The organism is Microbacterium oryzae (genome assembly GCF_030406385.1).
GTDB lineage: Bacteria > Actinomycetota > Actinomycetes > Actinomycetales > Microbacteriaceae > Microbacterium > Microbacterium oryzae_A.
Genome location: NZ_JAUEPM010000001.1, coordinates 556,022 through 670,760 on the forward strand (window position 1 = coordinate 556,022; position 114,739 = coordinate 670,760).

A 114,739-nucleotide genomic window follows, 5' to 3' on the forward strand; every position below is an offset into this window, starting at 1 on the left:
GACCAGGAGGCGCTGCGTGCCGCCCAGGTGTCGGGCGACGTGCTCGGCGCGAACGCGGTCTTCATGGACGCGTTCTACACCGATGTCCGTCCGGGCCTCGCCGAGTGGCGCGAATCACGCGGTCTCCCGGCCGACCCGATGGCCGCCTACCTCGCCTCGGGCTACCAGGAGAAGATCGAGGCCGAGCGCGTGGGCGGCGTCCAGGCAGGCTGGGGCGCGTGAGCGAACCCCGTGAGCGGACGCTCGACGGACCCCACGGGCCGCTGAGCGTCCGCATCTATCCCGCGAGCGCGCCCTCCGGGGCGGCGCTCGTGTGGGCGCACGGCGGGGCGTTCGCCTTCGGCGACCTCGACATGCCCGAGGCGGACGAGGTGTCGCGCGCGTTCGCCGCGCGCGGCATCCCCGTCGTCTCCGTCGACTACGCACTCGCTCCCGTGACGGCCGCACTCGGCCGTCCGGACGAGGTGCGCGACGGCGCGATCTACCCCGTGGCCTCGGAGGAGCTCGCGTTCGCGTTCGCGTGGACGCGCGAGCACGCCGAGGAGCTCGGCGCGGACCCCGCCAGGGTCGCGCTCGGCGGCACGAGCGCGGGCGGCAACCTCGCAGCAGGCGCGATCCTGCGCCTGCTCGACCAGGGCGCCGCGCTCCCCGCACTGTCGGTGCTCGCCTACCCGACGCTGCACGCGGTGCAGCCGACGACCCGCGACGAGCTGAAGGCCCGGCTCGCCGAGGCAGGCCTCGCCGACCAGTTCTCCGCCGAGCCGGTCCGCCGCATGTACGAGAACTACCTCGGCGGTTCGGTCGCGGACCCGGAACCCGCCGCGGTGCCCGGCGTCGCGACCGCGGAGCAGCTGCGCGACTACCCGCCCGCGATCATCGTCACGGGCGACCTCGATGAGCTCCGCGTCTCCGGCGAGGCGTTCGCCGACACGCTGCGCGAGGCCGGCGTCGACGTGGAGCTCTCCTTCGAGCCCGGCACCACGCACGGGCATCTCAACCGCCCCGACCTCGAGCCCGCGTTCACCCACACGATCGACGTCTTCACGGCGCGCGTCGCGCGGCTCTGACCATCCCCACCCCATCCCCTGTGCAGTCCACGAGAGAGACACCATGACGAACCCCACCGTCGCCGACCTCATCGCCCGGTCGAACCGACTCGGCGCCGACCCCAAGAACACCAACTACGCCGGCGGCAACACGTCGGCGAAGGGCACCGAGACCGACCCGGTCACCGGCGAGCCCGTCGAGCTGCTGTGGGTGAAGGGCTCCGGCGGAGACCTCGGCACCCTCACCGAGAAGGGCCTCGCCGCCCTCCGCCTCGACCGCATGCGCGCCCTCGTGAACGTCTACCCCGGCCTCGAGCGCGAGGACGAGATGGTCGCTGCCTTCGACTACTGTCTGCACGGCAAGGGCGGCGCCGCCCCGTCGATCGACACCGCCATGCACGGCCTCGTCGACGCCGCGCACGTCGACCACCTCCACCCCGACAGCGGCATCGCCATCGCCACGGCCGCGGATGGCGAGGAGCTGACGAAGAAGATCTTCGGCGACAAGGTGGTCTGGGTCCCGTGGCGCCGTCCCGGCTTCCAGCTCGGCCTCGACATCGCCGAGATCAAGAAGGCGAACCCGCAGGCGATCGGCACGATCCTCGGCGGCCACGGCATCACGGCCTGGGGCGACACCAGCGAGGAGTCCGAGCGCAACTCGCTCTGGATCATCGAGACCGCGCAGCAGTACATCGACGACAACGGCAAGGCGGAGCCCTTCGGCGGCGTGCGCGCCGGCTTCGAGGCGCTGCCCGAGGACGAGCGTCGCGCCAAGGCGGCCGCCCTCGCCGCGACCATCCGCGGCTTGGCCTCGACCGACAAGCCCATGGTCGGCCACTTCACGGACGCCCCGGTCGTCACCGACTTCCTCGCCTCCGAGAAGGCCCCGACGCTCGCGGAGCTCGGCACGAGCTGCCCCGACCACTTCCTCCGCACCAAGGTCAAGCCGCTCATCCTCGATCTGCCGGCATCGGCATCCGTCGAGGAGTCGATCTCTCGCCTCACGGAGCTGCACGAGCAGTACCGCGCGGACTACACCGCCTACTACGAGGCGCACGCGACCGAGGCGAGCCCGGCCATCCGCGGCGCCGACCCGCTCATCGTCCTCGTTCCCGGCGTCGGCATGTTCAGCTACGGCGCGAACAAGCAGACCGCGCGCGTGGCGGGCGAGTTCTACGTCAACGCCATCAACGTGATGCGCGGCGCCGAGGCGCTCTCGACCTACCACCCCATCTCCGACGCGGAGAAGTTCCGCATCGAGTACTGGGCGCTCGAGGAGGCCAAGCTCCAGCGCATGCCGAAGCCGAAGACCCACCAGGGGCGCATCGCGTTCGTGACGGGCGCGGCCTCCGGCATCGGCAAGGCCATCGCCACCCGCCTCGCGGCCGAGGGCGCCTGCGTCGTCGTTGCGGACCTCGACCTCGAGAAGGCGCAGGCGGCGGCGGCCGAGCTCGGCGGCTCCGATGTCGCCATCGGCGTCGCCGCGAACGTCGCCGACGCCGACGGCGTGCAGGCCGCGATCGACGCGACTCTCCTCGCCTTCGGCGGGATCGATCTCGTGGTGAACAACGCGGGTCTGTCGCTGTCGAAGCCGTTGCTCGAGACCACCGAGAAGGACTGGGACCTCCAGCACGACGTCATGGCGAAGGGCTCGTTCCTCGTCGCGAAGGCGGCGGCCAAGGCCCTCATCGAGCAGGGCATGGGCGGCGACGTCATCTACATCTCCTCGAAGAACTCCGTCTTCGCGGGCCCGAACAACATCGCCTACTCCGCCACGAAGGCCGACCAGGCCCACCAGGTGCGTCTGCTGGCCGTCGAGCTCGGCGAGCACGGCGTGCGCGTGAACGGCATCAACCCCGACGGCGTCGTGCGCGGCTCCGGCATCTTCGCCGCGGGCTGGGGCGCCAACCGCGCCGCCACCTACGGCGTGAAGGAAGAGGACCTCGGCCAGTTCTACGCCAACCGCACGATCCTCAAGCGCGAGGTCGTGCCCGAGAACGTCGCCGACGCGGTGTACGTCCTCACCGGCCCCGAGCTGAGCCGCACCACGGGCCTGCACATCCCCGTCGACTCGGGCGTCGCAGCCGCCTTCCTGCGCTGACCCGCGCCCGGATCCCCGATTCGCGCCCCGGCCGCACCCGCGGCGCGAATCGGGGATCCTCCCCTGCCCCCTCTCTTCCCCACCAAGGAGCACGCCATGAGCGTCACCGTCGCCGCCGTCGACCTCGGAGCCACCAGCGGACGGGTCATGCTCGGCCATGTCGGCCCCGACGAGCTGCGCCTCGAGGCGATCGCCCGCTTTCCCAACACACCCGTCGAGACGATCGACGGCCTGCACTGGAACATCCTCGAGCTGTACCGCTCGATCGTCGACGGCCTCCGCGCGGCAGCCCAGGCGGGCGAGGTCGCATCGATCGGCATCGACTCGTGGGCGGTCGACTACGCGCTCATCCGCGACGGTCGGATGCTCGGCACCCCCTACCACTACCGTGACGCCCGCACCGCGGCCGGCGTCGACGCCGTGCACGCCGTGGCTCCGTTCGCCGAGCTGTACGGCGAGAACGGACTGCAGTTCCTCGCGTTCAACACGCTCTACCAGTTCGCCGCCGACCGGATCGCGGGCACCCTGGACCTCGCCGACGAGGCCCTCCTCATCCCCGACCTCATCGCCTACTGGCTGACCGGCGAGCGCGTCGCCGAGAGCACCAACGCCTCCACGACGGGCCTGCTGCGCGTCGACGGCTCGGAGTGGAACCGGCCGCTGGCCGAGAGCGTCGGCATCCCGTCGCGCCTCCTCCCCGCACTCGTCCAGCCCGGACAGCGCATCGGCGTGCTCCGCGACGCCGTGCAGACCGCGACCGGCCTCACCGACGCCACCCCGGTCGTCGCGGTCGGCTCGCACGACACCGCATCTGCCGTCGTCGCCGTGCCGATGACCGACCCCGACGCCGCCTACATCAGCTGCGGCACGTGGGGCCTCGTGGGCGTCGAGCTCGACGCCCCCGTGCTCACCGAGGCCAGCCGCGCGGCGAACTTCACGAACGAGGGCGGCGTGGACGGCCGCGTCCGGTTCCTCCACAACGTCATGGGCCTGTGGCTGCTGTCGGAGTCGGTGCGCGCGTGGGAGCGCGAGTCGGGCGAGACCGTCGACCTGCCCCAGCTCCTCGCGCAGGCGGCGGCCGTCACGGCGCCGCAGCCCGTGTTCGACGCCAACGACCCCGTCTTCACCGCGCCCGGCGGCATGCCCGAGCGCATCGCCGCGTGGCTGTCCGAGCGCGGGATGGCCGCGCCGCAGTCGCGCGCGGAGTTCACCCGCTGCATCGTCGAGAGCCTCGCCTCCGCCTTCGCCGAAGCCGTCCACACCGCATCGGACCTCTCCGGCAAGCGCGTGGGCGCCATCCACCTCGTCGGCGGCGGCTCGCTCAACGAGCTCCTCTGCCAGCTCACCGCCGACCGCGCAGGTCTCCCCGTGCTCGCGGGCCCCGTGGAGGCCACGGCGCTCGGCAACGTGCTCGTGCAGGCGCGGGCGCTCGGCGAGATCTCGGGGTCGCTCGAGGAGCTGCGCGACCTCGTCGCGCGCACCACGTCGCCCCGCCGCTTCGCCCCCCGCGCATGACCTCCGCCTACGCGGCCGCGTTCGACTGGGCCCGCCGTCACGTCGACGACGGGCGCCTGCCCACCGCCGTGCTGGGCGTCGCCACCGCGCATGGCATCGTCGCGCTCGATGCCTTCGGCGCGACGGATGGCCGTGCCGCGCGCATCGAGGACCGCTATCGCCTGTTCTCGATCACCAAGACGCTCGCCGGGCTCGCCGCCGCGCGCGCCGTCGAACGCGGGCAGCTCGGAATCCTCACGCCGCTGTCGGTCGCCGTGCCCGAGATCTCCGACGTGCGCGACGACGTCGTGCGGCTCGACCATCTCGTGAGTCACACCGCGGGCATCGCCGAGCCGCCGCTCGACGCTCCGCAGGGATTGCCCGCCGCGCTGCGCGAGGGCGGGCGCGACTTCGCCGCCGGCTCGGCCTCGCGCTACTCCTCCGTGGCCTTCCAGGGCGTCGCCGAGCTCGTCGCGCACGCGACCGGTCGTTCCTGGGAGCACGACGTCGCCGTCTTCGCGCCCGGCATCACCCTCGGCGACGAGTCCGTGCCGCACGATGTCGTCGACGCCGCGGCCGGCGGGCTCGACCTGTCGCGCTTCGCCGCACTGCGGCACCCCGGCGCCGGTGCGATCGGAAGCGCGGCCGACCTCCTCGAGCTCGGCGCCGCGCTGCTGCGCGACGGCGTCGCGGGCACGGGCGGAATCGTCCGTCCGGAGACGCTGGCGATGATGCGGCGCCCGCTCACCGGCGCCATCCCGCGACTCGATCCCTACCCCGCCGAGCGCGGCCAGGACTGGGGCTTCTCGTGGAATCTCCGCACCCGCGCGCCGGGTCTCATCGACCGCGACGTCTACGGCCACGCCGGATGGTCGGGGACCGAGTTCTGGATCCATCCGACCGTGGGCATCGCGTGGGTGCTGCTGACCAACCGCGCCTCGCGCCAGGGCGTGGACCCCGACGAGCTCGACAACGCGCTCGTCGCCGGGTTCTGAGCGTCAGCCCGGGAACGCCTCGAGGCGCCGCGGGCTCGTGAACGACCGCTCGATGCCGTCGACCGGATCGACGAACGTGAGCGTGCGCGCGAGCAGCTGCAGCGGGGTGGAGAAGTCGTCGATGTCGACATCCTGCACACGGGGATAGATCGGGTCGCCGACGATGGGTCGCCCGATGCGATTCATGTGCAGCCGGATCTGGTGCGTCTTCCCCGTGAACGGCATGGCGCGGTAGCGCGCGAGGTCGCCCCGCGACTGGATGAGCTCGATCATCGTGTGCGCATTGGGGTCGCGGTCATCGTGCTCGAACGCCTGCATCACCCCGTGCTGCTTCGTGATGTGGCTGCGCACGTGCACGGGGAGCTCGAGCGCGCCGGGAGCCGCCGCGACCGCCTCGTATTCCTTCTGCGGCACGCGATCCTCGAACATGCTCTGATAGGCGCGTCGCCAGCGCCGCTCGGTGGTGAGCAGCAGCACGCCGGCCGTGACGCGGTCGAGCCGATGCGCGGGCGAGAGCTCGGGCAGCCCGAGCATGCGGCGAGCGCGCACCACCACGCTCTGCTGCACGTGTCGTCCGCGCGGGATCGTGGCGAGGAAGTGCGGTTTGTCGACGACGACGATGCGCTCGTCCTGGTGCAGCACGTCGAGCGAGAACGGCACCTCCGCCTCCTCCCGCAGATCGCGGTGGAACCAGACGAACGCGTGCGGCCGGAAGGGCGCGTCCGGGGCGAGCGGATGGCCCTGCTCGTCCACGAAGGCGCCTTCCGCGAGCATCTCGTCGATCCGCCCCGGCGCGAGCCGCGGCATCCGCTCGACGAGGTGGTCGCGGAGCCGGGTGTGGGCGCTCGCCCCCGGCGTCCGCAGCCAGGCGGCGTCGAGGCCGTAGCGCTGAGGGAGCGGCGAGCGGGGCATGCTCCGACGGTACCTCGTGCTAGCCTGTGGTCAGACCACAGTGGTCAGACCACACGGGAGACGTCATGGCCGACGAGCAGCGCGCGTGGGAGAGCGTCCTCTCCCACCTCGAGGGGGCGCTCCTCGACGGCACCCTCCGGCCGGGCGACCGGCTTCCCGGCGAGCGCGCGCTGGCCGCGGACCTCGGCGTCGGCCGCTCCAGCGTTCGCGAGGCCATCCGCGTGCTCGAGGTCCTCGGGCTCGTCCGGACGGCGTCCGGCTCGGGCCCCACCGCGGGCGCGATCATCGTCGCCGTGCCCGGCGGCGGCATGTCGGCCCTCATGCGGCTGCAGCTCGCGGCCAGTGGCTTCCCCGTCGCCGACATCGTCGACACGCGCCTCGTGCTGGAGACCCACGTCGCCCAGCACCTCGCCCGCTCGCAGCCCGACCTCGCATCGTCGACCGCGCTGGTCGAGGCGATGGACGACTCCTCCCTCACCGAGGCGGAGTTCCTCGCGCTCGACCAGCAGTTCCACCTCTCCCTGGCCGAGGCGTCGGGGAACCAGGTGGTGACGGCCACGATGGCCGGGCTCCGCTCGGCCATCGAGTCGTACGTCACCGCGGGAGCGCACGCGGTGGACGACTGGCCCGCCACCGCGCGCCGCCTGCGCGACGAGCACCGCGGGATCCTCGCCGCGATCGCCGCCGCCGACGAGGCCGAGGCGACCCGCGCCATCCGCGACCACATCACCGGCTACTACGACCAGATCACGATCGGAAAGGACCAGCATGGTCAAGCGACAGCTGCCGAATCCCGCTGAGCTCTTGGAGCTCATGCAGTTCAAGAAGCCCGAGCTCGATGCGCGCAAGCGCCGCCTCGACGCCGCCCTCACCACGTACGACCTGCGCGACATCGCCAAGCGCCGCACGCCCGCTGCAGCCTTCGACTACACCGACGGCGGCGCCGAGGGCGAGCTGTCGATGCACCGCGCGCGCCAGGCGTTCGAGGACATCGAGCTGCACCCCGACATCCTGCGGCCCGCCGCGCACGTGGACACGACCACGGAGATCCTCGGCGGCACGAGCGCCATGCCGTTCGGCATCGCGCCCACCGGCTTCACACGCCTGATGCAGACCGAGGGCGAGACCGCCGGAGCGGGCGCCGCCGCCGCCGCCGGCATCCCGTTCACGCTGTCAACGCTCGGCACCACCTCCATCGAGGACGTGAAGGCCGCCAACCCGAACGGCCGCAACTGGTTCCAGCTCTACGTGATGCGCCAGCGCGAGATCTCCTACGGTCTCGTCGAGCGCGCGGCCAAGGCCGGCTTCGACACCCTCATGTTCACCGTCGACACCCCGGTCGCCGGCGCGCGCCTGCGCGACAAGCGCAACGGCTTCTCGATCCCGCCGCAGCTCACGCTCGGCACGATCGTCAACGCCATCCCCCGCCCCTGGTGGTGGATCGACTTCCTCACGACCCCGAAGCTCGAGTTCGCCTCGCTCTCCACCACCGGCGGCACCGTGGGCGACCTGCTGAACGCGGCGATGGACCCGACCATCTCGTACGACGACCTCGAGGTCATCCGCGAGATGTGGCCGGGCAAGCTCGTCGTCAAGGGCGTGCAGAACGTGTCCGACGCCGTGCGGCTCATCGACCGCGGCGTGGACGGCATCATCCTGTCGAATCACGGCGGCCGTCAGCTCGATCGTGCACCGATCCCGTTCCATCTGCTGCCGCAGGTCGTGCGCGAGGTCGGCGAGGACGCCACGGTCATGATCGACACCGGCATCATGAACGGCGCCGACATCGTCGCCTCGGTCGCCCTCGGCGCCAAGTTCACGCTCGTCGGCCGCGCGTACCTGTACGGCCTCATGGCCGGCGGGCGCCAGGGCGTCGACCGCATGATCGACATCCTCCGCACCGAGCTCGAGCGCACCATGGCGCTCCTCGGGGTCTCGAGCCTCGACGAGCTGGAGCCGCGTCACGTCACGCAGCTCACGCGCCTCATGCCGGTGTCGGCCACGACCGCCGCCGCCGCCGAGGGCGTCGCCGCTCGCGCCTGATCCCGCTCCCGCGCGGCCCGCGGCTTCCGGTCCTCCGACCGGGAAGCCGCGGGGCGCGCTAGCGTGAGGGCATGGCGCAGGCGATCCAGCACACCGAATTGGGCGGACCCGAGGTCCTGACCCTGGCAGACGTCCCCGATCCCGTCCCCGGAGCCGGCGAAGTGGCCATCCGAGTCGAGGCTGCGGGCGTGAACCCGGTCGACATCAAGCTCCGCAGCGGGCTGCGGCCATCCGACCCGATCACCGAGCCCCGGCGCGTGGGCAGCGACGGCGCCGGGCACATCGCCGCTGTCGGCTCCGACGTCGAGGGATTCCGCGTCGGCGACCCCGTCGTCTTCACGGGTGCGATCGGGGCGTGCGCGACGGATGTCGTCGTCCCCGCCGTGCACGTCTTCGCCCGGCCCGCGGGCGTCACCGCCGCGCAGGGCGCCGCGCTCGGGATCCCCGTCGGGACGGCCTACCAGACGCTGCGCTCGCTCGCGGTGCGCGCCGACGACACGCTGCTCGTGCACGCCGGCTCCGGCGCGGTCGGTCAGGCCCTCATCCAGCTCGCCGCCCTCCAGGGCGCGCGCGTCATCGCGACCACGAGCGATCGCCGCGCGGACCGCGTGCGCGGCCTCGGCGCCGAGCCCGTCGCGTACGGGTCGGGTCTCGTCGACCGGGTGCGCGCTCTCGCGCCGGATGGCCCCACCGTCGTCATCGACGCAGCCGGCACCGAGGAGGCGCTCGAGAGCTCGCTCACGCTCCTCGCCGACCGATCCCGCATCGCCACGCTCGTGCAGGGCGCGAAGGGACTCGCCCTCGGCATCCGCGCATTCAAGGGCGGCTCCCCCCTCCCCCTGACGCCGCAGCAGGAGTCCTGGCGGCTCGAGGCCATCCCGGTCGCCCTCGCGCTCATGGCCGCCGGGCGCTTCAGCGTCGAGCTCGGACCTTCGCTCCCCCTCGCCGAAGCCGCTCGCGCGCACCGGCTCGTCGACGAGGGCGCCGACGGGAAGGTCGTGCTCCTCCCCTGAGCCGCGTCCCGCGCAATACGGCGTCACACGGTTCCGGAGGCGCCGGTGGCGCTCGGCAGAATGGCCCCATGACACAGGCGCAGGGATTCGCGACGACCCAGCTGCACGAGGGCTACACCCCGGGGATGCCGCAGTTCACCGTCGCGACGCCGGTGTACCAGTCCTCCGCCTACGTCTTCTCCTCCCTCACCGAGGCGCGCGAGAAGTTCGCGCTGCGGGAGAAGGGCTACATCTACAGCCGCAACAACAACCCGACGCAGGCCGTGCTCGAGCAGCGCCTGGCCGCCCTCGAGGGCGGCGTCGCGGCGGCCGCCGTCTCGTCCGGGCAGGCGGCGGTCGCGCTCGCGACCCTCGCGCTCCTCGGCCGAGGCGGCCACGTCGTCGCGGCGAGCCAGCTCTACGGCGGCACCGTCGATCTGTTCGACGACACCCTCCGTGACTTCGGCCTCGACGTCACCTTCGTCGACCAGGACGACTTCGACGGATGGCGCGAGGCCGTCCGCCCGGACACGCGCGCGTTCTTCGCCGAGTCCGTCGCCAACCCCATCGCCCAGGTGCTCGACATCGCGTCGGTCGCGGAGATCGCCCACGAGGCGGGCGTCCCTCTCGTCATCGACAACACCGTCGCCACCCCCTACCTGCTGCGGCCTCGCGAGCACGGCGCGGACATCGTCGTGCACTCCGCGACGAAGTTCATCGGCGGGCACGGCTCGTCACTCGGCGGGGTCGTCGTCGACCTCGGCACGTTCGACTTCGCCGCGGATCCGGAGAAGTGGCCGGCGCTGTTCGTGCCGCACCGGCGCTACGGCGACGTATCGCTGTGGGACGCCTTCGGCCCGGAGCGCGCGTTCATCACGCTCGTGAAGTCGAAGTTCGTCGGCGATCTCGGGCCCGCCCTCTCCCCCTTCAACGCGTTCCAGCTCATCCAGGGTCTGGAGACCCTCGACCTGCGGGTGAGCCGCCACGTCGAGAACGCGAAGGCGGTCGCGGCGTACCTCCACGGCCATCCGGCTGTCGGCGTGGTCTTCCACCCCTCGATCCCCACGAACCCGTGGAAGGGCATCGCCCGCACCTACCTGCCCAAGGGCTCCCCGAGCGTGTTCGCGTTCGAGCTCGCGTCCAGCTCGGAGGACGCCTTCGCGCGGGCCGAGCGCGTGATCGACGCGCTCGGCACCATCCGGCTCGTGGCGAACATCGGCGACGCGCGCACGATCGTCGCGCACCCGGCCTCCATGACCCACAACCACATGTCGCCCGAGCAGCTCGCCGCTGCCGGCATCTCGCAGGGGACCATCCGCATCTCGGTGGGTCTGGAGGACCCTGCCGACATCATCGCCGACCTCGAGCAGGCGCTCGCCCTGGCCTGAGCTGGCAGCCCCGAGAAATCGCCTTCCGCATAGAGTAGGGCGCCAGAGCAGCAGGGAGCACGCCATGTCGACACCCTCGAAGCCCGCGGTCTCGTCCGACCGTCCCGAGAAGCTCGCGCGCATCACGGAGGTCCTCGACCGACGCGGCGCGAGCGGCGTGCGCCTCACCTCGGGCGCGAGCCTCGCATGGCTGCTCGACGGGGCGCGCACGTCCGTCCCGCTCGGCGGTCCCGCCGTCTTCTCCGCGGTCGTGCGCATCGACGGCACCATCACCGTCACCGCCCTGCGCAACGAGGCGGAGCGCCTCGCCGAGGAGGAGCTCGCGGGCGTCGACATCGAGGTCGTGGACTGGTTCGCCCCGCTCGCCCCGTCGCGAGCGGGCGTTCTCGACGAGAGCGAGGTCGACGTCGAGCTGCGCGCCGCACGCGCGAGCCTGCTCCCCGCCGAGCTCGACCGCTACCGGAACCTCGGCGCCGACGCCGCTCGCGCCATGACCGAGGTGCTGACCACCGCGACGCCGGAGCTCACCGAGTTCGAGCTCGCCGGCCGCCTCACGCACGCGCTGCTCGCGCGCGGGGCGGAGCCCGCCGTCGCCCTCGTCGCCGGCGCCGCCCGCGGCGGCGTGCAGCACCCGCTCCCCACGCGAGCGCCCCTCGGCGACCGCGCCATGGCCGTCGCGACCGCCCGTCGCGACGGCCTGCACGTCAGCCTCACCCGCTGGGTGCGCTTCCGCGGCGTCGAGCCGGACGGCGCCGCGCGCATCCTCGAGGTCGAGGCCGACGCGTGGGCGGCGTGCCGCCCCGGCCGCCCGCTCGGCGACGTGCTCTCCGACATCGCACGGAGCTACCCGCGACACGGCTTCGCCGAGGACGCGTGGCTGCGCCACCATCAGGGCGGCCCCACCGGCTATGCGGGGCGCGACCCCAAGGCGTCCCCCGACGCGCAGGACCGGATCGCTCCGGGTCAGGCGTTCGCCTGGAACCCGTGGGCCCCCGGCGTGAAGACAGAGGATACGGTGGTGCGGGGCCAGGGTGATGCCGTCGAGGTGCTGAGCGTCGACCAGGAGTGGCCTACGGTGGACGTGCGCGGCGTGGCGCGACCGGTCGCGCTCGACCTCACCTGAGCGTGCCGATGACCTCCGCTCGAAAGGACCCCGTGAAGCTGCGCATCTCCGACGTCGCTCGGCACGCGGGAGTGTCGGCCGCGACGGTCTCGCGGGTCATGAACGGCAACCCGTCGGTCGATCCCGCACTCGCCGAGCGCGTGCAGGCGGCCGCGGCCGAGCTCGGCTACTCCGCGAGCCCGCTCGCACGCAGCCTCGCTCTCGGCAAGACGCAGACGGTGGCCGTGCTCGTGCCCGACCTGGGCAACCCCACCTTCCAAGCCACCCTGCGGATGTTCAGCCGCACGGCCGCCGGCGACGGCTACCACGTGCTGGTGGCAGACTCCGCGGAGGTCGCAGGCGACGAGGCGGCTCTCGCACTGCAGGCGCGACGCCGCACAGACGGCATCGTGCTGGTCGCGCCGCGCATGCCCGACGAGGAGCTCGCCGCCCTCCTGCCGCAGCTCTCGCCCGTCGTGCTCGTCAACCGCCCCGCCGGGCTGGGCGCCCCTGTCGTCGCCGCGGACTACGCGGAGGGGATCCGGCAGCTGATCGTGCATCTGCACGAGCTCGGGCATCGGCGCATCCTGTACCTCGCCGGGGTGCAGGGCAGCGCCTCCCACGCCCGCCGCCTCGCCGCGATCGCCGCCGCGCGCGATGCGCATCCGGAGCTCGAGATCCTCGAGGTCGCCTGCGGAACCGGCTTCGCCGACGGAGCGGCGGCTGCGGACGAGGTGTCGCGGAGCGACGCGACCGCGGTCCTCGCCTACAACGACCTCGTCGCGATGGGCCTCCTCAGCGCTCTCCACGAGCGGGGCGTGTCGGTGCCGGCAGAGGTGTCGGTGGTGGGCTTCGACGACATCCCATTCGCCCCCTACACGACGCCGCCCCTCACCACGGCCGCGGTGCCGGCCGAGGAGATGGGCGCGCTCGCGTGGACGGCGCTGCGACGGCTCCTCGAGACCCAGGAGGAGGCCGCTCCGGTCGTCCTCACACCCACGCTCGCCCTGCGCGGCAGCACAGCGGCGCCGCAGCGCGGCTGAACCGCGCACTCTCCGCTGCCCGCAGCCATCCTCGAGTCCGCACTGCGTGCTAGAGTGAGAAACCGCTTTCTCTGGAAGGGACTCACGGATGAGCCAGCTCCGCTACGCCGTCGTCGGCACCGGACACCGCGCGCAGATGTACGTCGACGCCATCACCCGCACCTATGCCGACCGCGCCGTCCTCGTCGCGCTGTGCGAGCCGAATCCGACCCGCGCCGGCGCGTACGTGCAGCGGGCCGTGGAGGCCGGGGCGCCGGCGCCCGGCGTGTGGGGGCCGGACGGCCTGGAGGAGATGATCCGCACGGAGCGGATCGAGCGGGTCGTGGTGTGCTCCCGCGACGACACGCACGCGGAGATGATCGTCCGCTCCCTCGAGGCCGGCGTCGACGTCGTCGTGGAGAAGCCGCTCACCATCGACGCCGACAGCGCCCGCCGCATCGAGGACGCCGTCGCCCGCACCGGCCGCCAGGTGGTCCTCACCTTCAACTACCGCTACTCCCCCCGCAACAGCGCGCTGCGGGAGGTCATCCAGTCCGGCCGCATCGGACAGGTCACCTCCATCGACTTCTCCTGGATGCTCGACACCAAGCACGGCGCGGACTACTTCCGGCGCTGGCATCGCGAGAAGGCTCACTCCGGCGGGCTCCTCGTCCACAAGTCGAGCCACCACTTCGACCTCGTCAACTGGTGGATCGCCAGCGAGCCCCGCCGCGTGTTCGCCTCCGGAGGGCTCCGGTTCTACGGCGCCGACAACGCCCGTGCGCGCGGCCTGGCCGACCGCCCCGAGCGCGGCACCCACGACGGCGCCCATGACCCGTTCGAGCTCGACCTGCGCGACGACCCCCGCCTCGCGCAGCTCTACCTCGACGCCGAGCAGCACGACGGCTACCGGCGCGACCTCGACGTGTTCACCGAGGGCATCACCATCGAGGACAACCTCGCCCTCGTCGTCGACTACGTCTCCGGCGCGACCCTCAGCTACTCCCTCAACGCCCACGCTCCGTGGGAGGGCTATCGCGTCGCCGTCAACGGCACCGAGGGCCGCGCCGAGCTCGACGTCGTCGAACGCGGCTCCCTCGTCCCCGACGAAGGGCTCCACCCGGCTCTCGACCCCAGCCTCTCCGGCGGGAACGGCAGCAGCCTGCGCCCGGTCGGCGAGCGCCTCCTCGTCCAGCGCCACTGGGAGGAGCCCGTCGAGGTCCCCATCCACAACGCCGACGGCGGACACGGCGGCGGCGACGCCCTCCTCCTCTCCGACGTCTTCGTCGGCCCCCACGACGACCCCCTCGGCCGTCCCGCCGACTGGTCCGACGGCATCCGCTCGATCGCCGTGGGCATCGCCGGCAACCGCTCCCTCGCGACCGGCCTTCCCGTGAACACCGCCGACCTCGGCATCGCCCTCCTCGGCGGACTGCCGACGAGCGCGGAGGGGACGACCACGCACCCGACGACCACCGAGGCGCCGTCATGACGCGCATCCTCGTCACCGGCGGGGCCGGCCGGCTCGGCCGCACCCTCGTCGCGGGCCTCGGCGCGTCGGGCCACGAGCTCGTCTCCGTCGACCGCGAGATCTCCGACGCACCGGAGCTCGCGGGCGTGGAGCAGCTCGCGGTCGATCTCGCCCACGCCGGGCAGGCCGCGGAGGTGATCGAGCGCACCCGCCCGGAGGCCCTCATCCATCTCGCGGCCATCGCCGTGCCGTTCAGCGCGCCCGAGGACGTCATCATGCGCACCAACGCCGGGCTCGCCGTCTCCGTCATGGGCGCGGCAGCGGCGGCCGGCGTCGGCCGCATCGTCGCGGCCTCCAGCCCCACCGTGATCGGGTACGGCGCGCCGACCGGCTGGGCGCCCGATCGCCTCCCGATCGACGAGGACACGCCGGCGCGGCCGTGGAACGCATACGGCCTGTCCAAGCTCCTCATCGAGCAGACCATCGGCATGCTGCGCCGCCAGACGGGCGACTCCACGCGGTACGCGGCGTTCCGCCCCTGCTACGTCATCGCGCCCGAGGAATGGGCGGGCGCCCCCACCCAGCAGGGCCACACCGTGCGCGAGCGCCTCGACGACCCGGCGCTGTCGGCTCCCGCGGTCTTCAACTACGTCGATGCGCGCGACGTCTCCGCCTTCGCGGACACGCTCCTCGCGGCGATGGACGACATCCCGAACGGCGAGGTCTTCTTCGTCGGCGCCGACGACGCCCTCGCGCGCGAGCCGCTGTCCGACCTGATCCCCCGATTCCATCCCGGTGCGGCTCGCGCCGCCGCCGAGCTCACGGGCACCGCCCCCGCGTTCTCCAATGCCAAGGCGCGACGGCTCCTCGGCTGGCGGCCGCAGCGCACCTGGCGCGAGGAGCTCGCCACGCAGGTGAGCCGGCATGCCTGAGGCACCCGCGATCCGGTCGCTGCGCGCACGGCTCGCGCGCATTCCCCTCACCCGCCCCTGGGCGGCCGACGTCACGAGCGTGGGCGTCATCGCCACGCACGTGATGCGGACCGACGGCGCCGAGGGTTGGGGCTTCTCCTGGACCCCGCAGATCGGCGCCGAGGCGGTGCTCGCGCTCCTCGAGCACGACATCGCATCTGCCGCGGTGGGACGAGAGGCCGACCCCCGGCAGACCTGGGATGGCCTCTGGACGCACCTGCATGAGGCCGGGAGCGGCGGCATCACCACGATCGCGCTCGCAGGTCTCGATCTGGCACTGTGGGACGCCGAGGCGCGCGCAGCCGGTCGAAGCGTCGCCGATCACATCGGCCGCCGTCGAGACGCGGTGCCGGCGTACGGCAGCGGCGTCAACCTGCACTACAGCCTCGACGAGCTGGTCGCCCAGGTGCAGCGCTGGGTGGCGGCCGGCTTCGAGGCGATCAAGGTGAAGGTCGGCAAGCCCGACATCGCCGAGGACGCCGACCGGCTCGCCGCGGTCCGCGAGGTGCTCGGCCCCGACCGCGCGCTCATGATCGACGCGAACCAGCGCTGGGACCTCGCACGGGCGACCGCCGCGATGGAGCGCCTCGCCGCCGCAGGTCCCGCCTGGATCGAGGAGCCGCTGCGCGCGGACGATCTCGCGGGGCACGTCGAGCTCTCCCGCCGTATCGCGACGCCCATCGCGGTGGGAGAGAATCTCCACACGGTGCATCGATTCGAGGAGTTCCTCGCGAGCGGGGCCATCCGCATCGCTCAGCCCAACGTCGTCCGCGTGGGCGGGATCACCCCCTTCCTCCGCATCGTCGAGCGCGCCCAGGCGCACGGAGTGCAGGTGCACCCGCACCTCCTGCCGGAGCTCTCCGGGCAGCTCGCGCTCACCCTCCCCGGCTCTCCGCTCGCGGAGGACGTCGAGGACGCGGGCTTCGGCGACCTCGGCGCGCTCGTGGATGAGAGTCCCGTGCGCATCGCCGACGGCGCGCTGACCGAGGTCCCGCACGTGGGGCTCGGGCTGCGGTTCCGGCACCACGCCGACGCGGCGTCCTGACCGCCCGCTCGTCGCCGGGCGTCAGCCGAGCGGGTCCGCGAGGAGCGGTGCGAACGCGGCCTCCGCCGCCCCGATGAGCAGGCGGTCCTCGGCCAGGCCCGCTGCGCGGACGACGAGCTCCTCGGCGGCCGGAGCCAGCGCCTGCTCGCGCACCGCCTCGTCGAAGCCGGCGGGGTCGACCGCGACGAGCATGCCGAGGAAGCCGCCGAGCACGATGGCCGACGGGTTCAGCACGTTCACGGCGTTCGCGAGCGCCGTGGCGAGGATGCGGCGCTGGCGCTCGACCTCTGCGTCGACCTCGGGATGGTCGGAGGCGGCGAGCGCTCCGGCGAGCGTCGGGTCGTCGGCGGCTTCGAGACCGAGCACGGCCAGCAGCCGCGCCCGGCTGACCTCGTCCTCCAGCGCGCCCTCCGGCGTCCGCCGATCCGCGTCGTCCAGGAGGCCCGGACGCGTCCTCCCCCACTCTCCTGCGTAGCCGCCGGCACCGCCGACGACGCGACCGTCGACGATGAGACCGCCGCCGATGCCACTCGCGCCGCCGTTGAGGTAGACGACGTCGCGATGGCCGGCCGCCGCCCCGAAGAGGTGCTCCGCCCGCGCACCGAGCGTGGCATCGTTGCCGATGACGACCGGAAGCCCCAGACGCTCCTCGACGATCGCCGCGAACGGCGCCCCCTCCCAGTGCAGGTGCGGTGCGAGGCGCACCACCCGGCCGTCGAGGCTGACGAGTCCGGGCACGGCCAGCCCCGCTCCCACCGTCCGCGCGCCCTTCAGCTCGTGCCCCCGCCATCCGCTCACGATCCGCGCCAGCGCATCGGCGGTCTGCTCGGGAGTGAGCAGCTCGCGGCTCTCCTCGCGCACCCGCGCCCGGACCGCGCCGCTCAGCGCGATCGCGGCGACCTCGAGGGCGTCGACCTCGGGGTTCGCCGCGATCGCGACGACGTCGTCGCTCGGCACGACGATGGGCGATGGCCGGCCGACCCGCCGCGTCGGGTCGGGCTCCCGCTCGGCCACGAGCCGCGCCTCGACGAGCGCCGCGACGAGGTCGGCGACGGTGGAGCGGTTGAGGCCGGTGTCCGCCGTGATCCGCGCGCGGGGCTGCGGCCCCTGCTCGTGCACGAGGCGCAGCACCTCGCCGAGGTTCCGGCGTCGCACGCCCTCGACGCTCGCCGTGCGCTGCGCCATGGGGCTCCCCTCGTCGGCCGCCCGTCGCGGCTTATGTCGGCGTCCCCACCATATCGGGCGCTCGTCACTCCCCGCCCGCGCCGACCGGCTCTCCCACCTCGGCCAGCTCCCGGACGCGCCCGCGCACGACGCGCGCGTCACCCGCGCCCACCTCGTGCACCGGGCCCGACAGTCGGACGAGCGCGCGCGGCGTGCTCTCCCCCGGCACCCGGCGCACCGGGGCGCGGTGCTCAGCGCTGATGTCCCCGGCGTCCGCGGTCTCGATCCCGGACGCCTCCGCGTGAGCCGCGACCCACACCTCGACGTCCCCGGGCTCGACCACGCGAACCATGCGGCGATCGCTGAACGCGAAGCGCGCGGCTGGCACCTCGAACTCCACCCGCGCCGACGCTCCGCACTCGAGCGAGACCCGCTGGTAGCCGAGGAGCTGCACGACGGGCCGTGCAACGGAGGCGACGACGTCGCGTCCGTACAGCTGCACGACATGGTCGCCCGCGCGCGCTCCGGTGTTCGTCACGGTCACGGCGGCCTGGAGGAGGCCGTCCGTCGCGGCGCTCGCACTCACCTCGAGGTCGTCGTAGGCGAAGGACGTGTACGACAGCCCGAATCCGAACGGCCTCACCGGTGTCGGATCCGCCGAGGTGACGTCCGAGGGGCCGCCGAGCTTCGGCCGCAGATAGCGGTACGGCTGCGCACCGGCAGAGCGCGGCAGCGAGACCGGAAGGCGGCCCGACGGCGACACCGCCCCGGTGAGGATGTCGGCGATCGCCTCGCCGCCCGCCTCACCCGGGAAGAACGCCTGCAGCACGGCAGCGGGCCCGCCGGGCGCCTCGAGCGCCCAATCCAGCACGTAGGGCCGCCCCGAGAGCACGACGAGCACGACCGGCGTTCCCGTCGCCACGGCCGCCGCCACGAGCTCGCGCTGGCGGCCCGGCAGATCCAGCGACTCCGTGTCGTTCCCCTCGCCCACGGTCCCGCGGCCGAACAGTCCCGCCTGGTCTCCCACCACCACGATCGCGACGTCGGCGGCGGCGACGGCGTCGATCGCGGCGCCGAACCCCGTGGCGTCTTCGCCCGCCACGCCGCATCCGGGCTCCTGCACAATCTCGGCATCCGGCAGCGCGGCGGCGAGCGCCTCGCGCACGGTGGGGATGGCGAACCCGAGCGGATGGCCGGGATGGTGCGCGAGCACGTGGTTGGCGAAGGAGTAGCAGCCCTGCAGCGCCTCTGCCCGGTCGGCGTTGGGCCCGACGATGGCGATGCGACGCGCGCCGAGGGGAAGCGGCAGCGCCCCCTCGTCGCGCAGGAGCACGATGGATTCCGCCGCGAGTCGACGCGCGATGTCGCGGTGGCGCGCCGAGTCCATGTCGATCGAGGCGGGCGGCTCGTCCGCGAACGCGTCCGCGTCGAGCAGGCCGAGCTCCTCCTTCTGTGCGAGAACGCGGAGCACGGCCCGATCCACATAGGCCGGATCGATCGCTCCGCTGCGCACGCGCTCGGCCAGAGGCGCGAGGTACGCGTCGCCCGAAGGCAGCTCGACGTCGATGCCGGCCGCCAGCGCCACAGCGGCCGCCTCCCCGCGGTCGGCCGCTGTGCCGTGCATGACCTCGAGGAAGGCGACGGAGAAGTAATCAGACACCACCGTGCCGTCGAACCCCAGCTCATCGCGCAGCACGTGCGTGAGCAGGTGCGGATCCGCGGCCACCGGCACGCCGTCGATGTCGGCGTAGCTGTTCATCACCGACCGCGCACCGCCGTCACGGAGCGCCATCTCGAACGGCGGCAGGTAGACGTCGGCGATCTCGCGCGGTCCGGCCGCCGCGGGAGCGTGATTGCGCCCGGCCCGAGACGTCGAGTATCCGAGGAAGTGCTTGAGCGTGGCGTGCACCCCCGCGCTCTGCAGGCCGCGCACGTATGCGGTGCCCACGGTGCCGACGAGGTAGGGGTCCTCGCCGATGCACTCGTCGACGCGGCCCCAGCGCGCGTCTGCGACGACGTCGAGCACGGGCGCGAGCCCCTGATGGATGCCGAGCGCGCGCATGGTCTCGCCGATCGCCGCGCCCATCTCGGCGACGAGGTCGGGGTCGAACGCCGCTCCCCACGCGAGCGGCGTGGGGAAGGTGGCCGCCTTCCAGGCGGCCAGCCCGGTCAGGCACTCCTCGTGGACGATCGCGGGGATGCCCAGGCGCGTGTCGGAGGTCAGGCGACGCTGCTCGTCCCAGAGCCAGCGCGCCCGCTCCACGGGGTCGACCGGCCGCGTGCCGTAGACGCGCGTGTAGTGCCCGATGCCGTCGCGCGTGATGTCCGCCAGCGCGCGCCCCGGCTCATCCCCCGCCATCTCCCCCTGCATCGGCGCGACCACCTCGCCGCCCCGGTCGAGCCAGTACCCGACGAGCTGCGCGAGCTTCTCCTCGAGCGTCATGCACTGCCACAGCGCGCTCACGCGCTCCGACACCTCGGGCAGACGGGGATGTTCGGTCATGGTGCTCCCTGATGGGTCGAGGGGGATCATCCCTTCACCGCCCCGCTGAGACCGCCGACGATGCGGCGCTCGAACAGGCTGAAGAAGACGAGTGCGGGCAGCATCGACAGCGACGTGAACGCGAGCACGCGGGCGGTGTCGACGGAGTACTGCGAGGAGAAGTTCTGGACGCCGAGCGGCAGCGTGAAGAGGTTCGGATCGCTGAGGATGAACAGCGGCAGCATGTACCCGTTCCACGACCCGATGAAGGCGAGGATGCCCGTGGTGACGACCCCGGGCAGGCTCAGCGGCAGCACCATCCGGAAGAAGAACCCCAGCCGGGAGGCGCCGTCGATCGAGGCCGCCTCCTCGATCTCCCCGGGGATGGCACGCAGGAACGGGACGAGGATGATGATCGTCGTCGGCAGGGCGAAGGCGATCTGGGGCAGGATCACGCCCAGCAGGCTGTTGGTGAGGCCGAGACTGCGCACGAGCAGGTAGAGCGGGGTGATGGCGACGGTCACGGGGAACATCAGCCCCGCGGCGAACAGCGCGTAGAGCGCGCCCCTGCCCGCGAAGCGGTAGCGCGCGAGGACGTAGCTCGCCATGAGGCCGAGGGCGACGACGCCGGCGGTCGTGGCGAGCGCGGTGACCGTCGAGCTGGCCATCGACCGCCAGAACGTCGCGCTGGCCAGCACCTCGGTGTAGTTGGACAGCACCCACGGACCCGGCAGCCCCGAGGGGTCCGCGGTGATCTGCGAGTTCGTCCGGAAGCCGCCCAGCACGATGTAGAGCACGGGACCCATGCAGATCGCGATGAGCACCACCGCGCACAGGTAGGTGGCGGTCTGGTTCCCGGCGCCGGCGCCGCGGGCGCGCGACTCGGCGGCGCGGCGTCGCCGAGCGCTCGGGACGACGAGCAGTGCAGTGGAGCTCAACGTCTCCGCTCCTTCCCGCCCGTGAGGGCGCCTTCGGTGTCGCGTCGCAGCACGAAGCGCTGATAGACGAGGGCGACGGCCAGGGAGATCACGAACAGCACGACCGCGACCGCGTTGCCGAAGCCGTAGTTTCCCGCCATGTGCCCGTTGAGGTACATGTACGTCGCCATGGTCGAGGTGCCGGCGGTCGATGAGACGTACTGGCCCCAGATGATGTTGACGAGGTCGAACAGCTGCAGCGACCCGATGATGGACAGGAACGCCCAGATGCGGATCGTCGGGCCGAGCAGCGGCAGCGTGATCCGCCGCTGGATCTGCCAGAACGACGCGCCGTCGATCGCCGCAGCCTCGTACAGCTCCTCGGGGATGCCCTGCAGGCCGGCGAGCATGAGGATGACCGCGAACCCGATGTACTTCCACGTGATGATGACCAGGAGGGTGCCCATCGCCACGTCCGGGTCGGCGAGCCACGACAGTCCTTCCAGTCCGACCTTCGCGAGCAGGCCGTTGACCGCGCCCGCATCCTGCAGCATCAGGCTCCACCCGGTGCCGACGACGACCTCGGCGATCACGTACGGCACGAAGATCAGCACGCGGATGAGCGAGCGACCGCGGATCGGCTGGTTCAGCAGCAGGGCGAAGAGGATGGCCAGCGGACCCTGCAGCACGAGCGAGGCCACGACGATGACGCCGTTGTGGACGACCGCGTCTCGGAAGGTCGGGTCCTGCAGGATCGCGACGTAGTTCTGCAGGCCGACGAAGTCGGTGGGCGGGCCGAAGCCCTTCCAGCTGAAGAAGCCGTAGTAGGCGGCCATCAGCACCGGGAAGATGACGAACGCCAGGAACACGATCACGGCGGGCCCGGCCAGCAGCGCGATCTCGCCGCGCTTGCGCCAGTCGGCGCCACCGCGACGCGCTGCGCCGCGGGCCCGGCCGGAGACCGGCGCGGATGCGCCGGTCTCCGTCGTGTTCTCTGCGAGCACGGGGGCGGTCACGGTCGTCATCCGCGAGCCGCGGCGCCCTCGACGGCCTCGACGATGCCCTCGGGCGAGCCGCTCCCCGACAGCATCTCCACCACCGCGGTGTTGAGGGCGTTGCCCACGTTCTGGCCGAGAGACGTGTCCAGCCACACCGCGACGTAGGAGGCGTCGTTGTACGCCGCCATGAGCGGCTCGAGCGCGGGCTCGGTCACGGCGCCCTGCGCAGCCTTGGAAGCGGGGATGGTCTGGTACGCCTGCGCGTACTTCTCCTGCCACTCCTGCGATGCGATGAAGTTCAGGAAGTCCTCGCAGACGGACGGGGAGTCGACCGAGCAGGAGTACCCGTCGACGCCGCCCATCATCGCGGCGGGGTCGCCGTCCCCGCCCTCGACGGCGGGGAACGGGAACCAGCCCAGATCTGCCAGCGGCTTCTGGTCGGGAGTCAGCGACGCGATGACGCCGACATTCCAGCCGCCCATGAGCTCCATCGCTGCCTGGTGGTTGGCGAGGAGCCCGGCGGACGAGCCGGCTCCCTGCTGTGCGGGCGTGGTGAGGAAGCCCTCGTTGAACGGCTCGGTCTCGGCGAACTCCGCCAGGTCCTCCCCGGCGGCGAGCCAGCAGCCGTCGGAGAAGTCGCGGGTCGTCGCGATGTCCGACATCACGTCCTGCCCGCACTCCCGCAGCGCGAAGAAGTAGTACCAGTGCGCGGCGGGCCACGCGTCCATGCCGCCCAGCGCGATGGGCGCGACGTCTGCGCCCTTGAGCGCGTCGGTCGCGGCGACGAGCTCGTCCATCGACGTCGGCGGCTCGATGCCGGCCTCAGCGAACAGGTCCTCGCTGTAGAAAATCCCGCCGGGAAGCACGGCGGTCGGCAGGCCGTACACCGCGCCGTCGACGGTGAAGGCATCGAACACGCCGTCGCCGTAGTCCGCACGCACGTCGTCGGCGATGAGGTCGGTGAGGTCCTTCACGGCACCCGCCGCCACGATGTCGGCGAGCTTGCCGCCGCCGCGCGCCATGAAGATGTCGGGCATGTCCCCCGAGTTCACCGCCGTCTGCAGGCGGCCGTCCATGTCCTCGTTCTGGATGGACTGCACCTCGATGGACACGCCGGGGTTCTCCTCCTCGAAAGCCGCGGCGGCGTCCTCCCAGTACTGCTTCCCGTCGCCCGTGGTCGAGTTGTGCCAGAGGGTCATCGCGACGTCGCCGTCGCCCTCGGCGCCCCCGGCCGCGGCGCAGCCCGTGAGCGTCATCGCCCCGGCGACGGCGGCGGCCGTCAGGTACCTGCGTGCTCTCATTGCGTCTCTCCTCGTCATCGAGTTGCACTGGCGGTGCTCGGCATGTCGCCGACGTCTCTCCCGCCGAACCGAGGATGGCACCGCTCTCACACCATGTCAATCGATATCGACATCGTTTTCGATATCGATTGAAGACACTGCACCGTCGAGGGCGTGGACGGTGCCACGACCGCTAGCGTGGTCCTGTGACCATGCCCGCACCCCTCCCCGACGCCCCGCCGAGCCGAGCGACCATCCACGACGTGGCGCAGGCCGCCGGCGTGTCGGTCTCCACGGTGTCGAAGGTCATCAACGGCCGCTACGGGGTCGCGGCGAGCACCGCGGCGCAGGTGCTGCGCGTGGTGGAGGAGCTCGGCTACGAGTCCTCGCTCATCGCCTCATCGCTGCGGCGCGGTCGCACCCACGTCATCGGCGTGCTGGTGGCCGAGTTCGAGCCGTTCGCGCTCGCGCTGCTGGAGGGCATCTCCGACGCCCTCCAGGGAACCGGCTACGACCTGCTGTCCTACGCCGGCAGCCTGTCGCGGCGCGACGGCGCCGCGGCGCAGGGATGGGAGCGCCGATCGCTCTCGCGGCTCGGCGGGACCCTCATCGACGGCGCCATCATCGTCACTCCCACGGTCGAGGCGCCCTCCGCCACTGTTCCCGTGGTGGCGATCGACCCGCACACGGGCCCGACCGGACCGACGACCGTCGACAGTGACAACCTCGGCGGGGCGATCGCCGCCACGCGGCACCTCATCGACCTCGGTCACACGCGCATCGCGCACGTCCGCGGGCGACGCGATCTCGAATCCGCGCGCCTCCGCGAGGAGGGGTACCGCGCGGCGCTCGAGGCGGCGGGCCTCCCGTTCGACCCTGCGCTCGTCGCCGACGGCGGGTACCGCCCCGACGAGTCGTCCGCCGCGGCGGAGCATCTGCTCTCCCTCGCCGACCCGCCCACCGCGATCTTCGCCGCGAACGATCTCTCGGCCATCCGCGTGATCGAGATCGCCCGCGCGCGCGGACTCGCCGTGCCCGGTCAGCTGTCGGTCGTCGGCTTCGACGACATCCCCGCCGCGGCGTCTCATGAGCCACCGCTCACGACCGTCCGCCAGCCCCTGCGCGAGATGGGGGCCGCCGCGCTGCGGATCCTCCTGGACCTCCTCGACGGCGCCGCCGACGCGCCGCGGGACGAGGACGCGCACGTGCGGATGCCCGCTCGCCTCGTCGCCCGCGCGTCCACCGCGCCGCCGAGCTGAGGTCCGCGGGCGTGATATGTTCAGCATCACAACATTTCATCGACGATGCTGAAGGACGTATCCCCATGTCGCTTGAACCCACCAGGGAAGACAAGTTCTCGTTCGGTCTGTGGACCGTCGGCTACAACGGCACCGACCCGTTCGGCGGCCCTACCCGGCCCGCCCTCGACGTCGTGCACGCGGTCGAGAAGCTCTCCGAGCTCGGCGCGTACGGGCTCACCTTCCACGATGACGACCTGTTCGCCTTCGGCTCGACCGACGCCGAGCGCCAGAAGCAGATCGACCGGCTGAAGGGCGCGCTCGCCGACACCGGCCTCATCGTGCCGATGGTCACGACCAATCTCTTCAGCGCGCCGGTGTTCAAGGACGGCGGCTTCACCTCCAACGACCGCCAGGTCCGCCGCTACGCGCTGCGCAAGGTCTTCCGTCAGCTGGATCTCGGGGCGGAGCTCGGAGCGAAGACCTTCGTCATGTGGGGCGGGCGCGAGGGCGCCGAGTACGACTCGGCCAAGGACGTCCGCTCGGCCCTGGAGCGCTACCGCGAGGCCGTGAACCTCCTCGGCGACTACGTCGTCGACAAGGGGTACGACATCCGCTTCGCGATCGAGCCCAAGCCGAACGAGCCGCGCGGCGACATCCTGCTGCCCACCCTGGGTCATGCGATCGCCTTCATCGACTCGCTCGAGCGCCCGGAGCTCGTGGGTCTCAACCCGGAGGTCGGCCACGAGCAGATGGCGGGCCTGAACTTCGCTGCCGGCATCGCCCAGGCGCTGTACCACGGCAAGCTCTTCCACATCGATCTCAACGGGCAGCGCGGCATCAAGTACGACCAGGATCTCGTCTTCGGACACGGCGACCTGCACAACGCCTTCGCGCTGGTCGACCTCCTCGAGAACGGCGGCCCCGGCGGCGTCCCGGCCTACGAGGGCCCGCGCCACTTCGACTACAAGCCCAGCCGCACCGAGGACGAGCGCGGCGTGTGGGATTCGGTCTCCGCGAACATGCGCACCTACCTCCTCCTCAAAGAGCGGGCCGCCGCGTTCCGCGCGGACCCCGAGGTGCAGGAGGCACTCGCCGCCGCCAAGGTCGACGAGCTCGCGCAGCCGACGCTGAACGAGGGCGAGTCGTACGACGACTTCCTCGCCGACCGCTCGGCCTACGAGGACTTCGACGCCGACGCGTACCTCGGCGGGCACGGATTCGGGTTCGTCCGACTGCAGCAACTCGCGACCGAGCACCTGCTCGGCGCCCGATGAGGGCCAGCGGATGACACTCGTCGCCGGCATCGACTCGTCCACCCAGAGCTGCAAGGTCGTCGTGCGCGACGTCGGCACCGGCGACGTCGTGCGCACCGGCCGCGCGTCGCACCCCGACGGGTCGGAGGTCGATCCCCGCCATTGGTGGGACGCGCTCCAGATCGCGATCGCGGGCGCGGGCGGTCTCGACGACGTCGCGGCGGTCGCCATCGCCGGGCAGCAGCACGGCATGGTGGCGCTCGACGCCGACGGCGCGGTCATCCGCCCCGCCCTCCTCTGGAACGACACCCGCTCGGCGGACGCGGCGGCGGCGCTGACCGCCGAGGTCGGCGCGGCCGCCTTCGCCGAGCGCGCGGGACTCGTCCCGGTCGCGTCGTTCACCGCGACGAAGCTGCGGTGGCTGGCGGACCACGAGCCGGAGAACGCCGCGCGCGTGGCGGCTGTGGCCCTGCCCCACGACTGGCTGACCTGGCGCCTGCGCGGCTTCGGACCGGATGGCGAACGCGGGCCGGTCCTCGAGGAGCTCGTCACCGACCGGTCGGACGCGAGCGGAACGGCCTACTTCGATCCGTCGCGAGACGCCTACGACCGCGAGCTGCTCGCGACCGCGCTGCGGCGCCCGGCGGAGGACGTCGTGCTGCCGCGGGTCCTCGGCCCGCGCGAGCTCGTCGACGGCCCGGGCTTCGTCGTCGCGCCGGGTGCGGGCGACAACGCCGGCGCCGCGCTCGGCCTGGGCGCGCGCCCCGGCGACATCGGCATCTCGATCGGGACGAGCGGCACGGTCTTCGCGGTCACCGACGTCGCGGTGCGAGACCCCTCGGGCACGGTGGCGGGCTTCGCCGACGCGTCCGGCGCGTTCCTCCCCATCGTCACGACCCTCAACGCCGCGCGCGTGCTCGACGTGACCGCGCGCCTCCTCGGTGTCGACCACGCCGAGCTCGCGCGGCTGGCCCTCGCCGCGGAGCCCGGCGCGGGCGGCCTCGTGATGCAGCCCTGGTTCGAGGGCGAGCGGACGCCGAACCTGCCCGACGCGACGGCGACCCTGTTCGGGATGACCCTCGGGTCGACGACGCGGGAGAACCTGGCCCGCGCGGCGATCGAGGGCGTGCTGTGCGGCCTCGCCGAGGGGCTCGACGCGATCCGCTCGCACGGCGTCGCGGCCGAGCGCGTGCTGCTCGTCGGCGGCGCCGCGCAGAGCGCGGCGGTGCAGGCCGTCGCCGCGCAGGTGCTGGACGCGCCCGTCGTCGTCCCGGAACCCGGGGAGTATGTGGCGCTCGGCGCCGCCGTCCAGGCGGCGTGGGCGCTCACGGGCGCACGGCCGGATTGGCCGCTGCGCACCTCCGCGGCACTCCCCCTCGACGCGCGCCCGGCCATCCGCGCGCAGTACGCCGCCCGCCTGCCCTGATCCGCAGGAAGGGGAGGGGCCGTCACCCGCGGCCCCTCCCCTTCTCCGCGTCCTCAGCGACCCGCGCGGAAGGAGTACTCCCAGGTCGACGGCACATCCGCCGCAAGGGAGAACCACGCGTCGGGCACGGCCGAGATCGCCACCTCGCGCTTCTCGCGATGGAAGCCCGGCTCGATCCGCTCGCCGTCGACGTAGTAGCTCACGCCCTCGACCTCGGGGATGCGATAGCCGTCCTGGCCGCGGCCGGGCTGCTCCACGAACGTCGGCGCGGGCGCGACCACCTCGGTCGTGTACACGGGCACGACGTGCCAGTCGATGTCCGACGCGAGCATGTACTCGGTGTAGCTCGGCTGGTTGTAGGCGGTGTTCTGCCGCGCGACCTCCGGCCGGTACTGCGCGTCGTGCATGAGGGTCGTCAGCTTGCGGTCGGTCACCTCGCTCGAGAGGTGGATCTGGATCTCGCTGCTGTCGGCCGAGCGCACGAGGAGCTCCTCGCGCCAGTCGCCGAACACGTCGGCGACGAGCGACGGGTTGCCCTTGGTGCCGTTGTTCGAGCGGGTGCCCTCGGCTTCGAGGAGCACCTCTCCCGAGCCGTCGACGATGCGGACGTCCTCGTCGTTGTAGCCCTCGACGATCTGCGTCGTCATGTCGGCGGACCAGCGGATCGACTGGTTCGTGCCCAGTCCCTCCCGGTACCCATCCGATCCGGGAGGCATCGCGGCCCAGTACTCGAGGCCCGCCTGCTCGGGATCGACGTCGCCGATCATGCCGCGTCCGGTGTCCTTGCCGGAGTACTCCCCGTCCAGCACCTCGCCGGTCGCGGCGTCGCGCAGCGCCCAGCCGTACGGCGCCGATGTGGCGCCCTCGTGCACGGAGAAGATCTCGAGCCCCTCGCGGTCGGGCAGGATGTCGGTGACGTGCATGGCGTCGCCGTGCCCGAGTCGCGCCTGCTCCCCGGGAGCCGCGCTGCCGGCGGGCAGCTCGCCGAACGAGCTGTAGAGCAGCGATCCGTCGTCGTCGATCGTGGCAGAACCGTAGACGATCTCCTGCCGGCCGTCCCCGTCGACGTCAGCTGCCGACAGGGAGTGGAAGCCCTGCGTGGTGAGCGTCCCGAACTCCGGGTCCGTGCCGTCCACCCCGTGCGGGCTGTCGTTGAACGGATTGCTCATCGGCGCATGGCCGCTGTCGACGTACCAGCGCTCTGCGAGGTGCTCGCCGTCCCAGTCGTAGGCCACGAGCGTGCTGCGCGTGTAGTAGCCGCGCGCGAACACCGCCGAAGGGCGTTCGCCATCGAGGTAGGCGACGCCGGCGAGGAAGCGGTCGACGCGGTTGCCCGGCTCGATGCGCGACATCGCGTAGTCGCCCCACAGCAGGCCGTCGTCACCGCGTCCGGGCTTGTAGTCGACCGTCTCGAGCTCGCGGCCGGTCTCGCCGTCGAAGACCGTGAGGTACTCCGGGCCCTCGAGGACGAAGCCCTCGAAGTCCTGCAGCTGGTTGCGGCTCGAGCGCGAGGGCGCGTAGACGTCGATGAAGTAGTCGGCGAGCGCCGCTGCGTCGGCCTCCGACAGGGGGTAGTCGTATCGCGGCTCGGTGCCGAAGGCCTCCTCGAGCGTCGCCGGCCACTGCCCCGAGACGACCTCCTCCCGGTCGCTCCAGCCGCGGAACATGTCCACCAGGTGCGCGCGGTAGTCGTCCGCCGACATGCGGTAGTCGTCGTGATCGGTGACCCCGGCGGCCGCATCGTCAGGTGCGATCGTCACGAACGAGGTCTCGCCGTCGGCGGTGACGCTCGTTCCCGGCGCCGTCTTCATCATGATCTCCGAGCGGCCGTCGCCGTCGAAGTCGTAGACCATGAACTGCGTGTAGTGCGCACCCGACCGGATGTTGACGCCGAGGTCGATGCGATGCAGCAGCGTGCCGTCGGCCTCGTACGTGTCGATGTAGGTGTTGCCGGTGTAGCCGACCTGCGAGACGTCCTTCGCGTTCGACGGGTACCACTTGACGACGTACTCGTAGTCGCCGTCGCCGTCCATGTCGCCCACCGACATGTCGTTCGCGGAGTACGTGTACGCCTCCCCCGCCGGCGTGACGCCGTCTGCCGGCTTCTGCAGCGGCAGCGACGCATGGGCGCCGTTCCACGGCGAGACCGCCGCGCTCGCGTCGAGCTCGACGCCGTTCACCACGGGCGCCACGCGGTAGGAGGCGTCCGCCGTGCCGTCCTCATCGAGGAAGTTCGTGCTGTCCGAGACCGTGGCGATGCGCTCGCCGTCGCGGTACACCGCGAAGTCGGGGCCCAGCATGCCCTCCTCGCCGGCGCCGGTCGTCTCCTCGGCGAGGAGGCGCCAGCTGAGGAAGACGCCGCGGTCGGTCGTCGCGGCGACCAGACCGCGGTCGAGCCGCTCGAGCTGCGGATGGCCGGAGCCGGCATCCGCGGACGGCTGCGCCGCGTGCGCGGCGACTCCCGGCAGGCCCACGACGAGCACGGCGGCGAGCGCCCCGCTCGCCGCGCGGACGACGGCTCTCTTCTTCGAACGGTTCACGCGGGCTCCTCATCGTCGTCGATGGCGCTCGCCCTCAGCAAGCGCTTTCCTTGTGCACCGCCACGGTAGCCGCATCGGCTCGTCCAGGCAACGGCACTACCCTCGAAGAGTCCCATCCGATTCTCCCGAGGAGCGCGCGTGCCCGAGAGCCATGACGACGGCCGCGTGGCCGTCTACCTCGACTTCGACAACATCGTGATGTCCTGGTACGACCGCGTGCACGGGCGCAACTCGTACAGTCGCGACCGCTCGCGCATCGCCGAGAGCCCGCACGACCCGGAGATCGCCGACCGCCTCGCCCGCGCGACCGTCGACGTCGGCGCCATCATCGACTACGCCGCGTCGTACGGCACCCTCGTGCTCACGCGCGCCTACGCCGACTGGTCCGCGCCCGTCAACGCGATCTACCGGCAGCAGCTGGTGGCGCGCGCGGTCGATCTCGTGCAGCTCTTCCCCGCGGCCGCCTACGCGAAGAACGGCGCGGACATCCGCCTGGCCGTCGACGCCGTCGAGGACATGTTCCGCCTCCCCGACCTCACCCACGTCGTCATCGTCGCCGGCGACTCCGACTACGTTCCGCTGGCGCAGCGCTGCCGTCGCCTCGGCCGGTACTTCGTCGGCGTGGGGGTCGCGGGCTCGACCGCGAAGTCGCTCGCCGCGGCCTGCGACGAGTTCGAGCCGTACGACTCCCTCCCCGGCGTGCAGCTGCCCGCGCGGCCCGCTCAGAAGGCGAAGTCCGACGAGAAGGCCGCGCCCGAGAAGGCGGATGGCCAGAAGGACACCGCGAAGCCGGCCGATGCCGGCGGCACGGCCGCGACGAAGGACGAGGGCAAGGACGTCCCGGAGGACGCCGCGGCGACGAAGGACGAGACCGAGCCGAAGGCGAAGCCGCGGACGCGCCGCGGGTCGAAGCCCAAGCTCATCGAGGAGCCGAAGGCGCCCGAGGTGCAGAAGGCGCCCGAGGAGCCGGAGACGTTCCTCGCGTTCGACGAGACGCCGCCCGAGGACCTGCACGCAGCGGCGTCCCGTCTCCTCGAGCGCGCGCTGCGGGTCGGCCAGGGCAAGGGCGACGACGCAGGATGGCTGCACAGCTCCGCCGTCAAGCAGCACATCCGGCGCATGGACCCGTCCTTCAGCGAGAAGGCGCTCGGCTACCGCTCGTTCTCGGACTTCCTGAAGTCCCGCGACCACCTCGCGGAGCTCGAGGAGACGGGGCACGAGCGCCTCGTGCGCCTGAAGGCGTGATCGCCGAGCTCTCGCCGCTCGTCTGGACGGCCCTCGCGCTCGGCGCCGTCGTCGTCGGGCTCTCGAAGACGGCGGTCCCCGGCGGCGGGACCCTCGCGGTCGCGCTCTTCGCCGCGGTGCTGCCGGCCAAGGACTCGACGGGTGCCCTGCTCGTCCTCCTCATCCTCGGCGACATGTTCGCGCTGCTCGCCTACCGGCGCCACGCCGACTGGCGCGTGATCGCGCGGATGGCTCCTGCCGTGGTGCTCGGGCTCGTCGCGGGCTGGGGCTTCCTCGCTGTCGCCGACGACGGGTGGGTGCGCCGGACCATCGCGGTCCTGCTGCTCGCGGTCGTCGCCGTCACACTGTGGCGCCGCGCGGTGCAGAACCGGTCGCAGGCGGAGTCGACCTTCGGGTCGGGGACCGTCGCGGCGTGGACATACGGCGGGCTCGGCGGCTTCGCCACCATGGTCGCCAACGCGGCCGGGCCGGTCATGTCGATGTACTTCCTCGCGGTGAAGTTTCCCGTGAAGGCGTTCCTCGGCACCTCGGCGTGGTTCTTCGCGATCATCAACATCGCCAAGCTGCCGTTCTCGATCGGCCTCGGCATCATCACGCCCTCGTCGCTGCTGATGGACCTGCTCCTCGCCCCCGGCGTGGTCCTCGGCGCCTTCGCGGGCCGTTGTCTCGTCGCCCGGATGAATCAGCGCGTGTTCGACCGCGTCGTCATCGTGCTGACGGTGATCGGGGCGCTCTACCTGCTCGTCTGACACGACGAGGGGCGGGCTGCACGGCCCCGCCCCTCGTCGTCGTGACACTGCCTCAGGCGGCGGCCACCGCCATCCGCTCGGCGCGGACGATCAGCGCGTCGTCCACCGCGTCCACCGTCACCGACCCGCCGTCGCCGAGCTCGCCGGCGACGAAGAGGTCGGCGATGCGGTCGTCCACCTCGCGCTGGATGAGGCGACGCAGCGGCCGGGCGCCGAACTCCGGCTCGTGCCCGTTGCGGGCGAGCCACGCCACGGCCGCGTCGGTGACGTCGAGCGCCACCTCGCGGCGGGCCAGCCGCTCGCGCGTCGCGCCCAGCAGCAGGCCCACGATCCGCGCGAGCTGGCTCTCGTCGAGCTTGCGGAACAGGACGATCTCGTCGATGCGGTTGAGGAACTCCGGCCGCATCGACTCGCGCAGCCGCCCCATCACTCGGTCACGCAGGTCCTTCTCGTCGTATTCGCGACCGGAGGCCGAGAAGCCGATGGCGCCGGAGCGGGAGGTGAGGAACTCCGACCCCAGGTTCGACGTCATCACGACGACCGTGTTGCGGAAGTCGACCGTCCGCCCCTGCCCGTCCGTGAGGCGCCCGTCGTCGAGCACCTGCAGCAGCAGGTTGAACACGTCGGGGTGCGCCTTCTCGATCTCGTCGAAGAGGACGATCGAGTACGGGTTGCGGCGCACGCGCTCGGTGAGCTGCCCGGCCTCGTCGTAGCCGACGTATCCCGGAGGCGCGCCGACCAGTCGCGACACGGTGTGGCGCTCGCCGAACTCGCTCATGTCGAAGCGGATGACCGCGGTCTCGTCGTCGAAGAGGCTCGCGGCGAGCGCCTTCGCGAGCTCGGTCTTGCCCACGCCGGTCGGGCCGAGGAACAGGAAGGAGCCGACGGGGCGGCGAGCGTCGCCCATGCCGGTGCGGCTGCGGCGGACGGCCTTCGCCACCGCCGTCACCGCGTCGTCCTGGCCGACGACCCGCGCATGCAGCTCGCCCTCGAGCCCGGCCAGCCGCTCGCGTTCGCTCTCGGTGAGCCGGTTGACGGGGATGCCCGTGGCGCGGCTGATCACGGCCGCGATCTCGGGCTCGTCCACGACCGCGCGCGCGCCAGCTCCCGAGGTCGCCTCCGCGAGGCGCTCCTGGACCGAGGTGATCTCGTCGCGCATGCGCGAGGCCTCCTCGTAGTGCTCGGCGGACACCGCGGCGTTCTTCTCGGCCTCGAGCTCGGCGAGCTTCGCGACGAGCTCGTGCGTGTCGACCGGCGCGCCCAGACGCAGCCGCACGCGAGCGCCGGCCTGGTCGATGAGGTCGATGGCCTTGTCGGGCAGCACGCGGTCGGGCAGGTAGCGGTCGCTCAACTCGACGGCTGCGCGGAGGGCGTCGTCCGTGTACGTCACGCGGTGGTGCTCCTCGTAGGCGTTCCGCAGCCCCTCGAGGATGGCGACGGCGTCGGGCACCGACGGCTCGCCCACGCGCACCGGCTGGAAGCGCCGCTCGAGGGCGGCGTCCTTCTCGATCGCGCGGTACTCCGACAGGGTCGTGGCGCCGACGAGGTGCAGATCGCCGCGGGCGAGACGGGGCTTCAGGATATTGCCCGCGTCCATCGCGCCGTCGCCGCCGCCGCCCGCACCGACGAGGGTGTGGATCTCGTCGATGAAGAGGATGAGGCGCCCCTTCTCCTCGGCGACCTCCTCCATCGTCTTGGTGAGGCGCTCCTCGAAGTCGCCGCGGTAGCGGGTGCCGGCGAGCATCGCCGGCAGGTCGAGGGCGATGACGCGCCGGTCCCGCAGCTGCTCGGGGACGGTGCCGGCGACGATGGCGGAGGCGAGACCCTCGACGATGGCGGTCTTGCCGACACCCGCCTCGCCGACGAGCACGGGATTGTTCTTCGTGCGGCGCGAGAGGATCTCGATGGTCTGCTCGATCTCCTCGGCGCGCCCGATGACGGGGTCGAGCTCGCCCCCGCGTGCGAGCGCCGTGAGGTCGGTGCCGTACTTCTCCAGCATCGAGCCGCCGCCCTGCGGGCGCGCCTCGGGCGCGGCCGCGGTCTGCGACGCGACACCCTCGCGGGCGCCCTGCGTGAGGGCCTCGGCGGTGACCCCGGAGCGGGCGAGGATCTGGCCGGCGGGGGTGTCCTGCGCGAGCACGAGCGCGAAGAAGAGGTGCTCGGGGTCGACGTAGGTGGAGCCGGACGAGCGCGCGACCTGGAAGGCGTGGAAGAGCGCGCGCTGCACGGCCTGCGTGACCGCGGCGCCGTCGACGTCGGCTGCGGCGCCCGCGCTCGGCAGCCGCTCCTCCGCCGCCTGGCCGATGGCGGCGGGATCGCCGCCGATGCGCGTGATGGCGTCGGCGACCGCCGCGTCGTCGACGAGCACGCGCAGCACGTGGAGCGCGTCGAGTTCGAGCTGACCGCGGCCGAGGGCATAGCGGCCGGCGCGCTGCAGGAGCTCCTGCGTGCGCGCGCTGAGGAAGCGGCTGAGGTCGATCGAACGGCTGGCGCGAGCGCGCTCGCCCTGCAGATAGCGCGCGAGGAACTCGTCGAACGAACTCGGTCCGTCCTGCGGGAAGTGGTTCTCAGGCATGTCCCGGCATCTCCTTGAAGTTGCGTGACTGTGTATCAAGTCTGGAAGTTGAGCCAGGCTCTGTCAAGTTGAACGCGCAGCCGGCGCGCGTATTCCCACGCGCGCCGACGATCACGCCCACCTTGCTCTATCGAACGAGTATCGATAGATTTCTCCCGTCACTCAACGAAAGGGGACGCCGTGAGCAGAGCCACCATCCTGATCCTGCGCATCGTGATCGCGCTGGCCCTCGCCGGTTCGCTCGTCGTGCAGACCGTCATCATGCCGCTGGTGTGGGCCGACCTCGAGGGTGAGGCGCTGTGGGGCAGGATCGCGCTCGTCGTGATCGCCGTGCTCTGGATCGGCACGCTGCAGGTCTCGGCGATCTGCATCTGGCAGCTGCTGACCCGCGTGCGGCGCGGATCGATCTTCTCCGGATCCTCGTTCCGCTACGTCAACGTGATCATCGGCGCGGTGACGGCATCGGCGGCGCTCGTCTTCGCCCTCGCCGTCGTCCTCGCGCCGGGCGAGACGGCGCCCGGCATCGTCGGCCTCATCTGCGGCGCGGCCCTCGTGCTCGGCGGCGTCGCGCTCATCGTCGTGGTCATGCGCGCGCTGCTGAAGCAGGCCATCGACCGCGAGAACGAGGCGCGAACGCTCCGCGACGAGCTCGGCGAGGTGATCTGAGTGCCGATCATCGTCGATATCGACGTGATGCTCGCGCGGCGCAAGATGTCTGTCGGCACGCTCGCGGAGCGCATCGGGATCACACCCACCAATCTCGCGGTGCTGAAGAACGGGCGAGCGAAGGCCGTGCGGTTCACGACCCTCGACGCCCTGTGTGAGGCCCTGGAATGCCAGCCGGGCGACCTGCTGCGCTGGGAGGCGGAGGCATGAGCGACCTCGACGCGCTCGTCGGGCGCTGGCGATCACAACGCGCGGGCGCCCGTGGAGCAGACGCAGACGCCGCGGAGGCCGCGCGCGAGGAGCGCCTCCGCGCGGAGACGGCGGACCTCCGGCAGCGTGGCCTCGCCGTCGACGAGGCGTTCCTCGTCGCCCTGCGCCGCGTGGGAGACCTCGACGCGCTGCAGGCCGAGATCGCACGCGAGCGCCCGTCGCGGAGGGCCGCCGGCGCACGGCTCGGCTTCGTCCTCACCCTCGCCGCGCTGGCGGGACTCGCGACCAGGGGCGCCGTGTGGCTCCTCGAGCCCGGCGGGCCGCTCGTGCCCACCTCCGACGACGGCGCACTGCTCCTGCGCACGCTCCCCCTCGTCGTCGCGCCGTTCCTCCTCGCCTACCTCCTGTGGACGCGCCGCCCCGGCCGCGGCGCCGGCGCCGTCATCGCGGCGGGGTACCTGCTCGTCGCGCTCTGCGCTTCGATCTTCCCGTTCGCGCCCTTCGGCGACACCGCGGTGCTCACGGCCATCCACGCGCCCGTCGCCCTCTGGGCGCTCGTCGGCGTCGCCTACGTCGCCGTCGGCGGGCGCCCGAGCCGCCGGATCGAGTTCGCGCGCTTCTCCGGCGAGGTGGCCGTCCTCCTCGCGCTCATCGGGCTCGGCGGCGGGGCGCTCCTCGCCCTCATGATCGGCTCATTCGCCGTCGTCGGCGTCGAGCTCTCGGATGGCGTCCTCGGCTGGATCCTCGCCCTGGGCGCTCCCGGAGCGCTGCTCATCGCAACGTGGCTCGTCGACCGGCGCCAGAGCGTCGCGGAGAACATCGCGCCCGTCCTCGCCCGCGTCTTCACGCCGCTGACGGGGCTCATGCTGCTCGCCCTCCTCGTCGTCGTCGTGACGGCGGGCGATCTCGCCCGCGCCGACCGCGAGCTCCTCATCGTCATGGACCTCGTGCTGGTGCTCGTGCTGGCCCTGTCGCTCTACGCCGTCTCCGCGCGCGACCCGCGCACGCGGGTCGGGCTCCTCGATGCCGCGCAGCTCGTCATGCTGATCGCAGCCGTCGCCGTGGACGTCGTGGTGCTCGCGGCCATGCTCACCCGGATCGCGGAGTTCGGCTTCAGCGCGAACAAGACCGCCGCACTCGGGCTCAATCTCCTCCTGCTCGTGCACCTCGCAGGGCAGGCCGCGCTGACCGCGCGGCTGCTCCTCGGCCGCACCGGGCCCGGCGCCCTCGAGCGCTGGCCGTCGCGCTGGCTGCCGGCGTACGGGGTGTGGGCTGTGGTCGTCGTCGCCGTCTTCCCGCCGCTGTTTGGTTTCATGTAGGGATGAGGGAGTTCTGGGCGGGCGTGCGCACTCTCGGGCGCGGTTTCGGATGGTGGCGGCGGCGTCCGCGCGTCATGGCCGCAGCCCTTCTGCCGGCCGCTCTCGTCGGCGCGGCGCTCACGGCGGGGCTCATCGTCCTCGGCGCGTTCCTCCCCGAGATCGTGGCGTCGGTCACCCCGTGGGCCGACGGGTGGGCGTCCGGCTGGGCCGCGGCCATCCGCCTGCTCGTCGGGGCGGCGCTGCTGGCCGGGGCCGTCGTCCTCGCGGTGGCCACCTTCACGGCGCTCTCCCTCTTCGTCGGCGAGCCGTTCTACGACCGGGTGTGGCGGTCGGTGGAGAGCGCGCAAGCGGAGGCGGTGCCCGACGCGGGGTACGGGATGTGGCGCGCCGCGGGCGACGCGATCTCGCTCGTGCTGCGCGGCCTCGGCATCGCCATGCTGACGCTCGCTGTCGGGTTCGTGCCCGTCGCGGGGGCGGTGCTGGCCGCCGTCCTCGGCGCGACGTTCAGCGGCTGGATGCTCGCCGACGAGCTCACCGCCCGCGCGCTGACGGCTCGCGGCCTCGGCCCGGTCGAGCGACGCGCGCTGCGCCGCGCCTCACGCGCGCGAGTGCTCGGCTTCGGCGTCGCCACGCACCTCTGCCTGCTGGTGCCGCTCGGTGCCGTGATCGCGATGCCGGCGGCCGTCGCAGGCAGCACGCTGCTCGCACACACCCTGCTGGAGAGGGCTCAGGACTCGGGCACCCGCGGCTGATCCCGGCCGGCGTCGCGCGCCGCGAGGATCACCATGACGAAGACGATCGCCGCGGGCACCGCCAGCGCGAACGCCATCCCCGGGTGCGCGTACTCCCCGGTCGCCGCGCCGATCGCGACGGCGATGATGAGCAGCTGCACGACCACGGCGCCGGAGCGGCCCCACGACTGCCCGCGCGCGATCGCGCGCGCGAAGGCCGCCACGGCGACCGCGCCCGCGACGGTCAGCACGAGGAGGGCGATGGCGCTGGAGAGCGACGCGGCGCCGGCCCCCAGGGAGACCACCTGCAGGGCCGCGAGGGCGAGGACGCCGACGGCCTCGACCCCGACGAGGATGGCCGCGGTGCGCGTGGCTCGGCTCACCGGCATCCGCTCTCCCTGCTTCGAGCGCCGGGCGGCGCGCACACGCAGTCAGGGAACGGACAGAAAAAACCCTTGCCCGAAAACGACGCGTGTATGACAATTGTTAACGGTGTGTTTCCCACAGCGTGGTGGGACGAGTCGTCGCGACTCGTCGCACATACAGCGTAATCCACCCGTAATCCCACGCTGTGCTTTCCCTGAGAAACCTCACCCGCAAGGAGCATTCCTATGGACTGGCGCGACAAGGCCGCCTGCCTCACCGTCGACCCCGAGCTGTTCTTCCCCGTCGGGAACACCGGCCCCGCGATCGACCAGATCGAGAAGGCGAAGTCCGTCTGTGCTCGCTGCACGGTCACGGAGGTCTGCCTCCAGTACGCACTCGAGTCCGGACAGGACTCGGGCGTGTGGGGCGGCCTGAGCGAGGACGAGCGCCGGGCGCTCAAGCGCCGCGCCGCCCGCGCCCGCCGCGCGTCCTGACGACGCCCCCGGATACGACGAAAGCCCCGCCTCGGCGGGGCTTTCGTCGTATCCGCGGGCTCAGCTGCGGACGATCCAGCGCAGCGGGACCGTGATGACGACCTCGGTGCCCCCGTGGAAGGGCGTGTCGGGGGCGTCGATCGTCTTCCAGTCGATCGTGCCGGAGAGCTCGCCCTGGATGAGGGTGCGCACGATCTGCGTGCCGAGGCCGCGACCGACCTGCCCGTCGGGGAGGCCGCTGCCGGTATCGCGCACGCGCACCTCGAGCCGGGACTCGTCGCGGTCGGCGACGATCTGCACGTCGCCCTCGCGGCCGGCGAGCCCGTGCTCGACGGCGTTCGTCACGATCTCGGTCAGGGCGAGAGCGAGCGGCGTCGCGTACTGGCTGGGCAACGTCCCGAAGCGGCCCTCCGTGCGCGTGTGGGCGACGGTGTTCTGCGCCGCCGCGACCTCCGCCACCAGACGCAGCACGCGGGCGAACACCTCGTCGAAGTCGACGTTCTGTGCAAGGCCCTCGGAGAGGGTGTCGTGCACGACCGCGATGGCGGCGACGCGCTGCATGGCCTGCAGGAGCGACTCCCGCGCCTCATCGGAGGAGGTGCGCCGCGACTGGATGCGCAGCAGCGACGCGACGGTCTGCAGGTTGTTCTTCACGCGATGGTGGATCTCGCGGATGGTCGCGTCCTTGGTGATCAGCTCCTGCTCCTGGCTGCGCAGCTCGCTCACGTCACGGCACAGCACGATGGCGCCGGTGCGGTGCCCGTGCTCCTTCAGCGGGATGGCCCGCAGCGACACCGTCACGCCGCGCGCCTCGACGTCGCTGCGCCACGGGGCGCGGCCGGAGACGAGGATCGGCAGGCGCTCGTCGGTGTCGTGGGAGGCGGGGAGGATCTGGCTCGTGACGTCGGCGAGGGCCTCCCCCTCCAGCTCCTCGGCGAACCCGATCCGGTTGAAGGCGGAGAGCGCGTTGGGGCTGGCGAAGGTGACGACGCCGTCGACATCGAGCCGGATGAGGCCGTCCGCAGCACGCGGGGCGCCGCGCCGGGGGCCGGTGGGAGCGGAGAGATCGGGGAAGTCCCCCGTCGCGATCATGCGGAACAGGTCGTCCGCGCACTCGTTGAACGTGATCTGCTGACGAGACGGCGTGCGCACGTCGCCCAGGTTGGTGTGACGGGTGAGGACGGCGATCGCCCGCAGGCCATCGCCCTCCCGGATGGCGATGGGCACGGCCCGCACGCGGGTGGGCGTCTCCTCGAACCACTCCGGTGAGGACGAGTCGACGATGCGCACGCTCTGGAACGCCTCGCGCACCTGCGCCTGCCACTGCGGGCGCACGCGGCCGCCGACGATGTCGCGGTAGAAGAGGGTCGCCGCGCCCCCGGGCCGGGTGTGCGCGACGGCCACGTAGGAGTCGTCGGCCGTCGGCGCCCAGACGACGATGTCCGCCGACGCGAGGTCGGCGAGCAGCTGGCCGTCGCCGGCGAGGCGATGCAGCCATTCGATGTCGGATTCGCTCGAACGGCCCTGGGCGGAGACGAGATCGCTGAGGGTCGACACGGGACGAGTCTATGCGGAGCGCGCGTCGCTGCTCCTGCCGCGCCGCGCTCGCCGAGCGACCAGCGGCAGGCGGTGCGTGCGCTCCTCGCCCAGCGGAATGACCTCGGCCTGCCGCTGCGGACGCTCCGCCTCCACGCGCGCCGCCAGCCGACGCAGCGCCTGGGCGAGCGGCGAGCGCGGTGCGACCTCGCCGATCGGCCGCGCCGCCAGCAGCGCCGCATCGGCCGCGCGCGGGTCGAACGGCAGGAACACGACCTCGTCCATCCCGGCGAAGCGCTCGAGGGTGCGGCGCACCTGACCACGGGCGTCGATCCCGAGCGGGCCGGCGCGCAGGCGGTTGGCGACCACGACCACGGGCGTCGCGCCGACGACCGAGCGCAGCTCGGCGCAGCCGCGCAGCAGTCGCGCGATCCCGACCGGGTCGGCGCCGGCGACCGCGACGACGAGGTCGGCCTCGCGCAGCGCGGCGAGCGTCGCGGCGTTCCGGCGCGGTCCCTCGAGGTCGCTCACGATCTCCTCGTCCGATTCGAGGGATGCGGCGACGTCGACGACCGTGACGTCGGCCCAGCCGCGGCACACCTCGAGCGCTGCGGCCACGCGGCGCTCGGAGAGCTCGGGCCAGCGCGCCGCCCGGTTGAGGCCGGGGAGCACGTCGACGATGCCGTCTGCGCCCCCGACGGGCATGCTCAGCCGGGTGAGCTCCGCGGCGTCGAGCGCGCCGCGCTCGGCCTGTCGACAGGCGGCGGCGAACCCCGGCCCCTCGTCGGCGAGCCCCAGCGCGATCGCGGCCGACGGAGCATGCGTGTCGGCGTCGACCAGCGCCACGTGCCCGCGCAGGCGCGCGGTCTCGACGGCGAGCTCGATCGCGACGGTCGTGCGCCCCGGCGCGCCGTGCGCACCCCAGACGACCACCACGCGGCCGCGGTCGGCGGGAGCGCGCACCGCGCCGACGGTCGTGCTGCGCACCGCCTCGGCCACCCGCCATCCCTCGGCCGCGACCGGGATCGGGTCGGCGAGGCCGAACGACCGGGCCAGGCGCACCTCGGCCGCCCGCTCCCCGAGCGGCACGATGCGCACGCCGTTGCGGTCGCAGGCGGCCACGACGCCGACGGTGAGGGCCGACCGCGACGCGGGAAGAACGAGCGCATCGGCCGCCGCCAGGCTCTCCCACACCTCCGAGGCCGGATCCGCAAGGGACCGGGCGACGGCCTCCGCGGCGACCGTGGCGACGACCTCGATCCCCTCGTCCTCCAGCGACTCGGCGAGCGCGAAGGCGCGCGACTCGTCGAGCGCGACGACGACCCTCATGATCCCTCTCCCGCCTGCGGCACGGCGGAGAGGGCGCCACCGGAGGCGACAGCGGCGAGCACGTCGGCCACGCTCGCCTCGTCGATCACGAGCTCGATCGACGTCGCGCCGGCGCCCATCATCGCGTCCTCACGCAGCACGGCGGCGACGGTGGCATCGGCCACGAGGATCCGCGGCTCGTCGAAGACCCCCGGTTCGACCAGCGGCGCCTCCCACAGCTCGACCGGCGTGCCGGCGTCCACTGCGCGCGGCACGTCGACGGCGCTGCGCACCACCACCGTCGTGACGGCCGCCTCGGCCGCGGAGGCGACGGCCGATGCCGGCACCAGCTCCCCCGCCCGGATGGTGCGGGTCGCGACGTACCCCTCGCTCAGCTCGTGCGGGGCGAGGTACGCGGTCTCGGCCCCGCCCAGCGTGACCTCCACCACCGCGAGGTCTCCTGCGCTGACCGCCTGCCCCGGCACGATCGTGGCGCCCGCCGCCAGCACCGGCACCGTCTGCCGCGCGGCCGACACGACCCACCAGACGCCGGCCACGGACGCGAGGATGAGGGCGATGCCGATGAAGAAGCGCGCGTCGCCCCAGAACACGCGACGACGGCGTGCGGGGGCGAGGGTCGCGATGTCGCCGGCGGTCGTGGTCATGAGGACATGCTGACGCAATCACGGGATCGAGCGAGAAAGTTCTCCACAGCCCGGCGCGCTCCGCCGCGCCCGGAGCGTCCCCGCCCATAATGGGGGCCATGCCCGACACGTCCGAGACGCGCTACCTCGCGCCCGCTCAGGTCGCCGAGCTCCTGGGCGTCGAGACCGACGAGGTCATCGAGCTCATCCACGCCGGCCGGCTGCGCGGCGCCCGAGTCGGCTCTCCCGCCCGCTGGCGGGTCGAACACGAGAGCGTCGGCGAGTACCTCGAGGATCAGCACGAGGAGACGCGCCGGATCGCCCTGTGGCGGCAGTCGAACGAGGCCAGCTTCCCCGAGCTGTGGGGTCCCCGCACCTCCTGACCCTCAGGGGGTGACCACCCCGGTCGTCGCCGAGACCCGCACCCACGCCACCGCGGAGAACGGCAGGATGCGGAACCCCGACACCGCGGCGGACCGCCGCGGGGAATCCGTGTCGTGCAGCGCGAGGTCGAGGTGGTCGGCGCCCACGCGATCGATCGTGCCGGTGAGTGCGCGACCCGCCGCCGCCCCGAGGGTCACGCCCGCACGGCGACGCGCCAGGTCGCGGAGCGCGAAGCCGAATGTCACCCGCTCCGCGAGACGGCTCTCCGACGTCGGTTCCCGCGCGCTGCGCAGCAGCTCCCCGTGGGGGGCGCCCACCGCCCGGATGGCTGTGAGGGGCACCAGGACGATGCTCGGCTCCGCGAGGGCGGATGGCGCGCGTGCGGGTCGCGCCGCGATCCAGTCCGCCCCCACCGACGTCACGGCCGCCTCGAGCAGCGACCCGTCGACGAGATCGATGGCCAGCGTCGCCTCCGCGGCCTGCGCGAAGCCGACCATGCGGGTCCGCAGGTGCAGACGCGATACGCGCAGGCGCTCGGCCTCGGAGTCGAGCGCCGCCCGCTCGGCCTCCCACTCGGCCGCGAGCTGGTCCTCCAGGTCCTCGAAGAAGCGATCCCAGCGCATCTGCGTGAGCGTAGGCGAACCGCGGAAGCTGCGCCATCCGCTCTCCACAGGCATGTATGCGGAGTTCCCGCGGGACACCGTCGGCTGGTTCACTCGGGGTCCCTTCGACCTCCCCCACGGAAAGGGGCCGCCATGCCAGCGCATGCCGCGGCTGCGAGCTCCCGCAGACGCCCTCACCGCACCGACCACGACATGGAGGAGCTGTTCGCGCCGCAGCGCACCTCATCCGCCGACCTCCCCGATCCCGCGCCTCTCGTCGTCGCCCTCACCCGGGGCATCCTCGAGGTGCTCGCGGGCACGCGGGAGGCAGATCAGCTCGCACGGTGGCTCGCCGAGGAGACCTACCTCAAGCTCGTCACCCGCGCGAATCTCTCCCGTCGCGCGCGCAGCGCTCGGCGGGTCGCGGTGCAGCGCCCTGTGTTCACGGTGCGCACGATGCGGCAGATGTCGCCGGCCGACGGGGTCGTCGAGGTGACCGTCATCGTGACGATGCCCGACCGCACGCGCGCCATCGCCATGCGCCTCGAGGGGCTGGACCGCCGATGGCGCGCCACCGACATCCGCATCCTGTGATCAGCGCTGCCGGTACGACGACAGGAAGTTGCCCAGCCGCTCGATCGCCTCGGCGAGCACGCGCGCCTCGGGCAGCGTGACGACCCGCAGATGGTCGGGCGTGGGCCAATTGAACCCCGTCCCCTCCACCAGCAGGATGTGCTCGGAGACGAGCAGGTCGTACACGAGCTGCTTGTCGTCGCGGATCTCGTGCACCTCCGGATCCAGGCGCGGGAAGGCGTAGAGCGCCCCGGTCGGGCGCACGCACGAGACCCCGGGGATGGCCGACAGCTGCTCCCACGCGACGTCGCGCTGCTCGTGCAGGCGGCCCGACGGCGCGATGAGCGCGTCGATGGACTGCACGCCGGTGAGCGCGGCGAGCACGGCGTGCTGCGCGGGGACGTTCGCGCACAGCCGGGTCGACGCCAGCAGCTGGATCCCCTCGAGGAATCCCTTCGCGTGCTTCTTGGGGCCCGTGATGACCATCCACCCGGAGCGGTACCCGGCGACGCGGTACGTCTTCGAGAGCCCGTTGAAGGTGAGGACGAGGAGGTCGGGGGCGACCGTCGCGGTCGGCACGTGGACGGCGTCGTCGAACAGGATGCGGTCGTAGATCTCGTCGGAGAGGATGAGGAGCGAGTTCTCCCGCGCGATCTGCGCGATGCCCTCGATGAGCTCACGGCCGTAGACCGCGCCCGTGGGGTTGTTGGGGTTGATGATGACGATCGCCTTGGTCTTCGGCGTGACCTTCGACCGGATGTCCTCCAGGTCGGGCTGCCAGCCGTTCTCCTCGTCGCAGAGATAGTGCACGGGCGTGCCGCCGGAGAGGCTCGTCATCGCCGTCCACAGCGGGTAGTCCGGCGCGGGGATCAGCACCTCGTCGCCCTCGTCCAGGAGGGCCTGCATGGTCATGGTGATGAGCTCGGAGACGCCGTTGCCGAGGTACACGTCGTCCGGGTCGACGCGCGGGAAGCCGGGCGTCTCCTCGTAGCGGCTGACGATCGCGCGGCGTGCGGGCAGGATGCCGCGGCTGTCGCTGTATCCGTGCGCGTAGGGCACGGCCTCGATCATGTCGCGCACGATCTGGTAGGGAGCCTCGAAGCCGAAGATCGCGGGGTTGCCGGTGTTGAGCTTCAGAACCGAGTGCCCGTCGGCCTCCAGCCGCGTCGCCTCTGCCAGTGCTGCCCCGCGGATCTCGTACAGGACGTTCTGGAGCTTCGCGGACTGGCCGAGCGGGCGGAGGGAGTTCATCGCAACAGGATATGCCCGAGCGCGCCGGCTCCCCGTCCGGGAGGCCGACGCGCTCGTGGTCGTGCGGCTGCTACTTCTTCTTCGCGGCCCGGCGCTGCTCGCGGTTCATCGGCGCGGCATCCACCGGCTCCCGGTCGTCGCCGTCTGCCTGGCCCGCGCGCTCCGCCGGCGTCTTCTGCACCTGTCCGCGCTCGTTGCGCACCTCGACGTCGCCGTCCTCGCTGGGCGCGGAGTACTCCAGCCGCTGCTCGGCCGGCACCTCGCCGAGGCCCTTGGCCTCCACCTGGGGCTCAGCCTGCTCGGCGCCTTCGGCCTTGCGCACCTCGACCTCGAGGTTGAAGAGGTAGCCGACGGCCTCCTCCTTGATCTGGCCCATCATTGCCTGGAACATCGAGTAGCCCTCTCGCTGGTACTCGATGAGCGGATCGCGCTGCGCCATGGCGCGCAGGCCGATGCCGTCCTTCAGGTAGTCCATCTCGTAGAGGTGGTCGCGCCAGCGACGGTCGAGCACCTGCAGCACCACGCGGCGCTCGAGCTCGCGCACGGCCTTCTCGCCCAGCTGCTCCTCGCGCTGCGCATAGGCGATCTTCGCGTCGCTCAGCAGCTCGCGCTTGAGCCCATCGGCGGTGATGCCGCCCTTTCGCGCTGCCGCCTCGGCCACGACCTCGTCGATCGTGACACCGACCGGGTAGAGCGTCTTCAGCTCCGTCCAGAGCGCGTCGAAGTCCCAGCTCTCGTTGTGGCCGCCCGAGGTGTGGTCGTCGACGATCGCGGTGATGGCGTCCTCGATGAAGTGCTCGACGCGGTCCTTGATGTCGTCGCCGTGCAGGATGGTGCGACGGTCGGCGTAGATCGCCTCGCGCTGGCGGTTGAGGACGTCGTCGTACTTCAGGACGTTCTTGCGCGCCTCGGCGTTCCGCGACTCGACGGCGGCCTGCGCGTTCTTGATGAGACGGGAGACGAGCTTCGACTCGATCGCGACATCGTCCGGGAAGTCCGTGCGCGACAGCAGCGCGTCGGCGGGACCCGACTGGAAGCGCCGCATGAGGTCGTCGGTGAGGCTGAGGTAGAAGCGGCTCTCGCCGGGGTCGCCCTGACGGCCCGCGCGTCCGCGGAGCTGGTTGTCGATGCGGCGCGATTCGTGCCGCTCGGTGCCGAGGACGTAGAGGCCGCCCGCGTCGCGCACCTTCGCCGCCTGCTCTTCGACCCGGGCCTTGACCGCGTCGAACACCGCAGGCCACTCCGCCTCGTACTCGTCCGGCGTCTCCTCCGGCGAGAGGCCCTTCGCCTTCATCTCCTGCACGGCGATGAACTCCGCGTTGCCGCCGAGCATGATGTCGGTGCCTCGACCGGCCATGTTCGTGGCGACGGTGACGGCGCCGAGCTCGCCGGCTCGCGCGACGACCTCCGCCTCGCGGGCGTGGTTCTTCGCGTTGAGGACCTCGTGCTTGATGCCCTTCTTCGACAGCAGGCGCGACAGGTACTCGCTCTTCTCCACGCTCACCGTGCCGACCAGAACCGGCTGCCCGTTGGCGTGCCGCTCGGCGATGTCCTCGACGACCTGAGCGAACTTGCCCTGCTCGTTCTTGTAGACGAGGTCCGTCTCGTCCTTGCGGATCATCGGCCGGTTGGTCGGGATGGGGATGACACCGAGGTCATAGGTCGACATGAACTCGGCGGCCTCTGTCTCGGCGGTGCCGGTCATGCCTGCCAGCTTGCCGTAGAGGCGGAAGTAGTTCTGCAGCGTGACCGTGGCGAGGGTCTGGTTCTCCGCCTTGACGGGCACGCCCTCCTTCGCCTCGATCGCCTGGTGCATGCCCTCGTTGTACCGGCGTCCGACGAGGATGCGGCCGGTGTGCTCGTCGACGATCATGACCTCGTCGTTCATGACGACGTAGTCCGTGTCGCGCTTGAACAGGGCGTTGGCCTTGATCGAGTTGTTGAGGAACGAGATGAGCGGCGTGTTCGCGGATTCGTAGAGGTTGTCGATGCCGAGGTAGTCCTCGACCTTCTCGATGCCGCCCTCGAGCACGCCGACCGTGCGCTTCTTGATGTCGACCTCGTAGTCGACGCCCTCCTCCAGGGTGCGCGCGATCTTCGCGAACTCGGCGAACCAGCGGTTCGCCTCCCCGGAGGACGGGCCGGAGATGATGAGCGGCGTGCGGGCCTCGTCGATGAGGATGGAGTCGACCTCGTCGACGACGGCGAAGAAGTGGCCCCGCTGCACGAGGTCCTCCTTGCGCCAGGCCATGTTGTCTCGCAGGTAGTCGAACCCGAACTCGTTGTTCGTGCCATACGTGATGTCGGCCGCGTACTGCTCGCGGCGCACGGCCGGGGTCTGACCGGAGACGATGATGCCGGTGGTCATGCCGAGCGCACGGAACACGCGGCCCATCAGCTCGGCCTGGTACGACGCGAGGTAGTCGTTGACCGTGACCACGTGGACGCCCTTGCCCGCGATCGCGTTCAGGTACGAGGGGAACGTCGCCACGAGGGTCTTGCCCTCGCCCGTGCGCATCTCGGCGATGTTGCCGAGGTGGAGGGCGGTCCCGCCCATCAGCTGCACGTCGTACGCGCGCATGCCGAGCGTCCGCTTGGCGGCCTCGCGCACGGCGGCGAACGCCTCGGGAAGCAGCTGATCGAGCGTCTCGCCCTTCTCGTGCCGCGCGCGCAGCTCCGCGGTCTCGCTGCGCAGCTCCTCGTCGGTCAGCTTCGCGTAGTCCTCTTCGAGGGCGTTGACGGCCGTGACCGCCCGCTGCAGCTGCCGTCGGACGCGTCCTTCACCGGCACGGAGCAGCTTCTCGAACGGATTTGCCACGTAACACTCCTCGATCGTGTACCGCATCCCGGATGGATGGGCGAGTCGCCGTCGGACGGCGACGGGCATACCTGCCCATGTTATCCGCCGGTGACAATGCCCGGCCAGCGCACTCTCAGCCGGACGCGCGCGGGCGCGTCCACACCGACACCGCTTCGCGGTCTCCCCTTCTCCGGCCGCAGGGGCGCCGGAGCACATCGCCCGGCGTTACACTCTGCACAGGAGTCGCCCACCCGATGACGCAGTCCCTCCGGACAGACCGTCGGTCGGCGAAGCCGCTTCTTCCGTTCCGACGGCTTCGCCGTACGCAGATCCGAGGTGATTGATGACGCTTCTGGGCACCCCCTCCGGTGGCTCCACCGACTCCGCTGGCCCCGACGGCCACGGCGTCCCGACCCGCATCCACGACGGGATCCCGCATCTCGTCGAGGACGCGACACCGGATGAGGCCCAGACGGCCGACCTTCTCACCCTCGCCGGCATCCTCGAGAGCGCCGGCCTCCAGCCGATCCTCGTGCGTCGCACCAGCGGCCGTCCCGCCCTCGCGGTCGACGCGACCGAGAAGCCGCGCGCCCTCGCGGCGCTCGCAGCCGACCCCGACCCGTGGGCGGCGTCGCGGAAGACCCGCGGTGTGGCCGTGCCGCTCGCGTCGGGAGTCGACAGCGCCTTCCGGAAGGACGTCGCGGTGCTGTTCCGGCCGCGCGTCGTGCGCTCCGGCACCCTCAGCTACGGCGCCGAGCACGGCGTGCGCGTGGAGTTCTGGCGGTGGGAGGACGGCTTCGTGCACGCGCCGCGACCGAATGCCCTCACTCGGCACCGGATGGCCGTCGACGACCTCGTCACCGCGACCGTCGAGCGCCACGGGCGCACGTGGCGCACCTTCGAGGGCATGTTCGACGCGGGGCCGCAGGACATCGACTTCGAGATCGACATGGTCTTCTCGTGGGTGGACGGCTCCTCCAACGAGTTCCAGCGCGAACGCGCGAAGCGCATGAACGCGTATGTCGTCGGCGAGGGCGACGCGCACGCCGCGCGCTACCGTCAGCTCGACGAGCTGCGGTACGCGCTGCGGAGCGTGCACATGTTCGCGCCCTGGGTGCGCCGCATCTTCATCGCCACCGACAGCCCCGCCCCCCAGTGGCTGGCCGAGCATCCGCGCGTGAAGGTGGTGCGCAGCGAGGAGTTCTTCGCCGACCCCGCCGTGCTGCCGACGCACAACTCGCACGCCGTCGAGGCTCAGCTGCACCGCATCCCGGGCATCGCCGACCACTTCCTCTACTCCAACGACGACATGTTCTTCGGCCGCCCGGTCTCCCCCGGCATGTTCTTCACGCCCGGCGGCGTGACGAAGTTCGTCGAGAGCGGCGTGCGCATCGGCGTCGGGCCGGCACGGCCCAGCCGCTCGGGGCACGACAACGCCGCGCGCGTCAATCGGGACCTGCTGCGCGAGCGCTTCGGCCGCGTCATCCTGCGCGACCTCCAGCACTGCGCGACCCCCCACAGCCGCGACGTGATGTTCGAGCTGGAGCGCGAGTTCCCCGAGGAGTTCGCGCGGACGGCGGCTGCCCGGTTCCGCAGCGCGAGCGACATCTCGGTCACGAACTCGCTCTACCACTACTACGCCGCCTTCACGGGGCGCGCCCTGGCGACGACCGAGCCGCGCACCGCGTACATCCAGACCACCCAGCGCGACGCGCCGGCGCGGATGGGCCGGCTCCTCGCGGGGCGCGACGTCGACATGTTCTGCCTCAACGACGGCAGCGAGCCGCAGATCCCCGAGGACCTGCGCGAGCAGGTCGTGCGCGAGACGCTGGACGCCTACTTCCCGGTGGCGGCTCCCTGGGAGCGCGACTGACGGATCACGACGCGAGCCTCCGCCAGCCGACGGGCCGTCTCCTCCGCTGAGACGGCCTCGAGCGCCGGCGCGTCGGAGAACGGCACGACGGAGTGCACGATCGTCTCCTCGTGCACGTGCACGAGGCTGTACGCCTGCGCGCCCTCGCGCGGGCGCATGCCCCCGTCGACCACGCGCGGGTCCTGCGTGTAGCAGGATGACGACGCGACCGAGACGGGGATCCCGGCGAACGTCGCGGACGTGGACAGGTGCAGGTGACCGGCGAGGATCGCCCGCACGTCCGTTCCGCGCAGCACGTCGGCGAGCGCGCGCTGGTCGCGCAGCTCGACGATGGTCGCGAGGTCGAAGACGCAGGGGATGGGCGGATGGTGCATCGCGAGGATGGTCCCGCGCGGCGCGGGGATGGACAGCTCCAGCGACAGCCACTCGCGCTGGGCGGCCGAGACCTCGCCGTGGTGCGCTCCGGGGACTGCGGTGTCGAGCGCGATCAGCCGCAGGCCGTCGAGATCGTGCACGGCGTCCACCGGCCCCTCCCCCTGCTCCCCCAGCAGCTCGCGGCGGAACGGCGAGCGCTCGTCGTGGTTGCCCATCACCCAGATGACGCGCGCGCCCATCCGCTGTGCAGCGGGCTCCACCTCCTCGCGCAGCCGCGCGTAGACCTGCGGCTCGCCCCGGTCCGCGAGGTCTCCCGTGAACACCAGCGCGTCGGGGCGCGCGCCGGAGCTCTCCAGCTCCGCGAGGATGCGACGGAGGTGGCGGGCGGCGTCCAGACCGTAGCTCCCGCCATCCGAGCGCAGATGCAGATCGCTCGCGTGCACGAGCAGATGGCTCGACCGCGCGTACTCGGACTTCCTCGGCGTCATCGGCGTTCCGACCATGGTCGCGATGGTACCGACGCGCGCGGCCAGGAGGGGTCGCGCCTCAGCGATCCACACCGGTCGACCCGGCTATCCCGACCCGATGGTGCCGAAGACGCCGTCTCAGTGCCCCGTCCGCCGCGGGATCCGCGCGGCCGGATCGCCCCGCCTGCCGCCCGCGGGCCCGAGGTGTCGGTACGCTCGGCACGACAGACGCGGCGATCCGGCGCCGCGACGAGGGAGGTGCGGATGTCGGTGCGTCACGGTCTGCTCGCGATCCTCGACCAGGGTCCGTGCTACGGCTATCAGCTGCGCACTGAGTACGCCCGCCGCACGGGAGGCATCCGCCGGCTGAACGTCGGCCAGATCTACAACACCCTGGAGCGCCTCGAGCGCGACGGGCTCGTCGTGCGCGGGGCTGCGGACGAGCGCGGGCACGTCTACTGGGAGATCACGCAGGCCGGGCGCGCGGAGATGCGCGGGTGGCTCCTGACGCCCACCGATCCGTCCGAGCGCGACGTGCTCGCCGTGAAGCTGGCCCTGGCCGCCACGCTGCCCGGGCTCGACGCCGCCGCCGTCGTGCGCGTGGAGCGGGATGCCGTCGCGTCGCGGCTGGCGGCGCTGCGGGAGGCCACGTTCCCCGGGGAGGACGGCCGCGAGGAGATCGCCTGGTCCCTCATCGCCGACGCCGAGCGCTTCGCCGCGGAGGCCGATGCCCGCTGGCTCGCGCACGCCGAGCAGCGCCTCGCCGCGCACCCCGAGGAGACGCTCGCGATCGAGCTCTCCTCCGACCATCCCAAACGGGGGCGTCCCGCCCGCGCGGCCGCCGCGGGCTGAGACCGACCGGACGGCATGCCGTGCGCCTAGGATCGGAGGCATGGCAGGTTTGTGGGGACGACGCCGGCGGGAAGAGCGCGAGCAGCAGGAGGCGGCGGACGCGGATCTCGCCCGACGCGCGCGCACGGCGCTGGTGACCGCGGACGAGCGCATGAGGGCGACCGGAGACGAGCTCGCCTTCGCCGCCGCCGAGCTCGGCGAGGGTCCGACGGATGACCTGCGCGTGGGGCTCGCCGCCGTCAAGGAGCACATGGCCGAGGCGTTCCACCTCCACCAGCTGAACCACGACGAGATCCCCGACACGGCGGAGGAGCTGCGCACGCGCAACGCGCGCATCATCCAGCTCTGCGACTGGGCGGAGGACGTGCTGGACGAGCGCACCGACGCCCTGCAGGCGCGCATCGCCCGCGTGCGCCAGGCGCCGCAGATCCTCGAGCAGGTGCGCGCCGAGTCCGAGCGCCTCCGCGAGCGGCTGCCGCAGGCTCGCGCCACGGTCGAGCGGCTCGCGCGGCTGTACAGCGCGGAGGCGCTCCAGCGCGTGCGGGTGACGGCCGATCAGGCCGAGCAGCTGCTGGACTTCGCCCTGCACTCCGCGGATGTCTCCAGCCGCCGCCGCGAGGCACGGCGCAACGAGGAGGCGAACCTCGCGCTCGAGACCGCGACCGAAGCGGTCCGGCGTGCTGCATCCATCCTCGACGGCGTCGACGACTTCGAGATCGAGGCGATGCGCGCGCAGTCGACGCTGGCGGAGGTCGTCGCCGACTCGCGCGGCGATCTCGTCGTCGCGCGGCAGGGGCCGCAGAATCCGGAGGTCGCCCGCGCGATCGCCGACCTCGAGGCGGCCCTCGCCGCGCTCCCCGGCCCCGGGACGCCGTCCGATCCGTTCGCGGATCTCGCCTCGCTCTCTGCGGCCAACGCCGCGCTCGACGAGGCCGTCGCCAAGGCGCGCGAGCGCGCCGCCCACCCGGTGCCCTCGGTCGCCCATGTGCGCCACGACATGGACGCGGCCGACCACGCGATCGCCGTGGCCGGCAGCCTCATCAACGGGCACCGCGGGTGGATCGGCGCCGACGCGCGGACCCGGTACGCGGAGGCGCAGCGGGTGCGGCTCGACGCGGAGCCCCTCGTGGCCTCGGAGGACACGCGCGAGCGGGCGCAGCAGCTCGCGCGCCGCGCGGCGCAGCTCGCGCAGGAGGCGCTGCAGCTCGCGCAGCGCGACATCGACTCCTCCCGCCCCGACGACGACGACTGGGGATCGTGGGGCGGCGGTCCGCGCGGCCGGACGGTCTCGATGGGCGGCGGCTTCGGCGGCGGCGGTCTTCTCGGTCCGGTTCTCGGCGGCGTGCTCCTCGGCGGCCTCGTCGGCGACATCTTCGAGTGAGCGCGGCCCCCGTGGCAGACGGATGGCCCGGATCCTGAGGATCCGGGCCATCCGTCTGCCGGCGCATCAGGACGCCATGGCGTCCTCGACGGGCGGAGCCTGCGTGGTGAGCGCGATCACGCCGTAGTCCCAGCCGCGGCGCCGGTAGACGACGCTCGGGTGGTCGGTGCGCGCGTTGATGAAGAGGAAGAAGTCGTGCCCGACCAGCTCCATCCGGTCCACGGCCTCCTCGACGGTCATCCACTCCGGGTCGAACGTCTTGCTCCGGATGACCACCGGCGAGTAGACGTCCTCCTCCTCATCCTCCGTGACGACGGGGATGGTGCCGGTCGCGACCGCCTGGAGGGTCTCGACGGCGGCGGGCTCGACATCCAGGCCCTCGAGCGCGCCGGTCTCCTTCGCGAAGCGCGCGTTGCGCGGGTGCATGCGCCCGCTGACCTTCTTGTCCTTCGCGCGACGCAGCTGCTCGGCGAGCCGCTCGAGCGCGATGTCGAGCGCGGCGAACTTGTCCGTGTCGTGGGCCTCGGCCCGGACGATGGGGCCGTTGCAGAACATCGTCAGCTCGACGCTGTCCTCTTCGATCCGCCCCCCGCGGTGCGCTTCATGCGTGACCTTCACCTCGAGACGCTGAGCACGGGGCGCGAACGTGGCTATCCGCTCGATCTTCTCCTCCACCACGGTGCGGAATCGATCCGAGACGCTGACCCCCACGCCGACGATGTTCGTGTCCATCTCTGCCTCCCTATCCGGTCCGACCGGTGCGAGCGGCGGACCCTCGGTCGCCTTGGTGTCCCCCACCGTAGCCGCGCCCGCGCCGAGTGTCACGAACTATCTCCCGGCGATTCGGGTGGGGACGTTCGCGCAGGGAGAACCCGCGGCGTGGCGGCCAGGGTGACCGCGCCGACCACCTGCGCGCCGGCGGCAGTGAGCGCGCGGCGCGCCTCGCGCAGGGTCGCGCCGGTCGTCACGACGTCGTCGACGACGATCACCGCGCGCCCCGCCGGGTCTCCTCGGACCGTCAGGGCGCCTCGCAGATTGCGGTCGCGGTCGGCGACTCCGAGCGCGCGCTGGTCGTCCGTCGCCCGCTGCCATCGCAGCGCTCCGAGGGGTGCGACACCGGCGTGGTGCAGCAGCAGCTCGATCGGGCGGTAGCCGCGGCGTCGGGAGCCGGCCGCCGACGGCGGGATCGGCACCGCGTCGAGGAGCAGACCGTGCGCCAGGGCGCACTCCACGAGCACCGCGCGCATCGCCGGTGCGAAGGCGCGGGCGAGGTCGGTGCGGCCGCGCTGCTTGTAGGCGCGCAGCGCCGCCGCCACGGGGCCCTCGAACGTCAGCGCGCTGACGACCTCGACCCCGTCGTCCAGCCGCCGTCGGCGGAGATCCGGGCGCAGGGCGAGGCGGCAGCCGCCGCACAGCGCCTCCCCGGGCCGGCCGCATGCCGCGCAGGCGACGGGAAGGAGCAGCGCCGCCGCCTCGCGGAGCGCGGCGCTCACCGCGGGTGCTGTCATGCCGACCACTCTGGTGCGCCCGGGACCGCGGACCCGGCCTGTGGGGGCGCGAGAGCGCGCCACGCCGCGCGCCACCACCCTGTGCAGGCGACGAGCGGGATCGCCTAGTCCGTCTGCCCCAGCTGGGTGGCGAGCACGCGCACGTCGCTGGCCGACTGCGTCGGGATGGTCCCGCGCAGGGTGAGCAGGGCGCCGTCGTCGGTCAGCAACCGCACCGGCGACTCCTGGTCGCCGACGCCGATCGTCACCACGGCCAGCGGCGCCGCGACGCTGCGCGCGGGTGCGCCGATGGGCTGCTGGATGACCTGCGCGCTGTCGCTTCCCCCGGCGGCGATGCCCACCGTGATGTCGTCGATCCACGTGAGGTCGATCCCAGCCATCCGCAGCTGCGCGATGCGCCGCGGGGGGCCGACCGACAGCGGCGTGCCATCCGGTTCGCGTTCGATGGCGGCGACGACGACCCACTGCTGCTCGCCGATCGTGACGATGGCCGCGATCCGCGACCCGTCGCGCGAGACCTCCGCCGCCTGCACTCGCGACACGTCGGCCCACTCGCCGGCCATGGGGCGCGGTGTGAGGTCCGGGCTCCACGCGGTCAGCGTGCGCGGGTCGTCCGGCCGCACCGTCCAGATGAACCCGTAGGCGTCGAGCGACGGCGGCGCCACCCGGCCGCCGGTATCGATCGCGGACGGTCGGTCGTCGGCGGTGACGCGCATCGCTCCCCCGTCGGCGAGGCCGATCGCGGCGACCTGCTGGTCCGCCGACACCGCGATGGAGGCGATGTCCTCGGGGAAGTCCGCGAGGACATCCGACATGCCGCCGACCGGGGTGATCTCCCCGCCGGCGAGATATCCGAAGCCGTCGTCGGTCAGCACGAGGGGGCGCGGGTCGGTGCGCGTGGAGGCGACCTCGGTCGCCGCGACGTCGCTCGCCTCTCCGTCGACCGTGAGGGCGACCCTGCGCACGTCGGTCGAGGCGAGGCTCTGCTCGAGCTGCGCGGTGATGCGCCCGAGGGTCTGGGCATCGACTCCCGCGCCCCCCGTGAGCTCGATCTGCGCGACGTTGTCGGCGTCGACGGGCACCGTGCCGCGCGAGAGCTGCAGGTTCTCACCGAAGGCGGTCTGCACCCCGCGCGCGAGCCACTCGCTGGGGGCGCCGTCCACGAGCTCCTGCACGATGCGGGTGCGCGCGTTCTGCCTGGTGAGGAACCAGCGGCGGTCCGGCACGAGGTGCGTCCACGTCGCGTCGAAGTAGTACAGGTCGTGGGCGCTGTAGAGCTCGGCGAAGTACTGGCCGTCCAGCACGATGCCGTCGGGCGCGGTGACGATGCGCCACTGCCCTTCCTCGTCCTTCGCCAGCTCGAACGCGAGCGAGGTCGTGCCGTCGCTGGCGACGCTGTATCGGCCATCACCGTCGAGGACCGCCTCCCCCTGCACGTCGGCGGTGACGGTCGCGACCCCGCCGGATGCGGCGATCTCGGCGATCTCGCGGTCATCGGTCGCGTCGATCGTCACGCTCGCGGCCGGCTGCCACGTCTCGGCGAGGTCGTCGGCGAGGTAATGGCGCGCGGTCTCCCAGTTCTGCTCCGGCGAGATCGAGGCGCGGAGGAACCCGTCGACGATGTCCTCCGGCGAGTCGCCGGAGCGCGGCTCCTCGGCGTCGTAGCTGCCGCCGGTGACCTCGTCGACGACGTCGTCCGGCGCGTTCCCGACGGACACCGGCCCGCTCTGCGGCAGGCCCGAGCAGCCGGCGAGGACGAGCGCCGCCGCGAGGACGGCTGCGGCAAGCGAACGGCGCACGGCGGTCATGCGAGGTCCTCTCCGGTGCGGATGGGCTCTGTCACGCCCAGGTCCTCCACGGCGCTGCCGTTCGGCTCGACCGGGATCGGCGAGCGGGTGACGCTCTGGCCCGGCACGCGCGGCACGGTGAGCACGAAGTGCGACCCGCGTCCGGGCTCCGACCACAGCTCGAGCGCCCCGCCGTGCAGCTTGGCGTCGCCGAGCGCGATGGCGAGCCCGAGGCCCGTTCCGCCCAGGGTGCGCTTGCGCGAGGGGTCGGCGCGCCAGAACCGGTCGAACACCCGCGAGGCCTGCTCGGGCGACATGCCCAGGCCGTAGTCGCGCACACCGACGGCGACGGCGTGCGCGTCGCTGTCGATGGTGATGACGATGGGGCGCCCCTCGCCGTGCTCGATCGCGTTGCCGATGAGGTTCCGCAGCACGCGGCGCACTCGGCGCGGGTCGACGTCGACGGGCGAGTAGCCGCCGGGCGCCACCACGCGCAGCTCGCTGCCGTGCCGGCCGGCGACGTCGCGCATGGAGTCCGCCACATCCTCCGCGAGCTGCGCGAGGTTGCTGGGCTCGAGCTCGAGCTGCACGGAGCCGGCGTCGTAGCGGCTGATCTCGAGCAGGTCGGTCAGCAGCTGCTCGAAGCGGGCGACCTGGGTGTGGAGCAGCTCGGCCGCGCGCGCGGTGGACTCGTCGAACTCCGATCGCCGGTCGTTCAGCATCTCGGAGGCGAGGCGGATCGTCGTGAGCGGCGTGCGGAGCTCGTGCGAGACGTCCGAGACGAACCGCTGCTGCACCTGCGACAGCTCGGCGAGCTCGGTGATCTGCGCCTCGATGCTGTCGGCCATGGCGTTGAACGAGCGGCCCAGCGCCGCCAGCTCGTCCTTCCCGCGCACGGGCAGTCGCACCTCGAAATCACCGGCGGCGAATCGCTCGCTCGTCCGACTCGCCTCGAGGATGGGCTGCGCGACCGTGCGCAGCACGAACCACGAGATGGCGGCGACGAGGAGGACGAGCACGATCCCGGTGATCCACAGGATCCCCTGCACGAAGCGCAGCGTGCGGTCGGCCTCCTCCAGGCTGTAGGCGAGGTAGACCTCGTACGGGCCTGCGTTCTGCACCTCCAGCTGCTGGCCCACCACGATCCCCGGCACCGCGTCGCCGGAGTCGTCGATCTGCAGCCCCACCGACTGCCACCACTGGTTGCCGTCGTCCGACGACCGCACGCGGTCGCGGAGTCCCTCGCTGAGGATGGCGTCGTCGCCCTCCTCGAGCAGGAAGCTGAAGTCCGGCGGCGCGATCCCCGAGGCCTCGTCCGCCACGCGGAAGTACGCGTAATACGAGGTGCCAGCCTGCGTGGTGAGCTCGCGCCGCGCATCGAAGAGCACCTGCTGCAGGGCGGCCCCGTCCGTGGCGACCTCAGCGGTGTCGATGACGTCCTGAGCGGCGATCACGGCGCGCTGCGCCTGGCCCAGCACCTCGTCGCGACTGGTCGAGAAGAGATTGTTGTGGATGGCCAGGGCCGTGAACACGCAGGTGACCGCGATCGCGAGGGCCGTGGCCGCGACGGTGATGAAGGTGGTGCGGAAGCGCAGCGAGGTGATCCACTGCGCCCGGATGGCCGGGAGCCAGGTGGCGGGTCGCCTCAGTGTGATCCGCGCGGGCCGAGCGGCCTGGGACATGGTCGGATCAGACCGCCGCACCGGCGCGGTAGCCGACGCCCCGCACCGTCATGACGATCTTGGGGTTGTCGGGATCGATCTCGATCTTGGCGCGCAGCCGCTGCACGTGGACGTTCACCAGGCGAGTGTCGGCCTTGTAGTGATAGCCCCACACCTGCTCGAGGAGCGCCTCGCGGGAGAAGACCTGCTGGGGCTTGGACGCGAGGGCGACGAGGAGCTCGAACTCCAGCGGCGTGAGCGGGATCGGCGTCTGCCCGCGACGCACCTCGTGCGCGGCGACGTCGATGGTGAGATCGCCCACCCGGAGCACGTCGTCCGAGGCCTCCAGCGCCGGCCGCAGCCGCGTCCGGATCCGGGCGACGAGCTCCTTCGGGTTGAAGGGCTTGACGATGTAGTCGTCGGCGCCGGCTTCCAGCCCCGCGACCACGTCCGAGGTGTCCGAGCGCGCGGTGAGCATGATGATCGGCACCCCCGACTCGGCGCGGATGTCGGAGCAGATCTCGATGCCGTCCCTGCCGGGCAGCATGAGGTCGAGCAGGACGAGGTCGGGGCGCTCCTGACGCCAGCTGTCGAGAGCCAGGGCTCCGTCCGCGCAGAAGGCGGTCTCGAACCCCTCCGTGCGCAGCACGATGCCGATCATCTCGGCGAGGGCCGTGTCGTCGTCGACCACGAGGATGCGGGCGCTCATGAGGGGTGGGTCCTTTGCTCCGGGTGCGCGCCGGCGCGCGTCGGTCGCGCGGGCGAGGCGTGGGAATCAGCCTAGACGACCCCTGTCGGAGAATGGCCGCGACACGGGGCACGCGGGGCAGGTGTGACACGATGTGGGGAGACGGCGGCATCCGTCCGCTCGCCGGTCGGGAGGGAATCGACGTGACCGCAGAACCGTCGTGGACGCCGGCGCCGCGCGGCGGCCTCATCCCCCTGCAGCCGATGGGATTCGGCACCGTGCTCGGGCGCTCGTTCGCCGCCCTGCGCGGCAACCCGCGGGTGCTCCTCGGCTTCGCGGTGGTCGTGCAGATGGTCTCCTCCATCATCGGCGTGGTGGTCATCGGCGCGGTGGCTTTCGCCGCGATGTCGCGGCTCGACACCGTCGAGGAGATGTCGGAGGACTTCGACCTCATCGCGGCGGGTGCGACCCTCGTCACCGTGCTCGCCACCATCGCCGTCGCGCTCGTGCTCGGTGTGCTCGGCGTGATCGTGCAGGCCGTGGTCGTGGGCGAGGTGGCGTACGCGTCCCTCGGCGAGCGCGCGACGCTCGGCACCCTCTGGCGCCGCGTGCGCCCCGTCCTCTGGCGCCTCATCGGGTACTACCTGCTCATCACCGCGGCCGTCGCCGTCGTGGTCGCCGCCCTCGTGGCGATCGTCGCCGCGCTCGCCGCGCTCGAGACCTGGATGGCCGTGGTCTTCGGCATCGTCGCGTTTCTCGGCGCCCTCGTGCTGTACGCCTGGCTCGCCACCAAGCTGTTCATCGTGCCGAGTGCGATCATCCTCGAGCAGATCGGGGTCGGCCGCGGCATCCGACGGTCGTGGCAGCTCACCCGCGGCCGGTTCTGGCCGACGTTCGGCATCATCGTCCTCATCGCGACGATCATGAACGTCGCCTCCTCGGTCGTGGGTCTGCCCTTCTCCTTCCTCGGCACCGCGGTCTCCAGCGTCTTCGTCCCCACCGGTGCGCCGGAGGCCTCGGCCGCCATCGCGTTCGCGCTGACGATCGCGGCCAGCCAGATCGTCACCCTCGTCGTCGCCTCCGTCACCGTCGTCGTCCAGGCCACCTCCTCCGCGCTGGTCTACATCGACGCTCGCATGCGCCAGGAGGGCCTCGACCTGCGCATGCAGGCGTACGTGGAGCGACGCGACAGCGGCCAGGCACCGCTGTCCGATCCCTACGCCTACGACCCCGCCGCCATCGCTCCCCCGCGGATCCCTCAGTCCTGGGCGCCGTCGACGTACGGGCAGCAGATCCCGCCCTACGGACAGCCCCCCGCATACGGCCAGCAGATCCCGCCCGCCGGCGAACCCGGCGAGAAGGCCCCCGGCTCGGGGGCATCCTCGTCGTGATCGTGGCCGTGACCGCGGCGCTCGCGTCGCTCCCCGACGGGGACGAGGCGCGCGACTGGGCGGAGGAGGAGCTCTCGGACCCGGTCTATCGCGTGGCCGAGCCCACGCTGTTCGACCGCATCGCCGGCGTCATCGGCGACGTCATCGCGCGCATCCTCGAGCCGCAGGCCGGAAGCGAGTGGAGTCCGCTCCTGGCGATCATCGTGACGGCGGTCGTCGCCGCGCTCGTCGTGTGCGCGTTCTTCATCTGGGGCCGCCCGCGCTCCGCGCATCGGATCGCCGAGCGCTCCGCGCCGCTGTTCGGGGAGTCCGACGCGCGCTCCGCCGCGGCGCTGCGGGCGTCGGCGGCGCGGCTCGCGGCGGCGGGCGACTGGGGCGCGGCGGCCATCGACCGATTCCGCGCCCTGGCCAGGAGCCTCGACGAGCGCGGGCTGGTGGCCCTCTCCCCCGGCACCACCGCGCGTGGCGTGGCGACGATGGCCGCGCGGCCCTTCCCTGCCCACGCCGACGAGCTGGCCGCCGCCGCCGACGCGTTCGACGACGTGCGCTATCTGCACCGTGCGGCCTCGTCGGCGGCCTACGAGCGGATGGCCCGGCTGGACGATGCGCTCGCCGCCGCGCGCCCCCTGGCGGTCCCGGTTGCAGCGGGGGCGGAGCGGTGAGCGGCACCGCACCGGAAGCGGCACGGTGAGCGGGCAGCCGAGCGTGTCGGCCGCCCCGTCGGCGACCGCACGCCGCCGACGGGTGGCGGGATGGTCCGCCCTGGTCATCGCGTTCATCGTCGGCGGCCTCGTGCTGGTCCTGGTGAGCCCCGACGAGTGGTCGGAGCGCCCGCCGCTCGATGCCGCCTCTCCCGCTCCCGACGGCGCGCGGGCGATCGTGCGGCTTCTCGAGGATCGCGCGGGCGTCGAGGTCGTCGTCGCGACGGGTCTCGACGAGGCCATCGCCCATGCCGACGCCGGCGGCACCCTGGCGCTGGGGGCGACCACTCCCCTCGCCGATGCGGATGTGCGTCGTCTCGTCTCCGCCGCGGACGACGTCGTGCTGCTGTCCCCCGCCGCCCGCGACCTGCGCCTTCTCTTCGACGGTGCGGCCTTCCGCGCTCGCGGCGACGGCGGGGAGGTCGCCCCCTCCTGCTCCCTGGCGGCTGCGAGCCGCGCGGGGGCGATCGTGCCCGGCGCCGCGTACGCACCCGGCGACTCGAACGGATGCTATCCCGTGACGGAGGGCGCGTGGGCGCTCCTCACCTCGCCCACGGGCGACCGCGCCGCCGTCGACGGCACAGCGCTCCTCGCCAATGAGCACCTCGACCGCGCGGGGAACGCAGCGCTCGCTCTCGCGCTCCTCGGCGGCGGCGAGCGCGTCGTCTGGTACCTGCCGACAGACGCCGACGCGGCCGCTGAGCCGAAGACCCTCGGCGAGCTCACCCCGGCCTGGGTGACGCCCGCCATCGTGCTCGCCGCTCTCGGCGTCGTGGTCGCGGGCCTCTGGCGCGGGCGCCGGTTCGGTCCGCTCGTCGCGGAGAACCTGCCCGTCACGGTTCGAGCCGGCGAGACGATGGAGGGACGCGCACGGCTCTACGCCCGCGCGGCCGACTCCCGGCACGCCGCGCACCTCCTCGGCCGGGGCGCGGAGCGCCGGATGGCCCGCCGGCTGGGCCTGCCGCGCTCGGCCTCGAGCGAGCAGATCGCCGACGCAGCCGCGGCCCGGCTGCGTGCCGAGCCCACGGCCATCCTCGCTCTTCTCCTCGCCGAGCCGCAGCGCGACCGGGAGCTCGTCGTGTGGGGCGAACGCCTCCGCCATCTCGAGGCGGCCGTCGACGCGGCCGTCCGCACCGAAAGGACGCCATCGTGACCGACACGCCCTCCCTCGACACGCCTGCTCCCGACCCCGCCGCCCTGCGGGAGGCCGTCGAACGCGTCCGCACGGAGGTCGCCAAGGCCGTCGTGGGGCAGGACGCAGCGGTGAGCGGGCTGCTCGTGGCCCTGCTGGCCCGCGGGCACGTGCTCCTCGAGGGAGTCCCCGGTGTCGCGAAGACCCTGCTCGTGCGCTCCTTCAGCCGCGCTCTCGGCCTCGACACCAAGCGCGTGCAGTTCACGCCCGATCTGATGCCGGGCGACGTCTCCGGCTCGCTCGTCTACGATTCCCGATCGGGCGAGTTCGAGTTCCGGGAGGGCCCGGTCTTCACCCATGTGCTCCTCGCCGACGAGATCAACCGCACCCCGCCGAAGACGCAGGCCGCGCTGCTCGAGGCGATGGAGGAGCGGCAGGTGTCTGCCGACGGCGTGACGCGCTCGCTGCCCTCGCCCTTCCTCGTGGCAGCCACGCAGAATCCGATCGAGCACGAGGGCACGTACACGCTCCCCGAGGCCCAGCTCGATCGCTTCCTCATGAAGCTCGTCGTCGAGGTGCCACCGCGTGAAGCGGAGGTCGCGGTGCTGCGGCGTCACGCCGACGGGTTCTCGCCGCGTGCGCTGGAGGGCGTCGCCGCGGCTCTCACCACGGTCGACATCGAAGCCGCGCAGCGCGCGGCCGACGCCGTCGCCGTGGACGACGACGTGCTCGCCTACATCGTCGACCTCGCCCGCGCCACGCGCCGGAGCCCATCTGTGCAGCTGGGCGCGAGCCCGCGCGCGGCCACGGCGCTGCTGGCGGCGGCGAAGGCGTGGGCATGGCTCGGCAGCTATCCGGCCGTCACCCCCGATCACGTCCAGGCCATGATCATCCCCGTCTGGCGGCACCGGATCCGGCTCGCCGCCGATGCCGAGATCGAGGGCGTCTCCGCGCAGGCCGTGCTCACGGCCGTGCTGCAGCAGACGCCCGTGCCGCTCTGATCGGCTGACGGATGCACGTCACCGGCCGGCTCGCGGCTCTCGCCGCCTTCGGGATCGTCCCCGTGGTGCTCCTCGGCGCCGCGGGCGCCGACCCGTGGCTCGTACTGGCCGTCTGGGTGGCGGTGTGCACGGCGGCGGTCGCCGTCGACGTCGCAGCGGCAGCCGACCCCCGTGCGCTGCGGATGGATCGGGCGATCCCGCCACGGGTGCGCCTGGGCGAGGCGGCGGAGGCGGTCGTGCGCCTCGTCAACACCGGCAGTCGGCGCCTGCGCGGCTGGGTGCGAGACGGATGGCAGCCGACTGCCGGCGCCCAGCCCGCCCGTCTGGCTGTGGACGTGCCGCCCGGCGAGACGCGCTCGCTGCGCGTCCGCCTCGCCCCGCGGCGGCGCGGCGAGCTCCGCACTGCGTTCGTGGCGGTGCGGAGCACGGGCCCCCTCGGACTCGCGGGGCGTCAGCGCGTGCTCGACGCGCCAGGGGCCATCCGCGTGCTTCCGCCGTTCCGCAGCCGACGCCACCTTCCCAGTCGCATCGCGCGGCTGCGGGAGCTCGATGGGAGCACGAGCGTGCAGATGCGGGGGCAGGGCACGGAGTTCGACTCCCTCCGCCCCTACGTCCGCGGCGACGACGTGCGCTCGATCGACTGGCGGGCCACCGCCCGCGCGGGCACGACGATGCTGCGCACGTGGCGGCCCGAGCGCGATCGCCACATCGTGGTCGTCCTGGACACCGGACGGACGGCGGCCGCGCGCGTAGGCGACAGCACCCGCCTCGACGCCGCCGTCGAGGCGGCGCTCCTCCTCGCGGCGCTCGCGCAGCGCGCGGGCGATCACGTGCACCTCGTCGCGTTCGACCGGCGCGTGCGCGCGCGGGTGAGCGGCGCCGAGGGGCCGGCGCTGCTCCCCGCTCTCGTCGACGCCCTCTCGCCGGTGGACGCGCAGCTCATCGACACCGACTGGGATGCCGCGCTCGCGCAGGCGCGGCGGCTCGCTCCGCACCCGTCGCTCCTCGTGCTGCTCACCGCCCAGGAGTCGTCGGATGCCGCGCGCGGGTTCCTCGGCGCGCTGCCCGGCGCCGCGCGCCGAGGGACGACCGTGCTCGTCGCGTCGGCGACCGACTCCACGCCCGCCGACGCGGCCCGCGGCCACGGCACGTCGGATGCGCTGTACCGCGCGGCGGCCGCGGAGGCCGCGCTGGCCGCCGTCGATCAGGTGGCCAGGGCCGTCGAGCGGGCGGGCGCGCAGGCGCTGACCGCGCCGCCGGATGACCTGCCGCCGCGGCTGGCCGACCGGTACCTCGACCTCAAGCGCACGGGCCGCCTGTGAGACGAGAGCCGGCCCCGGGGGATCCCCCGGGGCCGGCTCTCGTGCGGGCGGGTCAGCCCCTGAGGTCGAAGCGGTCGAGCTCCGTGACCTTCGTCCACGCCTTCACGAAGTCGTGCACGAACTTGGTCGTCGCGTCGTCGGAGGCGTACACCTCGGCGACCGCGCGCAGCTCCGAGTTGGAGCCGAAGACGAGGTCCACGCGGGTGCCTCGGCCGAAGACCTCGCCGGTCTCGTCGTCGGTGGCCTCGAAGGCGTGCTTGCCCGGGTCGAGCGGACGCCACGTCCTGCCGAGGTCGAGCAGGTTCACGAAGAAGTCGTTCGTGAGCACACCGGGGCGGTCGGTGAACACGCCGTAGGGCGAGCCGTCCCAGTTCGCGCCCAGCACGCGCAGACCGCCCACGAGCACCGTCATCTCCGGCGCGCTGAGCGTGAGCAGGTGCGCCTTGTCGATGAGGAGGTACTCGGCGGGGAGCGTCGCGTCGGGGCCCGCGTAGTTGCGGAAGCCGTCGGCGATGGGCTCCAGGTAGCCGAACGAGTCGACGTCGGTCTGCTCCTGCGTGGCGTCGGTGCGCCCCGGACGGAACGGCACGCGCACCTCCACGCCGGCCTCGCCCGCTGCCTTCTCGACCGCCGCGTTGCCGGCGAGCACGAGCAGGTCGGCGAGCGACACGCGCTTCCCGCCCTGCTGCTCGGCGTCGAACGCGGCCTTGATCTCCTCGAGCGCCGACAGCACGGTGGCGAGCTGAGCGGGGTTGTTGACCGCCCAGTCCTTCTGCGGGGCGAGGCGGATGCGCGCGCCGTTCACGCCGCCGCGCTTGTCGCCGCCGCGGAAGGTGGACGCCGCCGCCCATGTGGTCGAGACGAGCTGCGACACGGTGAGCCCGGAGGCGAGGATCCGCTCCTTCAGCGTCACAGCGTCCGCGGCGTCGATGAGCTCGTGGTCCACCGCGGGCAGCGGGTCCTGCCAGATGAGGTCCTCAGCGGGCACCTCGGGGCCGAGGTAGCGGGCCTTCGGGCCCATGTCGCGGTGCGTGAGCTTGAACCAGGCGCGGGCGAAGGCGTCCGAGAACGCGTCCTGGTCCTCCGCGAAGCGGCGGGCGTGCTTCGCGAAGCCCGGGTCCTCGCGCAGCGCGATGTCGGTGGTGAGCATGCGCGGCTCGCGACGGCCATCCGAGTGCGCGAGCGGCACGAGGTCGCTGCCGCCGCCGTTCTTCGGGCGCCACTGCTTGGCGCCGGCGGGGCTCTCCATGAGCTCCCACTCGTAGCCGAACAGGATGTGGAAGAACTCGTTGTCCCAGCGGGTCGGGTGGTAGGTCCACGTCACCTCGAGGCCGGACGTGATGGTGTCGTCGCCCTTGCCCGAGCCGTGCGAGCTCTTCCAGCCCAGCCCCTGCTCCTCGATCGAGGCGCCCTCGGGGTCGGCGCCGACATGGGTGTCGGGAGCCGCGCCGTGCGTCTTGCCGAAGGTGTGCCCGCCGGCGATGAGGGCGACCGTCTCGTCGTCCTCCATGCCCATGCGGCGGAAGGTGGCGCGGATGTCCGCGGCGGCACCGAGCGGATCCGGCACGCCCTCGGGGCCCTCGGGGTTCACGTAGATGAGGCCCATGTGCGTGGCCGCGAGCGGCTTGTCGAGCTCGCGCTGACCGCTGAAGCGCTTGTCGCTCCCCAGCCAGATCTTCTCGCCGCCCCAGTACACGTCGTCCTCCGGCTCCCACACGTCGGCGCGGCCGCCGGCGAAGCCGAAGGTCTTGAAGCCCATCGTCTCGAGCGCCACGTTGCCTGCGAGGATCATGAGGTCGGCCCACGAGAGGCTGCGGCCGTACTTCTTCTTGACGGGCCAGAGCAGGCGGCGCGCCTTGTCGAGGTTGGCGTTGTCGGGCCAGCTGTTGAGGGGCGCGAAGCGCTGCTGCCCCGCCCCGCTCCCGCCGCGGCCGTCGAGGGCGCGGTAGGTGCCGGCGCTGTGCCAGGCCATGCGCACGACGAGCGGGCCGTAGTGCCCGAAGTCGGCGGGCCACCACGACTGGGACGTCGTGAGGGTCTCGGCGATGTCGGCCTTCACGGCCGCGAGGTCGAGGGTCTGGAACGCCGCGGCGTAGTCGAAGTCCTCGTCGGCGTACGGGTCGGCGACGGCGGGATTCTTCGCGAGGAGCTTGAGGTTCAGGCGCTCCGGCCACCACTCGCGGTTCGGGTCGCCCTGGGTGGGGTGGACCAGGTCGCCGCGGGGCTCGCTCGCGGGGAGGTCGGCGGCGGGGAGACGCGTGGTGTCGTCCGCGGCGCCGTCGTGGATGACGGGGCAGCCGGTCAGGGTGTCGCTGCTCATGGAGTCCTTTCGATCGGGTGGGGGGAGGTCGCGGAGGCGCAGTCGGGGCACAGGCCCCAGAACGTCACCTCGGCGGTGTGGATGACGAAGCCGGTGTCGTGGCCGGGGTGCAGGCACGGGGCGGCCCCCTGCACGCAGTCCACGTCGTCGACGCGGCCGCACGACGTGCACACGGCGTGGTGGTGGTTGTCCCCCACCCGCAGCTCGAAGCGTCCCGGCTGGCCGCTCGGCTCGATGCGCCGCGCGAGTCCCGCGTCGACGAAGTCGCCGAGCACGTTGTAGACAGCCTGCAGGCTGGTGCCCGGCACGGTGTCGCGCACGCGCTCGAACACCTCGTCGGCGCGCGCGTGCGGGGCGCCGACGAGGGCGCCGTACACCGCACGCCGCGGCGCGGTCACGCGCAGGCCGGCGGCGCGGAGGGCCGACTCGGCGTCGGGACGAGCGGGGATCATGGCCTCATCCTAGGCGTCTTTTTGAACCATTCAAAACAACCGCTCCATCCGGCGTGTCCGGCGCGAGCGCCCCTCGGCGCTCCCGGCCGGAGCGTCGACTGTGCCACGATCGGGGCGAGATGCGGTCGTCGCCCGTCGAGAGGAATGTCATGCCCGATCCCTCCCCCGCCCTCGCCCCGCGCCTGGTGGCCGAGGGCGCCGGAACGTTCTTCCTCGTCTTCCTCGGCGTCGGCACCGCCCTGTTCGCCTCGCACCTGGCCGACCCCGCGGGCGCGTACGCGTCCGGGGTCGTGCACCTCGCGGTCGCGGCGGCGTTCGGCCTCGGCTACCTCGCGGCGGCGGCGGCGTTCGGCCGCGTCTCGGGCGCGCACCTCAACCCCGCCGTGACGCTGGCCGTCGCCGCCGCCGGGCGGCTGCGCTGGTCCGACGCCGGCCGCTACGCGCTCGTCCAGATGATCGGCGGGCTGGTGGCGACGACCCTCCTCGTCCTCGTGGGCCTGTTCGGGCCGGTCGGATGGCTGGAGGCCGCTCAGAACGGCGGCTTCGCGAGCGCGGGGTGGGGCGCGCGCTCCGCCGCGGGCTTCGATCTGCCGGCGGCGGTCATCGTCGAGCTCGTGCTGGCCGCGATGCTCGCGCTCGTCTTCCTCGGCGACGGCGCCCGGCGCGCGAGCGCCGTCGGAGCCGCGCTCGCGGCCATCCATCTCGTCGCCGCCCCCATCGACGGGGGTCTCGTCAACCCGGCGACGGCGGTCGCGGCGGCCGTGTACGGCGGCGCCGACGCGCTGGCGCAGGTCTGGGTGTTCGCGGTGCTCCCGCTGGTCGGCGCCCTCGCCGCCGGGCTCGCGCGCCGCAACGCCGCGACGACCTGACCGTCAGCGCAGCAGGCGGGCGACGCGCTCGTCACGGAGCTGCAGAGCGCGCAGCTCCCGCCCGCGGCGCACCGCGACCACCGCGCGGACGGCGACCTCCGGCGGCACCGCGGGGAGGGGCGCGACATAGGGCGCGAGTTCGCCGACGAGCTCCTCGGCCAGGCCCTGCCGCGAGCCGGGGTGCATGCGCGCCGCCCCGGTGACGAAGCGCGACAGCCGCCGCGCGATTCGGTCGGGCATCCTGGCCACATCCGCCACCGCCGCCCACGGCTCCATGCCCGGCGGCAGCGAGAAGTCCACCGGCGACAGCGGCGGCGTGCGCGTCCGCTCGCTGTAGGTGCCGGCGACGAGGTCGCCCAGGCGCTGCCCGCGCGGGGTGAAGATGCCGACGAGCAGGGCGGTGCCGCCGACGGTGAGATACGTCTCGAAGACGCCGAGGAGCGCGCGGATGAGCGCATGCCGGAAGCCGATCGCGCCGCCGTCGGTGCGGACGATGCGGCCGCCGACGGCGAGCTTGCCGAGGCTGCGACCGCGCGTGAGCGTCTCCACGGTCGTGGGCAGGACGACCAGCAGCAGGACGATCATCACCACGAGGGCGATCTGCAGTGAGCTCTCGTCCAGCGCGCCCGCGTCGACGAGGCTCGTCATGGCGAGGGCGAACAGCAGGAACAGGGCGGCGGACACCGCGATGTCGATGAGCGCACCGGCCGCCCGCAGCAGCACCCCGACGGGCTGCACGTCGAGGGCCACGGCCTCGCCCGTGAGCACCTCGTCGTCGCGGATCGCCGCGGCGGATGGCGTCGACATGCGTACAGTTAATCAGGTGGACCTCGATGCCCTCACGGCCGCTCGCGCCCCGGAGTGGGCGCGTCTGGACGAGCTCTCCCGCCGCCGCCGGCTCACCGGACCGGAGGTCGACGAGCTCGTCGCGCGCTATCAGGCGGCGTCGGCCGATCTCGCGGACATCAAGACCACCGCTGGACGCACGCCGCAGGGCGACCACGTGTCGGCGATCCTCTCGCGCGCGCGCCTGCGGCTGACGGGGACGCCCGACGGGGCCCTCCGCGCGCTGGCGCGCTTCCTCGTCCGGCAGCTTCCGGCCGCCCTGCACCGCGTGCGTTGGACGACGCTCGGCATCGCCGTGGTCTTCGTCGGCGTGGTGGCGCTCGTGGCGTCGTGGGTGTCGCGCGATCCCGCCCTCGTCGCGTCGCTCGGCCCCGCCGCTCAGCTGGAGCACTACGCCGACGAGCAGTTCGCGGGGTACTACACGGAGAACCCCGCGGCGGTCTTCGCGGGCACCGTCTGGACCAACAACGCCTGGATCGCCGCCCAGTGCGTCCTGTTCGGCGTGACCGGCATCTTCCCCGCGTACGTCCTCGTGCAGAACGCGGTGAGCCTCGGGATCGCCGCGGCCGTCATGTTCGCCTTCGACCGCGGCGACGTCTTCGTGCTGTACATCCTCCCGCACGGGCTGCTGGAGATGACGTGCATCTTCGTGGCGGGCGCGGCCGGGTTCCACATCTTCTGGGCGCTCGTCGCCCCCGGTCCGCGCACGCGGTCGGCGGCCCTCGCCGATGCGGGGCTCTCGCTCGCGACGATCGCGGTCGGGCTCGTGCTCGCCCTGGCGCTCGCGGGCGCCGTGGAGGGGTTCGTGACCGGTCAGCCCTGGCCGTGGTGGGTGAAGATCGGCATCGGCGCGGCGGCGCTGGCGGTCTTCCTGAGCTACATGCTCGTGCAGGGACGGCGCGCGGTGCGCGCGGGCGAGACCGGCGGGCTCACCGAGTACGAGGCGGGCACGGCGAGACTCGTCGCCGGCTGAGCGTCAGGCGCGGAGCGTCTCGTGCCGGACGACGACCCAGCCCTGCGGCACCGACAGGCGCTCGGTGTGCAGCGCGCACAGGTCGTGGGCGTGGGGGTCGTCCCCCGCGCCGAGCGGACCCACCGCGGCCATCTGGTCCGCATAGTCGTAGGTCATGGTCGTCACGGCCTCGCGGGCGCAGCCCACCTTGGAGCACAGTCTCTCGCGCATCCGGATCAGCCTACCGACGAGCAGCTCGGGCACGGCGACGACGCGCAGCAGCGCCGTAAGCTGGAGCCATGAAGTGGTGGAACCGCCCGCCCCGCCCGGCGCCGCCTCGCGCGACCGCGCGGCACGGCAGGCACGGACGCGCGGGCCGCAGCTCGATCGTGCGCCCGCCGCTGCCGCCCGTCGACACGCGCTATGAGCGATTCGACGTGGCCGTCGGCTCCGCGGCGGAGTACCTCCGCAGCGCCTGGCCGGAGCTGCGCGACGTGAGCTTCGAGATCGCGGGGCTCCCCGTCGAGCCGTCGGAGGACGGCATCCCCCGCTGGCGCATCGACCGCGCCGCGCGGCGGATCATCCTGTTCCGGATCCCGGTGGAGCGGCTCAGCCGGGTCCACGGCGCGATCGGGCTCGCGCGGGCGGACGACTACCACCGCCGCATCGTCGTGGAGGGCGCGGTGTTCCGCGCGGCTGCCGACTACCTCGACCGCGACCCGTGGGACCTCGCCCCCGACCGCTACCGCTGGTACTGACCGCAGGCGAACCGGTCAGGGGTAGACGGTGAGCGGCCGCGGCATCGACGCGTCCTGCGTGATCGGCAGCGCCGCGAGCACACTGCCGCCCTCGAAGCCGAGCAACGTGTGGAGCGTGGAACCACCCGGGTCGAGCGTGTAGAGCCCGCTGCCGGGAAGCGCGACCGAGGCGAAGGCGTGCGCGTCCACCTCCAGCGACTGCTCTCCATCGTCGCCGGAGACCGCGACCGTAACCGCCTCGTCGCCCGGGTTGTAGACGCTCACGCGCGGGTTGGGGCCGTCGGGCACCGCGAACAGCGTGGCGCGCTCGACCGGCGGCGCCGCGGCGTACCAGGCGTAGTCGGAGCCCGGCCCGAAGCCCGTCGCCTGCCAGGCGGCGGCGACGACCGGCTGATCGGCGTCGACGAGCACGGTGTACCGGCCAGCCGGAAGGCCGCCCAGATCGGCGGACTTCGGCTGATCGGCGGTCAGCGCGACCTCCTCGGGCGCGCGGACCGGAACGCCGCCGCCCTCCGGCAGGACGGTGACCGTCGCCGTGGCATCCGCCGTGGACAGCAGCCGGACGAGCCCGGAGGAGTTCTCCCCCTCACTCGCCTCGGGCGTGACGTTGACGCCCGGGAGGACCTGCGTCGCCGCCGGCGCGACCGCCGGCTGCAGGTCGATGCCGCCGGGCTCGAGCGTGCGCACGATGCTGGACTGGAGGGTGACGCGCACCGGCGAGCCGACCGCGGTGACCCGAACCGCTGGCGCTTCCTCGCCTCCGGCGATGCCGGCCAGCGGGATGGGCACCTGAGCACCGGCGGGGATCGCGATGGCATCGGCGCCGGCGGGAGTGGTGACGCCCTCGACTCCGAACACGTCCAGCGACACGACCGCGTTCGCGTCGGTCGGGTTCGCCACGAGCAGGATGCCCGTGGTCCCGGTGGCGACGTCGCCGCCGACGATCCAGGACTCCATCTGCGGCGCCCGGCACTCCGAGGCCGCGAACCCGCCGAGATCCATGTCGCGCGCCTCGACGGACGAGGCGGCGGCCGCGGGGACGGGCTCGCGGCCCTCCGGGGAGCGGCGGAACAGCGGCGCTGTCGCATCGGCGACACCGGAGAGCGTCAGCTCCCCCTGCTCGAGGCGCTCGCCGCTCGCGTCGCCGGAGATGACGGCGGCGTCGGCGGCCGCGCTCACCCCTGCGGCGTCCTCCGCGGAGCGCGCGAGCGCCAGCAGCGGCCCGTCGCACGCGAGCAGCACCTCGGCCGGTGCGGGAAGCACGTCGGTCGAGGGTGCGGCGGCGCCCACCGCGGGCCAGGGCGCCGCGCCAGCGCCGACGACCGCGGCCACGGCGGCCGCCGAGACGACCGCTCCCATGACGATGCGCGCCGATGTCGTCGCCCTGCTCATTCCGCCTCCTCGAATCCCGCCCCGATGACCCGGGGCTTGCGCCGCGCCGCCCGGTGCGAGATCGGCGTCGGCACGGCGAGCAGCAGTGCGACCGCCACCGCGATGAGCTGCGCCAGCGCGATGGCGCGGGCGGTCGCCTGGTCGTCGGCCGACAGGGGCGCTCGCGGCGAGCGCTCGGCGTCGACGCTCCACAGCACGCCGCGCGGCGTCTCCCCGACACGCACCAGCCCGCCGCGCTGGTCGATCGCGGTCGTCGCCGCGAGCCGCAGGGCGCGCGCGAGCTCGTCCTCCTCGTCGTTCGCGGCGAGGAGGACGAACGCGATGCCCTCGTCCGCGAGCCGTGCGGCGATGTCGCCGGCTGCGCCGGAGACGAGATCGGTCGACATCTCCGCGACCCGCACGTCGTCGTCGGAGACCACGGGCTGCGTGGACTGCAGCGTGGACTGCCCGCCCAGCGTCTCGCTCGACCCCCACACGAGCGACGCCGCGAGCCCGCCGTCGGCCTGCGGACTGAGGACGAGGGTGGCGAGGTCGTCGACGATCGCCGCCTGAGCGGAGACGTAGGCGGGCAGGGTGGTGTCACCGCCGCTCCGGAGCTCCGACTGCCCCCGGTGCACGGCGGTCAGGGCTGGCACGGCGGCCGCGCATACGCCGACGAGCGCGACGACGGCGACCGCCGCGCGCAGTCCGCGCCGAGCGAGACCGACGTCGAGGGCGACCGCCGCCGCGGCGACGAGACCCAGCCACGCGAGGCTGAGGGCCGACCCGGGCCAGACCGCCACGGGGGTCGACTGCGCCCAGGCGGGCTGCAGCGAGACGACCGCCACGGCGGACACGAGTCCGAGAGCCGCGAGCACGACCATCGCCGTGCCCATCCGCCACCGCCGCGTGAGCGGCGCGATCACCGCGGCGAGTGCGACCGGCGCGAGCAGCAGCGGGACCCACCAGGTCGAGGCCGGCAGTCCGAAGCCGGTGAGGAAAGCGCCCCATCCGCCGGGGTCGGGGGTCGGGAATCCGAGCGCGAGCCGCCACCGCTCCTCCGCTGCGATCGCGGGCGCCGCCCAGGGCTGGCCCGGGTCGGCGAGGAGCGCCCATGGGGTGCCGCGGCCGACCTGCGCGAGAACGACGGGGAGCGACAGCACCACCGCGGGCACCACCGTCCACACCACGCGGGCGACGGCGCGCGGGCGCCGCACGCAGGTCAGCACGAGCGCGATCGCCCACACCAGGATGAGCGCGGGGGCGAGCGACGGGGCGCACGCGAGGACGGCGGCGAGCAGCAGCGAGGCGCTGCCGGCGGCTCCCCACGAGCGGTGAGCGGCGGCGCCGGCGAACAGCAGCCAGGGCAGCAGGAGGTGCGCGATGACAGACGCGGGACGGGGATCGACGAGGGCCGAGAGGAAGCTGGGCGCGAACGCCCAGAGGAGGGCCATGACGACGCGGACGCCAGCGCGCGGCGTCACCCGCGTGGCGGCGAACCACGCACCCAGCACAGCCAGCGGCAGGGCCAGCAGCCACAGCACGAGGAGCGCGAAGGACGGGCTCGCCGGCCAGAGCGACCCGAGCAGGGCGGTGACGCCGGCGAACGGGTCGGCCGCCGATACGACGTGCAGCCCGACCTCGCGGCGCCCGTAGGCGGCTTCGGACCAGAGGCCCGAGACCGTGCGCTGCAGCGGCAGGAGCGCGCCCCCCGCGACCCCGGGCCACGACAGCAGCGCGAGGAACGCCACCACGCTCACGACGCCGGCGGCGAGCACGGCCCACGCGCCGCCGCCCGAGAAGAACCGCAGCTCGCTGCGCACGCGGGGCGCGTGGTGCGGATCGTGGCGCTCGCGCAGGTCCGCGCGCGTCACGCGGAGCGCCTCGACGCTCGCCCAGGAGCGGCTGCGAATGCCGCGGATGCGACGACGCGAGCGCGCGACCGCCCCCACGCGCACCATCGCGACGACGGCGGCCGCCCACTCCGCGGGCACGAACGCCGGCGCCTTGGCGATGAGCTGGACGACGGTCTTCCACAGCGCCAGCGGCAGGAACGAGAGCCAGTGCAGCACGACCGCCCACGCGGGCGCGTAGGCGAGTCGGCGATGCAGCTGCGCGAGGCGCTCGCGGTAGTCGTCGGCCATCCGCGCTCGATGCGGGGGCGGGACGGCGATGCGCGCGCGCGGCACGAGCGCCACGCGGCGGCCGGCGAGATGCGCGCGGACGCCCATGTCGAGGCCCTCATCGGCTCCGAGGAGCGCGGGATCCGGTGCGAGCTCGGCGGCGATGTCGCCGCGGACGAGGACGCCACGGACGTCCGCGCCCAGCACGTCGTCGAGTCCGTCGTACTGGCCCTGGTCGAACTCGCCGTCGGCGAGCTCCACGGAGCGCCCGAAGCGGGTCATGCTCCGCCCGAGCGAGACGATGCGCTCGGCATCGCGCTCGTCGACGAGCTTCGGCGCGGCGATCGCAATGGAGGGGCCGCGCTCGAGGGCCGCCGTCTGGGCGGCGAGCGCGCCGGCATCGGGTGTGGAGTCGTGCGCGAGCAGCCACACCGCGGCGCCGGGCGTCACCCGCCGCAGCGCGTAGCCGACAGCTCCCGCGAAGGTCGTGGCGGCCGAGGCTTCGACGATGCCCTCGGCGCCCGAGGACGACACGAGGTCGCGGAACGGCTCGAGCGATCCGCACACGACGACCGTGAGCGCGTCGACGGGCCGGCGCTGCGAGCGGATGGCCGCGAGGGTGCGTTCGAGGGCGGATGCGGCATCCGGTGAGGAGCGCGCGACGAGGACGGCGTGGACTGCGGCGGGCATGACCGGGCAAGCCTAAGCCGTGCGGCGCGCGGGGCCGGAGATCGGCGCGCCGAGGCGGCGCTTTCCCAGCCGGCGGGCGGTCAGCTCGCCTGGCGCTTGAGCTTGCGACGCTCGCGCTCGCTCAGACCGCCCCAGATGCCGAAGCGCTCGTCGTTCTGCAGGGCGTACTCGAGACACTCCGCCCGCACGTCGCAGGTCGCGCAGATGCGCTTGGCGTCGCGCGTGGAGCCGCCCTTCTCGGGGAAGAAGGCCTCGGGATCCGTCTGCGCGCACAGCGCATCGCTCTGCCACGCGAGCGCTGTCTCCTCCGCCGTCGCCGGCCGGACTCCCGGCACGCCGAGCTCGACCGGATCGACGAACCAGTCGTCGGGTACTCCCGATCGATACTGCGAAGGCGCCATCGTCGCTCTCCAACCCTTGTGTCTCCCCCACGCGGGCAGCGTGTGCACTTAATTACAACGGTGTGATTCGCAGAGGTCAAGTCGCAGATCGTAAACCCTGAAGGGAAGATCGAAGGTTCACCTGGTCCACCGGCGTGTCGCGGCGGCGGATCCCCGCGCGCTCAGGCGACGCCCGGCTCCGCCATGAAGACCTCCCCGTCGCCCGCGAACCGCAGCTGCGCGGTGTCGGGGGTCGCGAACACCGCGCGCCCCGGCCGCAGCGAGACCGCGTCGCCCCCGTCGGAGACCGTCACCTCGCCGGCGGCCGCGAGCACGATGGCGGCGCCGGTCGGGCGGAGCACGGCGGGCTCCTCGTGCGCCACCGCCACGTGCAGCAGGCGGAAGTCCGACACCGGCACGGCGAACGACTCCACGGAGCGGGAGCCGCGGTCGCCGGCCACCGGCAGCACGACCGGCACGGGACCGGGCTCGGGGTCCACGATGGCGAGCAGCTCCTCGACGTCGATCCGCTTGGGGGTGAGCCCGCCGCGCAGCACGTTGTCGCTGGCCGCCATGAGCTCGACGCCGAGACCCGCGACGTAGGCGTGCAGCATCCCCGCCCCGAGGAACAGGCCCTCGCCGCGACGCAGGACGACGTAGTTCATCAGCAGCGCCACGACCACGCCGGGGTCCTGCGGGTGGATGCTGGCGATGTAGCGGGCGTTGGCGAGCTCGGCGGCGAACTCCGTCGACTGCGCCTCCTCGAGCGCGGCGATGATCGCCGCGACGGTGTCGTCGGCATCTCCGCTGAGCAGCCAGCCGAGCGCGTCGCGCAGTCCCTCCGGGTCGCCCAGCCGGTCCCGCAGCGGCGCGGCCGACGCGCCGATCGCGTCCAGCAGGCGGCGCGTGGCCTCGAGCTCGCGCAGACCCGCCAGCGCCTCGAACCGGTCGCTCAGCGCGACGATGATCTCCGGCTTGTGGTTGTCGTCGACGTAGTTGCGCGCGGCGCCGGCATCGAGCCTCGATTCGCGCGCGAACCCCGCCTCCGCCTGCCGCTTCGTCGGGTGCACCTGGATGGACAGGGGCGCGCCGGCCGCGAGCAGCTTCAGGAGATAGGGCAGGCGCCCGCTCGGCGAGACCCGCACGCCGTTGTCGGCGATCCAGGCGTCCAGCGTGCGGCCGCTCCCATCCTCGACGTCCGCGGGGTCGGACGGATGATCCCCGAACCAGACCTCCGCCTCGGGGCCGGCGGCGGGGTCGCGGCCCTCCAGCGCGGCGATGAGCGAGCGGGAACCCCAGGCATAGTCCCTGGGAGCGTTGGCGAGGGGAACGAGCACGCCCCAAGCCTAGGGGGCGGGCATCGCGGTGACGGTAGCCTGGTGCGCGATGACGCAGCTGAGCCGGTACCCGGTCGCCGACCCGCCGACCGCGCCCGAGCGCGAGACCACGGGCCACCTCCTGCTGCGCGCCTACGCCGTGCTCGTCGTCTTCTCCGCCTTCGCGCATTCCTTCTGGTGGAACCTGCTGGGCTTCGCCGGCGGCGCCGTGTTCCTGGCCGCCCTCACGCTCGGCACCGTCGCGATCTGGGTCCCCCGGCTGGCCCGACGCCGCGCGCCCTTCCCGTGGCGCCGGCTCCCGTGGCTCGCACTCGGCTACGTGGCCCTCGCGCTCGTGTCGCTGGCCTGGTCGTCGTGGGCGGCCACCACCGCCGTCACGTGGCTGCTCCTCGCGGCGGCGACGCTGCAGGGCGTGTTCCTGGCCGACGTGCTCACGTGGCGCGAGCTGCTGCGCTGCCTGGAGATCGCGCTGCGCTGGGTGCTGGGGCTGTCTGTCCTCCTCGAGCTGTGGGTGGCAGCGGTGCGGCATCGCCCGCTGCTGCCGAACTTCACCGACGTGCCGCCGCACCCGGATCCGCACTGGTACTGGGTGCGGGGCAACCTTCTCGACCCGGTGCTCGACCCGGGGCGGCTGCAGGGGGCCGTCGGCAACGCCAACCTCCTGGGCATCCTCTGCCTGCTCGCGCTCATCGTGTTCGGCGTGCGCCTGGCCGACCGCGCCCCCTCGCCCGTGGTGCGCGCAGTGTGGATGGCCGTGGCCGCGTTCCTCCTGCTGCGCTCGGGGTCGGTGACCACCCTCGTGGCGCTCGTCGTCGTCGCCGTCGTGCTCGGGGCCATCCTGCTCATGCGCCGCGCGCGCAGCCCGCGAGCGCGCACCCGTCGCTACGCACTGTTCGCCGCGGTCGTCGTCGTCGGCGCGGCACTCGCCCTGCTCCTCCGCGACCGGCTCCTCGCGCTGGTCGGCCGCGGTGAAGACCTCACCGGCCGCGGCGCCATCTGGAGCGCCGTCCTCGATCGCGCCACCGAGCGTCCGGTCGTCGGCCACGGGTTCGCGAGCCCCTGGCTCCCCTGGGATCCCGCCTTCGACGGCTGGATCGTCGATCACGGCATCACCGTGTTCCACGCGCACGACATGTGGCTCGACGTCTTCCTGCAGCTCGGCGCGCTCGGCGTCCTCGTCGTGCTCGGCGTGTTCGCCGCACTCGTGTGGCGCTCGTGGTTCTTCGCCGTCGACCGGCCTCGCTGGGACATCCGCGCCGACCGCCCGTACCAGACGGTCTCGCTCCTCCCCCCGCTCGTCGTGGCGATGCTGCTCGTGCAGGGCCTGACGGAGTCGGGCCCCATCATGCTGTGGGGCTGGATGCTCGTGGTCGGGCTCTCGTTCAAGATCAAGGCGGCCCCGCTCGTCGACGTCGGGGCGGGCGAGGCGTCGGCTCCCGAGCGGCGACCGCTGCGGACCCGGCGCCGATGACCTCGTCCGCGCCGATGGGGGCGGCCGTGCGCCTCCTGCGCTCGGCCGACACCGCCCGCGCGTACACCCTGACCACGCTGCTGGCGGTGCTCGGTGCGCACGCGATCGAGAGCACCGCGGGATCCGTGACGCTCGGCACCATCATCGTGTCGCTCGATCTCCTCGGCGTCGCGATCGTCATCGCCCGGCGCCGCGAGCTGCGCCCGCTCGGCTTCGCACCCACGAGCTTCGTCGCGTTCCTCGCGTGGGCGCTGGTGTCGACCATCTGGTCGTACGACGACGACGCGACCCTGGGCGGATGGCTGTCCCTCGTCGGCTACGGATTCCTCGCGCTGGTCATCGCGCACATCCGCGACACCCTGCAGACCGTGCGAACGCTCGGCGACGTGCTGCGGTGGCTGCTGGCGCTGTCGCTGGGGCTGGAGATCCTCGCCGGCGTCCTCCTCGACATGCCGTTCCCCTTCCTCGGGATCGCCGGGGAGATCGCGAACGGCGGGCCGATCCAGGGCATCTTCGGCACGCGCAACCTGCTGGGCTTCGTCTCCGTCGTCGCGCTCGTGACGTTCCTCGTCGAGCGCCGCACGCGGTCGGTGCCGCAGGCGACGGCGGTGTTCTCGATCACGCTCGCCGCCCTGCTGGCCATCCTGTCCGCGTCGCCCACGGCGGTCGTCCTCGCCGGGTCGGTGGCGGTCGCGCTCATGGCGCTCGCCCTGGTGCGCAGCACACCTGCGCAGCGTCGGCGCTCGCTGCAGTGGACCCTGGCGGTCGCGGTCGCGCTCGGGCTCTCGCTGGCCTACGCGCTGCGGCACCCGATCCTGCGCTGGCTGGACGCGACGGCCGGCTTCTCGCTCCGCGCGGACCTCTGGAACGAGATCCTCAGCTGGGTGCAGATCCGGCCCATCCAGGGATTCGGATGGCACGGCACGTGGGAGGGCGACGCCTACCCGCTCAACGTCATAAACGTGCTCCTCGGCCAGTCGCACGCGTCGGCGCTGAACGCGTTCTTCGACGTCCTCCTGCAGCTCGGCTGGGTGGGGCTGCTGCTGTTCGCGGCGCTGTGCGGCGTCGCCTTCGTGCGATCGTGGCTGGTCGCGAGCGAGCGGAAGTCGACGGTGTACGCGTGGACGCCGGCCGTGCTCGTGGCGCTCATCGTCGACTCGATGTTCGAGAGCTTCACCCTCGACGGCGCCGGATGGCTCCTCCTGGTGCTCTGCGCGGTGCGGGCCGGCCAGTCCCGCTCCTGGCGGGAGAGCCTCGATCTGGTGGCGAGCGGCGGCGAATCCCAGGATCCGCTGGGGCCGGCGCGATAGGCTCGACGGCGGCCCGATCCCGGTGCCGATCCCGTCTCGCATCCGGAGCTCCGCCGTGGCACACGTCCTTCAGAGCGTGGTCTTCCCGCTCGACCGCGATCCCGACCTCCTGCCGCTGTACATCGACCCCGAGGTCTGGTCGACGATCGACGAGGAGCCGGTGCGCGTGTCCGACGTCGCGCACCTCGCCGATGTCCTCGGGCGCACCAGGGCGCGGATCCCGGCCGGCACGCGCGTGTCGTTCGCGACGTACTTCAACGCCTTCCCCGCGTCGTACTGGCAGCACTGGACCAACGTCCGCTCGGTGCGCCTGACCGTCCGCACGGAGGGCTCGGCGACCATCCTCGTCTACCGCTCCACCGGCGGCGCCGCTCAGCAGCGGATCGAGACGCAGGATGCGCACGGCGACGCGGAGACGGTCTTCGACATCCCGCTCACGCAGTTCAGCGACGGCGGATGGCTGTGGTTCGACATCGTCGCAGGCTCCGAGGACGTCGTCCTCGCGGGCGGCGAGTGGACCACCGAGCAGGAGCCCGCGCGCGCGGGCAAGGCCTCCCTCGGGATCACGACGTTCAACAAGCCGGACTACTGCGTCGGCACCCTCGGCGCGCTCGCCGACGCCCCCGAGGTGCTCGAGCTCGTCGACCGGATCTTCATCGTCGACCAGGGCACGCAGCAGGTCGCCGCGCAGGAGGGATACGCCGACGTCGCCGGCCGCCTCGGTGAGCAGCTGCAGGTCATCGAGCAGCCGAACCTCGGCGGCTCCGGCGGCTTCGCGCGCGCCATGCACGAGACGCTGCAGCGGCCCGAGAGCGACTTCATCCAGCTGCTCGACGACGACGTGCGCATCGAGCCAGAGTCCATCCGCCGCTCCATCACCTTCGGACGCTTCGCCACGCAGCCCGTCCTCGTGGGCGCGCACATGTTCGACCTCCTCAACCGGCCACGGCTGCACGCCTGGGCCGAGGTCGTCGACGAGCACCCGTTCATGTGGCGGAACCTCTTCCAGGAGGAGATGCCGCACGACTTCCGTCGCGCGAACATCCGTCAGACCCCGCTGCTGCACATGCGCATGGACGCCGACTACAACGGCTGGTGGATGTGCCTCATCCCGACCGAGGTGATCCGCGAGGTAGGGCTGGCGCTGCCGGCGTTCATCAAGTGGGACGACGCCGAGTTCTGCCTGCGTGCGGGCGAGGCCGGCTACCCGACGGTGTCGCTGCCGGGCGCCGCACTGTGGCACGTGTCGTGGATCGGCAAGGACGACTCCATCGACTGGCAGGCCTATTTCCACGCTCGCAACCGCATCGTCGCGGGGCTGCTGCACTCGAACGCGCCGCGCGGCGGCACGCTCATCCGCCACTCGCGCCGCGTGGACCTCAAGCACCTCATGATGATGCAGTACTACCCGGTGGCGCTGCGGAACCGCGCGCTGCGCGACGTGCTGCGCGGGCCGGGGCACCTGGCCGAGAACATCGCCACCGCGATGCCGGAGGCGCGCTCGCTCGCCGCCCGCTTCCCGGAGACCGTCGTCCACCGCGACCCCGCCGTCGTCATGCGCTCGCGCCGCGGCCGCCAGGTGTTCCAGCGGCTCAAGCAGCACGTCTTCGACAGCCCGACCGGGTGGCGGCTGCGGCTCTTCACGGCGCAGACGCTCCTGTCGCACTGGTTCCACGAGCCCGACCCCGCGAACGTCGCGCAGCCCGAGGTGGAGTTCGGCAAGGCCGACGCCCACTGGTGGCGCGTGCCGCTGTTCGACTCCGCCCTCGTGAGCGCGGCCGACGGGTCGGGCAAGAACATCTACACGCGCGACCGCCTGCTGTACCGGCGCATGCTGCTGGACTCGGTCCGGCTGCACGCGCGGCTGCGGCGCGAGTGGCCGCGGCTGCAGCGCGAGTACCGCCGGGCGCTGCCGGACCTCGTGTCCGAGGAGTCGTGGCGCAGCATCTTCGGGAGGCAGTCATGAGTGAGAAGCCGTCGGTCGTCGAGCAGACGTACGACCCGCGGGCGTTCGACCCCGCGTCGGCGACGATCGTCGTCGTCACCTACAACCGCTCTCACCTGCTGTCCAAGCTGCTGGTGTCGATCGGCGAGATGGACCCCAAGCCGGGCCGCGTCGTGATCGTCGACAACGCGTCGGCCGACGACACCGGCGACGTCGTGGCGTCGTTCCGCGAGCGCATCGGCACCGAGATCGTGTACCGGCGCCTCGAGGAGAACACGGGCGGCTCCGGCGGGTTCAGCGAGGGCATGCGCGTCGCGTACGAGCTCGGCTCCACATGGATCTGGCTCATGGACGACGACGTCGAGGTCCTCCCCGACGGGCTCGCTCGCATGGGCGTATGGGCGCCGCGGTTCAAGAGCATCCAGGGCCGCCGCTACGACTACGACGGCAGCGAGTTCTACTGGCAGTACCGCCTCTCGATCCCGCTGGGCATCCCGATCCCGTTCGCGCCGGCGGGCTTCGACGCGACGGGCTACCGCGAGATGAACTCCGGGTGCTTCGAGGGGATGTTCATCCACCGCGACATCGTGCAGAAGGTCGGGCTCCCCGACCCGCGCTTCTTCATCTACTGGGACGACTCCGTCTACGGATGGCTCGCCTCGCTGCACACGACGAGCGCGATCGTCGACGAGTTCGTGCTGCGCCGCACCCGCGAGATCAAGCAGTGGGACATGGGCGTCCGGCACCTCAACGCGTCCAGCAACGCCTACCGGTACTACATCATGCGGAACCGCGGCATCATGCGGCACTACTTCGCCGAGCACGGCGCATACCGCCCCGTGCGCTTCGCGCTCGGGACCGCGCTCACATTCGCCAAGGAGCTCGTCCGCCTGGTCGCCGTCGAGCGCACCGTCCGCGGCACGAGCAACCTCTTCCGCGGCATGCGCGACGGACGGCGGATCGCCAGGGACGCCTCGTGGCGTCCGATGCCTCCCCTCACCGCCGACGAGACGCGCTGACGCCATGCTCGACATCGCCGATGACGCGCGGATCGATCCCTCGGTCCAGCTGCTGCACCGCGACGGCGATCGCGACATCTCGGTGGGCGCACGCACGAAGATCTACCGCGGGACCGAGGTCCTCGGCCCCGTGGAGATCGGCGCTGACGTGTTCATCAACCGCGATGCGTACATCCGCCCGGGCACTCGCCTCGGCGACCGCGTGAACCTCGGGCCGTTCGTGAAGCTCATCACCGACACGCACGACATCGGCGGCCACGACAAGCGCGCGGGTGACGTGCGCCACGACCCCATCGTCGTGGGCGACGGCACGTGGATCGGCGCATCGGTCACGGTCGTCGGCGGTGTCACGATCGGCGCCGGCTGCGTCATCGCGGCAGGAGCCGTCGTGACGGAGGACGTGCCAGACGACACGCTCGTCGGCGGCGTCCCGGCCACGGTCATCCGTCGCCTGCGCTGACGCCCCGCCCCATCCCGCGACAATCCAGCTGCACCGCCACCATTCCGCCGGCGGCCGCATTGTCGCCGCGGAGTGGAATTGTCGCGGGGCTGAGCGGGCGCAGCGGCAGGGGGGTCAGAGCTCGCCGGGCGACATCGCCTGCTCGTCGAGCTCCTCGAGGATGTGCTGCGCGCGCGGCGAGCGCCGCGGCGCGTACACGACGAGGGCGTGGAACGCGTACCGGGCCACGAACGCCACCGCCAGCGTGATCGCGGCCGCGACGATGCTGGAGATGTGCCACGTCTCCACGAGCAGCGCCAGCACGGGGATCCGCACGAGAGCCTCTGCGTTGTTGAACGCGAACGACTTGCCGAAGCGCGAGCGGCGACGCGACGCCTCCCCCAGCAGCTCCCGGAAGACGAACCGCTCCTGCAGCAGGAAGTTGCCGATGATCGTCGTCTCGGCCGCGACGATCGCCGCCCACACGTACGCCAGGCCCGCATGGGTCAGCGCCCACATGATCGCGAGGTTCACCACCGCGCCGAAGCCGCCGATGACCGCGAACGCCGACATCTTGCCGAACCGGAGCGCGGCGAGCTGGGCGAGGAACCGGGCGCCCTGACGCACCGAGGCCTTGGACGACCCGGCCGCGCGCTCGGCGAAGTCGAACGGGATCTCCGCCGCCCGCAGCTGCTGGCGCGCGAGGATCTCGAGGAGGATCTTGAACCCGCGCGGCCGCAGCGGCGCAAGGTCGATGCGCGTGCGGTCGACGAGGAAGAACCCGGTCATCGGGTCCGAGCAGTCGCGCAGCCGGAGCGGGAACATCGCCTTCGTCAGCGCCGTGGTCGTGCGCGAGACGAGGTTCCGCGTGAGATCCGCGAGACCCGCGGCCGAGCCGTCCGCGACGTAACGCGAGGCCGCCACGACGTCGACGTCGCCCTCGCGGAAGCGCGCGATGAGATCGGCGATCTTCTCCGGCGGGTGCTGCAGGTCGCCGTCGATCACCACGCACACGTCGTACGCCGCGCGCTCGAGCCCCACGATCACCGCGCCGCTCAGGCCGCCTTCGCGGTTCTCGCGATGGATGGCCCGGACCGGCAGATCGACGAGGGCCGCGACCCTGCGCACCTCGTCCACGGTGCCGTCGTCGGAGTCGTCGACGAACAGCACCTCGCCCGCGATCCCCGCGAGCGCCGACTCGATGCGCCGCACCAGCGGCTCGACGTTCGGCGCCTCGTTGTATGTCGGCACGATGATCGTCGCACCGGCGAAGTGGTCGGTCGTCATCGCGTTCAGGCGTCGCTCTCGGTCGATCGCACCGGGGCTGCCGGCGCGGGTGCGTGATGTCGATTCTGCCAGCGGACGGGCGTCATCATCATCCCGGCCGCGAAGACGCCGGCGTAGACGAGCGGCAGCACGTAGCGCGGCAGGGCCACGGGACTCGCCACAAGGAAGGCGAGGTTCGCCAGCAGGGGCACGAGGGCGAGGATGTGCAGCGCGCGGCGACGGCGGATGGCGTAGGCGAGCGCGATGAGGGGAACCCACGACGCGTAGAAGGCCTTCGAGGACAGCGGGTCGCGCTCGGCGATGGCGTCGGTGGCGCGGTTGACGGCTGTTCTCGCGTGGTCGAACCCGGATGGCGCGTCGAGTCCTTCCACGACGGCGACGATCTCATCCCGCGTGGTCGTGGGGAGCGCCCGCTCCTCCCAGTAGTCGATGTAGCGCTCCAGCGTCAGCGTGTTCTGGAAGGCCATCGGCGACACCGGCGCGAAGTACTCGAAGGTGTTGGCTGCGGTGGCGGACACCGCCGTCGCCGGATAGCGGAACAGCTGCGCGAACCAGACCTCGAGGTAGGCGCGCATCTCCTCCGACGTCGCGTCCTGATCCCAGCGGCCCTTCACGGAGTCGGAGCGACGCGGGACGTACGCCTGCGCCAACCCGTCGTACCGGAGCACGTCATCGATGGCCTCCCGCTCGTCGGCGGGGATCTCGTCGCCGTGAGCGGCGACGATGCGCGCGGTCTGCTGGACGGGGATCGTGAGCATGTCGGTCGCGGTGCTGGGCGCGATGCCCATCGCGGGGAGGACGAGCATCGGCCAGACGACGTTCGTCACGAGGAGCGCGCCCGCGGTGCCGAGCGCGATCCGAAGCCGGGCTCCCCTGGCCGCGATGACGAGGAGCACGACCGCGCAGATCACGACGAGGTACACGTTGGTCCGCTTGGCCAGGATGAGCGGGATGATGAGCGCGAGAGCCGCAGCCGCCATCCGCGGGTCGCGCAGCACGCGCCCTCGGGTGCGGACGGCCTCGACGAAGAGCACGAGGAAAGGCACCCAGAACACCGCGGCGAACGCGTCCTTGCTCATCACCGACGGAGCGGCCATGAACACCGGCAGCAGGGCGGCAGCTGCCGTGAGCGCCCAGCGGGCGACCCGCGGCAGCCCCAGCCAGCCGAGGTAGGTGAGCACCAGCGCGAGGCCCGCAGCCGTCGCCGCCTCCTGCAGCAGCAGGTAGACGAACAGGCCGGCCCCGTCGTTCCCGACGGCAGACCCGAGGTCCCAGAACCAGCCGAACACCATCGTGTCGAACCAGGGATGGTGGTCGGTCTGCGCCAGGAGCCCCATCCACTGCAGGCGCTGGGTGATCGTGTCACCGTCGACGTTGCCGGGGAGGTGCAGGAGCAGCCACGGCAGCCAGCCCGCCAGCAGGACGCCCGCCGTGGGGAGGAGACCGCGGCGAGCGGCGTCCCGGAACGACGTGGCGGCCGTCGCGCGCACGGCGCCGAACCGGTCGAGCCAGCGGAACAGCAGCGTCAGGGGAACGGCGAGGAAGAAGGCCAGTCCCACGGCGACGATCACGCTGCCGAGGGCCGCCCCGGGTGACGAGGCGAACCACCGGGCGCTGTCGGTGGCGTCGTACGAGGCTCCGACGACGACGAACGCCGACAGCACCCCCGCGGTCGCCGCGGCCGGCGCATCCCACAGCTGCCGCAGCCGCGCCCCGCCGCTCACGCGTCGACTCGAGGTCGTGTCCGAGGCGCCCGCCCGCGCGCGACCGCGGCGACCGCCACGACGATCGGGACCGTCGCGTAGAAGCCGAGGGCGTAGCGCATCCCGCCGGAGACGGGCCCCGCGAGGAACGTCGCCATGAGGGCCGCCGCAGGGAGGGCGAACGCCGCCTCCACGCCCGCGCGGCGCCGCCACAGCACCACCAGCGCGACGATCCAGATCCACGTGATCACACCGGGCGAGAGCGTGAGGCCGACCACGGGGATGGCCCGGTACCCCTCGTCGAGGAGACCATGCCGCTCGACGAGCGCGGCGATCCCTCCCGGAGGGTCGACCTCGCCGTCGGCGCCCGAGCGCGTGAACGGGATGTCGAGGCGGATGCCCCGCACCTCGTTCCACGACCCCTGCACGACGCCGTCGTACGAGGGCGCTCCGGGCGCCCAGTAGCCCACGGTGTTCGCGAGCGTCGCGGTGACCGCCGACCCCGGGTACGTCGTCACGAGCCGCGCCCAGCCGGCCAGGAACTCCCCCGTCGTGCGGCTCTCCCACGCGGTCCGCGCATCCAGCTTGATCGGGTCGGCGAACCCCGGGATGTAGTGGTCGCCGACGTCGTCGACGCTCCATTCCGTGAAGATCGAATCGACGAACGCGCGGTCCTCGGCAGACATCTCGTCGTGGTGGTCGTGGGCGATGCGCGCGATCTGCTGCAGGGGCACCGACCACGCCTCGGTCTTCGGACCGGGCTGCACGCCGAGCGCGGCCGAGAGCGGGAAGGCGTACAGCGCGTAGGCCACGACGCAGCCGGCGAGCAGGGCGAGCACGCGCTTCCACTGATGTCGGAAGGGGATGACCAGCAGCGCGACGCCGAGCAGCACGACGTGGACGCCGTTGTTGCGCAGCACCATCGTGGCCACCCCGGCCGCCAGCACGAGGCCCCAGGGCCACCACGCGCGGTCACCGCGCCGGACCGCGCGCGAGACCTCGACGATCCCCACGAGGAAGACGACGAACGCCGACATGAAGGGGATGTCCTTCACGACCGTGATGGCGGCCATCCCGAGCACCGGCAGCAGCGCGACCCACGCCCACAGCGCCCACCACGTGCGCGGGCCGACGCCCCACACCGCGATCCGCCACAGCAGGAACGCGAAGGCGGCGCTGCTCGTGAGCACCTGCACGGAGGCCGCCAGCGCGAGCGCGGCCGCATCCCCGAGGCCGAGCAGCTGCCACACGCCGTTCCATGCCGCGATGACGAGAGAGTGCCCCACCGGCTCGTACGACTCCCAGGGGCCGAGGCCGCGTGCGTACGACAGGCTCCGGTACGTGTCGAAGAAGATGAGACCCGGCCACCAGGCGAGGAGGTACGGCAGACGGCAGAGGACGATGAGTGCCCAGAGGATGGCGAGCGAGCGCCACGGGCGCGGGCGCGCGAGGGACGCCGGGAAGCGGGTGAAGACGCCGGCCGCCGGCGACGGGCGGCCGCGGTCCGGGTTCCGGTCCGCGAGATGGAGGACGATGGCGAGCCCGACGGCGGCGACGTACGCGGTGCCGAGGATGTGCACGACGCTCCAGCCGGACGGGCGCAGCAGCCACAGATCCGCCTCCTCGCGGAGGAGGGAGAGCCCCGCGAGCTCGGCGATCGCGATGACCGCGCCGAGGGGCGCCGCCCATCTCCAGATCTCCCGGGGCAGCCATCCGATCGCCCACCAGCCGCCGGCGGCGAGTGCGGCGAACGCGGCGAGCGCGACGAGCCCGCCGCCGTCCAGCACCTCCGAGAGGCTCCCCGGTGCGGTTCCCGCGCACAGCGCGAGCGTCGCGACGAAGGCGCCCGCCGCGGCGATGAGGACCCGCACGCGTCAGACCTCCGGCTCGCGCCAGCCGCGCCACTGCTCGAAGGACCCGTTGAGGAGCTGGGAGTCGCTGCGCTCCCAGGTGTGCTTCGAGGAGTGGCGGATGTACATGTAGCCGAGGGAGTGCGTGCGGTATCCGATCCCGCCCTGGCTCTCCACGCGGATGAGCACCGACCGGTCCGTCGAGTTCGGCGTGGGACGCCATCCGCCGAGCGCGTCGAACGCCGCGCGCGAGAGCAGCATGGCTCCGCCGGCGACCTGGTCGTGGTAGCGCTCGGTGGCGAACGTGCGGTGCACGGTCTGCTCGACCTCCTCGAAGAAGAGGTACTCGGTGGTCTTCCCCACCACGTCGGCGCGTGAGTAGATGTGCGCGAGCACGAGGTCCCAGACGTGGTGCTCGCTGTACCAGTCGTCGTCGTCGAGCTTCGTGATGAGGTCGCCCGACGAGCGGCGCACGCCCTCTGCCAGGGCGGCGCCGAACAGCACGGTGCGGGGGACCTCGACGACGGTGACGTCGAGCCCGTCGAGATCCAGCGCGGAGAGATCCGGTGCGGCGACGCCGTGCGCGACGACGACGACCTCCATGTGCGGGTACGTCTGCCGCGCCATCATCTGCAGGACGCCCGGGATGAGCTCGGCGCGCATGGTGGAGAGCACCACGCTCACCGACGGGAGGTAGCGCGAGCCGGTGCGGTGCTCGATCGCCGACGCGAGGCGCAGGAACCCGCCGTGGTCGTGCATGGCCGCTCGGCGCAGCTCGACCGAGCGCCGCTCGCGCTCGAGTCCCATGGCGGGGCGGTAGGGGCGGCGGATGGCGGTGGTGATCCGCGGGGACAGCTGCTCGGGAGCGATCTCCACGTTCTCGGGAAGGGAGTGGAGGATGACGCCGGCGGCCGCGAGCTCGGCGAAGCGAGAGAACAGCCCCTCGGGCACCGGCTTCGCCAGCCCGCGCAGCGGCGACAGGTCGACGCCCTCGACGTTCCGCACGGCGGCGACTTCACCCGCGCGCATCGGCTCGGCGATCGGGAAGACGATGGGCGCGGCGTCGTCTCCCGCGAGGCCCGCCAGTCGGATGAGGCCGCGCTCCCGATCAATGAGGAGGCGGCGGGCGCGCGGCGACGGCTTGAACCCGAGGATCCGCCCGACGGGGTTGTGCACGTTGAGGTCGATGACGGGCCGGTGCACGCGCGGAGACCCCAGCAGGGCCTCGCTCACGGTGAGCTGATGCACGGCGTCCTCGGCCTCGCGAGCCGGATCCGTCTCGGCCGTGAGCAGGACGTCGGCCTTCCGCAGGTGCACGCCGGCGAGCGCGGGGGCGATGGGGTCGAGCTGGGGAACGCGACGGCTCGGCAGCAGCGGCAGGGCGTCGATGCCGGCGCTCGAGTCCACCGCGAGCAGCGGGAAGCCGGCGCCGGGATAGGCCGGCGCGGGCGCGAACGCGGGGATGAGCGCGTCGAGCACGCGGGCGACGGGGAGCGGACGCCGCAGGGTCACGTGAGCGGAGGCACGGCGGCGCTCCGGGTCGCAGCTGACGGACACGGTGTGCGAGTCGTGGAGGGGCGCGGCCTGTCCGCGCCAGCGCGGCGACGGCGCCTCCCAGCGGTCGATCTGCACGCGCAGGTCGTCGGTCGTCGCCTCCCCGGCGGCGGCGATGAGCCGTCGCAGGCCGTCGACGTCCGTCACCCGCGCCCGCACGGGCTCCGAGGCCGATGCGAAGACCGGCGCGGCATCCGTCACGACGCGGCCGCCGTCTCGGTCCGGGGCGTCCTGCGGGAGGGGGCGGCGGAACCAGCGGCGGGCGGGCATGTGCGGATCGGCTCCCGGATTCTGCGGTCGGATGGCCGCGGGCGCGGCCCGAGGAGTCTACCGTGTGCCCCTCTCCCGCCCGTGCGAGCGCGGACGGGAGCGCGCCCACCGGTCTCCGAGACTGCTCCCCATAGAATGGCGCGGTGACCAGGCCCGCCGCATCCCCCGAGCCCGCCCCGATCGTCTTCCAGAACCAGTGGCGCGACGTCTTCGACGGCACGCTGCCCGACGACTGGGAGCCGACGAAGTCCGTCTCCGTGGTGATCGCGTCGTACAACAGCGCGACGCTCCCCCTGACGCTGGCGTCGCTCGCCGCCCAGGACTACCCCGAGGACCTCCTCGACGTGGTGGTCGTGGACGACGGCAGCGAGCCGCCCGTCGAGCTCGGGGACGTGGTTCCGAAGAACATCCGGCTCATCCGCGTCGAGGAGGGCTGGGGCCGCTCGAATGCGACCGACATCGGGATCAAGGCCACCTCGGGCGACATCATCTACTGGGTCGACTCCGACATGATCCTGTTCCGCGACAACGTGCGCCAGCACGCCAAGTGGGCGCACTTCATCCCCGAGGCCGCGACGATCGGCAACAAGGGCTTCATCGAGGCGTGGGACTACACGCCCGAATCCGTCTTCGAGAAGGTGACCGACGGCACGATCGGCGATGACTACGACCGGTCGGAGCTGCACGAGCACTGGTCCATCCAGATCTTCCGCGACACCGACGACCTCAATACCTCGCACGGGCGCAACTACTCCACGCACATGGGCGCCTGCGCCTCCGTGACCCGGGAGGTGTACGACCGCACGTTCGGTCAGGACACCCGGCTGCACCTGGGCGAGGACACCGAGATCGCCTACCAGCTGTGGCAGGCCGGCGCGGTGTTCATCCCCGTCGAGGAGGCGCTCACCTGGCACCTCGGGCGCGGCACCGTGCAGGACCACGCGGTCAAGGTGGCGTGGCACAACGACGTCCACTTCGCGCAGCGCATGCCGATCCCCCGGTACCGCCGGAAGGCCGACAACCGCATCTGGGAGGTGCCGCTGGTCAAGGTCGTCATCGAGGTGACGCCGGAGACCGCCTACCTCGCACGCAACTGCGTGGACCGCGTGCTCAACAGCACCCTCACCGACGTGCACGTGGTGCTCGTCGGGCCGTGGTCGCAGCTCCACGAGGGGCGCCGCCGCATGCTGGCCGACCCGATGAACGAGCTGTACCTCGTGCGCGAGTGGCTGCGCACCGACAACCGCGTCATCTTCGCGGAGGAGATGCCGGAGACGGTCTTCCCGGCTCCGTACCGGGTCGACCTGCCGATCACCGCTGGCGTCACGAGCGACAGCCTCATGCAGATGTACCGGCAGATCGACGGCAACCGTCTCGGCGCCGTCCGCTACTTCACCCCGGGGCACACGAAGGACGACTCGGCCACGATCTGGGACAGCGCAGCTCTGGCCCGTGCGCGCCGCTACCGCGGCGAGGGCGACGCCATCGAGGACCTCGTCGACCGGGTCTGGGGCTTCGAGTGGGGCTCCAACGACACCGCGCAGCTGATCGATCTGCGCGAGGCCGATCTGTCAGCGCGGGTCACGCGCGTGGAGCCGCGCATCGCCGAGCTCGAGGCGGAGGTCGCGGCGCTGCGCGCTCGCGAGGCGGCACCGGCGGCATCGCTGGCACGCCAACTCGCGCAGCGCGCGAACGCCGCGTCGGGCGGGCGCCTCGCCCCCGCCGTGCGCGACGTGAACGCCCGTCTCGGCGGCGCTCCCGCCGCCCTCGTCCGGCGTCTGCGCCGCAGGGGCTGACCGGCGTTGCAGGGGCGGAGCCGCCCGGATCTCTCACGCGCGTCCGGGTTCCGCCCGGACATCCAGGCGCTGCGCGCGATCGCCGTCCTCAGCGTGCTGCTCTACCACCTGTGGCCGAACCGGCTGCCGGGCGGCTTCGCCGGCGTCGACGTCTTCTTCGTCATCAGCGGGTATCTCATCACGTCGCACCTCGTGCGCGAGCGTGAGAAGACCGGGCGCATCGCGGTGGGGCGGTTCTGGGCGCGGCGGGCGACGCGGTTGCTGCCGGCATCGCTGCTCGTCCTCGTCGCGACGGCCATCGGCACGCTCGTCTGGGTGCCGCGATCGCTGTGGGAGCAGTTCCTCGCCGAGATCGGCGCGTCGGTGCTCTATGTGCAGAACTGGCGACTGCTCTTCGACAGCGTCGACTACCTCGCCGCCGACAACCAGCCCTCCCCCGTGCAGCATTTCTGGACTCTGTCGGTGGAGGAGCAGTTCTACATCGCCCTGCCGCTGCTGCTCATCGTCGCGATGTGGGCGCTGCGCGGCCTGCCATGGCGTCGAGTGGTCGTCGGCGTGCTCGTCGTGGCGACGGCGGTCTCGTTCGCCTACGGCGTCTGGCTGACCGACTGGGCGGCCAGCCAGGCGTATTTCTCCACCCTGACGCGCGCGTGGGAGTTCGGGCTGGGGGCGCTGCTCTCGTTCCTCCCCGCGCTGTCTCGGCACGCGGTGGCGCAGGTCGTCGCCGTCCTGGGCGTCGCGCTCATCGCCCTGAGCACGATCGTCCTCTCCGGTGAGGTGCCGTTTCCCGGCGTGGCGGCGCTCCTGCCCGTGGTCGGCACGGCGCTCGCTCTATGGGGAGGCGCGCGCTCGGTGCTCGCCCCCATCGGGGCGCTGGCTCCCGTGGCCTTCCTCGGCGGGGTGTCGTACGCGGTGTACCTGTGGCACTGGCCCCTCGTGGTCCTCGTGCCCTTCGCGACCGGAGCGCCCCTCAGCACGGTCGACAAGGTCGGCATCGCGGCGGTCTCGCTGGTGCTGGCGTGGCTGTCGACCCGCTTCGTCGAGAACCCCGTGCGCCTGTCGGAGCGCCTCCTCGCCCGGCGTCGTCCCCGGACGGTGGCGTTCTGGGCCGCAGCGGGCATGGCGTGCGTCCTCGTCGTCCCGGTGACCGGAGCCGCGGTGCTGCGGGCCGACGAGGAGCGCGCGGTCGCCGCGACCCGGACTCTTCTCGAGACCCGGCCCGACTGCTTCGGCGCCGAGGCGATGGACCCCGCGCTCGCGCCCTGCGAGAACCCGGAGCTCGCCGCCTACCCGCTGGTGCCGTCACCGCAGGACGCGCGCAGCGACGATGCGAACCGAGACGCGTGCTGGTCGGGGCCCGACGAGACCGTGCTGCGCGTCTGCTCCCTCGGTCCGAAGACCGGCTACGACCGGCACCTCCTGGTGATCGGCGACTCGCACAGCAACGTCTTCGTCGGCGTCTACGCGCAGATCGCCGAGGAGCGCAACTGGCGCATCGACATCGCGGGGCACGGCGGGTGCTACTGGACCGACGCGCTCATCGTGCGCTCGACGCAGGCCTCGACAGACGCATGCACCGCGTGGCGCGGCGAGGTCGCCGACTACGTCGCGGACGCTGACGACGTCGATGCGTTCGTCGTCACCCACTCGTCGGACGGCCGCGATGCGGATGCCGACGTCGTGTCGGGCATGGTGAGCGCCTGGGGCGCGCGCCCCGACCTCGACGTTCCCGTGATCGCCATCCTGGACAACCCGCGCCTCCCAGCCGACACCATCCAGTGCATCGAGGACGACCAGGACACCGCCGCCGAGCGGTGCGTGCATCCCGCCGACGTCGTCATGCACGACGACGGGCAGGTCGCCGCGGCCGAGCGCGACCCGAACGCGACGACCATCGACATGTCGGAGTTCTACTGCGCCGCCGGCGTGTGCCCGGCCGTCATCGGGGGCGTGGTGGTGTACCGGGACGGCCACCATCTGACGGCGACGTACGCCGCGACCCTCGCGCCGTACCTGTCCGACCGGCTGGCCACGGCTCTGGGCTGAGCGAGCAGGCACCACCGGCGCACGCCTCCGCTCCCGCCGGGAGCCCGCTCAGGGGCGTCGGATGAGAAGGGCGCCCTCTCCGCCGCGCTCCACGCGGGTGGTCGAGAAACCCTGCTGCAGGAGGAGCGCGTCGGCAGCGGCGGCGCCCGCCGCGTCGTCGGGAAGCACCCACGTCGTGTCCTCGCCGGCGAACCGGAGCGCCTCCTCGACGTCGGCCAGGAGCGTCTCCTCGTCATCTCCCGCGATCCGGATGAACTCGTATGTCCCCGCCTGCTCGACGAAGAGCTCGACGTAGCGCGCGAGGGGCAGCTCCTCGATGCGTCCGGCGAGGGCGGAGTACGCCCGCGGATCCTCCTCGAGGCGCGTGCTCACGATGAGGGCGGTGCGCACGTCGGCGGTGGCGGGGGCGAAGGCCGTCCGCACGCCCACCTCCAGCACGCGCTGCGCCTTCGCCTCCCGATAGACGAGAGCGGCCGCCCGGTCGCCCGGTCGCGGCGCGACCGGCAGCGCGCGCGGCACCTCCAGCGCGTCGAGCAGCGCCACCGCGCTCCGCGACAGCTTGGTCACCTCGCGGCCCTCCGCGTGCAGGATCCGCTCCCCCGTGAGCGAGTGGAAGCGCTGCTCCATGCGGCGCGCCTCCCCGATCGTGCGGAAGTTGCGGTGCTCGGCGCCGCGGCGCCGGATCACCTCGAGCCGTCGGCCGGAGACGTCCGCCAGCAGCAGCAGCGCGTGGAAGGCCGACCCCTCCTCCCCCGCGATCGTCTCCGCGCGGGAGAGCTCGTCCAGCTGCTCGCGCACCGTCAGCTGCTCGGGGTGCGCGACGAACCACCCTGCTGTGCGGAGGTGCCGCTCGGCCGCTTCCGCCCCGAGATCGCGGTTGTCGGAGTCGATGGCGCTGCGGGAGAGCCACAGGCGCCGGCCCGCCTCGATGGATGGTCCGACATGCTGCGCGAGGAACCGGGCGTGGTCGGGATGCATCCAGTCGTCGTAGCGGTACCCGATGTCGGGGACGTGCAGCGTGGCGAAGCGGGTCGGACGCGTCACGAAGAGGATGGGGTTCCGGATGCCGAGGATGTCGAGGATCTCCCGCTGCCACGGACGGAACGATTCGTCCTCCCATGTGTGCTCAGCCGTCCACACCAGGGCGGCATCCGGCCGCTCACGCGCGAACCACAGCCGCGCGAGCGACTCCAGCAGGAAGTGCCCGAAGTGCATGTGCAGCTTGCCCGCGTAGATCGCCTCCCGGTGCGGGCCGGGCTCGTCGGCCGCGCGCAGCTCTGGAGGTGCCGGCTCGCCGCGCTCGCCCGAGCGCCGGTCTGTCACGGTACCTGGCACGTAGTCCCCCGCACCGTCGAAGACGCCCATGAGCAGGCGATCGTGCTCGTCTCCCGGCTCTCGATGCCGGACGACGGGATAGACGACGGCATCGGCCACGGTGCGCGCGGAGAGGGGTTCCATCCCGATCACTGTAGCGCCACGGCGCCGAGCGACCGGGCGCGTCGCGTCACGACGGGCTGTCGGCGTTGTAGGCGTCGATGACCGCGTCGATCGGACCGTCCATGACGAGCGCGTGGTCGCGGATGTAGAGCCCCCGCGTGCAGAAGCGGCGGAGGTCCCGCTCGCTGTGGCTCACGAAGAACAGCGTGCGTCCGGCGGCGAGGAGCTCGTCGATGCGCGCGTAGCACTTGGCGCGGAACGCCTTGTCGCCGACCGCGAGCACCTCATCCACGAGCAGGATGGGCTCGTCCAGCTGCGAGACGACGGAGAACGCCAGGCGCACCTTCATGCCGTTCGACAGGTGCTTGTAGGGGGTGTCCTGGAAGTCCTCGAGCTCGGCGAACGCGATGATGTCGTCGTAGCGGGAGGCGATGTGCGCACGGCTCATGCCGTGCAGCCCCGACGTCAGCCGCACGTTCTCGCGCACGGTGAGATCGCCGACGAACCCGCCGGTGATCTCGATGAGCGGAGCCACGCCGCCGCGCACCGCGACCGTGCCCTCGTCGGGCAGCAGCACGCCGGCGACGAGCTTCAGCAGTGTCGACTTGCCCTGGCCGTTGCGCCCCACGACCCCGATGGACTCGCCAGGCTCGACCCGGAAGGACACGTCGCGCAGCGCCCAGAACTCGTCCTTCGGCGCCCGTCGCGAGGCGCTGGCGAACATCGACTTGATGCTGCGCCGACCGCGGCGGTTGCGCCGAAAGCGCACCCCGAGGCCGTCCGCCTCGATCGCATACGGCTCGTCTCGCTCGCCCATCACAGCTCCTTCAGCAGCGGCCGCTCGAGCCGCCGGAAGGTGAGGACGCCGGCGCCGAGGATGACGAAGGTCAGCACGGCGGAGATCAGCACGGCCGTGCCATTCCACTGCCCGGGGAAGAACCCGACGCGGTAGAGCGTGACGATGCCGGCGAGCGGATTGAACGCGCCGAGGTCCGAGACGATTCCCGGGAGGTCGCCGAGCCCGTAGATGATCGGCGTCGCGTAGAAGAGGGCGCGCAGGATGAGCCGGGTCGTCCGCTCGAGGTCGCTGAACAGCACGCACAGCGGGGCGACGAGGAGGCCCAGCCCGACCAGCAGCACCGCCTGCAGGACGACCGCCACCGGGAACAGCAGCAGCTGCCATCCGACATGGGCGCCGTTGACGATCGCGAACACCGCGAGGACCGGCAGTGCGCACAGGAACTCCACGCCCTTGCTGAGGACGATCCGGTTGATCCAGATGCTGCGCGGGATGGATGTGGAGCGGACGAGCTTCGCGTCCTTGTTGAACGCCTTGGTGAAGTCGGTGACCGAGGCGTTGAACCACACCCACGGCAGGATGGCGGTGATGAGGAACACGATGTACGGCTCCTCGCCGACGCGGCCGCCCCGATGGAACACCTGCGTGAAGACGAACCAGTAGATGAGGCTCATCACGAGCGGGTCGAGGATCGACCACAGGTAACCGAGCCAGCTCGTCGCGTACCGGACCTTCAGGTCGCGAGCCGACAGCAGCCAGAGGGAGTGCAGATACCGACGGGGCGTGCCGGGCGCGCCGACGACACCGGCTGTCACGACGCGGCGTCCCGCAGTATCGGCGGCCGGGAGTCTGCGCCGTCGTCCGCGCGCGGCGCGGCGTACTGCAGGTAGATGAGACGGCTCTGCTCGCGTCGTGCCCGCAGCACGCCGTCGAGGACGAAGCCGACCGTCCAGGCGAGCGCGCCGGCGAGACCGAAGCCGACCGCCAGGACGGCGGTCGGGAACCGCGGGACGAGTCCGGTCTGCGCGAACTCCACGACGAGCGGGATCCCCAGGATCACGCCGACGAGGACGGCGATCGCCCCGAGGAGGCCGTAGAAGAGAAGGGGGCGCTCGTAGCGGATGAGCTGCACGATGAGCGAGAGGATGCGGAAGCCGTCGTGGTAGGTCCGCAGCTTGCTCTCGCTGCCCTCCGGTCGGTCGCGGAAGCCGACCGCCAACTCGGTCTGCGGCACGCGGATGCTCATCACGTGCACGGTGAGCTCGGTCTCGATCTCGAACTCGCGCGACGCCGCGGGGAAGCTCTTCACGAAGCGCCGCGACATGACCCGGTAGCCCGAGAGCATGTCGCTCACCTCGGAGCCGAAGACCCCGCCCACGAGCCAGTTGAACCCGCGGTTGCCGAGCTCGTGCCCTGGGCGGTACGCGGTGTCGGTCTTCTGGTCGCGCACGCCGAGCACGTGGTCGTAGGGCCCCTCGCGCAGGGTGCGGATCATCTCCGGAAGCGCCGCGGCGTCGTAGGTGTCGTCGCCGTCGATCATCACGTAGATGTCCGCGTCGACATCGGCGAACGCCCGGCGCACGACGTTGCCCTTGCCCTTGCGCTCCTCGCGTCGCACGACGGCGCCGGCTTCGCGGGCGACCTCGGCGGTGCGGTCGGAGCTGTTGTTGTCGTAGACGTAGACGGTCATCCCGGGAACCGCGGTGCGCAGGTCGCGCACGACCTTGCCGACCGCGAGCTCCTCGTTGTAGCAGGGGACGATCGCAGCGATGACAGGGGACGACATGGAGAGCACTTTCGGCGACGTAGGATCTTGTGTGGACCGCGTGGCGCCGAGACGGCAGCCGTCGGAGCCGGTTCAGGCTAGCACGCGGCACTGTCGAACCCCTCGGCGGGCGCCGCCCCACGAGGAGCATGATGCACGCGAGCACCGCGACCCGGAAGGCCAGGCAGGCCGGCGCCTTCCTCGTGATCGGCGGACTCGCCTTCCTCGTCGATGCCGGCGTCTACAACCTGCTCGTCTTCTGGGTCACGGGCGACGGGCCGCTGCACGACCATCCGCTGGTCGCCAAGATCATCTCCATCGTGATCGCGTCGATCGTGACCTACGTCGGCAATCGCTACTGGACGTACTCCGACCGCCACCTCCCTCACCGGCTCTCGCGATACGCGATCTTCGTCCTGTGCAACCTCATCGCGATCGGCCTGCAGCTCGGGTGCCTGGCGTTCTCCCGCTACGTGCTCGGCCTCGACGACGTGATCGCCGACAACGTCTCCGGAACGTTCATCGGGCAGACGCTCGCGACGGTCTTCCGCTTCCTCACGTACGACCGGTTCGTCTTCCCACACGAGGAGCCGGCGCCCGCCCGCTCCGTCGGCTGAGCCCCGCCGTCCGGGAGGAGATCGCGCATGCGGAGGAGGAATCCCTCGGATCCGCCCTCCCGGAAGCAGTTCTCCTCCCGGACTGCGGGCGGATGGCACGGGGTCAGACCTCCGGCAGCGGCCCGCACTGGTCGATGCGGTACAGCGCCGACGTCCCATCCGTCACGACAGGCGTGAGGAGTCCTGCCTCCACCGCCTCGTGCGGGCCCGGGAAGTGGTCGCCGGAGGGATCGCCCCCCGCGAGCGCGTGGGGGTCGTAGAGCACGAAGCGCACGCGCAGCTCGTCCAGCGCGCGGCAGACGTCGGGATCGTGCTCGATGTCGGCCAGGTGCCACGCGAGCGTCAGGCGCGCCGGATCCCACTGGCCGTTGACGTGCGGGAAGACCGGCTCCCGGCCGGCGTAGAGGAGCGCGAGCGCCGACCCGTCCCACGGGTCGCCCAGCACGCGCTGATCCGACGGCACCGTTTCGGCGACCGGCCCGCGGAGGAAGTCGATCTGCCGCTGGGAGACGACGGCGTGCTCCGCGCGGTCGGCGGGCAATGCGAACGCTCCGGCGATGGCCGAGGTCGTCCCGGTGGTGACCAGGCCCGCCACCGAGACGATCGCGACCACGAGGGCGATCGCGGGAGCGCTCGCCGCCTCGCGCGCTGCCCATCGGGGCCGCCGCACGCGCGCGAGAAGTCGCGCCAGCGCCAGCGCGCCGAGGGCCGCCAGCGGCGCGGCGACGACGGGCAGTGCGGCGGCGAGGCGGAAGCGGTCCTTGTACCAGATGCCGGTGGCGAGCTTCGCGACGACGCCGTCGGAGCCGGCGGCGAGCACGAACAGCGCCGCGATGAGGACGAGCGCCACGACCATCCAGCGGGTGCGCCGCGCGCGGAAGGCGGCGAGCGCGCCGAGGACGACGAGGAGCGCGAGCAGCGGCGCCGGCGCGGTCGCGCCGCCGTCGCCCGTCAGCGACCGCATCGTCAGCACCTGCAGCACCCCGTCGCCGAGGCCCTGCACCGCGCGCGCCTGCGGTCCCGACAGGCGGTCGGCGATCGGCTCGTCGAGGAGCCCGACCCGCGTCACCGCGAACGCGAGCGCGGCCACCGCGACGACGATGCCGACCACCGTGCTCACGGCGACGGCCGCGACCGCGCCGTGCCGTGAGCGCCCGCCACGGCGCCACGCGCGTCGGAAGGAGCTCACCAGCACGCCCGCGACGAACGGCAGCACGAGGAGCAGCCAGGTCGGGAGCACCCGCGGGTGCGCGACGGCGAGGCCGCCCATCACGAGGACGAACCCGACGATGCCGAGGAGCGCCGCGCGCCGGCGGGCACCGCGACCGGGAGAGGCGACGCCGCGCACCGCCACCACGGTGACCGCGACCGCGCCCGGCAGCAGGGCATGGGCGAGCGCGGTCGGGTAGATGGTGCCCCACGCCAGCAGGGCGTACGGGAACATGCCGAAGGCGGCGGCGAGCGGCAGCGCGGCCAGGGCCGTCGTGGCCGGCGAGCGCCCGGGCAGAGCGACCCGCGCCAGGTAGGCGACGCCGGGCAGCCACACGAGCGTCTGCACCGCGAGCCAGAGCGCGTTGAAGGCGACGGCCGGGTCCGCTCCGCTCCCCTGCACCGTCATCACCACGAGCGCGTGCCATGCCGAGGGGTAGTACGCGAGGCCAGGGGCGCCGGTCTCGATCAGCGCGCGCAGCGTGAGCGGCGACGCGGAGAAGCCATCGAGGATCGCCGCCACCGCGGACAGGTGGAAGACGTTGTCGTACGTCTGGGAGATGCGCGACGGATCGGGCACCCCCGAGAAGGCCACGACCGCGACCATCGCGGCCGCTGCCGCCCACATCGCCAGCAGGGGCTTCGCCGCCAGCGGCGGGCGGGACGGCCCCGGTCGCCCCGGGATCGCCAGGCGGCGCCGCAGGAGCAGCGACACGGCCATCCCGACGAGCGCCACGGCCATCACCTGCATGAGATGGAACGGCAGCCCGACCGCGCCGAACACGATGGCGGCCGCGCCCACGCAGCACACTCCGACGAGCGGGGCGATCGTGATCCGCGCGAGCACGGCCATCCGCAGCGGCGCCGTCGCGACGAGCCCCGGCGCGAGCACCGCCAGGGCCGCTGAGACGATCGCGGGCGCCGCCGCGATCCAGCTCACGGAGCCGGACTCAGGCGTTCAGCTGGTTCTGCCACATCGACAGCGCCGAGCCGATCGCCATGTGCATGTCGAGGTACTGGTACGTGCCGAGGCGGCCGCCGAAGTGCACGTCCTTCTCGCCCTTCGCCAGCTCGCGATAGGCGAGCAGGCGCGCGCGGTCCTCGTCGGTGTTGACGGGGTAGTACGGCTCGTCCGTCGCCTGCGCGAACCGCGAGAACTCCCGCATGATGACGGTCTTGTCGTCGGGGTAGACGTCCGCGCGCTCGGGGTGGAAGTGCTTGAACTCGTGGATGCGCGTGAACGGCACGTCGGCGTCCGGGTAGTTCATGACGGGGGTGCCCTGGAAGTCGCCGACGTTCAGGACCTCCTCCTCGAAGTCCAGCGTGCGCCAGCTGAGCGCGCCCTCGACGTCGTCGAAGTAGCGGTCGACCGGGCCGGTGTAGACGATCGGCACCTGGCCGACGAGGGCCTTCTTGTTCAGCGGCTGCGACTCGTCGAAGAAGTCCACGTTCAGCTGCACGTCGATGTTCGGGTGGTCGGCCATCCGCTCGAGCCACGCCGTGTAGCCGTCCGTCGGCAGGCCCTCGTGCGTGTCGTTGAAGTAGCGGTTGTCGTAGTTGTAGCGCACGGGCAGACGGCTGATGATGTCGCCCGACAGCTGCCGGGGGTCGGTCTGCCACTGCTTCGCGGTGTAGTCGCGGAAGAACGCCTCGAACAGCGGTCGGCCGACGAGGGCGATGCCCTTCTCCTCGAAGTTGCGCGCGGTCTTCACGTCGAACTCGCCGGCCTGCTCGCGCACCAGCGCGCGCGCCTCGTCGGGCGAGTACGCGGCCTGGAAGAACTGGTTGATGGTGCCGAGGTTCACCGGCAGCGGGTACACGACGCCGCTGTGGTTCGTGTAGACGCGGTGCACGTAGTTCGTGAACGTCGTGAAGCGGTTGACGTACTCCCACACCTTCTCGTTCGAGGTGTGGAAGAGGTGCGCGCCGTAGCGGTGCACCTCGATGCCCGTCTCGGGCTCGTTCTCGGAGTACGCGTTGCCGCCGATGTGGTGGCGGCGGTCGATGACGGTGACCTTGCGGCCGGCGTCCGCAGCGCGCTCGGCGATGGTGAGTCCGAAGAAGCCGGAGCCGACGACGAGGAGATCCATGCGGGGTGCTCTTTCTCTCAAGGGGAAGGGCGCTGGCGCGCTGTCGCGGCCTCGGAGAGTCTACGTGCAAGCCCCTCGCGTATCCTGATGCCGCACATGAGCGAACCAGGAACCCCCGCCGAGACCGAGGCCGTCGCCGGGATGAGCGGGCCGGACGGCCCGCTGCTGCGCCTCTTCCGCGACCGCCGCGTCGCCTTCCTCTTCGTCGGCGCGATCAACACCGCCATCGGCTTCGCCTGGTTCGTCCTGTTCTCGTTCCTCTTCCGACGTGGATGGCCGGATGCCGACTGGACGGTCTTCGCCGTCATCGTGTGCGCGCAGATCACGAGCACGCTGAGCGCGTTCGTCTTCTACCGCAAGCTCGTCTTCCGCGTGCGCGGGCATCTGTGGCTGGACTTCTTCCGCTTCCAGCTCGTGTACCTCGGCACGTTCCTGCTCAATCTCGTCGTGGTGCCGCCGCTGAAGATCTGGCTCGGATGGCACGAGATCGTCGCGCAGTTCCTCTTCACCTTCGTGATCGCCGTCGCCAGCTGGTTCGGCCACAGCCGCTTCTCGTTCCACCGCAAGCAGGAGGACGCCTCATGACGACGCCGCGCATCAGCGTGGTCGTGCCCGCGTACAACAACGCCCGCACGCTGGCCGAGACGCTCCGCTCGGTGCTCGATCAGCAGGTCGAGGACCTCGAGCTGATCGTCGCGGACCACGCGTCCGCCGACGACACGTGGGAGGTCATGCAGGCCTTCGACGCAGACCCGCGCGTGACGCTGCTGCGCACGGAGGGCGGCGGCGGTGCGGTGCGCAACTGGAACCGCGTGACCGATGCGGCCAGCGGCGCGTACATCAAGCTCGTGTGCGGCGATGACGTGCTGCGGCCCGGCGTGCTGGCCCGCCAGGCGCGGCTCCTCGAGGAGACCGGCGCCGTCCTCACCGCGAGCAAGCGCGACATCGTCGATTCCTCCGGCAAGGTCGTCATGGGCGGCTGGGGCCTCACCGGCCTCGGTCGTGCGATGTCCGGCGCGGACGCCCTCCGCCGCACCGTCCGCGCCGGACGGAACCTCCTCGGCGAGCCCGCCTCGGTCATGATGCGCCGCGAGGCGCTCGCGGCCGCTGGCGGATGGCACGAGGACTTCTCGTACTTCATCGACCTCGCCAGCTACGCGCGGGTGCTGGTCGGCGGGGGCTTCACCCCCGACCTCGAGGTGGGCGCCACGTTCCGCATGAGCGACAGCCAGTGGTCGGTCGCCCTCGTCGACGCGCAGACCGCCGAGGCGCGACGCTTCAGCGCGTGGCTGCGCGCCGAGCACCCCGACATCGTCACCGAGGCCGACCGGCGGATGGGCGACGTCCGCGCCGCGCTCATGGCTCAGGCACGGCGCGTCTCGTACCGCGTCCTGAAGCGGAGGATGGGATGAGCCGCCGTCGCATCGCCTACGTGCTGCCGATCCACAACGAGGAGGGCAACATCCCCCTCCTCCACGAGCGGCTGACGGCGGTCGCGGCAACCCTCGCCGACCGCTACGACGTGGAGTTCGTCTACGTCGACGACGGCAGCCGCGACCGGTCGCTGGAGCTCCTCCGCGGCCTGCGTGCACGGGACCCCCGCGTGTCGGTGTACGCCCTCGCGCGCAACTACGGCCACCAGATCGCCGTCACCGCCGGGCTCGACGTCGCCGACGCCGACGCCGTGATCGTGATGGACAGCGACCTCCAGGACCCGCCGGAGGTGAGCCTCGAACTCGTCGCCCGCTGGGAGGACGGCGTCGACGTCGCCTACGCGCAGCGCCGCACCCGCGACGACGGCCTCTTCAAGCGCGCGACCGCGCACGGGTTCTACTGGCTCCTCAGCCACCTCGCGAACGTGGACATCCCCCGCGACACCGGAGACTTCCGCCTCATGGACCGCCGCGTCGTGGCGGAGCTGCGCAAGCATCCCGAGCACAACCGCTTCATCCGCGGCCTCGTCGCCTCCATCGGCTTCCGTCAGGAGGCCGTGCTCTTCGACCGCGACGCCCGGCACGCGGGCGAGACCGGGTACCCGCTGCGGAAGATGCTGAAGCTCGCCGGCGACGGCATCTTCGGCTTCTCGACGGCGCCGCTCAAGCTCATCAGCCGCGTCGGCGGCGCGATGGCGGTCATCGCGCTGCTGTGGACGATCTATCTCGTCGTCGCCCGCGTGGTGAGTCCGGGCTCCGTCATCGAGGGATGGACGTACCTCGCCGCGGGGATGTTCCTCCTCGGCGGGATCCAGATGCTCATGCTCGGGGTGCTCGGCAGCTACCTCGGACGCATCTACGTCGAGGTGCAGGGCCGCCCGCTCTACGCCTTCGCGGTCTCCGAGACCGGTCCGCCCGAGCGCTGAGCCGCACGCCGACGCAGCACGCCGCGCCCGACGAGCCATCCCACGCCGATGAGCAGCGCGAGCGCATACGCGCCCATGAGGAGCGGCCAGGCGGGCGGACGGAACGACACCGTCACGGTGTCGCCCGGCGCGACGTCGGAGACGTCGACCGTGAGCAGCCAGCCGCGCAGCGGCTCGGTCGCCTCCGCTCCCGCCACTCGGTACCCCGGGTACGGCAGGCGGCTGAGCACCACGCGTCCGTCCTCCCCCGCCTCCTCGACGGTGAAGGTCACGGCGGTGTCGCTCTCCGCGGTCACGGCCACGCGGGTGTCGGGTGCGGTCCAGGTGACGCCGCCCGCTGAAGGCAGCTCCTCGTCGCGCTCGAAGAGCCACGTGTACTCGCCGTCGTCGGCGAGATGCCATCCCTCCGGCGCCTCGGGCTCGCGCGGGTAGGTGTCCTTCATCGCGACGACGGTGCTCACGCGCATGAGGTCGGACACCCGCTCGCCGGTCTCGTCGTCGACCGACCACAGCGTCTCCAGCGCGTCCTCGCAGGTCTCCCCACGCAGGTCGATGCAGAGGTCGTCGCCGAACGCCTCGAACGGCAGCACCGTGTAGAGGCTGCTGACGTCGGTCGGGCTGAAGTACCAGAGATTCGCGAGGAGACGCTCCCGCCAGCTCCGGCCATCCTGCCAGCCGTCCTCGGCATCGCCCACGACGATGGCGTCGCCGTGCTGGTCGGGGAGCACGGACTGCAGCGCCGTCGCGCTGTCGGGTGCGTCGCGGCTCGGCAGCGGCGAGGTCGGCAGCAGGGGCAGCTGCCCGGCCGTGAAGACGGCGGTGATCGCCATCGCCCCGAGCACCGCGACCGCCGAGCGGCGCCGCACGCGGGGCGAGCGCGCCGCCCATCGCAGCAGGACGAGGGCGGCGAAGGAGACGACGGCGGCCGCGAGCACGGCCTTCCACGCGTACGGGCCGTTCCCCCAGGTCAGCAGCGACGTGACGCCGATGACGAGGGCGGAGAGCCAGAACGCGCGGCGTGTGGCCCCCGCGGGGAAGCGGCGCGACATGCCCACGACGAAGAGGACGACGAGCACGATCGCGAGGTACGGGATGAGCCGCAGCGGCCAGCGGATGGCGCCCATGTGGCTCGGGCCGAGGACGAGCGCCAGCACGATGCCGCCCAGGACGAACAGCGGGATGGCGCGCCGGACGGCCGAGCGCGCGAGCGGGAGGGCGAACGGCAGGAGCAGCAGCACCCACGCGATGTAGACGAGCGGCCCCTCCGTGATGTCGCCATCCCAGGCGCGGATGGTCGCGCTCACCCACGGATTGCCCGACGCGGCGAGATCGGTCAGGTCGGCGTTGAGGAACCCGAGGTTCTCGAACGGCGCGCTGCCGCGCTCGGTGACGGGGGCCGTCAGCACCGCGGGCAGGTAGACGACGATCGTGAGGAGGGCTCCCCACGCCGACGCGAGCAGGGTGCGGATGGCGCGGGCCGGGTCGCGGCGGACGGCGTGCCGCACGAGGGACTCCACCAGGACGACCACGAGCATCATCACGCCGAAGACGTAGCCGACGGTGATGAGCAGGTAGCTCGCGATCAGGTACGGCAGGGGCGAGCGACGGTGCTCGACGGTGCGCCGCAGTGCCCACCACACCCACGGGAAGAGCGCGACGTTGATGAGGTCGGTCGACCACGACGCGGCGTCCATGTAGACGACGAAGCCCGATGCCGGCACGAGCACGCCGGCGAGGGCGGCCCACGGACGGTGCGCGCCGAACCGGCGCGCGAGCAGGTGCACGCCCAGCGCGAGCACCGCGAGGAAGACGAGCTTCACCACGGTGGCGTGCAGCACGGGGCTCTCGCTCAGGCGCGCGGTGATCGCGATGACCCACGTCATCGGGTTGAGGAGGCCCCACTGCCCCTCCGCCCAGTAGTTGCCCGCCTGCCAGGCCGACGGGTCGAGCATGGGCAGCTTCCCCTGCAGCAGCTGGTCTCCGAGCTGCCACCACTGCCCGGCCGACCCGCGCTCGGTGTCGTCGGAGAAGTAGAAGCGCGGCGCCACGAGGAGCCGCGACGCCGCCAGAGCGAGGGTCACGACGACCGCCAGCAGCGGCCATCCCACCCGGTGCGCCCGCCGCGTCGTCGTGCCGCCGTCCGCCGTCATAAGTCCTCCGCTGCTCGCTCCGCCGCCGCGCGACAGGCCAGAGACGATGGTAGACCGCACGGCCGGGCGCGCCCCGCGCGTGGATCCCCGCGTCCGCTGTGCCACGATGGGCTGTGTGAAGGGCATCATTCTCGCGGGCGGCTCGGGTACGCGGCTGCATCCGGTGACGTTGGGCACGTCGAAGCAGCTGGTTCCGGTGTACGACAAGCCGATGGTCTACTACCCCTTGTCGACGCTGATGCTGGCGGGGGTGCGGGAGATCCTGGTGATCACGACACCGCACGATGCGGCGTCGTTCGAGCGGCTGCTGGGGGACGGGTCGCAGTTCGGGGTGGAGATCACGTTCGCGGTGCAGCCGTCGCCGGATGGTCTCGCGCAGGCGTTCACGATCGGCGCGGACTTCATCGGCGATGACAGCGTCGCCCTCGTGCTGGGTGACAACCTGCTGTACGGGCCGGGTCTGGGCACGCAGCTGAAGCGGTACGAGGACGTCGACGGCGGGGCGGTGTTCGCGTACTGGGTCGCGGAGCCGTCGGCATACGGCGTGGTGGAGTTCGACGAGGCGGGCCGGGCGGTGTCCCTGGAGGAGAAGCCGGCCGAGCCGAAGTCGAACTACGCCATCCCTGGCCTGTACTTCTACGACAACGATGTGGTGGAGATCGCCCGGAACCTGAAGCCCTCCCCGCGGGGGGAGCTGGAGATCACGGATGTGAACGCGGCGTACCTTGCGCGCGGGAAGCTGCGGGTCGAGGTGCTGCCGCGCGGGACGGCGTGGCTGGACACGGGGACGTTCGATCAGATGACGGACGCTGCGGACTACGTGCGCACCATCGAGCGGCGCACCGGGTTGAAGATCGGGTGCCCGGAGGAGATCGGGTGGCGGCAGGGGTTCCTGTCGGATGACGAGCTGCGTGAGCGGGCGGAGAGGCTCGTGAAGTCGGGGTACGGTTCGTACCTCCTCGAGGTCCTGGAACGGGGGAAGTGATCGTGAGCACGCTTCTGGTCACCGGCGGCGCCGGCTTCATCGGGTCGAACTTCGTCCACCACGTCATCGCGCACACCGATCACCGGGTGGTGGTGCTGGACAAGCTCACCTACGCCGGGAACCGGGCCTCGCTTGCGGGGCTGCCGGAGGACCGGGTGGAGCTGGTGGTGGGCGACATCGCCGACGCGGCCCTGGTGGATGAGCTGTTCTCTCGGGTGGATCAGGTGGTCCACTACGCCGCGGAGTCCCACAACGACAACTCGCTGAACGACCCGCGCCCGTTCCTCGACACGAACATCATCGGCACGTACACGCTGCTGGAGGCCGCGCGTCGTCACGACCGCCGGTTCCATCACATCTCCACCGACGAGGTGTACGGGGACCTGGAGCTGGACGACCCGGAGCGCTTCACCGAGTCGACCCCGTACAACCCCTCCTCCCCCTACTCCTCGACGAAGGCGGGGTCGGATCTGCTCGTGCGGGCGTGGGTGCGCTCGTTCGGGGTGCGGGCGACGATCTCGAACTGCTCCAACAACTACGGCCCCTACCAGCATGTGGAGAAGTTCATCCCGCGGCAGATCACGAACGTGATCCGCGGGATCCGCCCGAAGCTGTACGGGGCGGGCGAGAACGTGCGCGACTGGATCCACGCCGACGATCACTCCTCCGCGGTGCTGCGGATCCTCGAGGCGGGCGAGATCGGGCAGACGTACCTCATCGGCGCGGACGGGGAGAAGAACAACAAGGACGTCGTGGAGCTGATCCTGCGTCTGATGGGGCAGCCCGAGAACGCGTACGACCACGTCACCGACCGGGCAGGGCACGACCTGCGGTACGCGATCGACTCCACCAGGCTCCGCACCGAGCTGGGGTGGGAGCCCCGCTACCGGGACTTCGAGGCGGGCCTTGCGGCGACGATCGACTGGTACCGGGAGAACGAGGACTGGTGGGCGCCGGCGAAGGACGGCGTCGAGGCGTTCTACGCCGCGAAGGGACAGTGACCGTGTTCGGCAAGCCCCTCACCGGCAGCCCGACCGCGATCCCGGGGCTGGTGGAGTTCGACCTGCCCGTTCACGGCGACGCGCGCGGCTGGTTCAAGGAGAACTGGCAGCGCGAGAAGATGACCGCCGCGGGGCTTCCCGACTTCGGTCCCGTGCAGAACAACATCTCCTTCAACGACGCTCTCGGCACCACCCGCGGCATCCACGCCGAACCATGGGACAAGTTCGTCTCCGTCGCCACCGGCCGCATCTTCGCCGCGTGGGTCGACCTGCGCGGGGGGCCGAGCTTCGGCGCCGTGCACACCGCCGAGCTCGACCCGTCCAAGGCCGTGTTCGTGCCCCGCGGGGTCGGGAACAGCTACCAGACGCTCGAACCCGACACCGCGTACACGTACCTCGTCAACGACCACTGGTCCCCGACCGCGTCGTACTCCTTCCTCAACCTCGCCGACGAAACCGCCGCGATCGCCTGGCCCATCCCGCTCGAAGACGCCGAGATCAGCGACAAGGACCGCGCGCACCCGCGCCTGGAGGACGTCACCCCCGTCCCGCCGCGGAAGACCCTCATCCTCGGCGCGAACGGGCAGCTCGGCCGCGCCCTGCGCGACCTGTACGGCACCGCGCCCCACGTCGAGTACGCCACCCGCACCGACCTCGACCTCGCCTCCCCCGACCTTCCCACCGCCCGCCGGTGGCGGGACTACGACACCATCGTCAACGCCGCCGCCCACACCGCCGTCGACCAGGCCGAGACCCCCGAAGGCCGCGCCCAGGCGTGGGCGGCGAACGTCGCCGGCGTCACCGCCCTGGCCCGCATCGCCACCGAGCACGGCCTCACCCTCGTCCACGTCTCCAGCGACTACGTCTTCGACGGCACCGCGAACACCCCCTACCCCGAGGACGCGCCGCTGTCGCCCCTGGGCGTGTACGGGCAGACCAAGGCCGCCGGCGACCAGATCGCCGCGACCGTCCCCCGCCACTACATCGTGCGCACCAGCTGGGTCATCGGCGACGGGAAGAACTTCGTCACCACCATGGCCTCGCTCGCCGCCCGCGGCATCGACCCCGCCGTCGTCGACGACCAGACCGGCCGGCTCACCTTCACCGACGACATCGCCGCCGGCATCCACCACCTCCTCACCACCCGCCCCGCCTACGGCGTCTACAACCTCACCGGCACCGGCGAGCCCGCCACCTGGGCCGACATCGCCCGCCGCGTCTACGCCCTCACCGGACACGACCCGAACCGCGTCGCCCCCGTCAGCACCGACGCCTACTACGCCACCGCCACCGGGCCCATCGCCCCCCGCCCCCGCAACAGCGTCCTCGACCTCACCCGCATCCAGGACGCCGGCTACACCCCCGCCGACGCCGACACCCGCCTCGCCGCCTACCTCGAGAGCCGGTGAACGCGAGCACACCCCGCCCCGCCCGCGCCGACATCCAGGCGCTGCGCGCCCTCGCGGTGCTCGGCGTCGTGCTGTTCCACATCTGGCCGCGCGCGCTGCCGGGGGGCTACGTCGGCGTCGACGTCTTCTTCGTCATCTCCGGCTACCTCATCACCGGCCAGCTCGCGCGCGCGCGTGAGCGGGGGACGCTCCGTCTCGGGGCGTTCTGGGCCGCCCGCGCCCGACGGCTGCTGCCGGCGAGCCTCCTCGTCCTCCTCGCGAGCATCGCCCTCGTCCTGCTGTGGACGCCGGCGCCGCTGCGGGGCGACGATCTCCGCTCGATCGTCGGGAGCGCGCTCTATGTCGTGAACTGGCAGCTCGCGGCGGACGGCGTCGACTACCTCGCGCACGACGCCGCGCCGCCGATCGCCCAGCACTACTGGTCGCTGTCCGTCGAGGAGCAGTTCTACGTGCTGTGGCCGCTGCTGCTGCTGGCCGTCACCGCTGCGGCCGGCGCGCGCAGCTCACGGCGGCGCCTGGCGATCGGAGCGGCGGTCATCGCGGCCGCCGGCTTCGGCGCCAGCGTGTGGCTGACGTCGACGAGCTACCCCTTGGGCTACTTCTCGACCGTCAGCCGGCTCTGGGAGTTCGCGCTCGGCGCGATCGTCGCGCTGCTGCCGCGCCTCGTGCTCCCCCGCGCGGCGCACCTCGCCGCCTGGCTCGCCGCGCTCGCGCTGGTCGTCGCGACCCTCCGCGCCTACGACGACGCGACGCCGTTCCCCGGCCCCGCCGCCCTCCTCCCCACCGCGGCCACCGCGATCCTCATCGCGCTCGGCGCCGGGCCGCTCGAGCGCGTCGTCGCCTGGCGGCCGCTGCAGTGGCTCGGCGATCGCTCCTACAGCATCTACCTCTGGCACTGGCCGCTCGTCGTCATCGCCCCCCACGCGCTCGGCCGGCCACCGGAGCTGCCCGAGAACCTCGCGCTCCTCGTCGCGACCGTCGTCCTGGCCGCCCTGACCAAGCGCTTCGTCGAGGACCCGGTCCGCTTCGCACCGCGAGCGCGCAGCTTCCGCTCGTCGTCCGTGCTCGTCCTCACCGCGGCGGCCATGGCGGTCGTCGTCGCGGGCGCCGCGGTGCCGATGTGGCGGCAGGCCGCCGTCGCGGCCGAGCGGAGTGCGACGGCCGCCGAGAGCCTCCGCGATCCAGGTCAGTGCCGGGGAGCTGCGGCGCTCCTCGACGACGGCTGCGCGGGCGTCCTCGACGACCCCATCGCGCAGGCCGACCTCATCCCGGCGCCCGCCGGCCTCCGCGACGACATCGGCGACGCCTTCGCCTGCTACGACTTCGACCCGACCGCCGGGGGCGACCTCACCACGTGCGCGTTCGGCTCAGACGACCCCGACGCGCTGCGCATCGCACTGCACGGGGACTCGCACGCCGCCATGCTCATCCCCACGCTGCGCGAGACCGCCGCCGACCGCGGCTGGCACGTCGACGTCTTCGTCGGCCGCGGCTGCGTCTGGCAGGAGCCGGCTCCCGCCGACTGCGCCGACCACGTCGAGAAGCTCGACGGCGAGCTCGCATCGGGGGCGTACGACGCCGTCCTCGTCACCGCCGTGAACGCCGCAGAGCGCGACGCCGAGGCGCGAGCCGCGGCGGCCGCCCGTTACGCGGACGCCTGGCGGCACGCGCAGGACGCCGGCACACGGGTCGTCGCCGTCGCCGACAACCCCCGCGTCCCGGCCGCCGCCCAGGACTGCGTCGCCGCGGCGGGCGAGCTGACCGCCGGCACCTGCGCCGTCCCCCGCGCCGATGCCGCGCTCGCGGACGATCCGCTGCGGGCCGCAGCCGCCGCGATGGGCGCCCCGCTCGTGGATCTGAGCGACGCGTACTGCACCGACGCGGTGTGCCCCATGATGCTGGGAGGGGTGCTCGTCTATCGCGACCTGCATCACCTCACGGCGTCCTTCAGCACCACCCTCGGCCATCCGCTCGCCGACCGGATCGCCGCGGCCCTCGCCGAGACCCCGCCCAGCCCGAGGAGCAGCTCATGAAGAACGCCGGATCCGTGCTGGTCTTCCCGACCTGGCCCGAGAACCCGTACCTCAACCTCCTCGAGCTGTCGGCACGTGCCGCGGGCTACCGCTTCGCGGGGGCCACCACGCACTCCGAGCTGCTGCGCGAGCTGCGACGACTGCGCGGCGGCGATGTCGCGCACGTCCATTGGACGACTCCGCTCGTGCAGGAGGCCGCCGACGATGCCGACGCCGGCGAGCGGCTGCTGGCCCTGCTCGACGCCCTCCGGGCCGCACGTCGCCGCGGCGCGCGGCTGATCTGGACCATCCACAATCGCCTGCCGCACGAGCTGCGGTTCCGCGAGCGCGAGATCGCGCTCTACCAGGGCCTCGCCGACCTCGCCGATGTCGTGCACGTCATGGCACCCGACACGGCGCGGGTGGTGTCGGATGTCGTCGCCCTCGATCCGCGGAAGGTGCGGGTCATCCCCCACCCCAGCTACGAGGGGATCTACGACGTCGGCGGCGTCGACCGGGAGGCCGCGCGCGTGGCCTTCGACCTCGCACCGCAGGAGCGGGCGGTGCTCTTCCTCGGCCAGATCCGTCCGTACAAGGGCGTCGACGCGCTCATCGAGGCCGCGGCGGCCACCGACGGCGATATCGCGCTCCTCCTCGCCGGCGTGGTGAAGGAGCAGTCCGCCGATGACGTCGCCGCGCTCATCCCGGATGGCCTGCGCGCGATCACGCACTTCTCCTTCGTGCCCGACGGCGACCTCGCGCGCTGGTTCCGGGCGTCCGACGTGGCGGTGTTCCCCTATCGCGCCATCCTCAACTCGGGGAGCGTGCACCTGGCCGCGACGTTCCGCCTGCCGGTCGTGCTGCCCGACGAACCGCACCTGCGCGAGCAGTTCGGCGGCGAGCCGTGGGTGGCGTTCTTCGACACAGCGCGGCCCGCGCAATCGATCGCGGAGCTCCTCGCGGACCGCGACCTGTTCGAGGCGGTGACCGAGGCGGATTTCGCCGCGTTCACCGCGCCCATCTCGCCCTGGCGCACCGCCCGCGCCTACCGCGCCCTCCTCGACGAGCTCAGCGGCGGAGGCGAGCGCGCGCGATGATCACCGCGCGGCGCATCGCGCGCGGCGCCCAGTGGCGACGACGGCGCACCACGGTGACGCCGTCCACCCTCGCGTAGAGGAGCGGATCCCGCGGAGCGTACGCGGGCAGCTCGCCCTCCCCCGGCACCGCGACAGCGCATCGGGCGACCGCGTCGCGGAGAGCCGGGGTGAGGGGGCGGTGCATGGGAAGCGCGCGGACCGCGAAGACCGCCTGCCACCGCCATCCGCCGGCGTCGTCGGCACGCCAGCGGACGTCCGACGGCTCGATCACGGGGGCGCCCGCGAACTCGCCGTCGTGCAGCACGGGCAGAGCGGCTCTCGCGCCCTCGGCGCTCTTCCCTTCCACGAGCAGCGCCCCGTGGCGGAGCCGGCCGACACGGGTGACGCGGCCGGCCATCCGCTCGCGCGCCGCCAGCGCGCGCTCGGCGTCCGCGTCGGAGAGCCGCGCCTCGGGCACCAGCATGACCGCGCGCTCGCCGAGCACGCGGCGCACGGTGCGCTCCAGCCGCAGCCAGTCGGCGAGCGCCGCGGGTTGCACGCGCAGCGCGGTGGTGAGGGGCGTGATGAGCGCTTCCACCTCGGCCGGGGTCAGCGCGGCGACCTCGCCGAGGCGCTCGAGCGCCGCGGTCCAGTCCGCCGCCACGTCGTCCTCGGCGGGAAGCGCGAGCAGCCAGCGCGCGAGCGGCCGCGCGGCCGCGTGCTCACCCGCGACGACGAGGCGCAGCACGAGCGCGCGCAGCGGGTCGCCGTCGGAGACCGGGGGCGTCGCGTCGAGCAGGGCGCGCACGGCCTCCCGCACGGCCGCCGCGTCGTCCGCGTCGGCCCGGGCGGCCCAGCGCGCGATGTGGATGAAGCCGTCGCGCTCCCGCACCAGCTCGGCGTACACGGCCGACAGCCCCGCATCGCCCGCGTCGGCCACCAGTCGCGCGCAGGCGAGCTCCTGGCCGAGGTAGCTCAGCAGCGACGGCGCCGCATCCGCCCGCGCCGACATCGAGGTCGCCCCCGGCCGCTCGCGATAGAGGTACACGACGTCCGGGATGATGTCCACGCGTCGGGCCAGCAGGTACGCGCGCACCATCGGCACGATGTCGTTCGAGCGCGGCACATCGGGGAAGCGGGTGCCGGCGGCGCGGAGCCAGTCGAGGGCGAACGCCTTGTTCCAGCAGGGCCGGCTGAAGAGCAGCGTGGGCTCGTCGCGCAGTGCGATGCCGCTCGCCGGGTGGTCGAACGCGGGCATGGCGTCCGTCGGCCGCCAGGTGTCGGCCGGGCGGAATTTCAGGTAGTCGCCGAACGCGATGTCCGATCCGCTGCGCTCGAGGCTCGCGACGAGCGCAGCGTACGCGCCGTCGGGGACGAGGTCGTCGCCGTCGCAGAAGACCAGGTAGCGGCCGCGCGCCGCGTCGATTCCGGTGTTCCGAGCGGTTCCCCCGCCTCGTCCCGCCGCACTCACCAGACGCACGCGCGGATCGCGAGCGGCGACATCCGCCACGATCTCGGGGGTGGCGTCGCGCGAGTCGTCGTCGACGACGAGGACCTCCATCGCGTCGACGTCCTGCGCGAGGACGGTCTCGAGCGTCTCGCCGATCCACGGCGCCACGTCGTGCACGGGGATGACGACGGACAGGACCGGGCGCTCAGTCACCACCCGATCCTATCCGCGCGGGGGTCACCGGACTGACGAGCCCTTCGGCAGGAAGTCGACCGTCTGGGTCGGGAGAGTGAGGATGGCCGGCCACTTTCCGCCTGCCAGGCGGCGCACCGCGGTGACCGACGTGACATGCCGCAGCCGGCCGCCGTCGAGGACGTACACCCGATCGCTCTTCGCCGCCTTCACGAAGATCCGTCCCTGGACGCGGGCGCCCGACCGGTCCAGCTTCTTGCACGTCGCGGTGTCCAGCGTCGTGGTCGAGAAGCCGGCCGTGGTGCTCACCGGCCGCAGCGTGCCGCTCGCGGCGACGTAGGTCGTCGTGCCGCACTTCGCGAACAGGCCCAGCGTGCCCTTGTCGGCATAGCCCGTGAGAGTGGTGGACGTCACGTTCGCGTCGACGCCGCGCCCGAGTCCGTACTCGTCGGCGAGGCCCCAGCTCGGCAGGTAGACGAGGTGCTTGTCGGACGTGGGGAGGTAGACGCGCGCGGAGGTGGTGCGCTTCACCCAGCTCCCCCGCGCGAACCGCATCTCGGCGACCGTGTACTTCTTCTGCGCGGCGGCGGACATGACGGCGGCGTACGGCGCGGACGAGCCCGTGTACGCCGCGACGGCGGCGCTGTCGTAGAGCGGCACGAGCCGCGAGCCGCTGACGATGTGCAGCCGGCCGTTCGACGACCGGCGCGCGACGTTCGTCACGGCCGATCCCTTCCCGACCGACGTGTAGGTCGAGGCCGCCAGGGCCAGCTCGGTGCCGCACCTGCCGCCCCACTGCGCCACCTGCGTGCATGTCGCGAACCGGTGCCGCTTGCCGCCCTGCAGCAGGGCCACCTCACCGCTGGTGGCGTTGCGGATGAACAGCGATGCGGTGCCCTTCGTCGGGTACGCGGCGGCGGCATCCGCCGACACCTCGCGCCATGCGCCGAAGGCGGCCTTGTACTCGGCGAGTGTCGCCGACGTGACGTGGACCTTGCTCGTGCCGTTCACGAGGTAGATGTCGCGGCTGTCGACGCGGATGAGCCCCGTCATGGCGGCGCGGGTAGGACCGAACCAGTCCGTGAAGTAGTTGTAGAAGTTGCGGTTGCCGTAAGCCGAGCACGCGTCGCCCGTGCCGTAGCCCGCGCGCAGCGCGGCCGCGTTCGGCTGGTACGGCGTGTAGTAGTACAGGCTCGCGGTGGCCTTGTTCTTGATCGTGACCGCACCCGACCCGCAGGACGCATCGGGGTGGTACTGGACGCGGGAGGACTTCCCCACGGGGAACCAGGTGAACCAGCTGGACTTGGCGTAGACCTGGTACTGGCGCGCCGCCCCGTAGACCTGGTTCTGGAAGCCGTAGTAGCGGGTGTCGCACGCGGCGGTGTCGGGGCACGCCATGCCCATCGCGATCGTATAGCGCCAGTCGCTCGGCCAGGTGTGCGTGACGAGGCCCTGCTCCTTCTGCAGCATCACCAGCAGCACCTGCGGGTTGATGCCGCACGCCTGCGCAACCTTGGCGATGATCGTCGCTGCGCTCTCGTTCGCCGCACCCGCGTACGGCCTGGTGCAGTAGGTGTCGGCCTTCCGCGTGCTCGTGGTCATCCGGAAGTCCTTCAGACACGTATAGCCCGACTGACAGGTCGGCACCTTGCTCTTCAAGAAGGTCTGGATCTGCGCGGCGCTCATCGCACCGCTGTTGTAGAAGACGGCGTCGCTGACGATGTCGCCCGCGTCGAACCCGACGAGGCTCACCGCGCGGGCTCGCAGCTCCGCACCCTCCTCCACGACCGCCTCGTCGGGAGTGGTGTCGTGCGCGAGCCGGTCCATCTCCTCCGGAGCGAGCTCCTCGGGTGCGGGAGTCGGGGTCGCCTTCGGCGCCGGGGTCGCGGATGGCGCAGCGGCCGGCTTCGCAGCGGCGGGCGCGG

The 114,739-nt window shown here is 72.5% G+C and carries 95 protein-coding genes (2 of these 95 cut by a window edge); 53 read left to right on the forward strand and 42 right to left on the reverse strand.

The window, feature by feature from the left end:
• The 5 genes from rhaI to QWJ90_RS02805 all read left to right on the forward strand — a co-directional run.
• Window positions 1-222 carry the 3' end of an L-rhamnose isomerase gene (gene rhaI / locus QWJ90_RS02785; RefSeq protein WP_290106065.1) on the forward strand. The gene continues 960 nt to the left of window position 1, outside the view, so 222 of the gene's 1,182 nt are visible here — the last part of the coding sequence; its start codon lies beyond the left edge, outside the window; the stop codon is at window positions 220-222.
• Window positions 219-1,067, forward strand: coding sequence for an alpha/beta hydrolase fold domain-containing protein (locus QWJ90_RS02790; RefSeq protein WP_290106066.1), 849 nt, complete (start codon window positions 219-221; stop codon window positions 1,065-1,067). The genes rhaI and QWJ90_RS02790 overlap by 4 nt, the downstream gene beginning before the upstream one ends.
• 43 nt (window positions 1,068-1,110) lie before the next feature.
• On the forward strand, window positions 1,111-3,147 hold the full coding sequence (locus tag QWJ90_RS02795) for a bifunctional aldolase/short-chain dehydrogenase (protein WP_290106067.1): 2,037 nt from the start codon (window positions 1,111-1,113) through the stop codon (window positions 3,145-3,147).
• A 96-nt stretch (window positions 3,148-3,243) separates the two neighbouring features.
• Window positions 3,244-4,662, forward strand: coding sequence for a rhamnulokinase (locus tag QWJ90_RS02800; protein WP_290106068.1), 1,419 nt, complete (start codon window positions 3,244-3,246; stop codon window positions 4,660-4,662).
• Entirely contained in the window at window positions 4,659-5,636 is a 978-nt protein-coding gene (locus tag QWJ90_RS02805; RefSeq protein WP_290106069.1) for a serine hydrolase domain-containing protein, read from the forward strand. The genes QWJ90_RS02800 and QWJ90_RS02805 overlap by 4 nt, the downstream gene beginning before the upstream one ends.
• A 3-nt stretch (window positions 5,637-5,639) precedes the next feature.
• Here QWJ90_RS02805 and QWJ90_RS02810 read toward each other — a convergent pair whose 3' ends face one another.
• The gene (locus tag QWJ90_RS02810) at window positions 5,640-6,548 is read right to left on the reverse strand and encodes a pseudouridine synthase (RefSeq protein ID WP_290106070.1); all 909 of its coding nucleotides are present in this window, start codon (window positions 6,546-6,548) and stop codon (window positions 5,640-5,642) included.
• Between the two features lie 65 nt (window positions 6,549-6,613).
• Here QWJ90_RS02810 and QWJ90_RS02815 point away from each other — a divergent pair, with 65 nt between their 5' ends.
• From QWJ90_RS02815 to QWJ90_RS02855, 9 genes are all read left to right on the forward strand, one after another.
• Window positions 6,614-7,348: a FadR/GntR family transcriptional regulator gene (locus QWJ90_RS02815; RefSeq protein WP_290106071.1), complete on the forward strand. Its 735-nt coding sequence runs from the start codon at window positions 6,614-6,616 to the stop codon at window positions 7,346-7,348.
• Window positions 7,317-8,591 (forward strand): alpha-hydroxy acid oxidase, encoded by a 1,275-nt coding sequence (locus QWJ90_RS02820; RefSeq protein ID WP_290106072.1) that lies wholly within the window; start codon window positions 7,317-7,319, stop codon window positions 8,589-8,591. The genes QWJ90_RS02815 and QWJ90_RS02820 overlap by 32 nt, the downstream gene beginning before the upstream one ends.
• A 71-nt stretch (window positions 8,592-8,662) precedes the next feature.
• Window positions 8,663-9,604 carry a quinone oxidoreductase family protein gene (locus QWJ90_RS02825; protein ID WP_290106073.1) on the forward strand — a complete coding sequence of 314 codons (942 nt, stop codon included), beginning with the start codon at window positions 8,663-8,665 and terminating at the stop codon, window positions 9,602-9,604.
• 68 nt (window positions 9,605-9,672) lie between these two features.
• Window positions 9,673-10,971, forward strand: a complete 1,299-nt coding sequence (locus tag QWJ90_RS02830) for an O-acetylhomoserine aminocarboxypropyltransferase/cysteine synthase family protein (protein WP_290106074.1) — start codon at window positions 9,673-9,675, stop codon at window positions 10,969-10,971.
• Between the two features lie 64 nt (window positions 10,972-11,035).
• Window positions 11,036-12,094: a M24 family metallopeptidase gene (locus QWJ90_RS02835; protein ID WP_290106075.1), complete on the forward strand. Its 1,059-nt coding sequence runs from the start codon at window positions 11,036-11,038 to the stop codon at window positions 12,092-12,094.
• Window positions 12,095-12,102: 8 nt separating this feature from the next.
• Entirely contained in the window at window positions 12,103-13,116 is a 1,014-nt protein-coding gene (locus QWJ90_RS02840; protein WP_290106076.1) for a LacI family DNA-binding transcriptional regulator, read from the forward strand.
• Window positions 13,117-13,204: 88 nt separating this feature from the next.
• On the forward strand, window positions 13,205-14,587 hold the full coding sequence (locus QWJ90_RS02845; protein WP_290106077.1) for a Gfo/Idh/MocA family protein: 1,383 nt from the start codon (window positions 13,205-13,207) through the stop codon (window positions 14,585-14,587).
• Complete coding sequence (locus tag QWJ90_RS02850) at window positions 14,584-15,498, forward strand: NAD-dependent epimerase/dehydratase family protein (protein ID WP_290106078.1); 915 nt, start codon at window positions 14,584-14,586, stop codon at window positions 15,496-15,498. Before QWJ90_RS02845 ends, QWJ90_RS02850 begins: the two co-directional genes overlap by 4 nt.
• The gene (locus QWJ90_RS02855; RefSeq protein ID WP_290106079.1) at window positions 15,491-16,582 is read left to right on the forward strand and encodes a mandelate racemase/muconate lactonizing enzyme family protein; all 1,092 of its coding nucleotides are present in this window, start codon (window positions 15,491-15,493) and stop codon (window positions 16,580-16,582) included. The genes QWJ90_RS02850 and QWJ90_RS02855 overlap by 8 nt, the downstream gene beginning before the upstream one ends.
• Before the next feature lie 21 nt (window positions 16,583-16,603).
• Here QWJ90_RS02855 and QWJ90_RS02860 read toward each other — a convergent pair whose 3' ends face one another.
• From QWJ90_RS02860 to QWJ90_RS02880, 5 genes are all read right to left on the reverse strand, one after another.
• Entirely contained in the window at window positions 16,604-17,767 is a 1,164-nt protein-coding gene (locus QWJ90_RS02860) for an ROK family protein (protein ID WP_290106080.1), read from the reverse strand.
• 64 nt (window positions 17,768-17,831) lie between these two features.
• On the reverse strand, window positions 17,832-20,249 hold the full coding sequence (locus QWJ90_RS02865) for a glycoside hydrolase family 3 N-terminal domain-containing protein (protein ID WP_290106081.1): 2,418 nt from the start codon (window positions 20,247-20,249) through the stop codon (window positions 17,832-17,834).
• Between the two features lie 26 nt (window positions 20,250-20,275).
• Entirely contained in the window at window positions 20,276-21,166 is an 891-nt protein-coding gene (locus tag QWJ90_RS02870; protein ID WP_290106082.1) for a carbohydrate ABC transporter permease, read from the reverse strand.
• Entirely contained in the window at window positions 21,163-22,170 is a 1,008-nt protein-coding gene (locus tag QWJ90_RS02875; protein ID WP_290106083.1) for a carbohydrate ABC transporter permease, read from the reverse strand. Before QWJ90_RS02875 ends, QWJ90_RS02870 begins: the two co-directional genes overlap by 4 nt.
• Window positions 22,167-23,444: an ABC transporter substrate-binding protein gene (locus tag QWJ90_RS02880; RefSeq protein ID WP_290106084.1), complete on the reverse strand. Its 1,278-nt coding sequence runs from the start codon at window positions 23,442-23,444 to the stop codon at window positions 22,167-22,169. The genes QWJ90_RS02875 and QWJ90_RS02880 overlap by 4 nt, the downstream gene beginning before the upstream one ends.
• 191 nt (window positions 23,445-23,635) lie before the next feature.
• Between QWJ90_RS02880 and QWJ90_RS02885 the strand changes: the two genes are divergently transcribed.
• The 3 genes from QWJ90_RS02885 to xylB all read left to right on the forward strand — a co-directional run bounded on the left by QWJ90_RS02885 (window position 23,636) and on the right by xylB (window position 27,343).
• Window positions 23,636-24,682: a LacI family DNA-binding transcriptional regulator gene (locus QWJ90_RS02885; protein ID WP_290106357.1), complete on the forward strand. Its 1,047-nt coding sequence runs from the start codon at window positions 23,636-23,638 to the stop codon at window positions 24,680-24,682.
• A 65-nt stretch (window positions 24,683-24,747) separates the two neighbouring features.
• A complete protein-coding gene (xylA, locus tag QWJ90_RS02890) occupies window positions 24,748-25,938 on the forward strand; it encodes a xylose isomerase (RefSeq protein WP_290106085.1) in 1,191 nt (396 codons plus the stop codon).
• A gap of 10 nt (window positions 25,939-25,948) precedes the next feature.
• Window positions 25,949-27,343, forward strand: coding sequence for a xylulokinase (gene xylB / locus QWJ90_RS02895; protein WP_290106086.1), 1,395 nt, complete (start codon window positions 25,949-25,951; stop codon window positions 27,341-27,343).
• 53 nt (window positions 27,344-27,396) lie between these two features.
• On the opposite strand, the gene QWJ90_RS02900 is transcribed toward xylB, so the two are convergent.
• Window positions 27,397-29,883 carry a rhamnogalacturonan lyase gene (locus QWJ90_RS02900; protein WP_436836678.1) on the reverse strand — a complete coding sequence of 829 codons (2,487 nt, stop codon included), beginning with the start codon at window positions 29,881-29,883 and terminating at the stop codon, window positions 27,397-27,399.
• Between the two features lie 198 nt (window positions 29,884-30,081).
• Between QWJ90_RS02900 and QWJ90_RS02905 the strand changes: the two genes are divergently transcribed.
• Complete coding sequence (locus tag QWJ90_RS02905) at window positions 30,082-31,128, forward strand: NYN domain-containing protein (protein WP_436836686.1); 1,047 nt, start codon at window positions 30,082-30,084, stop codon at window positions 31,126-31,128.
• A complete protein-coding gene (locus QWJ90_RS02910) occupies window positions 31,128-31,877 on the forward strand; it encodes a sulfite exporter TauE/SafE family protein (protein ID WP_436836687.1) in 750 nt (249 codons plus the stop codon). The genes QWJ90_RS02905 and QWJ90_RS02910 overlap by 1 nt, the downstream gene beginning before the upstream one ends.
• A gap of 52 nt (window positions 31,878-31,929) precedes the next feature.
• On the opposite strand, the gene QWJ90_RS02915 is transcribed toward QWJ90_RS02910, so the two are convergent.
• A complete protein-coding gene (locus QWJ90_RS02915; RefSeq protein WP_290106089.1) occupies window positions 31,930-34,452 on the reverse strand; it encodes an ATP-dependent Clp protease ATP-binding subunit in 2,523 nt (840 codons plus the stop codon).
• Between the two features lie 180 nt (window positions 34,453-34,632).
• Between QWJ90_RS02915 and QWJ90_RS02920 the strand changes: the two genes are divergently transcribed.
• From QWJ90_RS02920 to QWJ90_RS02935, 4 genes are read left to right on the forward strand one after another with little or no spacing between them, the layout of a single operon-like run.
• A complete protein-coding gene (locus tag QWJ90_RS02920) occupies window positions 34,633-35,118 on the forward strand; it encodes a DUF2975 domain-containing protein (protein ID WP_290106090.1) in 486 nt (161 codons plus the stop codon).
• A complete protein-coding gene (locus tag QWJ90_RS02925; protein ID WP_156240750.1) occupies window positions 35,119-35,328 on the forward strand; it encodes a helix-turn-helix domain-containing protein in 210 nt (69 codons plus the stop codon).
• Window positions 35,325-36,647: a hypothetical protein gene (locus QWJ90_RS02930; RefSeq protein ID WP_290106091.1), complete on the forward strand. Its 1,323-nt coding sequence runs from the start codon at window positions 35,325-35,327 to the stop codon at window positions 36,645-36,647. The genes QWJ90_RS02925 and QWJ90_RS02930 overlap by 4 nt, the downstream gene beginning before the upstream one ends.
• A 2-nt stretch (window positions 36,648-36,649) precedes the next feature.
• On the forward strand, window positions 36,650-37,399 hold the full coding sequence (locus tag QWJ90_RS02935; RefSeq protein WP_290106092.1) for an EI24 domain-containing protein: 750 nt from the start codon (window positions 36,650-36,652) through the stop codon (window positions 37,397-37,399).
• Here QWJ90_RS02935 and QWJ90_RS02940 read toward each other — a convergent pair.
• Window positions 37,375-37,767: a histidine kinase gene (locus QWJ90_RS02940; protein ID WP_290106093.1), complete on the reverse strand. Its 393-nt coding sequence runs from the start codon at window positions 37,765-37,767 to the stop codon at window positions 37,375-37,377. The genes QWJ90_RS02935 and QWJ90_RS02940 overlap by 25 nt on opposite strands.
• Before the next feature lie 222 nt (window positions 37,768-37,989).
• Here QWJ90_RS02940 and QWJ90_RS02945 point away from each other — a divergent pair, with 222 nt between their 5' ends.
• Window positions 37,990-38,238: a WhiB family transcriptional regulator gene (locus tag QWJ90_RS02945; RefSeq protein ID WP_156240746.1), complete on the forward strand. Its 249-nt coding sequence runs from the start codon at window positions 37,990-37,992 to the stop codon at window positions 38,236-38,238.
• Window positions 38,239-38,298: 60 nt separating this feature from the next.
• Here QWJ90_RS02945 and QWJ90_RS02950 read toward each other — a convergent pair whose 3' ends face one another.
• Genes QWJ90_RS02950 through QWJ90_RS02960 form a run of 3 tightly spaced genes read right to left on the reverse strand, consistent with a single transcriptional unit; the run spans window position 38,299 to window position 41,747 of the window.
• On the reverse strand, window positions 38,299-39,795 hold the full coding sequence (locus QWJ90_RS02950; protein WP_290106094.1) for a sensor histidine kinase: 1,497 nt from the start codon (window positions 39,793-39,795) through the stop codon (window positions 38,299-38,301).
• A gap of 9 nt (window positions 39,796-39,804) precedes the next feature.
• Window positions 39,805-41,103, reverse strand: coding sequence for an AAA family ATPase (locus QWJ90_RS02955; RefSeq protein WP_290106095.1), 1,299 nt, complete (start codon window positions 41,101-41,103; stop codon window positions 39,805-39,807).
• Window positions 41,100-41,747, reverse strand: coding sequence for an SAF domain-containing protein (locus tag QWJ90_RS02960; protein ID WP_290106096.1), 648 nt, complete (start codon window positions 41,745-41,747; stop codon window positions 41,100-41,102). Before QWJ90_RS02960 ends, QWJ90_RS02955 begins: the two co-directional genes overlap by 4 nt.
• A 98-nt stretch (window positions 41,748-41,845) precedes the next feature.
• Here QWJ90_RS02960 and QWJ90_RS02965 point away from each other — a divergent pair, with 98 nt between their 5' ends.
• Window positions 41,846-42,109 carry a helix-turn-helix domain-containing protein gene (locus tag QWJ90_RS02965; RefSeq protein ID WP_290106097.1) on the forward strand — a complete coding sequence of 88 codons (264 nt, stop codon included), beginning with the start codon at window positions 41,846-41,848 and terminating at the stop codon, window positions 42,107-42,109.
• A 3-nt stretch (window positions 42,110-42,112) separates the two neighbouring features.
• Here QWJ90_RS02965 and QWJ90_RS02970 read toward each other — a convergent pair whose 3' ends face one another.
• Complete coding sequence (locus QWJ90_RS02970; protein ID WP_290106098.1) at window positions 42,113-42,733, reverse strand: hypothetical protein; 621 nt, start codon at window positions 42,731-42,733, stop codon at window positions 42,113-42,115.
• Window positions 42,734-42,865: 132 nt separating this feature from the next.
• On the opposite strand from QWJ90_RS02970, the gene QWJ90_RS02975 reads away from it, so the two are divergent.
• The gene (locus QWJ90_RS02975) at window positions 42,866-43,306 is read left to right on the forward strand and encodes an Rv3235 family protein (RefSeq protein ID WP_290106099.1); all 441 of its coding nucleotides are present in this window, start codon (window positions 42,866-42,868) and stop codon (window positions 43,304-43,306) included.
• Here the strand turns inward: QWJ90_RS02975 and QWJ90_RS02980 are convergent, their stop codons facing one another.
• Window positions 43,307-44,536 (reverse strand): pyridoxal phosphate-dependent aminotransferase, encoded by a 1,230-nt coding sequence (locus QWJ90_RS02980; protein WP_290106100.1) that lies wholly within the window; start codon window positions 44,534-44,536, stop codon window positions 43,307-43,309.
• 70 nt (window positions 44,537-44,606) lie between these two features.
• Window positions 44,607-47,354 (reverse strand): preprotein translocase subunit SecA, encoded by a 2,748-nt coding sequence (secA, locus tag QWJ90_RS02985; protein WP_290106102.1) that lies wholly within the window; start codon window positions 47,352-47,354, stop codon window positions 44,607-44,609.
• 325 nt (window positions 47,355-47,679) lie between these two features.
• On the opposite strand from secA, the gene QWJ90_RS02990 reads away from it, so the two are divergent.
• Entirely contained in the window at window positions 47,680-49,209 is a 1,530-nt protein-coding gene (locus tag QWJ90_RS02990; RefSeq protein WP_290106104.1) for a stealth family protein, read from the forward strand.
• Here the strand turns inward: QWJ90_RS02990 and QWJ90_RS02995 are convergent.
• The gene (locus tag QWJ90_RS02995) at window positions 49,173-50,087 is read right to left on the reverse strand and encodes a phosphodiesterase (RefSeq protein WP_290106105.1); all 915 of its coding nucleotides are present in this window, start codon (window positions 50,085-50,087) and stop codon (window positions 49,173-49,175) included. The two genes, QWJ90_RS02990 and QWJ90_RS02995, sit on opposite strands and share 37 nt — an antisense overlap.
• A gap of 228 nt (window positions 50,088-50,315) precedes the next feature.
• Between QWJ90_RS02995 and QWJ90_RS03000 the strand changes: the two genes are divergently transcribed.
• Window positions 50,316-50,903, forward strand: a complete 588-nt coding sequence (locus tag QWJ90_RS03000; protein ID WP_290106106.1) for a PadR family transcriptional regulator — start codon at window positions 50,316-50,318, stop codon at window positions 50,901-50,903.
• 40 nt (window positions 50,904-50,943) lie between these two features.
• Window positions 50,944-52,284 (forward strand): hypothetical protein, encoded by a 1,341-nt coding sequence (locus tag QWJ90_RS03005; protein WP_290106107.1) that lies wholly within the window; start codon window positions 50,944-50,946, stop codon window positions 52,282-52,284.
• 66 nt (window positions 52,285-52,350) lie between these two features.
• On the opposite strand, the gene hpf is transcribed toward QWJ90_RS03005, so the two are convergent.
• The 5 genes from hpf to mtrA form a co-directional block, all read right to left on the reverse strand.
• Window positions 52,351-53,016 (reverse strand): ribosome hibernation-promoting factor, HPF/YfiA family, encoded by a 666-nt coding sequence (hpf, locus tag QWJ90_RS03010; RefSeq protein WP_290106108.1) that lies wholly within the window; start codon window positions 53,014-53,016, stop codon window positions 52,351-52,353.
• Between the two features lie 89 nt (window positions 53,017-53,105).
• On the reverse strand, window positions 53,106-53,792 hold the full coding sequence (locus QWJ90_RS03015) for a ComF family protein (protein WP_290106109.1): 687 nt from the start codon (window positions 53,790-53,792) through the stop codon (window positions 53,106-53,108).
• 104 nt (window positions 53,793-53,896) lie between these two features.
• Window positions 53,897-55,600 (reverse strand): LpqB family beta-propeller domain-containing protein, encoded by a 1,704-nt coding sequence (locus tag QWJ90_RS03020; RefSeq protein WP_290106110.1) that lies wholly within the window; start codon window positions 55,598-55,600, stop codon window positions 53,897-53,899.
• Window positions 55,597-57,261 (reverse strand): MtrAB system histidine kinase MtrB, encoded by a 1,665-nt coding sequence (mtrB, locus tag QWJ90_RS03025; protein ID WP_290106111.1) that lies wholly within the window; start codon window positions 57,259-57,261, stop codon window positions 55,597-55,599. The genes QWJ90_RS03020 and mtrB overlap by 4 nt, the downstream gene beginning before the upstream one ends.
• Before the next feature lie 7 nt (window positions 57,262-57,268).
• Window positions 57,269-57,949, reverse strand: coding sequence for an MtrAB system response regulator MtrA (mtrA, locus tag QWJ90_RS03030; protein ID WP_290106112.1), 681 nt, complete (start codon window positions 57,947-57,949; stop codon window positions 57,269-57,271).
• 182 nt (window positions 57,950-58,131) lie between these two features.
• Between mtrA and QWJ90_RS03035 the strand changes: the two genes are divergently transcribed.
• Genes QWJ90_RS03035 through QWJ90_RS03055 form a run of 5 tightly spaced genes read left to right on the forward strand, consistent with a single transcriptional unit; the run spans window position 58,132 to window position 63,475 of the window.
• Window positions 58,132-59,319 (forward strand): glycerophosphoryl diester phosphodiesterase membrane domain-containing protein, encoded by a 1,188-nt coding sequence (locus tag QWJ90_RS03035; protein ID WP_290106113.1) that lies wholly within the window; start codon window positions 58,132-58,134, stop codon window positions 59,317-59,319.
• Window positions 59,316-59,981: a DUF4129 domain-containing protein gene (locus QWJ90_RS03040; protein WP_290106114.1), complete on the forward strand. Its 666-nt coding sequence runs from the start codon at window positions 59,316-59,318 to the stop codon at window positions 59,979-59,981. Before QWJ90_RS03035 ends, QWJ90_RS03040 begins: the two co-directional genes overlap by 4 nt.
• Before the next feature lie 25 nt (window positions 59,982-60,006).
• A complete protein-coding gene (locus tag QWJ90_RS03045; protein WP_290106116.1) occupies window positions 60,007-61,173 on the forward strand; it encodes a DUF4350 domain-containing protein in 1,167 nt (388 codons plus the stop codon).
• Complete coding sequence (locus QWJ90_RS03050) at window positions 61,170-62,153, forward strand: AAA family ATPase (RefSeq protein WP_290106117.1); 984 nt, start codon at window positions 61,170-61,172, stop codon at window positions 62,151-62,153. Before QWJ90_RS03045 ends, QWJ90_RS03050 begins: the two co-directional genes overlap by 4 nt.
• Before the next feature lie 11 nt (window positions 62,154-62,164).
• Window positions 62,165-63,475 (forward strand): DUF58 domain-containing protein, encoded by a 1,311-nt coding sequence (locus QWJ90_RS03055; RefSeq protein WP_290106118.1) that lies wholly within the window; start codon window positions 62,165-62,167, stop codon window positions 63,473-63,475.
• Between the two features lie 52 nt (window positions 63,476-63,527).
• On the opposite strand, the gene katG is transcribed toward QWJ90_RS03055, so the two are convergent.
• Window positions 63,528-65,795, reverse strand: coding sequence for a catalase/peroxidase HPI (gene katG / locus QWJ90_RS03060; RefSeq protein WP_290106119.1), 2,268 nt, complete (start codon window positions 65,793-65,795; stop codon window positions 63,528-63,530).
• Window positions 65,792-66,247: a Fur family transcriptional regulator gene (locus QWJ90_RS03065; RefSeq protein ID WP_290106120.1), complete on the reverse strand. Its 456-nt coding sequence runs from the start codon at window positions 66,245-66,247 to the stop codon at window positions 65,792-65,794. The genes katG and QWJ90_RS03065 overlap by 4 nt, the downstream gene beginning before the upstream one ends.
• Before the next feature lie 149 nt (window positions 66,248-66,396).
• Here QWJ90_RS03065 and QWJ90_RS03070 point away from each other — a divergent pair, with 149 nt between their 5' ends.
• Window positions 66,397-67,116, forward strand: a complete 720-nt coding sequence (locus tag QWJ90_RS03070; RefSeq protein WP_290106121.1) for an aquaporin — start codon at window positions 66,397-66,399, stop codon at window positions 67,114-67,116.
• 3 nt (window positions 67,117-67,119) lie between these two features.
• Here the strand turns inward: QWJ90_RS03070 and QWJ90_RS03075 are convergent, their stop codons facing one another.
• Window positions 67,120-67,923, reverse strand: coding sequence for an RDD family protein (locus tag QWJ90_RS03075; protein WP_290106122.1), 804 nt, complete (start codon window positions 67,921-67,923; stop codon window positions 67,120-67,122).
• 16 nt (window positions 67,924-67,939) lie between these two features.
• Here QWJ90_RS03075 and QWJ90_RS03080 point away from each other — a divergent pair, with 16 nt between their 5' ends.
• Complete coding sequence (locus tag QWJ90_RS03080) at window positions 67,940-68,935, forward strand: stage II sporulation protein M (RefSeq protein WP_290106123.1); 996 nt, start codon at window positions 67,940-67,942, stop codon at window positions 68,933-68,935.
• A gap of 3 nt (window positions 68,936-68,938) precedes the next feature.
• Here QWJ90_RS03080 and QWJ90_RS03085 read toward each other — a convergent pair whose 3' ends face one another.
• Window positions 68,939-69,145: a DUF3499 family protein gene (locus tag QWJ90_RS03085; protein ID WP_156240720.1), complete on the reverse strand. Its 207-nt coding sequence runs from the start codon at window positions 69,143-69,145 to the stop codon at window positions 68,939-68,941.
• A 68-nt stretch (window positions 69,146-69,213) separates the two neighbouring features.
• On the opposite strand from QWJ90_RS03085, the gene QWJ90_RS03090 reads away from it, so the two are divergent.
• Window positions 69,214-69,672: a hypothetical protein gene (locus QWJ90_RS03090; protein WP_290106124.1), complete on the forward strand. Its 459-nt coding sequence runs from the start codon at window positions 69,214-69,216 to the stop codon at window positions 69,670-69,672.
• A 15-nt stretch (window positions 69,673-69,687) separates the two neighbouring features.
• On the opposite strand, the gene QWJ90_RS03095 is transcribed toward QWJ90_RS03090, so the two are convergent.
• The 4 genes from QWJ90_RS03095 to manA all read right to left on the reverse strand — a co-directional run bounded on the left by QWJ90_RS03095 (window position 69,688) and on the right by manA (window position 75,573).
• On the reverse strand, window positions 69,688-71,064 hold the full coding sequence (locus tag QWJ90_RS03095) for a DUF5719 family protein (RefSeq protein ID WP_290106125.1): 1,377 nt from the start codon (window positions 71,062-71,064) through the stop codon (window positions 69,688-69,690).
• A complete protein-coding gene (locus QWJ90_RS03100; RefSeq protein ID WP_290106127.1) occupies window positions 71,061-73,856 on the reverse strand; it encodes a glycosyl transferase in 2,796 nt (931 codons plus the stop codon). The genes QWJ90_RS03095 and QWJ90_RS03100 overlap by 4 nt, the downstream gene beginning before the upstream one ends.
• A gap of 80 nt (window positions 73,857-73,936) precedes the next feature.
• A complete protein-coding gene (locus tag QWJ90_RS03105; protein ID WP_290106128.1) occupies window positions 73,937-74,257 on the reverse strand; it encodes a WhiB family transcriptional regulator in 321 nt (106 codons plus the stop codon).
• Window positions 74,258-74,418: 161 nt separating this feature from the next.
• Window positions 74,419-75,573, reverse strand: a complete 1,155-nt coding sequence (manA, locus tag QWJ90_RS03110; RefSeq protein ID WP_290106129.1) for a mannose-6-phosphate isomerase, class I — start codon at window positions 75,571-75,573, stop codon at window positions 74,419-74,421.
• Between the two features lie 49 nt (window positions 75,574-75,622).
• Here manA and QWJ90_RS03115 point away from each other — a divergent pair, with 49 nt between their 5' ends.
• The 5 genes from QWJ90_RS03115 to QWJ90_RS03135 are packed head-to-tail and all read left to right on the forward strand — an operon-like array spanning window position 75,623 to window position 81,778.
• Window positions 75,623-77,044, forward strand: a complete 1,422-nt coding sequence (locus tag QWJ90_RS03115) for an O-antigen ligase family protein (RefSeq protein ID WP_290106130.1) — start codon at window positions 75,623-75,625, stop codon at window positions 77,042-77,044.
• On the forward strand, window positions 77,041-78,354 hold the full coding sequence (locus QWJ90_RS03120; RefSeq protein WP_290106131.1) for an O-antigen ligase family protein: 1,314 nt from the start codon (window positions 77,041-77,043) through the stop codon (window positions 78,352-78,354). Before QWJ90_RS03115 ends, QWJ90_RS03120 begins: the two co-directional genes overlap by 4 nt.
• A gap of 55 nt (window positions 78,355-78,409) precedes the next feature.
• Entirely contained in the window at window positions 78,410-80,320 is a 1,911-nt protein-coding gene (locus QWJ90_RS03125; protein ID WP_290106132.1) for a glycosyltransferase, read from the forward strand.
• On the forward strand, window positions 80,317-81,318 hold the full coding sequence (locus QWJ90_RS03130) for a glycosyltransferase family 2 protein (RefSeq protein ID WP_290106133.1): 1,002 nt from the start codon (window positions 80,317-80,319) through the stop codon (window positions 81,316-81,318). The genes QWJ90_RS03125 and QWJ90_RS03130 overlap by 4 nt, the downstream gene beginning before the upstream one ends.
• Window positions 81,319-81,322: 4 nt before the next feature.
• A complete protein-coding gene (locus QWJ90_RS03135) occupies window positions 81,323-81,778 on the forward strand; it encodes an acyltransferase (RefSeq protein WP_290106134.1) in 456 nt (151 codons plus the stop codon).
• A 114-nt stretch (window positions 81,779-81,892) separates the two neighbouring features.
• On the opposite strand, the gene QWJ90_RS03140 is transcribed toward QWJ90_RS03135, so the two are convergent.
• From QWJ90_RS03140 to QWJ90_RS03155, 4 genes are read right to left on the reverse strand one after another with little or no spacing between them, the layout of a single operon-like run.
• Window positions 81,893-83,044, reverse strand: a complete 1,152-nt coding sequence (locus tag QWJ90_RS03140; protein ID WP_290106135.1) for a glycosyltransferase — start codon at window positions 83,042-83,044, stop codon at window positions 81,893-81,895.
• A gap of 5 nt (window positions 83,045-83,049) precedes the next feature.
• The gene (locus QWJ90_RS03145) at window positions 83,050-84,768 is read right to left on the reverse strand and encodes a DUF6020 family protein (protein WP_290106136.1); all 1,719 of its coding nucleotides are present in this window, start codon (window positions 84,766-84,768) and stop codon (window positions 83,050-83,052) included.
• Window positions 84,765-86,618, reverse strand: a complete 1,854-nt coding sequence (locus QWJ90_RS03150; protein WP_290106137.1) for a DUF6020 family protein — start codon at window positions 86,616-86,618, stop codon at window positions 84,765-84,767. Before QWJ90_RS03150 ends, QWJ90_RS03145 begins: the two co-directional genes overlap by 4 nt.
• Window positions 86,619-86,621: 3 nt before the next feature.
• The gene (locus QWJ90_RS03155; RefSeq protein WP_290106138.1) at window positions 86,622-88,421 is read right to left on the reverse strand and encodes a glycosyltransferase; all 1,800 of its coding nucleotides are present in this window, start codon (window positions 88,419-88,421) and stop codon (window positions 86,622-86,624) included.
• Window positions 88,422-88,564: 143 nt separating this feature from the next.
• Between QWJ90_RS03155 and QWJ90_RS03160 the strand changes: the two genes are divergently transcribed.
• Both QWJ90_RS03160 and QWJ90_RS03165 read left to right on the forward strand, forming a co-directional pair.
• Window positions 88,565-90,217 carry a glycosyltransferase gene (locus tag QWJ90_RS03160; protein WP_290106139.1) on the forward strand — a complete coding sequence of 551 codons (1,653 nt, stop codon included), beginning with the start codon at window positions 88,565-88,567 and terminating at the stop codon, window positions 90,215-90,217.
• Between the two features lie 6 nt (window positions 90,218-90,223).
• Complete coding sequence (locus QWJ90_RS03165; RefSeq protein ID WP_290106140.1) at window positions 90,224-92,263, forward strand: acyltransferase family protein; 2,040 nt, start codon at window positions 90,224-90,226, stop codon at window positions 92,261-92,263.
• 48 nt (window positions 92,264-92,311) lie between these two features.
• On the opposite strand, the gene QWJ90_RS03170 is transcribed toward QWJ90_RS03165, so the two are convergent.
• The 4 genes from QWJ90_RS03170 to QWJ90_RS03185 are packed head-to-tail and all read right to left on the reverse strand — an operon-like array spanning window position 92,312 to window position 96,285.
• Complete coding sequence (locus QWJ90_RS03170) at window positions 92,312-93,721, reverse strand: glycosyltransferase 61 family protein (RefSeq protein ID WP_290106141.1); 1,410 nt, start codon at window positions 93,719-93,721, stop codon at window positions 92,312-92,314.
• 46 nt (window positions 93,722-93,767) lie between these two features.
• Window positions 93,768-94,517, reverse strand: coding sequence for an ABC transporter ATP-binding protein (locus tag QWJ90_RS03175; RefSeq protein ID WP_290106142.1), 750 nt, complete (start codon window positions 94,515-94,517; stop codon window positions 93,768-93,770).
• Complete coding sequence (locus tag QWJ90_RS03180) at window positions 94,517-95,314, reverse strand: ABC transporter permease (RefSeq protein ID WP_290106143.1); 798 nt, start codon at window positions 95,312-95,314, stop codon at window positions 94,517-94,519. Before QWJ90_RS03180 ends, QWJ90_RS03175 begins: the two co-directional genes overlap by 1 nt.
• Window positions 95,311-96,285 carry a glycosyltransferase gene (locus QWJ90_RS03185; RefSeq protein ID WP_290106144.1) on the reverse strand — a complete coding sequence of 325 codons (975 nt, stop codon included), beginning with the start codon at window positions 96,283-96,285 and terminating at the stop codon, window positions 95,311-95,313. The genes QWJ90_RS03180 and QWJ90_RS03185 overlap by 4 nt, the downstream gene beginning before the upstream one ends.
• A 131-nt stretch (window positions 96,286-96,416) precedes the next feature.
• On the opposite strand from QWJ90_RS03185, the gene QWJ90_RS03190 reads away from it, so the two are divergent.
• A complete protein-coding gene (locus tag QWJ90_RS03190; RefSeq protein WP_290106145.1) occupies window positions 96,417-96,881 on the forward strand; it encodes a GtrA family protein in 465 nt (154 codons plus the stop codon).
• 103 nt (window positions 96,882-96,984) lie between these two features.
• Here QWJ90_RS03190 and QWJ90_RS03195 read toward each other — a convergent pair whose 3' ends face one another.
• Together QWJ90_RS03195 and glf are read right to left on the reverse strand one after the other, a co-directional pair.
• Window positions 96,985-99,030 carry a DUF6541 family protein gene (locus QWJ90_RS03195; protein WP_290106146.1) on the reverse strand — a complete coding sequence of 682 codons (2,046 nt, stop codon included), beginning with the start codon at window positions 99,028-99,030 and terminating at the stop codon, window positions 96,985-96,987.
• A 10-nt stretch (window positions 99,031-99,040) separates the two neighbouring features.
• The gene (gene glf / locus QWJ90_RS03200; RefSeq protein ID WP_290106147.1) at window positions 99,041-100,180 is read right to left on the reverse strand and encodes a UDP-galactopyranose mutase; all 1,140 of its coding nucleotides are present in this window, start codon (window positions 100,178-100,180) and stop codon (window positions 99,041-99,043) included.
• 96 nt (window positions 100,181-100,276) lie between these two features.
• Between glf and QWJ90_RS03205 the strand changes: the two genes are divergently transcribed.
• From QWJ90_RS03205 to QWJ90_RS03215, 3 genes are read left to right on the forward strand one after another with little or no spacing between them, the layout of a single operon-like run.
• Window positions 100,277-100,765: a GtrA family protein gene (locus tag QWJ90_RS03205; protein WP_290106148.1), complete on the forward strand. Its 489-nt coding sequence runs from the start codon at window positions 100,277-100,279 to the stop codon at window positions 100,763-100,765.
• Window positions 100,762-101,592 carry a glycosyltransferase family 2 protein gene (locus QWJ90_RS03210; protein WP_290106149.1) on the forward strand — a complete coding sequence of 277 codons (831 nt, stop codon included), beginning with the start codon at window positions 100,762-100,764 and terminating at the stop codon, window positions 101,590-101,592. Before QWJ90_RS03205 ends, QWJ90_RS03210 begins: the two co-directional genes overlap by 4 nt.
• Window positions 101,589-102,539 (forward strand): glycosyltransferase family 2 protein, encoded by a 951-nt coding sequence (locus tag QWJ90_RS03215; RefSeq protein ID WP_290106150.1) that lies wholly within the window; start codon window positions 101,589-101,591, stop codon window positions 102,537-102,539. The genes QWJ90_RS03210 and QWJ90_RS03215 overlap by 4 nt, the downstream gene beginning before the upstream one ends.
• On the opposite strand, the gene QWJ90_RS03220 is transcribed toward QWJ90_RS03215, so the two are convergent.
• Window positions 102,497-104,689: a hypothetical protein gene (locus tag QWJ90_RS03220; protein ID WP_290106151.1), complete on the reverse strand. Its 2,193-nt coding sequence runs from the start codon at window positions 104,687-104,689 to the stop codon at window positions 102,497-102,499. The genes QWJ90_RS03215 and QWJ90_RS03220 overlap by 43 nt on opposite strands.
• Before the next feature lie 115 nt (window positions 104,690-104,804).
• On the opposite strand from QWJ90_RS03220, the gene rfbA reads away from it, so the two are divergent.
• From rfbA to QWJ90_RS03245, 5 genes are read left to right on the forward strand one after another with little or no spacing between them, the layout of a single operon-like run.
• Complete coding sequence (gene rfbA / locus QWJ90_RS03225) at window positions 104,805-105,674, forward strand: glucose-1-phosphate thymidylyltransferase RfbA (protein ID WP_290106152.1); 870 nt, start codon at window positions 104,805-104,807, stop codon at window positions 105,672-105,674.
• A 2-nt stretch (window positions 105,675-105,676) separates the two neighbouring features.
• Window positions 105,677-106,675, forward strand: coding sequence for a dTDP-glucose 4,6-dehydratase (gene rfbB / locus QWJ90_RS03230; RefSeq protein WP_290106153.1), 999 nt, complete (start codon window positions 105,677-105,679; stop codon window positions 106,673-106,675).
• Window positions 106,672-108,084, forward strand: coding sequence for a bifunctional dTDP-4-dehydrorhamnose 3,5-epimerase family protein/NAD(P)-dependent oxidoreductase (locus QWJ90_RS03235; protein ID WP_290106154.1), 1,413 nt, complete (start codon window positions 106,672-106,674; stop codon window positions 108,082-108,084). The genes rfbB and QWJ90_RS03235 overlap by 4 nt, the downstream gene beginning before the upstream one ends.
• On the forward strand, window positions 108,081-110,117 hold the full coding sequence (locus QWJ90_RS03240) for an acyltransferase family protein (RefSeq protein WP_290106155.1): 2,037 nt from the start codon (window positions 108,081-108,083) through the stop codon (window positions 110,115-110,117). Before QWJ90_RS03235 ends, QWJ90_RS03240 begins: the two co-directional genes overlap by 4 nt.
• Window positions 110,114-111,193 carry a glycosyltransferase gene (locus QWJ90_RS03245; RefSeq protein WP_290106156.1) on the forward strand — a complete coding sequence of 360 codons (1,080 nt, stop codon included), beginning with the start codon at window positions 110,114-110,116 and terminating at the stop codon, window positions 111,191-111,193. The genes QWJ90_RS03240 and QWJ90_RS03245 overlap by 4 nt, the downstream gene beginning before the upstream one ends.
• Here the strand turns inward: QWJ90_RS03245 and QWJ90_RS03250 are convergent.
• Window positions 111,165-112,835, reverse strand: a complete 1,671-nt coding sequence (locus tag QWJ90_RS03250) for a glycosyltransferase family 2 protein (protein WP_290106157.1) — start codon at window positions 112,833-112,835, stop codon at window positions 111,165-111,167. The genes QWJ90_RS03245 and QWJ90_RS03250 overlap by 29 nt on opposite strands.
• 24 nt (window positions 112,836-112,859) lie before the next feature.
• Window positions 112,860-114,739, reverse strand: partial view of a hypothetical protein gene (locus QWJ90_RS03255; protein WP_290106158.1) — the 3' portion only. It continues 205 nt past the right edge of the window; the window shows 1,880 of its 2,085 coding nt (coding positions 206-2,085); its start codon lies off the right edge, out of view; the stop codon is at window positions 112,860-112,862.

What these genes read in the sequence shown, in the direction of transcription:
- QWJ90_RS02875 (WP_290106083.1), bottom strand. Translation starts at nt 22,170, where the DNA reads ATGACGACCGTGACCGCCCCCGTGCTCGCAGAGAACACGACGGAGACC.
- QWJ90_RS03210 (WP_290106149.1), top strand. Translation starts at nt 100,762, where the DNA reads ATGACGACGCCGCGCATCAGCGTGGTCGTGCCCGCGTACAACAACGCC.
- QWJ90_RS02975 (WP_290106099.1), top strand. Translation starts at nt 42,866, where the DNA reads ATGCCAGCGCATGCCGCGGCTGCGAGCTCCCGCAGACGCCCTCACCGC.
- QWJ90_RS03070 (WP_290106121.1), top strand. Translation starts at nt 66,397, where the DNA reads ATGCCCGATCCCTCCCCCGCCCTCGCCCCGCGCCTGGTGGCCGAGGGC.
- QWJ90_RS02865 (WP_290106081.1), bottom strand. Translation starts at nt 20,249, where the DNA reads ATGACCGAACATCCCCGTCTGCCCGAGGTGTCGGAGCGCGTGAGCGCG.
- QWJ90_RS02970 (WP_290106098.1), bottom strand. Translation starts at nt 42,733, where the DNA reads ATGCGCTGGGATCGCTTCTTCGAGGACCTGGAGGACCAGCTCGCGGCC.
- QWJ90_RS02940 (WP_290106093.1), bottom strand. Translation starts at nt 37,767, where the DNA reads ATGCCGGTGAGCCGAGCCACGCGCACCGCGGCCATCCTCGTCGGGGTC.
- QWJ90_RS02990 (WP_290106104.1), top strand. Translation starts at nt 47,680, where the DNA reads ATGACGCTTCTGGGCACCCCCTCCGGTGGCTCCACCGACTCCGCTGGC.
- QWJ90_RS03090 (WP_290106124.1), top strand. Translation starts at nt 69,214, where the DNA reads ATGAAGTGGTGGAACCGCCCGCCCCGCCCGGCGCCGCCTCGCGCGACC.
- QWJ90_RS03005 (WP_290106107.1), top strand. Translation starts at nt 50,944, where the DNA reads ATGGCAGGTTTGTGGGGACGACGCCGGCGGGAAGAGCGCGAGCAGCAG.
- QWJ90_RS03075 (WP_290106122.1), bottom strand. Translation starts at nt 67,923, where the DNA reads ATGTCGACGCCATCCGCCGCGGCGATCCGCGACGACGAGGTGCTCACG.
- QWJ90_RS02915 (WP_290106089.1), bottom strand. Translation starts at nt 34,452, where the DNA reads ATGCCTGAGAACCACTTCCCGCAGGACGGACCGAGTTCGTTCGACGAG.
- QWJ90_RS02935 (WP_290106092.1), top strand. Translation starts at nt 36,650, where the DNA reads ATGAGGGAGTTCTGGGCGGGCGTGCGCACTCTCGGGCGCGGTTTCGGA.
- QWJ90_RS02965 (WP_290106097.1), top strand. Translation starts at nt 41,846, where the DNA reads ATGCCCGACACGTCCGAGACGCGCTACCTCGCGCCCGCTCAGGTCGCC.
- QWJ90_RS03175 (WP_290106142.1), bottom strand. Translation starts at nt 94,517, where the DNA reads ATGGGCGAGCGAGACGAGCCGTATGCGATCGAGGCGGACGGCCTCGGG.
- QWJ90_RS02835 (WP_290106075.1), top strand. Translation starts at nt 11,036, where the DNA reads ATGTCGACACCCTCGAAGCCCGCGGTCTCGTCCGACCGTCCCGAGAAG.
- xylA (WP_290106085.1), top strand. Translation starts at nt 24,748, where the DNA reads ATGTCGCTTGAACCCACCAGGGAAGACAAGTTCTCGTTCGGTCTGTGG.
- QWJ90_RS02800 (WP_290106068.1), top strand. Translation starts at nt 3,244, where the DNA reads ATGAGCGTCACCGTCGCCGCCGTCGACCTCGGAGCCACCAGCGGACGG.
- QWJ90_RS03055 (WP_290106118.1), top strand. Translation starts at nt 62,165, where the DNA reads ATGCACGTCACCGGCCGGCTCGCGGCTCTCGCCGCCTTCGGGATCGTC.
- QWJ90_RS02930 (WP_290106091.1), top strand. Translation starts at nt 35,325, where the DNA reads ATGAGCGACCTCGACGCGCTCGTCGGGCGCTGGCGATCACAACGCGCG.
- QWJ90_RS03215 (WP_290106150.1), top strand. Translation starts at nt 101,589, where the DNA reads ATGAGCCGCCGTCGCATCGCCTACGTGCTGCCGATCCACAACGAGGAG.
- QWJ90_RS02810 (WP_290106070.1), bottom strand. Translation starts at nt 6,548, where the DNA reads ATGCCCCGCTCGCCGCTCCCTCAGCGCTACGGCCTCGACGCCGCCTGG.
- QWJ90_RS03120 (WP_290106131.1), top strand. Translation starts at nt 77,041, where the DNA reads ATGACCTCGTCCGCGCCGATGGGGGCGGCCGTGCGCCTCCTGCGCTCG.
- QWJ90_RS03130 (WP_290106133.1), top strand. Translation starts at nt 80,317, where the DNA reads ATGAGTGAGAAGCCGTCGGTCGTCGAGCAGACGTACGACCCGCGGGCG.
- QWJ90_RS03170 (WP_290106141.1), bottom strand. Translation starts at nt 93,721, where the DNA reads ATGGAACCCCTCTCCGCGCGCACCGTGGCCGATGCCGTCGTCTATCCC.
- QWJ90_RS03155 (WP_290106138.1), bottom strand. Translation starts at nt 88,421, where the DNA reads ATGCCCGCCCGCCGCTGGTTCCGCCGCCCCCTCCCGCAGGACGCCCCG.
- QWJ90_RS03135 (WP_290106134.1), top strand. Translation starts at nt 81,323, where the DNA reads ATGCTCGACATCGCCGATGACGCGCGGATCGATCCCTCGGTCCAGCTG.
- QWJ90_RS03245 (WP_290106156.1), top strand. Translation starts at nt 110,114, where the DNA reads ATGAAGAACGCCGGATCCGTGCTGGTCTTCCCGACCTGGCCCGAGAAC.
- QWJ90_RS03115 (WP_290106130.1), top strand. Translation starts at nt 75,623, where the DNA reads ATGACGCAGCTGAGCCGGTACCCGGTCGCCGACCCGCCGACCGCGCCC.
- QWJ90_RS02840 (WP_290106076.1), top strand. Translation starts at nt 12,103, where the DNA reads ATGACCTCCGCTCGAAAGGACCCCGTGAAGCTGCGCATCTCCGACGTC.
- katG (WP_290106119.1), bottom strand. Translation starts at nt 65,795, where the DNA reads ATGAGCAGCGACACCCTGACCGGCTGCCCCGTCATCCACGACGGCGCC.
- QWJ90_RS02980 (WP_290106100.1), bottom strand. Translation starts at nt 44,536, where the DNA reads ATGAACTCCCTCCGCCCGCTCGGCCAGTCCGCGAAGCTCCAGAACGTC.
- hpf (WP_290106108.1), bottom strand. Translation starts at nt 53,016, where the DNA reads ATGGACACGAACATCGTCGGCGTGGGGGTCAGCGTCTCGGATCGATTC.
- QWJ90_RS03000 (WP_290106106.1), top strand. Translation starts at nt 50,316, where the DNA reads ATGTCGGTGCGTCACGGTCTGCTCGCGATCCTCGACCAGGGTCCGTGC.
- QWJ90_RS02850 (WP_290106078.1), top strand. Translation starts at nt 14,584, where the DNA reads ATGACGCGCATCCTCGTCACCGGCGGGGCCGGCCGGCTCGGCCGCACC.
- xylB (WP_290106086.1), top strand. Translation starts at nt 25,949, where the DNA reads ATGACACTCGTCGCCGGCATCGACTCGTCCACCCAGAGCTGCAAGGTC.
- QWJ90_RS03020 (WP_290106110.1), bottom strand. Translation starts at nt 55,600, where the DNA reads ATGACCGCCGTGCGCCGTTCGCTTGCCGCAGCCGTCCTCGCGGCGGCG.
- QWJ90_RS03140 (WP_290106135.1), bottom strand. Translation starts at nt 83,044, where the DNA reads ATGACGACCGACCACTTCGCCGGTGCGACGATCATCGTGCCGACATAC.
- QWJ90_RS03065 (WP_290106120.1), bottom strand. Translation starts at nt 66,247, where the DNA reads ATGATCCCCGCTCGTCCCGACGCCGAGTCGGCCCTCCGCGCCGCCGGC.
- QWJ90_RS03185 (WP_290106144.1), bottom strand. Translation starts at nt 96,285, where the DNA reads ATGTCGTCCCCTGTCATCGCTGCGATCGTCCCCTGCTACAACGAGGAG.
- mtrB (WP_290106111.1), bottom strand. Translation starts at nt 57,261, where the DNA reads ATGTCCCAGGCCGCTCGGCCCGCGCGGATCACACTGAGGCGACCCGCC.
- QWJ90_RS02855 (WP_290106079.1), top strand. Translation starts at nt 15,491, where the DNA reads ATGCCTGAGGCACCCGCGATCCGGTCGCTGCGCGCACGGCTCGCGCGC.
- QWJ90_RS02795 (WP_290106067.1), top strand. Translation starts at nt 1,111, where the DNA reads ATGACGAACCCCACCGTCGCCGACCTCATCGCCCGGTCGAACCGACTC.
- QWJ90_RS02845 (WP_290106077.1), top strand. Translation starts at nt 13,205, where the DNA reads ATGAGCCAGCTCCGCTACGCCGTCGTCGGCACCGGACACCGCGCGCAG.
- QWJ90_RS03105 (WP_290106128.1), bottom strand. Translation starts at nt 74,257, where the DNA reads ATGGCGCCTTCGCAGTATCGATCGGGAGTACCCGACGACTGGTTCGTC.
- QWJ90_RS02905 (WP_436836686.1), top strand. Translation starts at nt 30,082, where the DNA reads ATGTCCTGGTACGACCGCGTGCACGGGCGCAACTCGTACAGTCGCGAC.
- QWJ90_RS03085 (WP_156240720.1), bottom strand. Translation starts at nt 69,145, where the DNA reads ATGCGCGAGAGACTGTGCTCCAAGGTGGGCTGCGCCCGCGAGGCCGTG.
- QWJ90_RS03015 (WP_290106109.1), bottom strand. Translation starts at nt 53,792, where the DNA reads ATGACAGCACCCGCGGTGAGCGCCGCGCTCCGCGAGGCGGCGGCGCTG.
- QWJ90_RS03100 (WP_290106127.1), bottom strand. Translation starts at nt 73,856, where the DNA reads ATGCCCGCCGCAGTCCACGCCGTCCTCGTCGCGCGCTCCTCACCGGAT.
- QWJ90_RS03095 (WP_290106125.1), bottom strand. Translation starts at nt 71,064, where the DNA reads ATGAGCAGGGCGACGACATCGGCGCGCATCGTCATGGGAGCGGTCGTC.
- QWJ90_RS02830 (WP_290106074.1), top strand. Translation starts at nt 9,673, where the DNA reads ATGACACAGGCGCAGGGATTCGCGACGACCCAGCTGCACGAGGGCTAC.
- QWJ90_RS02945 (WP_156240746.1), top strand. Translation starts at nt 37,990, where the DNA reads ATGGACTGGCGCGACAAGGCCGCCTGCCTCACCGTCGACCCCGAGCTG.
- QWJ90_RS02820 (WP_290106072.1), top strand. Translation starts at nt 7,317, where the DNA reads ATGGTCAAGCGACAGCTGCCGAATCCCGCTGAGCTCTTGGAGCTCATG.
- QWJ90_RS02825 (WP_290106073.1), top strand. Translation starts at nt 8,663, where the DNA reads ATGGCGCAGGCGATCCAGCACACCGAATTGGGCGGACCCGAGGTCCTG.
- mtrA (WP_290106112.1), bottom strand. Translation starts at nt 57,949, where the DNA reads ATGAGCGCCCGCATCCTCGTGGTCGACGACGACACGGCCCTCGCCGAG.
- QWJ90_RS02955 (WP_290106095.1), bottom strand. Translation starts at nt 41,103, where the DNA reads ATGAGGGTCGTCGTCGCGCTCGACGAGTCGCGCGCCTTCGCGCTCGCC.
- QWJ90_RS02960 (WP_290106096.1), bottom strand. Translation starts at nt 41,747, where the DNA reads ATGACCACGACCGCCGGCGACATCGCGACCCTCGCCCCCGCACGCCGT.
- QWJ90_RS03220 (WP_290106151.1), bottom strand. Translation starts at nt 104,689, where the DNA reads ATGACGGCGGACGGCGGCACGACGACGCGGCGGGCGCACCGGGTGGGA.
- glf (WP_290106147.1), bottom strand. Translation starts at nt 100,180, where the DNA reads ATGGATCTCCTCGTCGTCGGCTCCGGCTTCTTCGGACTCACCATCGCC.
- QWJ90_RS02815 (WP_290106071.1), top strand. Translation starts at nt 6,614, where the DNA reads ATGGCCGACGAGCAGCGCGCGTGGGAGAGCGTCCTCTCCCACCTCGAG.
- QWJ90_RS02880 (WP_290106084.1), bottom strand. Translation starts at nt 23,444, where the DNA reads ATGAGAGCACGCAGGTACCTGACGGCCGCCGCCGTCGCCGGGGCGATG.
- QWJ90_RS02995 (WP_290106105.1), bottom strand. Translation starts at nt 50,087, where the DNA reads ATGGTCGGAACGCCGATGACGCCGAGGAAGTCCGAGTACGCGCGGTCG.
- QWJ90_RS03190 (WP_290106145.1), top strand. Translation starts at nt 96,417, where the DNA reads ATGCACGCGAGCACCGCGACCCGGAAGGCCAGGCAGGCCGGCGCCTTC.
- QWJ90_RS03205 (WP_290106148.1), top strand. Translation starts at nt 100,277, where the DNA reads ATGAGCGAACCAGGAACCCCCGCCGAGACCGAGGCCGTCGCCGGGATG.
- QWJ90_RS02860 (WP_290106080.1), bottom strand. Translation starts at nt 17,767, where the DNA reads ATGGCGCAGCGCACGGCGAGCGTCGAGGGCGTGCGACGCCGGAACCTC.
- QWJ90_RS02805 (WP_290106069.1), top strand. Translation starts at nt 4,659, where the DNA reads ATGACCTCCGCCTACGCGGCCGCGTTCGACTGGGCCCGCCGTCACGTC.
- QWJ90_RS02885 (WP_290106357.1), top strand. Translation starts at nt 23,636, where the DNA reads ATGCCCGCACCCCTCCCCGACGCCCCGCCGAGCCGAGCGACCATCCAC.